This window comes from Agrobacterium sp. 22-209-1 (genome assembly GCF_053522485.1).
This window is the reverse complement of record NZ_JBNWCH010000001.1, coordinates 514,092-624,711: the sequence shown is the minus strand read 5'-3', so window position 1 is coordinate 624,711 and position 110,620 is coordinate 514,092. Positions and strand designations below refer to the sequence as shown.

The window sequence follows — 110,620 nt, the reverse complement described above, 5'->3', positions numbered from 1 at the left end:
GCGACAGCCCCTGTTGCTGTGCCTCTCAATCCGGTCATCTCAAATCTCACAAATGACACGGTACAAGTTCGCGAATTGATCGACGCCGCAATATCAAACGTCCTCTACGAAAAGGCGAGGCCGGGTTTGTCAAGTGATCCATTCGTGCTCTCTCGCAGCTGGATCACGGAAGCAATATCTGGTGTGGCTGGGGAATCAAGCCATGTGCTCACCTGGCCAATAGAGGACATCGTCTACACTGGCGGACAGTATCCGGTTGCGGGACTTGTGACCTATGTCTAAATCTCCATTCGCTCACACTATAACGAACAGTTTTACGGCGCTAGACAGACCTGTACTCAGCTTGCCGGGCGACAGTCTTTCGCAGCCGTCTACAGACGATCTGATTTCCTCAGGACTAGCTCTGTGGCCTCCCGGGGCAGCGTGGGGAAGCCCCGATGGAGAAGCGGTATCTTTTGATGGGTTGATCGCCCGCTTCACAAGGGTTCTTCTTGCTCCGTTCGCATTCATTTACGCACGCGCCTGGCAACTGGTCGGGGAAGCAAGTACGCAAACCGTCAATGAAACGATAGATGAATGGGAAGCTGATTACGGACTTCCGGAGCGCTGCTTTACCGGAGAGCAGTCTACCACGCAGCGCCTCACAGCGCTGCGCCGGAAAGTTGCTGGCGAGCCTCTCAATCACCCGGAAGACTTCGTTCGGGTCGCGGCAGACTTCGGCTTTGAAATAGAACTCGAAGAGCCTTGCATATTCGAATGCGGCTTCTCCGAATGCGGTGGCTTCCATGAAGTCGGCTCGGCAATGGAAGAGGCTTACGTCGTCGTCAGGGTGAAGGACACGGCCATCACCTATTTCGAAATCGGTACATCCGAGTGTGGATTTGATCCGCTTTTTTCTCTTGGGACTGCTGAACAAATCATCTGTTTTCTCCGGCAGGAGCTGCCGGCATGGACGATCCCCATACCGTCTCCGTGGATATACTTGGCGGAGCTTATGACTGAGGACAATGAAGTCATCCTGGACGAGTTCGGTAATTCGATCCTCGTCACACTCTGAATTTTTGCGAGGAATGATGCAATACAACCCTCCTTTTGGAAGCGCTGACCCAAACGCGCCTTACAAAGACCGGAACACGGCAGCCGGCGAAGCCGGATCCCGCGTTCCTGCCGCAGCAATTGAGGACCCTCAGCGTGAAATCATGGCGGTAATTGCCGCTGGTGGCATAGCGCCGTCGAAGGAAGATCTCACGCAGCTGCTTCAGGCCATCCAGCAACTTATCTCTGCGGCGACAGGCGGGGGTGATACAAGCAATTTTGTGTTGATGCCGCAGGCGCGCGCGCGCCTACCAATCTTTCCTGAGGTTCTGACATCCGATGGACGGATACCGGTAATTTCTCCGGCCGCAGGGCAGGTGCGTGTACCGGCGGGCTACGATTTCCTGCATAGGGGCATATTCACGACGACAACGGTGCAGGCCGATTTTGCGACGGCTGCTAACAAAACCTATCACCTCAGATGGACGCCTGCGGGCGGCTTTACGTTGAAGGACCTGGCCGACGCCGGTTACAACCCAACCGCTGCTGCCGAGGGATCGGCTATCTTTGACAGTTCGTTTGATGACATGATTATCGCCCGGGTCGTCACAAGCGCTGCTAATGTTCCAACAATTACGAACCTTGGAAACAAGCACGATCTTCGGGCGTCTGGAGAGGTCCTCCTGAACGCTCAAGACTATGCGTTTCAAGACAATACTCCTGTAACCGGCATTACTGGCGGGTCGACACAGCAGATAAACTGGGCTCGTCGCCCGAGTGTGGGAATCGGGGGTGTTGCTGACTTCGACGCCCAATCTGAAACGGCCTCTGCGGCAGAAAGCAATTTCGGCTTCCGAGTTGTAAGCCGCTACACCTTCGTCGCGTTCTACCAGGTGACGGGCAATACGAACCGGCAGATATGGATGACATACGAAGCGAGGGCATAGTCCAATGGGAATTAAGATAAGTGACCTAAATCCTGTCGCGGCAGCTCTCACTTCGGATGAAATCCCGATCAATCGAGCGGGATCGTCCTTTAAACTTACGGTCGATCAAATCAGATCTTTAATCGTTGCCGCATTGGTGGACAGCGCTCCTGAAACACTGGATACTCTTAATGAACTGGCGGCCGCGCTAGGAGACGACCCGAATTTCGCGGCAACGACCGCCGCGGCGATAGCTCAGCGGCTTGGGCTGTCCGGCGGGACTATGACTGGTCCTATAAATTTCGGATCCTTTCCCTCGACAAATGCCGTACTGACGTCGCCAGCCTTGAATGCGCCCACTATTACGTCTCCAACGGGCTATCTGCTGTCGAATTCCATCTCTGGCTTAACTGTATCCAACAGTGCTGGAGATGCGGTCAATGATATCCAGGTAGCGGCAGGTTCTGCCGCGAGTGATGCCAGCCCTCCGACGCTGGTTCGACTTTCCTCGGCTATGGTCAAACGAACGGATGCTGCATGGGCAGCCGGAACAGATGCTGGTGGTTGGCTTGATGGATCCTCCATGCCCAACGGCATTGGTCATGTCTACGTCATGTACGGGACAAGTGGTGTGGATGTCGGCATTTCGGCATCACTCTCACCTACGCTACCGGCAGGATACAATACTGGCAAACGCAGGGTTGGAATAATCATTCGTTCTGCCGGGACAATTTTGCCATTCTTGCAGGTAAATAGACGAGTTATTCTGGATGAGCCGATCACCTTGCGGTCGTCTGCTTCCTTATTTCCAGAAGCCAATTTCACCGTTCTGGCTGGAGCTGGACGGATCCGGCCGATAATCCGGTTCGACCTCAACCCAAACGCCTCATCGAATATTGTAAACGGTTTGGGGGATGGGGATGGATCCGCTAAGACTGTTCAACAAGCGGCAAACTCGACCCCAAGCGTCATCACTGTCGACGGCATGCACGCCACGAATAGCGGCGGCCAACTGAAATTTGTGACAACCGCCATCAGCGGGACCGTCAATGGGAATACGTGGTTCCTGCGTGGCTGGTATGACGACGTACAATAGGTGAAATCATGTCGCGAAACTTTTGCATGACTGGAAATTTCGACCTCAACCAAACCGGAAAGAGCGTCTTCTTGAATGCTCAGCATTTCGACATTCTGGCAAGCCGGTGGGTGTTCGGGCGATCAGGATCAGGCTCCGGCATTGATATGTCGCTCTCTGACGATGTTCCCGATTGCCGTAGCGCCAAAAGCTTTCGCGCTGACTTCAGCACCCCAATCTCTCCCGCGCCCATGGAAGAATCTCACATCCGCTTTGCAATAGAGGGGCGGCAGGGGATACTCGGAATTGCCGACAGGGTTTGCTCCCTGAAGTTCAAGGTCAAGACCAATCGCCCCGGAATGCATGCGGTTGTTTTTGTGAAGCCATATGCAGACCTTTCGAATGTTGATACGTTTGTTGCTCCATATCTGGTGGAGAGGGCTGATACCTGGGAGACGAAACGGCTCGTCATCGATCTGTCGAAGAGCCAAAACAGAACCTGGCACAAGGGCAACGGTATCGGTCTTCGGTTCCGTTTCGCCTACTACGCAGGTAGCCAGTATTCAGCACCACCCGGCTGGAATTCTGGGAATTTCGTATCGGCCGCCGGCGCTATAAATCTTGCCTCGCAGGCTGGTTCTTATCACCAGATTTCTCAGGTCGATTTCTACCCTGGTGATTTCGACCGTGAGTTCGAACCGATGCCCATTGAGGACGTGCTTCGTGCGGTTCAGCGGTATGAATGCGTAATAGGTTCTTCGCATCTGGATTCGGTAGGATTAGCCGGTTACGCCAGCGCCGTCGACCAGACCATCTACCAGACGATCACTTATCCGACGACTATGAGGGATAAGCCCACGGTAACGCCATGCACGTTTGAGGTTGCAAATTGCGGCCAGCCCGAATTCGTGACGGGAGCAAACTCTCTTACGATGAAGATCAAGGCTCTGGCTGCGGGTCGGTTGGCCGCAAGATCCGATATGGCGACGATACCTATTCTGTTGCGCTCGGAGCTTTGATCTCAGGTTGATTTCTCAGATCGGCAACCTATGGTGCGTCATCTTGGCCTAGTCGGCTGATCACGGAGAGGTTTGTCAATGAGCGTTAATCGAGGGGTGTTGTCCGATCTTGGGCCGCTCTACCACACATATGACTGGTTCGGGGCACCGAATGAGCAGCTTCCGGGTATCTATGAGAAAAACCAGAAGGCCAAACAGGCGATAATCGGCTCTTACATTCTCCAGTCCATCGGCAAATGCCGTAAGACGCTTGATACCAAGGTCAGCTTTGCCGAACTGTTTTGTGCGGACGGCTATTATGCCATGCTTGCCCGGCACTTCGGCGCTGACGAGAGTGTAGGTATAGACAACGACCGTGATGGAAATCTACCCCATGCCGAGCAGATCGCGCAGCGGCTCGGGATTGACCGCTGCAAATTCGTAAAGATGGACGTCAACGACGCCGACAAGCTGGGCCAGTTTGATATCGTCGCGAATGTTGGCGGTCTCTATCACGTGTCTAACCCGGAAGAGATCTTGCAGAAATCTTACGACATGGCGCGACATTTTCTGATCGTCCAAAACGTCGTGTCTTTGGCGAACGATGATAAGCGGTATTTCCAAACGCCCGCCCCGGACTGGACGTGGGGAAGCCGGTATAATCCGAAATCCTTCTACCGCATGATCGCGTCCAAGGGATGGAACATTGTCGATTACCATTTCAACGAGCTTGAGGGGAATAGCCGCCCTGAAGATCGAGGCAGTGTTTACTTCCTTATAAGCAAGGCTCCCCCGAGTGGCTGGGGCGCTATCATCCCTAGGCTGCGAAAGCTGACGACATTTTAATATCACGAGCCAGAGGGTGAAAATCTTCTGGCTCTTTTAGTATGGGCAGCATGATTGCTCCCATCGCTTGTCCGGTACCGTAACCCGGCACCCATACCCCACAATCAGGAGAACATCATGGCTCGGGAAACGCTTCCCGTCGCTCTCGACCTTATGTTTGGTCACGAGGGCGGCTACGTGAATGCTAAGACGGATCGGGGCGGACCGACCAAATTTGGCATCACCCACAAGACACTCGCGGCTCATCGCGGCGTTGCATCTGTCACCGCTGAACAGGTCAAGGCGATGACGCGCGAGGAAGCTGAGGAAATCTATCGCCGGTCCTACTGGACGCAGAGCGGCGGCGATTTGCTGCCTAAGGGCCTCGATTACGCAGCGTTTGACTTCGGCGTTAATTCCGGACCAGCAACCGCAGTCCGACGCCTGCAGAAGGTCCTCGGCGTTCGCGAAGATGGCGCGGTGGGCGAGCAGACCGTGGCGGCCGTCAAGGTATACCCCGGTGGTATTGCCAAGCTCATTCACGCTTACTGTGACGAGCGCATGGCCTATCTGCGGAGCCTGACTAACGACAAGACTGGCTTCCCGGTCAATGGCCGTGGCTGGACGATCCGTGTCACCGGCAAGGACCCGAAAGGCGAATGGAAGGATCAGCTCGGCGTTGTCGGCAATGCCGTTCGCCTGGCTACGCTCAGCGCCGATATGGTCAAGGACGTGAAGGTTCCTGAGGAAGGTAAGGCGAAGGCCGATGTCCGCGATACTGGCCTTATCGAGGTTATCAAGAAACCGGAAGCGTGGGGACCGCTTGGCGGCTTCCTGTCGGCGACCGGCGCAATCTTTGCCGGATCCGGCCCTGTCCAGTGGGCACTCGCTGCGCTGATGATCGGCGGGGGCATTCTCGGCTTCATTTATCTCGTCAAGCGGGTGAGGGCGGCATGATCTGGGCTCTCTTCCCCAACTGGCTCAAGATCGCCGCTGGTGGGCTTCTCTGCGCCATTCTGTTGGCCGGTGGCTCCTACTGGCTCGGCAAGCGCGACGGCCGCTCACAGACTAAGATCGAGGCCGCCAAGGAAGCGCTCGATCGCATCAACGAATTGGAGAAGAACAATGCGTCTTTCCGCAGTCTTACGGATCGCGGCCGTTGCCTCGTGTTCATGCGCGATAGCGGCTTGCCAGACAGCGCCTGCGACTAACGGGTCGGGTTACAGCTTCGTCAAGTTCTCGGACCCGCAGGCGGCTCGGTTGTCTTCACAAGACGAAACAGCCGGTCCGGCAATCAACTCGAACAACAGGCAATGCGCGGCTGACGCGGCGTGTCGTAAATAACCATATCGCATCGCAAGGGCCAGACCATGAACTTAACCGATCTACTCGACGCCATCGGTATCAAACTCGGCGTACTCATTGCCGGACTTGCCGGGGGACTCCTGCGTGCGTTGTCACGCCAGAAGTACACTTGGCGCGAAATGCTGGCCTCGCCAGTGTGTGGGGCCTTGGCAGCGGCATACCTCACCACGCCTTTGCTGCATTATCTCTACAGCATCAATTGGCCGCTCCCCGAAGATCCGATTGCCACGATGAACGCCGCCGCCTTTTTGACAGGTGCGAGTGCGATGTGGATTTCAGATGTGATTATCGAGGCGATGCAAAGATGGGTGAGAGGCGGGCGCTCCGCCTAGTTTTCTGTCAGGTATGGCGTGTGCCGTTCCATAGAAAACAGGAGTGACACGCCGCATTGAAATTCCTCGCTGTTCTGGAAGCTTCCCAAGCTGAATATCGGTGGGAAGCTTCGCACTCCGGTGTGAGGTGACTACGAGGCCTTGAACATATCCCGCTGCGGATAGTGTTCCCAACAATGCCAGGATGACCTCTCTGCCTTGGACCGACTGAAACCGAAGCCTCCCCACTTCTTGCAACCGGGATGCTCGCACCAGTGGTTCTCGTGGATGCCGTCGCCGGCCTTGGTGGCCTGGTCGCTCATGGATGGATCTCCAATTCCCGCAGCTTCCAGCCTCCCGGAGGCGGCGAAGCCTGCAGCTTCGCAGCCCGCTGTGTAAGCTTCGTCGAGGCGATAATCTTTGCCTCACGTTTCGTTGTAGCTTGAACGTTAATGACCCACCGGCCGGATTGAAATCGATACGTCTTGGGCTTAGCGCTTTCGACAAACCGGCACCCTGCGACGAACGCAAGGCGCATCCGCGCTTTGTCCTGCTCGGTTGCGCCCCTCACAGTCTTCCACCAATTTTCAAAATTTTGATCGACCTCACTCTTAAGCATGTTCTTATTATGTTCTTGCTAAAGTGGGAGTCAACTGCGGACGATAGGTGAGGGGTTCGGATCGGGTTCAATAATGAAATCAATGGCCGTAGTAGGCTACGTGGTGAGGGTTTTTCGCCCCTCTTAATGACGGAAAAATCCCTTTAATTGCAAAAAGTTAGAGGAATTTTCCATGTGATTTTTTGGTGTCCACGAGAGGATTCGAACCTCCGACCCCAGGATTCATACCGCTTCGGCTTTCGCCGCCGTCCCGCCGTTTGCCGGCAAGACGTTCGTGGTCTGGACTGTCCCTTCACCATGGGCCGTCAGGCCTTTAGGTGCTGCCCATCCAGTCTCTACACCTTCACCGGATTTCTCCGGAGCTTGGCTCGGGATTGGCATGCTGGAAGACCAGCGAAGCTTTCCCCGACTTTGAGCAGATCGATTGCGTCGTTTCCGGGCGCAACCCCCAATTTGTCTTAGGAATCCTGTGCTCTATCCTGCTGAGCTACGTGGACACTGAATTGCTCTTTAACCCGAGGCAGCTATTGGATCAACCGCGTTCTTCATCGCGGTCGATCTCTTCCTCGGCTTTCTTCGCGTTGACCGGCAATCAGCTCATCAGGCGCTGTTCGGCCAGTTTCACCCAGTAGGAAATGCCATAAGCGATGGCGTCATCATTGAAATCATAACCGGGATTGTGAAGCCCGGCCGAATCGCCGTTGCCGATGAAGATGAAGCAGCCCGGCCTTTCCTTCAGCATGAAGGAGAAATCCTCTCCCGCCATGGAGGGATCGACATCGGGGTCGACATTGGGTTCGCCCGCCACATCGCGGGCCACACGAATGGCGTGGTCGGTCTCGGCGGCGTGGTTGAAGGTGACCGGACAATAACGCTCATAAACGACTTCCGCTTCCGCGCCGTTGGCAAGGGCGACACCTTCAGCCATCTGCTTGATGCGATCCTGCGCCAGATCGCGCACTGTTTCATCTAGGCTGCGCACCGTGCCGGCGATCAGCGCCTCGTTGGGAATGATGTTGTGGCTTGAGCCGGCCTGAAAGCGGGTGACGGAGACGACAACCGAACGGATGGGGTCGGCGTTGCGCGAGGCGATCATCTGCAGGTTGCCGACGATCTGCGCGCCGATGGTAATGGGGTCAATGGTGCGGTGCGGCTGCGCCGCATGGCCGCCACGGCCCTTGACGGTGATCGAGAATTTGTCGGGTGCCGCCATGATGCCGCCCTTGCGGATGGCGAAGGCGCCGAGCGGAATGCCCGGCATGTTGTGCATGCCATAGACCTCGTTGATGCCGAAACGCTCCATCAGGCCGTCCTCGACCATGGCAAGCGCGCCGGCGCCGCCTTCTTCCGCCGGCTGGAAGATGACGGCGATGGAGCCGGCGAAGTTACGGGTCTCGGTGAGATATTTGGCCGCGCCGAGCAGCATCGCCGTATGGCCGTCATGGCCGCAAGCATGCATGGCGCCCGCGGTTTTGGAGGCCCAGGGCTTGCCGGTTTCCTCGAGGATGGGCAGCGCGTCCATATCCGCGCGAAAGCCGATGGTGCGATTGCCCGGAAGATTGCCCCTGATGATGCCGACGACACCCGTGCGTCCGAGACCGGTCACGATTTCGTCAACGCCGAAAGATTTCAGCTTCTGCGCAACGAAGGCTGCGGTGTTGTCGACATCATACAAAATCTCGGGATTTTCATGCAGGTGACGCCGCCATTCGCTGACTTCCTGCTGGAGTTCGGCGGCTCTGTTCAAAATTGGCATTCGTTCATTCCTGGGTTCATCGGTACGGCGTGCGGTAAAATCCTATCCTCCGTGCCGGATAGTGCGCCGCATAATTGACGTAATCAATGTACTTTGCCATTGCTAGGACATATATGGTGAATATTGCCATTCCCCGACCGAAGACGGGAATTCGAGGACAAGCCTTGCCACAGATTTTTAAATCGTCAAACGCCGCCCGACGGCTCTCCGCAGCTATTGCCATCGCGACCGCAGGCCTCGTCGCCGCGGCGCCCGTGGCCAATGCCAATCCGAAAATGGTTGTCGATGTTAAAACCGGCAAGGTGATTTCCCATCAGGAAGCCTTCCGCAAATGGTATCCCGCTTCGCTCACCAAGCTGATGACCGCCTATATCGCCTTTTCGCAGATGAAGGCCGGCAAGATCAGCCCGCAGACGGAAGTGGTGATGAGCAAGAAGGCCGCGGACCAGCCGGCCTCGAAAATGTATTTCAAGCCCGGCCAGAAGCTGACGATGGATAGCGCTTTGAAACTGCTGCTCATCAAATCCGCCAATGACATCGCCGTGGCGATTGCAGAGACCATCGGCGGCACCAGCGATAATTTCGTGGCGCAGATGAATGCGCAGGCCCAGCGGCTGGGCATGAGTTCCACCCGTTACATCAATGCCAATGGCCTGCCCGGCAAGGGACAATATACGACAGCCCGGGATCTGGCGCTGCTGGCGCTGATCATCAAGCGCGAGTTTCCGGAATATGCCCATTATTTCTCGCTGGAAGGCGTCAGCACCGGCAAGAAGAACTATGCCAATTTCAACATGCTGGTCGGCCGTTTCGATGGCGCGGACGGTATGAAGACCGGCTTTATCTGTGCCTCCGGCTTCAATCAGGTGTCGTCGGCCGTGCGCAATGGCCGCTCTGTCATCACGGTCGTGTTGGGTGCGGACAGCCTCGCCGGGCGCACCGACCAGTCGGCCGATCTGTTGCAGATGGGTCTGACGGCCCCTTCCGGCCAAGGCGTTTCGCTGGCCGCGCTGGCGCCCTATGGCGATACCGGTGATGTGAACGATATCAGCGCCGAGATCTGCAACCCGAAGGCCGCCAAGGTGCGCAGCGAAAGCCGCGACGAGGCCGGCCGCATGGTCATCCATTCCCCCTATGTTCAGGAAATGACCCGCCCGCCCGAATATTCCTTCGCCGGCCTCATTCCCGGCAGCGAGACGGTGGCGGTGAATGCCACCAAGGGAGCCGGTAAGGGCGAACTCGCGAACGTGCCGATTCCGATCCCGCGCCCGACATTCTGACGATCGGTGATTTCCTTAAGGGAGAGCCTCGCGGTTGCAATGCGGTTTGTGTATTCGCAGGTCGATGATGTTATGATATTACAGTGTCGCTCGCGGCTTGCAGGCGCGGGCGATTTCTTTTAGCTCCAAGCGGCTCCGGGTTTCGTGTCGTCCAGTGACCTGCCGGAGCGGCCATCAACACACAGGCAGGTCATGTCTCGCGATCGCATCCCGGTTTCCATCATCACCGGATTTCTCGGCGCCGGAAAATCGACGCTGCTCAACCGGCTCCTCAAGGATCCGGCGATGAGCGATGCGGCGATCATCATCAATGAATTCGGCGATGTCAGTATCGATCATATGCTGGTCGAAAGCGCTGGTGAGGGCATTATCGAACTGGCGGAAGGCTGCCTGTGCTGCACGGTGCGCGGCGAGCTGGTGGATACGCTGGCGGAACTGATGGACGGCATCCAGACAGGCAAGCTGAAGCCGGTAAAACGGGTGGTGATCGAGACGACGGGCCTTGCCGATCCTGCCCCCGTCATGCAGTCTGTGATGGGCAACCCGGTCATAGCGCAGAATTTCGTTCTGAACGGTGTGATTACGGTGGTGGACGCCGTGAACGGCCTTTCCACGCTCGACAATCACCAGGAGGCGGTGAAACAGGCCGCTGTGGCCGACCGTCTGGTGATGACCAAGCGCGCGCTTGCCGATGCCGCGACGATTTCCACGCTGACAGCCCGTCTACAAGCGCTCAATCCGCGTGCGATCATCGAGGATGGCGACAAAACCGATTGGAGCGCTGCGGGGCTTCTCGACAACGGCCTTTACGACGCCGGCAGCAAGAATGCCGATGTCGGTCGCTGGCTGGGCGAGGAGGCGGAGCACGATCACCATGAACATGATCACGAACATGGTCATCACCACCAGTATCATGGCGAACACGACCACCATCACCACGACGTGAACCGGCACGATGCGTCTATCCGTTCTTTCTCGATCGTTCACGAAGAGCCGGTCAGCCCGATGGCGATCGACATGTTCGTGGATCTGCTGCGCTCGGCGCATGGGGAAAAGCTTCTGCGCATGAAGGCCATTGTCAAGCTGTCGGATAATCCGGGCCGGCCTCTGGTGCTGCATGGGGTGCAGAATATTTTCCACACGCCCGAGCGCCTAGCGGCCTGGCCGGATCCGGTCGATCAGCGTACGCGTATGGTGCTGATTACGAAGGATTTGCCTGAGGCTTTCGTCCAGGACCTGTTCGCGGCCTTCACAAGCACACCGGGTGTCGACCGGCCGGACAGGCAGGCGATGACGGATAATCCGCTGGCGGTCTCCGGGTTGCGGTTTTAGGGCGTGTCGTGATGGTCTAGGTCGGTGGGAGTGGTTCACCCCCCTCTGTCCTACCGGACATCTCCCTCTCAAGGGGGGATCGACAAGCGGCTTGCTCCGACCATCTTTATGGGGACAGCAACCCGAAGTGCAGAGCTGGTGAGAAAACGAGCAGTCGTCGCAACTGATCTCCCACCTTGAGGGGGTGATGCCGGGCAGGGCAGAGGGGGGTAAGCCCGGAGCGTCAGCATTGAACGCCGGTTACCCGCCCTTCACAATCCGAAACCGGTGTCCCTTATCCAGCGCAGTGGTTTCCACCAGGCTATGCCCATCCTCATTGCACATATGCGCAATATCGATCACCGCCAGCGGATCGGTCGTCTCGACGGTCAGAACATCTCCCGCCTTCAGGGTTGCGAGTTTCTTGCGGCTTCTCAAAACCGGAAGGGGGCATTTAAGCCCCCTCAAATCATAGACGATCTCGGCCGTGTCGCTCATTCCTTGGCCCAGAACTTCCAGAACGGCTTCTTTTCCGGCGCTTCCGGAGCAGCAGGTGCTGCGGAATAGGCAAGCGGGTTCATGGCCGGAACCGGGACGCTTTGCCCGGCTGCTGCGGGGGTAGCCGAGGCAACCATCGTCGGTGCTGCGGGGGCCGGGTTCGATTGCGGTGCTGCGGGCTGTACTGCCGAAGGACGCGGGCCGCGCAGGGAAGAGGCCGTTGCGGTCGTCGCCGGTGAGGACGACGTCACCTGCTGCGCCTTTTTCTCCATCAACGCGGCATATTCGGTTTCTTTCATCAGCTTGCCGGCCTTCAGCGCCGAGCCGGTCGGGGCATAGGCGGGCTCGCGGCCTTTGCGCTTTTCGGCCACCAGCGCCTTGCGCTCGGCTTCGCTCGGGTCGTACCAGGCCATGCCGTCATATTTCTTCATCGCCTTTTCATAGGCGAGATCGTAGGTCTTCTCGTAGCTGGAGAGTGCGCTGACGAGCGCCGGCGGTGTGCTCATGGCCGGGCATTGGGCAGACGCATTGAAGCTGCCGCCTTCCGTCTGCTGGTTGAAGACATATTTCTTTTCGCAGACATTCACTTCCGGCGGGCGCTTGGTCACTTCGAAATTGTCGTAACCGACCTTCAGCATCTTCCAGAATTCGAGATGTTCGCTCTTGCGATGACGGGCCATGTTTTCCGCCGTCATGCGGAAGGGGAAGGCCTGCAGCTGCACTGTCTTCTGGCCGCCCTTGAAGGCGTCGCGCGCAAAACCGTAGATTTCAAGAATCTGCGCATCCGTCATCGAATAACAGCCGGAGGAGGAGCAGGCACCGTGGATCATCAGATTGGTGCCGTTGCGGCCATTGGCGGCATCATAGCGGTTCGGAAAGCCGGTATTGATGGCGAGGTAATATTTCGAGTTCGGATTGAGATGCGCAGGCGTCAGGTTATAAAAACCTTCAGGCGCCTGCCGGTCACCCTCTTTCACCTTGGGGCCGAGCTTTCCGGACCAGGCGCATATCTGGTATTCGGCGATTTTGTCGAAGCGGTTGTCGCGCTTGGCCTTCCAGATTTCCAGCGCGCCTTCTTCCTTGAAGATGCGGATCATGATCGGCGAGGTGCGATCCATGCCCTTTTTGTCGATCTCGGCCAGGATGGACGGAGACAGCGGGTAATCGACCTTGTTCTTGATGTGGGACACATCGCGTTCGACGGTTTCGAGCGTGTCGTTGCAACCGGCAAGAATGAGCGCAGTGCAGGCAAGAAGTGCAAAATGTGTCAAACGCATGATCTGATCCGAAAGACGATGGCACGAAACGGCGGCATTTCTACACCGTCCCGTGTGAATTTTAAATACGGTATTAACCGTTTACATCTTCTTAACTCAAATCGGATTCGCCCCGCGGCCGCCGATACATCTTTTGATGTGACCGGACTATGGCCGAGTTGGGGCGATATCAAAGGAAAATAAGGCCGGACTTAGAGGTTCCGCCCGATATCCAGGAATTTCTGGCGGCGTTCGGCGCGCAGCTGTGTGCCCGAGCGCTGGGAAAGATCGGCCAGAGCCGTGGCGATAACGTCACCCGTCGCGTTGATGACGGTTTCGGGAGCGCGATGCGCGCCGCCGATCGGCTCGGGAATGATTCCGTCGATAACGCCGAGCGCCTTCAGATCCTCCGAGGTGATCTTCATGTTGGTCGCAGCTTCCTTGGCGCGGGTCGAATCGCGCCAGAGAATGGAGGCGGCGCCTTCCGGCGAGATCACCGAATAAATCGCATGTTCGAGCATATAGACGCGGTTGCCGGTGGCGATGGCGATTGCGCCGCCCGAGCCACCTTCGCCGATGACGACGGAGACGATCGGCACCTTCACGTTGAGGCACATTTCCGTCGAGCGGGCGATGGCTTCGGCCTGGCCGCGCTCTTCCGCGCCGACGCCGGGATAGGCGCCTGCCGTATCGATGAGGGTGATCACCGGCAGCGAGAAACGGTCGGCCAGTTCGAGCACCCGGATCGCCTTGCGGTAACCTTCCGGGCGCGGGCTGCCGAAATTATGCTTCAGGCGGCTTTTGGTGTCGTTGCCCTTTTCCTGGCCGATGATGGCGACGGGCTGACCGTTAAAACGGGCAAGGCCGGCCTGAATGGCGGCGTCTTCGGAAAATTTGCGGTCGCCGGCGAGCGGCGTGAAATCGGTGAACAGCGTCTTGGCATAATCGACGAAATGCGGACGCTGCGGGTGACGCGCGACCTGCGTTTTTTGCCAGGCGTTCAGCTTGGAATAGATGTCCTGCATCGCGTCGTTGACGCGCGATTCCAGGCGGTTGATCTCCTCCGAGGTGTCTATGCTCTCGTCTTCATCGGCAAGCTTCTTCAGCTCGATAATCTTGCCCTCAAGGTCCGAGATAGGTTTTTCGAAGTCGAGATAATTGTGCATGAGATCCGTTTCCGATCGTTTTGCGCAAGGTTTGAGCCGGATTATCCGGCGGTTCCGGTCGCTCTAATCAAGGTTTTTGCCCTGTTTGGCAAGGGGGTGATGCGTTTGTACCAGCTCTTGCAAGCGTTCTTCCAGCACATGTGTATAGATTTGTGTCGTGGAAATGTCGGAATGGCCGAGCAGTTCCTGCACCGCGCGCAGATCCGCACCGTTCTGCAGCAGGTGGCTGGCAAAGGCGTGGCGCAGGACGTGCGGCGATATGGCGGACGGGGTTAAGCCCGCACGAATGGCGATGTCCTTCAGGTCGCGGGCGAAGACCTGGCGGGGCAGGTGGCCTTCCTTGCTGCTGGAAGGAAATAGCCACGGGCTTTCCGGTGTCTCCGGTTTTTTCTGGGAAGCGGCCACCTTGCTTTTCTCGGATGCGAGCGCCTTTCTGGCAGCCTCGTATTTTTCCATCGCCTCGATGGCGGCGCGGGAAAGAAGGACCATGCGGTCCTTGTTACCCTTGCCGCGGATCATCAGGAAGCGGCCCTCCTGGCGCAGCACCTTGACCGGCAGCGAGACGAGTTCGCTGACACGCATGCCGGTGGCGTAAAGCAGTTCGAGCAGAAGATGCATGCGGATGCGGGCAAGCTGGCCCGGGCCTTCGGTTGCCGCTTCCTGCGCCGCGAGACCGAGAAGCCGGTTCACATCGGCCACGCTCATCGTTTTCGGTAAAGCGAGACCTTTCCTCGGCGCGTCGATGATGCCGGTCGGGTCGTCGCCGCGCAGCCCTTCCGAATAGAGAAAGCGATAAAACTGCCGCATGGATGAGAGGCGCCGCGCCTGCGAGGTGGCGGCAAAACCCTGCGCGGAAAGATGGCTCAGATAGGCGGAAAGGTCAGGCGTCTGCGCCTGCGTCAGGGACTGGCCGCGCTGACCGAGAAATTCGCGCAGATCGGAAAGATCGCGCTCATAGGAAGAGAGCGTGTTGGCGGCAGCCCCGCGTTCGGCGCTCATCATTTCCAGAAAACTTTCCAGCCGCGCACCGTCGCGCCCTGCCATCGGTTGTCCGCTCATGGGGCGCGCCTTGCCGGTTCGGTCGACGGCGGGTTCAGCCGCTCGGAAGGGATGCGGACCGTCACTTCGCGGTCGCGCGGTTTGACGACCATGACGAGCAGAACCATGCCGCCATAGATCAGCCCCGCGATGGTCGCCAGTATCATCGTGAAGCGGAAGAGGGTGGGCATGGCGGCTCCGTGAAAGTGGCGGTCGAAATTTATATGCGGTGCGGTGAAAGCGGCGACAAGATCAAAATGCCCGCTCCGCCCCATGCCGCATGCGGCGATGATTGTGATTCACCGCAATTCAGTCAGCAATTTGGCTTGACGCTTCGTAAACATTTGCAGATATCCATGCCAAACGGGCTTTCAAATCTATGAATGAAACGAATTTATCCGTCCCGGCCACACTCGGGGAGCAAGCGCGGGCAAAGCTCGGACGGCGCAACATCGTCTTCGTCGGGCTGATGGGGGCTGGAAAGTCGGCGGTGGGCCGCATGGTCGCCCAGCAGCTCAGGGTTCCTTTCATTGATACGGATGTCGAGATCGAGCGCGTGTCGCGCATGACGATATCGGAACTTTTTTCTACCTATGGCGAGGAAGAATTCCGGGCGCTGGAAACGCGGGTCATCAAGCGGCTGCTGCGCGGCGGCCCCAAGGTCATTTCCACCGGTGGCGGTGCTTTCATCAGCGACAATACCCGTCGGCACATCGCGCGCGGCGGCATTTCATTGTGGCTGAAGGCCGATCTCGAGGTGTTGTGGGAGAGGGTCAACAAGCGCGATCATCGCCCGCTTCTCAAGACCGAAAACCCCAAGGCCACGCTGGCGGCCCTGATGGAGAAACGCTATCCGATCTATGCAGAAGCGAATCTGACCATCGAATCCCGTGATGTCCGCAAGGAAATCATCGTGACCGAAGTGCTGGCCGCCATAGCCGGCATCGAACAGAAAGACTGATCCCATGACGCCTTCCGAAATTCACGCCGATGAACGTCTCGTCCATGTGCCGCTTGGCGAGCGCGCCTATGACATTCTGATCGGGCCGGGCGTCATCGGCCGGGCGGGCGGCGAGATTTCGGCGCGGCTGAAGGGCAAACGCGCGGCGATCATTACCGACGAACATGTTGCGCCGCTTTATCTCGAAGGCCTGATGGATGGGCTGCAGACAGATGGCATTGAGGCCGTCTCGCTGACGTTGCCGGCTGGCGAAAAGACCAAGAGCTTCGAGCATCTGGTCACCGTCTGCGATGCGGTTCTCTCCGCAAGGGTGGAGCGTAACGATGCGGTGATCGCGCTCGGCGGCGGCGTGATCGGCGATCTCGCCGGTTTTGCCGCCGGCATCGTGCGCCGTGGTGTGCGCTTCGTGCAGATACCGACCTCGCTTCTGTCGCAGGTGGATTCCTCCGTCGGCGGCAAGACCGGTATCAACACCCGCCACGGCAAGAATCTGATCGGTGTTTTCCACCAGCCCGATCTGGTGCTGGCGGATACGGCGGTGCTGGATACGCTAAGCCCGCGGGAATTCCGCGCCGGTTATGCCGAAGTGGTCAAATACGGTTTGATCGACAAACCGGATTTCTTCTTCTGGCTGGAAAAAAACTGGGATGACATCCGCACCGGCGGCCCGGCCCGCATTCAGGCGATTGCGACCAGCTGCCAGGCCAAGGCAGACGTGGTGGTGGCCGATGAAAAAGAAAACGGCGTGCGCGCCCTTCTTAACCTCGGTCACACTTTCGGTCACGCACTGGAAGCGGCAACCAATTACGACAGCAAGCGGCTGGTGCACGGCGAAGGCGTCGCCATCGGCATGGTGCTGGCCCACCAGTTCTCCGCCCGCCTCAATCTGGCAAGCCCCGACGATGCCGCCCGCGTCGAGGCACATCTGAAGGCCGTCGGTCTGCCGACCACGATGAAGGATATTCCCGGCGAATTGCCGCCGGTCGAAACCCTGATGACGGCAATCGCACAGGACAAGAAGGTAAAGGGCGGCAAGCTCACCTTCATTCTTACCCACGGCATCGGCCAGTCCTTCGTGGCTGACGATGTGGCGGCGTCCGAGGTGCAGTCTTTCCTGTCGGAGAAGCATCCGGGGTGAACTGGCGCCGGGCAGTACGGTGAGGGCGCCCCCTCATCGCCTCGCTCCGCTCCGGCACTTCTCCCCGGGGGGAGAAGAACAAGCCGCTTTGGCAATGCTATACGGGGGAACAGCGCTGGCGCTTTGAGCAAGGCGTTGCCGCCCGGTTTCTTCTCCCCGCCGGGGAGAAGGTGGCCCGAAGGGCCGGATGAGGGGGCTTGCTCTCGGCTCCAATGACCACCTAGAACCGCACCGCTTCCCCCGGTGCCGCCGCCTCTATGGCGAGCGCATGCAGCCCGGCGTCGAGTTCCGGCTTCAAAACAGCGTTGATCGCCCGATGGCGTTCGACGCGAGACTTGCCGGAAAAGCTTTCCGACACTATCTGAACACGCATATGTGTCTCGCCCGTACCGGTTATATCCGGCTGGTGGCCGGCATGCATCTGGCTTTCATCGACAACCCTCAGGCGTTCCGGCGAAAAGCTCTGCCGAAGCTTCGTTTCTATGCGTTCTCGCAGGGACATGCAGAGGGCTCCAATTCTGTTTGCAGGTCTTTGAAGGGGGCTCCCTAAAAGCCTGTAACATTCCACTTTGTCAATTCTTGTTGTGCGGCTTTTCGCACCCCATAATCAGGGCATCATGAAACTGGATTCGAAATATTTCGACCGCATCCGCACGCGCCGGAAAAGGGAGCGGGAACCTGAGGTTCAGGCCCCAACCTGCCAGTGGGACGGATGCGACAAGCCGGGCGTTCACCGGGCACCCGTCGGCCGCAATGCCGAGGGGCAATTCTTCCTGTTCTGTTTTGAGCATGTGAAGGAATACAACAAGGGCTATAATTACTTTTCCGGCCTCTCCGACAGCGAAATCGCCCGTTACCAGAAGGAAGCGATCACCGGCCATCGCCCCACCTGGACGGTGGGCGTGAACAAGACTGCGCGCGACAGCCCGCTGCATTCCACTTTGCGCTCCGGCTCAGCCAGCGGCAACGCGCGTATTCGCGATCCTTTCGGCTTTACCGGCGGTTTTGCCGGCGGAGGAAGGGCCGGCGGCACGCGCATGCAACAGGACCGCAAGCTGAAGACGCTGGAGGCAAAAGCCTTCGATACGCTCGGTCTTCCGTCCAGCGCAAAGCAGGAAGACATAAAAAGGCGTTATAAGGAGCTTGTCAAAAAGCACCATCCTGATGCTAATGGTGGCGATCGTGGTTCGGAAGAACGTTTTCGGGCTGTTGTTCAAGCATATCAATTGTTAAAGCAGTCAGGTTTCTGCTAAGCCAACTTACGTGTTTACCGCCTGATTGATGATGTGGCCGGGTGGCTGCCGCCCGCCTTGGAGACGTGATGAGCAAAATCGACCTTGATATTTCCAACCTGCCCGACACGACGGTGTCTGTGCGGGAGGTTTTCGGCATTGATACGGATCTGCGGGTTCCCGCCTATTCCCAGGGCGACGCCTATGTGCCGGACCTCGATCCCGACTATCTTTTCGACCGCGATACGACGCTCGCGATCCTTGCCGGTTTTGCTCACAACCGACGTGTCATGGTCTCCGGTTTCCACGGCACGGGTAAATCCACCCATATCGAGCAGGTCGCCGCCCGCCTCAACTGGCCCTGCGTGCGCGTCAACCTCGACAGCCATGTCAGCCGTATCGACCTCGTCGGCAAGGACGCCATCGTCCTCAAAGACGGCAAGCAGGTTACCGAATTCAAGGACGGCATCCTGCCCTGGGCCTACCAGCATAATGTCGCGCTGGTCTTCGACGAATACGATGCCGGTCGTCCGGACGTGATGTTCGTCATCCAGCGCGTGCTGGAATCTTCCGGCCGCCTGACGCTGCTCGACCAGAGTCGCGTCATCCGTCCTCACCCGGCGTTCCGCATTTTTGCGACCGCCAACACCGTCGGCCTTGGCGATACGACCGGGCTTTACCACGGCACGCAGCAGATCAACCAGGCGCAGATGGACCGCTGGTCCATCGTCACCACGCTGAACTACCTGCCGCACGAGCAGGAAGTGAACATCATCGCCGCCAAGGTGAAGAGCTTCGACAATCCGAAGGGCCGTGAAACCGTCTCCAAGATGGTGCGCGTGGCCGATCTCACCCGTTCGGCTTTCATCAATGGCGATCTTTCCACGGTCATGAGCCCGCGTACCGTCATCACCTGGGCGGAAAATGCGGAAATCTTCGGCGATCTCGCCTTTGCCTTCCGCGTAACCTTCCTCAACAAGTGCGACGAGCTGGAGCGCACGCTGGTTGCCGAACAGTATCAGCGGGCCTTTGGCGTCGAGCTGAAGGAAAGCGCTGCGAACATCGTTCTCAGCGCCTGATCGTCCCCGGCTTGTCCGGAGACGATTTCGATGACTTGAAGACGCTGGCAGACTGCGCGCATATCGATGGGCGGTCTCCACGCGTCGGCAAATGACAGGAAAGACAATGGCAGGGCGCGGCGACAATTCCAGAGCAAAACCGGGTACGGCGGTCGATACGGAGCCGTTGCGTCAGGCGATTGCCGGATGCGTGCGATCCGTCGCTGGCGATGCCGAAGTCGAAGTCGTCTTCGCCAATGAACGGCCGGGCCTTGCCGGCGAGCGCATGCGCCTGCCGGAAATCTCCAAGAAACCGACAGCGCAGGAAATCGCCATCACCCGCGGACTCGGCGATTCCATGGCGTTGCGCCTTGCCTGCCATGATGCCGATACCCACGCGGTCATGTCGCCGCAGGGCGCCGAAGCGCGGCTGATTTTCGATGCTGTCGAACAGGCGCGCGTGGAATCGATCGGCGCGCTGCGCATGCCCGGCATGGCCTCCAACATCCAGGCCATGAACACCGAAAAATACGCCAAAGCCAACTTCGCCGGCATCAACAACAAGGACGATGCGCCGCTTGCCGAAGCTGTGGCGCTTCTGGTGCGCGAGAAGCTGACGGGTGAGAAGCCGCCGGAAAGCGCCGGCAAGGTTGTCGATCTGTGGCGCGATTTCATCGAGGACAAGGCCGCCGGCGACCTCAAGGATCTCTCCAGCGTCATCACCGACCAGAAGGCCTTTTCGCGGCTGGTGCGCAAGATGCTGACCTCCATGCAGATGGCGGAGGATTTCGGCGACGAGGATAACGAGCCCGAGAGCCAGGAAGCGGAATCCAACGAGGACCAGCCGCGCACCAACGAGACCGAAGAGGAACAGGACGAGGAAGAGGCCGGCTCCGACGCGACGCCCGCCGATGAAAACGAGGCCTCGCAGGAGGAAATGGAAGAAGGCGAGATGGACGGCGCCGAGATGTCGGACGAGGAAATGTCCGACGATCTCGACGAGGATTCCGAAACGCCCGGCGAGACCCGCCGCCCCAACAGCCCCTTCGACGACTTTAATGAAAAGGTCGATTACCGCATCTTCACCCAGGAATTCGACGAGGAAATTCACGCCGAGGAACTGTGCGACGAGGCGGAACTCGACCGTCTGCGCGCCTTCCTCGACAAGCAGCTCGCTCATCTTCAGGGCGCCGTCGGGCGTCTGGCGAACCGGTTGCAACGCCGCCTGATGGCGCAGCAGAACCGTTCCTGGGACTTCGATCTGGAAGAGGGCTACCTCGATCCGGCCCGCCTCGTCAGGCTCATCATCGATCCGATGCAGCCGCTTTCCTTCAAGAAAGAACGCGACACCAAGTTCCGCGATACCGTGGTTTCGCTCGTCATCGACAATTCCGGTTCGATGCGCGGCCGTCCCATTACCGTTGCAGCCACCTGCGCCGATATTCTCGCGCGCACGCTGGAGCGGTCCGGCGTGAAGGTGGAGATTCTGGGCTTCACCACCAAGGCGTGGAAGGGCGGGCAATCGCGCGAACAGTGGCTTGCCAATGGCAAGCCGGCGTCGCCGGGCCGTCTCAATGATCTGCGCCATATCATCTACAAATCGGCGGACGCTCCGTGGCGGCGCGCGCGGCGCAATCTCGGCCTGATGATGCGTGAGGGACTGCTCAAAGAAAACATCGACGGTGAAGCGCTGATGTGGGCGCATAACCGCCTGATCGGCCGCCCCGAGCAGCGCAAGATCATGATGATGATCTCGGACGGAGCGCCGGTGGACGATTCGACCCTGTCGGTCAATCCCGGCAACTATCTGGAACGGCACCTGCGCGCGGTCATCGAGCAGATCGAGACACGGTCGCCGGTGGAACTGCTGGCAATCGGTATCGGCCACGATGTGACGCGCTATTATCGCCGCGCCGTGACCATCGTGGATGCGGACGAACTGGCCGGCGCGATGACCGAGCAGCTTGCGGCGCTCTTTGAGGATACGAGCGGCGCTTCCGGTTCGTCCCGCAGGGTTCGCCGTGCGGGATAAGCGGGGTAAGGCTTCTTCCCTTTGCAAGACGCTTGCGATGGCCGCCATTCTCGCGGCCGCATGGCTGTTGCCGGTTTCCATCGGCGCTTCCACCATCGATGTGCCGGTGAGCGCGCGTCTCCTCTCCTCTTTCGAGGTCGGCACCAGCGAAAGACGTTTCGGCAAGCTGGAATTTGTCGGCGGCATGGTGATGAGCGCGCCGGAAAAGCTGTTCGGGGCGATATCCTCCATCCGTTTCCGCCCCAATGGGGAGGACTTCGTTGCGGTGCTGGATACCGGCCATTGGCTGACGGGCAGGGTCTTGCGTGACGCTCGCGGTGCTTTGTCCGGAATTGCCGATGCGCGCATCACCCCCATGCTGGACATGAGCGGGCGCGAACCGCCGCGCAAGATGGAGATGGATGCGGAAGGGCTGGCGCTGCGCGACGGCAAGGTGTTCGTCAGTTACGAGCAGCGACACAGAATCGATATCTATCCCGATCCGGGCTTCGCCACCGCAAAGCCGCTCGAACGCCTGCCATATCTCATCCCCAGCAACGAGTTGCGCCATAATGGCGGCCTGGAGGCTCTCGCGGTATCGCCGGCCGATTCGCCGCTCGCTGGCGCTCTGGTCGTGGTGGCTGAAAAAAGTATCGATACGGACGGCAATCTTCTCGCCGCCATATTGGAAGGCCCGATGAAGGGCACATTCGCCGTCACGCATCATCCGTCATTCGACGTGACTGACGGTGCGTTCCTGCCCAATGGCGACCTGCTGCTTCTCGAGCGCCGCTTCAATTTCGCTGAAGGCGTGGGCATGCGCATCCGTCGCATCCGTGGTGCTGATATCCGGCCGGGTGCTGTGGTGGATGGCGAAATCCTCATGGAAGCCGGCATGGCCTACCAGATCGACAATATGGAAGGCATGGATGTGGTGAAGGGGCCGGACGGCTCGACGCGCCTCATCATCGTTTCCGATGACAATCACTCGTTCCTCCAGCGCAACTTGATGCTGGAATTCAAGCTGGTGGAGTAAAATCAGGCCTGCTGCTGTGCCGCCTTGTAGGCTGCCATCAGGTCCTCGACGGGAATGCCGTCGATCTTCATGCCGGTCATTCGGCATGACGTTATCTGCGCACCCGACAGGTTTGAGTTGCTCAGTTTCAGACCGGAAAAATTGACGTCATCGATCGACCAGCCGGACATGTTGTTATCCGTGAACGACGCACCTGACAAATTGATATTGTTGAAGCTCGCCCCGGAAAGATTGACATTGTCGAAGACCGTGCCGGATAGATTGACGTCGTTGAAGGTTGATCCTGAAAGCGTGGCGCTGGCAGCCTCCACGATGTCTATAACGTCCTTGATCTGCATGTCGACCTGCCTCCGCGCTGTGCCACGGACGACAGACTGCAATGCTGACGGCTGGCTTGCAAGCGCGATTTGATCCGCGCTTGCCCGGCCTCAAACGCGGCCCGTTTTGACGGTGTCCGGCATCGGCTTCAGCGTGTTCATCAGCGCGCCGTAGGGCAAGAGCATGACGAGGCCGACGAGAACCTTCACCGACAGATCGCCCAGCGCCCAGGAAATCCACCGAGGGGCCTCCAGAGCGAAAACGCCGAGCAGCGGCGCGCTTTCGGTGGCGAAGGCGTCGTTGGGGCCGACAAAGGAGAAGCTCGCGGCAAAGGCGATGGAGAAGAACAGGGCCGTGTCCAGCACCGATCCCAGCATCGAGCCCGCGAGTGGCGCATGCCACCAGCGCTGGCGGCGCAGGCGGTTGAACACGGAAATATCCAGCAACTGGCCGATCAGATAGGCGGTGCCGGACGCAACAGCGATGCGCGGAATGGATGTCCAGAAGGACAGCGTGACACCGACGACGAAGCCAGCAAGCACGACGCGACGCGCTATGGACGGGCCGAACTGGCGGTTGGTGAGGTCCGTGACGAGGAAGGCGATCGGATAGGTGAAGGCACCCCAGGTCAAAAGGTCGCCGAGATTGACGCCGAACAACGAGCCGGAAAGCGGGTATTGCACCAGAATATTGGACGCGACGACCACCAAAGTCATCAGCAGAACATAGATAAGCGTAAAACGCAGATAGGGCATTTTTTTATCCTGGGTGATGCCACCAGTTGGAGCCAAGCATCGGAAGAAAACGTCTCAAACGGTTTTCGCAAAACCCGATGCAATTAAAATCTGAAACAAACAAAAGGCTTGAGCGGCGAAAAGCCATTCAAGCCTTCTGAATATCAGATGATGTCGAAGCCGCTATTAAGCAGCTTCAGCCGTCTTCTTGGCGATCTGGCGGCGCAGGAGACGAGCGCGCATGCTCAGTTCGTTTTCGCCGGACTTCAGAAGGAAGGCATCGAGGCCACCACGGTGTTCAACGGAGCGCAGAGCGGCTGCGGAAACACGCAGGCGGAAACGCTGGCCGAGAGCATCGGAGATCAACGTGACCTGGCAGAGATTCGGAAGGAACCGGCGCTTGGTCTTGTTGTTGGCGTGGCTGACGTTGTTGCCCGTCTGGACGCCCTTGCCGGTCAATTCGCATACACGGGACATGGGTACACCTATTTCGTTTCGTCTGTTTCACCACTGGCTCGCCACCGGCAAAACCGGGGTGGCAATCCAACTGGCCATGATTGGAAAGTTGCGGTTCTATAGTCAGACGGGACCTAACAGTCAAGCCGCTCGCGATCAAATGAAAGGAAATTCCGGCGTTTTCAACCGGCATCCGCTTTTTTATTGCCACAAGTCAGCGTATATGATCGCCCGATAAGGCCGCTTCCGCGCCTCTTTTAAGGTGATATCGAAATGATTGCCAGAGGAAAAAGCATTTTCGTGGCCGCGACAATAGCGTTAACGGGCGTCTCCCCCTCGCTCGCCGCCGAAGCGCGCCACACAAGCGAATACAGCATCAATCTCGGCATTTTGCCGATTGCCAGGGCGAGTTTCTCGACTCGCATGGATGGGCCGAATTATTCGATCTCCGGTTCCTTCAGCGCCGCCGGCCTCGCCAGCATCCTCAAGGATATTTCCGGCAAGACGACCGTTTCCGGCGCCAAGCGCGGCCACCGGCTGCAGGCCAACGAATATTCGCTGGTCTACAAGGACGGCAAGCGGGTACGCACCTATGACGTTGTCTATCGCAACGGCAACGTCACATCGACCACGGTGAAACCCGAGCCGAAAGCCCGGCCGGACAACTGGGTTGACGTGAAAGACCGCGACCTGCGCTCGGTTCTCGATCCGATTTCCGGCCTCATCATTCCAGCCGGCGGCCGCATCTGCCCCACTCGCCTGCCGATCTATGACGGCGAATCGCGGCTCGATCTGGTTTTGAGCTCCAGCGGCACCAGGCCGTTCAAGACCAACGGTTTTAACGGCGACGCCATCGTTTGCAAGGCGCGGTATGTGCCGAAGTCGGGTTACAGGCAGGGGCGCAAGGATATCGAATATCTGAAATCCATCTCCATGGAGATCTGGTTCGCCAAGTCGAACAACATGGATGTCTATGCGCCTGTCTACGCCATCATTCCGACCCGGGTGGGGCAGGTCTATATCACCGCTACGAAATACGGCGGCTGACCAAGATTGATGGCACGGCAATTGAAAGTAGGCGTCGCCGCGTATTTCCTCTCCCCGGCGGGGAGAAGAAACAAGCGGAGCACGACCGGGCCTCTAATTGCTCTCAGGGTTATGCCGCATCACCTGGCGACCAGCCCGGCTCGGCCATAACGAAGCTCGAAAAGGCAAAGCCCGGCGAGACGGTGCAGCCGACGAGCGTGAAGTCACCGCGGCTTTCGGCCGATTGCCAGCAATTGGCGGGAACGATGACCTGCGGGCGCTCGCCTTCAAGAATGGCGGGGCCGAGCGTGAAGGTCCGCACTTCCCGACCGTCCTGCGAAAGATGCAGCGCAATCGGCGCGCCGGCATAATAGTGCCAGACCTCAACCGCATCGGTGACCCGGTGCCAGTGCGAGCGGTCGCCCTTTTCCAGGAGATAATAGATCGCCGTCGAATGACCCCGCTCACCGCCTGCCTTATCGCGGAACGTCTGGTGGTAAAAACCGCCCTCGGGATGCGGCTCCAGCCCCAGTTCGCGAATGATCGCCTGCGCCGATATCTCCGTTCCCATCAGAAATTGTCCTTGCGTGTGCGGATTTCTGCGAAAACATCGGCATCGGTGGCGCTTTCAAGGCCGAGATATTTGCGAATGCCGGCATCGGCCACCCGCATATATGGGTTGGTCTGTTTTTCGAGCCCGATGGTGGTGGGAATGGTGAATTCATTCGCCTGTCGCACCTTTTCGATGTGGGCCGCGCGCTCGCTCAGTACAGCATTTTCCGGGTCGACGGTGAGGGCGAAACGGGCGTTCGTCAGTGTATATTCATGGCCGAAATAAACTTTGGTTTCATCCGGCAGTGCCATGAGCTTCTGGAAGGAATGCCACATATCCGCCGCCGGACGTTCGAACAGGCGGCCGCAACCCATGGCAAACAGCGTATCGGCGGCAAACAGCAGCCCGTCATCGGGCAGATAATAACAGATATGGCCTGCCGTATGTCCGGGCGTGGCGATAACCTGAACGCGGCGGCCGGCGAATTCGAATTCGTCGCCATCGGCCTGCGAACGGTCGAGGCCCGGAATCGCAACCGCTTCGTCATAGGGGCCGTGAATTTCGCAGCGGAACCTGTCTTTCAGAGCCAGATTGGCTTCCACATGGTCCTGATGGTGATGAGTGGTCAAGATATGGGTGAGTTTCCAGCCGTGGCCGTCGAGCGCCCGCAGGATAGGCCCTTCTTCCGGGGCGTCTATGGTGGCCGTCGCGCCGCTTTCAGGATCGTGCAGGAGCACCCCGAAATTGTCGCTGCGGCAAAGAAAGACGTCTATTTCCAAAGGTTTCATCTTATCCTCTCCATTTGCCGGCCAAAACCGGCGCATTCGCCCGCCTGCTTTCCTATGTAAGGGCAGACGCCTTGAAGTCCAACCGCCTGATGCTACATTCTCGGCCATGAATACCGATATCGTCGATCTGCGCGAATTCTATCATTCTCCGCTTGGCCGCGCGGCCGAGCAGGCGATCACCATGGCGCTTTCGACGCTGTGGCCGCCTTTGCCGGAAGAGCGGCTGGTCGGCCTTGGTTACGCCGTGCCGTTTCTGGAGCGGTTCCGTCGCGATACGGAGCGCACCTTCGCCTTCATGCCGGCGGGGCAGGGGGCTGTGAACTGGCCGGCGGGCGAGCTGTCTTCCACGGCGCTGGTCTTCGACGAGGAACTGCCGCTGCCTGATTCGTCGATAGACCGGGTCTTGATGGTGCATGCGCTGGAATTTGCCGAAAATCCGCGCGAAAGCCTCAAGGAACTGTGGCGTGTGCTGGCGCCCGGCGGCCGCCTCGTCATCGTGGTGCCGAACCGGCGCGGCGTCTGGGCGCGCATGGAACATACGCCTTTCGGTTCCGGAAGACCCTATTCACGCGGACAGCTGACGGCGCTTTTGCGCGAAACCAATTTCACACCGGGCGCCTCCGCCGAGGCGCTGTTCTTTCCGCCCACCACAAGCCGGCCAATACTGAAATTCCGCCGTTATCTCGAACATACCGGCCGCAGGCTGTGGCCGCTGTTTTCCGGTGTCATCGTGGTGGAAGCGCAAAAGCGTCTCTATCAAGGGCTGCCAGTCACCCAGCGCGCCTCGCGCCGGGTTTTCGTGCCCGTGCTGGCCCCACAGGGCGTGCCCACCACCCGCGCCGCGGCAAGCCAGAGAAAGCCGCGCTGACCCTCGACAAAGTGCCCATTCCGGTCTAATGCCTCCGGCATTGCTTTTGCCGGGTTCTCCGGCGTTTTTCCAAAGGTCGATCAAATGAGTGCAGAGCTTAGCCAACCTGTTCCGCGTCCGGGTATTCTGGATATCGCCGCTTATGTTCCGGGTAAGGAACATGTGGACGGCGTTGCGAAGGTTTATAAGCTCTCCTCCAATGAAACGCCGCTTGGTCCGAGCCCGAAGGCGATCGAGGCTTTCAGCGCTGCCGCCAGCCATCTGGAAATCTATCCGGACGGTCAGGCGATCGCGTTGCGTCAGGCGATTGCCGACGTGCATGGCCTCAATATCGCAAACATCCTGTGCGGCAACGGTTCGGACGAGCTTCTCGGCCTGCTTTGCCACGTCTATCTGGGTGCCGGCGATGAAGCGATCATCACCGAACATGGTTTCCTCGTCTACAAGATCCAGATCATGGGCGCGGGGGCAACCCCGGTGACGGTGAAGGAAAAGGATTGCGCTGTTGATGTGGATGCGATCCTCGCCGCCGTGACGCCGAAGACCAAGATGGTTTTCGTGGCCAACCCCGGCAATCCCACCGGCACCTATGTTCCCGTCGCGGAAATCCGCCGCCTGCAGGCAGGCCTGCCGAAACATGTCGTGCTGGTGCTGGATGCCGCCTATGCGGAATACGTGCGCAAGAACGATTACGAGGCGGGTCTCGAACTGGTCTCTGGCAACCGCAACGTGGTGATGACCCGCACCTTCTCCAAGGTTTACGGTCTGGCCGCGCTGCGCGTCGGCTGGATGTATGCCCCTGTCGATATTATCGACGCGCTGAACCGCGTGCGCGGGCCGTTCAATATGAGCGCGCCGGCTATCGCGGCGGGCGCTGCGGCCATCCGCGATCAGGCATTCGTTCAAAAGGCGGTGGCGCATAACGCCCTGTGGATGGAAAAGCTGGTGAATGCCTTTGTCGGACTCGGCCTTACCGTCACGCCTTCGGTCACCAACTTCATCCTCATCCATTTCCCGGATCAGGACGGCAAGCGCGCGGCGGATGCGGACGATTTCCTGAGCCGCCGCGGTTATATTCTGCGTGCGGTCCGTGGTTACGGTTTCCCGAATGCGCTGAGAATGACCATCGGTTCTGAAGAGGCCAATCTCGGCGTCATCGCGGCCCTCACCGAGTTCATGGGGCAGGCGTGATGACTGAGATCATGTTCGAACGCATCGCGCTGATCGGCATCGGCCTGATCGGCTCGTCGATTGCCCGCGATGTCAGGGAATTGGGGCTTGCCCGCCATGTGACCATTTCCACCCGCAGTGAAGATACGCTGACACGGGCGGAGGAACTGGCGCTTGGTACGGATTATACCGTTTCGGCGGCTGAAGCGGTCAAGGATGCCGATCTCGTCATCGTCTCGGTGCCGGTCGGTGCTTCGGAAAGTGTGGCGCAGCAGATCGCGCCGCATCTGAAGCCGGGCGCCATCGTCACCGATGTCGGCTCCACCAAGGCTTCTGTTATCGCGCAGATGGCACCGCATATTCCTGACAACGTGCATTTCATTCCCGGCCATCCGCTGGCGGGTACGGAAAAATCCGGCCCGGATGCCGGTTTTGCCGGTCTCTTCCGCGAGCGCTGGTGCATCTTCACGCCGCTGCCGGGCACGGATGCCGCGGCGCTGGAAAGGCTGAAGGATTTCTGGCGAGCGCTCGGGTCGCGCGTGGATGAAATGGATGCCGAACACCACGACAAGGTTCTGGCGATCGTGTCGCATCTGCCGCACATCATCGCTTACAATATCGTCGGCACGGCGGACGATCTGGAGACGGTGACCGAATCGGAAGTCATCAAATATTCCGCCTCCGGTTTCCGCGATTTCACCCGTCTTGCCGCCTCCGATCCCACCATGTGGCGGGATGTCTGCCTGCATAACAAGGATGCAATCCTTGAGATGCTGGCGCGGTTTTCCGAAGACCTCGCTTCGCTGCAAAGGGCGATCCGCTGGGGAGAAGGCGACAAGCTGTTCGAACTGTTTTCCCGCACCCGCGCTATCCGACGCTCGATCGTCCAGGCCGGTCAGGATGTTGACGCGCCGGACTTTGGGCGTCACGCGCTGGATCAGAAGAAGTAGGGCGCATTTAGTCTCCCTCTGTCATCCTCGGGTCAAGCCCGAGGATGACAGAGGGTATAAATCAACTGCTCAAATCGGCGGGATTTTCCCAAGCGGAATAAAGCCGCTGACCGTGGCGCGGCCACGATCTACCACGAGATCGACGGATGCCCGGTCACCGCCGCCGGCGAGCGCGCCGAGCAGTTTGCGGGCCGTATCGATGGTGGATTGCAACTGCGGGAAAACCTGCTTGGCATTGTCCGACCATGCGCCGAGCTTTTCGATCTCCAGCTTGAACTTGCCCGAAAGATAGCCCTCATTGTCGAAGGAGAAGGGGCCGCTGATGCGCATGGTTCGGCCTTCGCCAATATCTGCCACCAGCCGGCGAAGCTCGCCGCTCGCGCCATAAAGGCCGGATTTGTCGCTGCCATCCACCATGCCTGCCTTGCCCGCCAGCGTCACGTCCAAGATGGCGTCGAGGCGGGGAAGAACCTGCGGCCAATCCTTGATGACGGTTGCCGAATCGGTGAGCGTGATCGCGCCATCAAGATCCGCGCCGTTCTGGCGCAGATGCATTTCCGTTTTGACCGCGTCGAAGTCGATGGTCTGCCCGGTGACGGAAGAAATCGCCTGCGCCTTCAGCCCGTCGATGACCAGCGAGCTGCGGTCGATGCCCTTCAGCTTGGTGACGATGCTGGACTGCATGTTCTGCCAGGCGGCTGAGATCGTCAGGCCATGGGCGGAACGGATTTCCGCCGGCGAATCGAGTTCCCAGACGATGTGGCCGGGATTATAGACCTGCGCCGCCGAGCGAAGTTCGCCGAAGGAAGCGGAAACGCCGTTCTCCTTGTCATCCACCGTCACCCTGGAGCAGAAGAGGCCGATGCGGAAGGGATAACCCTTGAAGGCGATATCGCCGCATTCACCGCTGACGTTGCGGGCCTGCGAGGGGGCGATGACGTTCAGAACCGTCTGTTTCAGCCTATCGGCGGCATAAAACCACCCGGCGGTATAAAGTCCGATGACCACGAGGATGGCGATGGCGAGCCAGAGGAATTTTTTGGCGGTGCCGGATTGGCTTGACGCTGCCATATTGATCTCCGATGAACAGACTTCAGACAATTTCGATTTGGCTTGCGATATGGACGATTTTTGGGTCTTTGGCTACGGTTCGTTGATGTGGAACCCCGGCTTCGCCTTTGAAGAGCGGCAGCAGGCGCGGCTTTACGGGTATCGGCGCTCACTCTGCATCAGTTCCAATTTTTATAGGGGCACCGAAGAAAAGCCCGGTCTCGTTCTCGGTCTGGAGCGCGGCGGTTCCTGCCTTGGCGTCGCTTTCCGCGTGCGTGGAGAGGACCGGGAGCCGGTCATGGTCTATTTGCGCGAGCGCGAACTGGTGACGAATGTCTATAAGGAGCGGCTGGTTTCCATCGCGCTTTCCGATGGCAGGCGCAGCAGCGCCGTAACCTATGTGGCCGATCCCGCGCATAAGCAATATATCGGCGGTCTCGGCGTTGCCGAGTCGGCGACCATCGTTGCAGCCGCATCGGGCCGCTCCGGGCCGAATACGGATTATGTCTTCAACACCGTGCAGCATCTGCAGGAGATGGGCATTCGCGATTCCCTGCTGGAGAGCATCGCCAAAAATGTCGGCACGCTCGTTGCTCAGCCGGCGGCGGTTTCCTTGCCCTGAAGTTCGGCGATCCGCTTCACGGCGGTCGGCGGCAGCGGCAAATGCGGGTTGTTGCGCACGGTTTCCAGCAGCAGCTCGTCGCTCGCCTTTTCCGTCACATCGATCAGGCGCTTGAAGAACACGTCGGGGTCCAGCCCCGGCTCGATGGCCGGCAGGATACGCACCTTGAAATGGCCGGGATAACGCATGGTGGACCGGCGCGGCCAGAACAGGCCTGGATGCATGGCGACGGGAATGACCGGCACCTGAAGGTCCCGGTAAAGCCTTGCGATGCCATAACGATATTCAGGCTCCGCACCCGGCGGGCGGCGTGTGCCTTCGGGATAGATGATGAGTTCGCGGCCGGCGGCCATTTCCTCTTTCGCCCGCTCCATCACCTTCAGCATCACTTTGCCGCGGGCGGCGCGGTTGACCGGGATCATGCGCTGTTTCATGGCGTACCAGCCGAACAGCGGAATCCACAAAAGCTCGCGCTTCAGAATATAGACCGGATCGGGAAGATTGGGCAGCAGCGCGTAGGTATCCCAGAAGGACTGGTGCTTGGGCGCGAAGATGCAGCCGGTTTCGGGAATGTTTTCCAGCCCTTCGATCTCGAAGGTGGTGCCGACGATGGTTTTCATCAGCCAGTGGTTGGATCGCGCCCAATTCTTGGGAATTTCGTAGGCGATCTTGCGCGGCAGGATGAAATAGATCGGCGTCAGCACGATCATGCGGACAATCAGGTTGAGATAAAACAGCGTATTGAAAAGAAAAGAGCGCAGCTTGAGCATCAACAGCCTTCCCGGAGCGCAGCCGTTCCGAAGCCGTGCATATGCCTCGATACCGGATGCCGATGCCAGACGCCTACACGAAAACAAGGGGCCGCAGCAAGCACGTTCTCGCCGGTCAGGACGAAGCGCTTGTCGTCTTTATCCGGGAATAATCGGCGGCGGCCTTGCGCAGACCGTCGCCCTTGCCGAAACCGGTGAGGTCGCGTCCCGCCGCCGCCACGAACTTCAGATATTCGTAAAGCATGGTTCTCACCACATCCGGCTCCACGAACCAGTTGGTGCGGACAAGATCGGCGCTGATGACGGGATAGGCGATGAATTGCGTCTGCGGGCTGGCGCTGCGCAATTCATGCAGGCTGCGATGCATGTGGTAATTATTCGTGACGACGACGATGGAGGAATAATTGTGGTCGCGTATCCAGCTTGCGGCCTCACTGGCGTTGCCGATCGTATCGATCGCCTTGTAGCCCATGTCCACGCAGCAGGAAAACATGTCGGATGACCCTTGCGTCATCTTGCGGATTTGCGAACGAGTGGTGGCCGGGTTGACGCCAGAAATCAGAAGCCGCTTGCCCACGCCGTCTCTGAGCAGGCCAACGGCCTGTTCGATGCGCTGATAACCGCCGGTAAGAACGATGATGGCATCGCCTCTCGCCCCCTCCGGCGGACGCATGGAGGCGACGGAATCGGCAAACCACAGGAAACCGCCGGAAAATGCGCCGAGCGCAATGACGCAAAGCAGGATGAGGATGCGAATAAAACGGCGCAAAGGACCGCGCCGCGACAACAGGCCTTTTCTGGCCGGCCGCGCCGTCGTCTGATCCTGGTCCATCCGACTCACAAACATTCCTCCTGAATACTCGCCGATTAAGGCAAGGAACAGGCATTTTTGTCCACCGTCTGCAGGTTACATCCGGCTTGTGACGGTTTCAGTTTTCCCGCGGAGTTATCGGGGATAACCTCACGATGCAAGCCCATCGCTTTTCGAGGGATCGGAGCGGACGCGGTCGATATCGTCGATGGTGCGGATGACGGTTATACGAGCCGTGAGGGTGGTCAAAAGCGCGATGACGATCATCGTCATGGCGATGCCGAGATACCCGCCGAGACCCACCGAAAACGAGCCGAAAAGCGCGCTTGCCTGATCGCTCTGCGGTGTGGCGACAGTGCTCGATTGCCAGAAACCGGCTACAAGGAATACGCCGGCGGCCAGTGCGCTGCCGGCCGCCGCCCCCTTGAGGCTGATCTTCAGGAAGTGCTTCTGGAATTCACGCGCCACAAAGCTGCTTTCGGCGCCGACAAAATGCAGAACCTCGACGATATGCCGGTTGCCGGAAAGCGCGCCGCGCGTCGCAAACACCACTGTCAGCACCATGGCGGTGAACACGAGGATAAGAACACCGACGCCGATCATGACAGTGGTTCTGGCCATGGAGACCAGCCTGTCGACCCAGGTGCGGTGGTCGTCCAGAAATGCCTGCGGAATTTCGGCCTTCAGCATATCCCGCATCGCCTGGAAATCGGGTGGATTGTTTTCGTCGATGGTGATGACGACGAGACGCGGCACCGGCAGTTCCGAAAGATCGAGACCGCTGCCGAGCCACGGCTCCAAAAGGCGCGACGTTGCCGCATCGTCGAGGATGGTGCCATCCCGCGTGCCCACGAAGGTAAGCGCCAGATTGCGCGCCTTGTTTAGCGCCGCATTCATGTCCAGCCCGTCCTCGGGCTTGATCTGGATGGTGATCTCGCGGGAAATCTGGCTCTGCCAGGTGGCGGCGGTGGCGCGCACCATGGAGACGGCACCAAGGGTGAGGCAGGCGAGAAAGGCCATGATGGCGATCACCACCATCAGCGCATTGCCCTGAATGTTGGAAGGCGGCAGGATCGGCGCCATCGGGCGGATGCGCATGGGCGGGCGCTTGGGCTGCGCCGCTTCCGGCTTCAACGGCTTGCGGTTGATCTCATTCATAGATATCGAGCCGCCCTTCAGTGAGGATCATCCGGCGCGCATCGAGCTGGTCCATCAGGCCAAAATCATGGGTGGCGATGACAACGGCCGTGCCCAGCCGGTTGAGTTCCAGGAAAAGGTTGAGAAGGCGCTTGGCCATCGGTGGATCGACGTTGCCGGTCGGCTCGTCGGCCAGCAATATTTCCGGCTGGTCCATGAGTGCGCGGGCGATGGCGGCACGCTGCTTTTCCCCGCCGGAAAGAATGGCCGGCAGCACGTTGATGCGCTCGCCAAGGCCGACCCATTTCAGAAGCTCTATCACGTCGTTGCGATAGGCGCTTTCTTCCTTACCGCGCACGCGCAGCGGCAGGGCGACGTTTTCATAGGTCGTCAGATGGTCGAGCAGCCGAAAATCCTGAAACACTATACCGACGCGACGGCGCAGCATCGGCAACTCGCTACGTGGAATGCGCGAAACGTCACGGTTGAACATGCGGATATGCCCGCGTGTAGGCTGCAGCGACATCAAAAGCAGGCGGAGCAGCGTGGTCTTGCCGGCACCCGAAGGGCCGGTCAGAAACTGGAACGAACCCTTGGGGATATCGAAGGTCATGTCCCTCAGGATCTCGGGTCCCATGCCGTAACGCAACCCGACATTTTCGAAATGGATCAACGGACTTCCAGTCTCTTCGTTTCGTGGTGGTTCGCAAGCCGCTGGCTCGTGGGGTTCGGATGTCGGGGTTTAACCCGGATCCGGCAGCCTGTGCGAGCCGCTTTTGCGAAGCATTAACCAATTAAATTTAAAACTTGGCAGGATTCGTTGCAATGCCCAGTTTTGCGGGCCGGAAAACCTCACCCAAGGAATTCTATGGCTATGTTCCGTTCATCTCGCCGGCAAGCGGCATTCGATTTCGACCTCCTGATGCCGGAAACGCCGGTACGCCGCACGGCGCGGGCGGCAAATCCCGACCGCGATGTGGTAGACGCGGAATTTGTCACCATCAAGGAAAACCGTTCGCGGCAACCCGGAAACGACAATCGCGGCGCAGCGCGCCGGCAGGTGAAAAAAACGCCCGTTACCCTCGCCATTCTTTGCCTCGCTTTCATCGGCTGGGTGGATCGCAGATTGTCTCGCCTGTCGGCGGATGCCTATTCGGCGCTGGTGGCCGGCCTCGCCATTTTTGTCTTCGTATGTTCGGGCGGCCTCTCGATCGTGGTGCCGGAAAAGACGGCTGTCGCGGCCTCGGTCAATCCTCTCGCCATTTCCCATGTCACCGTAACCCCGCAGGAAGCGGGTGGCATGGATATCCTGCTCATCAACGGCATCGTGGAAAACAATGGCGGCAATCTGGAAGAGGTGCCTGCCCTGCGCGCCGATCTCTTCGCCGCCAAGGGGCAGCTGGTAGCCAGCATGGTCATCGAGCCGCCGGTCAAGGAAATGCAGCCCGGTTTCAGCCACGGTTTTTCGGCAAAGTTGCGCCATCCCGGTGGAAAAACGCCTGAGATCAAGCTTTCCTTCGTCGAGGCGGGTGCGTCTGAACGCTGACTGTGCTAACGCGTGTCTTCTATTTTTACTGAAAGGTAAAATCGGCAAGGCGCAGCACAGGAGTAAGAATGCCCGTCGTCCGTGGAAAAAACATCGAGCCGCTTTATAGCGCCGAGCAGATCGCCGAGCGCAATCGCGACATGGCCAAGCACATCGCCAGCGGCCCGACCAAGGATTTACTGGTCATTGCCGTGCTCAAGGGATCGTTCATTTTCGCGGCCGATCTTATCCGCGCACTGCATGACAGCGGCCTTGCTCCTGAGGTCGAGTTCATCACGCTGTCGAGCTATGGCGCCGGCACGGTGTCGCAAGGGGTCAGGATCGTCAAGGATATCGACAGCGACGTGAAGGACCGTGATGTGCTCCTGATCGACGATATTCTCGAATCCGGCCGCACGCTGCGTTTCGCCAAGGAACTGCTTTACGAGCGCGGTGCGCGCAATGTCACCATTGCGGTGCTTCTCGACAAGAAAGTGAAACGCAAGGAAGATCTGGAGGCCGATTATGTCGGTTTCGAATGTCCTGATTATTTCGTCGTGGGTTACGGCATGGACGTGGCTTATGCCTTCCGCGAATTGCCCTTCGTCGGCGTCGTGACCGGCGACGCCTGAGTACTTCGTCGTGCCGGAACGGCACAGCACGGAGACGCCTCATTAACCATTCACCCAGCCAAGGGCTGGGTGTTTACCTCTTGAAAAGAGGAGCCTGCGATGTTGCTCACGGCTGGAAATGATGCCCAGGAGCAATGAATAATGGCGAAGATTCTGATTACAGAAGACGAGGATGCACTGCGGGCTTTCGTCGCTCGCGCGCTGCGTCTCGACGGTCACGAGACCTATGAGGCGGCGGATGGCGAGCAGGGGCTGGAGAAGCTTCAGGAAACCAGTTTCGATCTTCTTCTTTCGGATATCCGCATGCCGGTCATGGATGGCATCGAGCTGGCGCACCGCGCCGCCAAAAGCTTCCCGGCCATGCGCATTTTGCTGATGACGGGTTATGCCGAGCAGCGCGAGCGGGCCGATGATCTGGCGACGAAGATTGTGGACGTGGTTTCCAAGCCCTTTGCGCTTCCGGATATTCGCAAGGCTGTGGCGCGGGCGCTGGCGGCCTGAGTGGTAATGTTACACAGATTTGAGAAAGGCGGCCCCTTGGGTCGCCTTTTTTTGTTGCGTAGTTGTCAACTCTCTCCTCCGTCATGCTCGGGCCTGTCCAGAGTATCTGCGACGTATCGGTTTCATGGGAGGTTGACAGATCCTCGGCACAAGGCCGAGGATGACGTCAAAGTGTTTCGCGACCCGCCCAGTAGCTTTCGCCTCGGCCTGCTCTTCCGGAAAGTCACGAAATTAAAGTGGCGGGCCGGATCGCCGTGAATGGCTTCTGATCCTCACCGTATATCCAGCAACCGCTCCAGATACCGCCGCTCGATTTCACCGGGCGGGTTGTTGCCGAGTTTTTCGCGGATAGCCTCGAGGATTTCGCGGGCTCGCTGCACGTCGATTTCATCCGGCACTTTCACCTGGTCGCCGAAATCCGGGCCGGTGGTGCTACGCGGGCGGCCGAGCGGGTCGCGGCCGTTCTGACCGCCCTGGCCCGCCATGCCCTCCTGACCTTGCCCCGGCTGCTGGCCCTGCTGGCGCATGGCCTGCATGATCTGGCCCATCATGTCCTGTGCGCCCTGGCGCAGCGCATTCAGCGCATTGCCCTGACCTTCGACAGCCTGTTCGCCCTGGCCCTTGCCCAGCGCCTCGCCGGCGCCTTGCATTTCCTGTTGCGCCTTGCCGAAGTTTTCGCCCGGTTCCATACCGAGATCGCGCAGCCCCTGCTGCAATTCGCCGAGCTGCTTGCCGAGCGCATCCTGCTGCGCCCGCAGGTTTTTCAGCGCCTCGCGTAGCTGTTCAGCGGTCATCTGGTCGCTCGGCTGTTGTCCGCCCTGCTGACCATTTTGACCCTGTTCGCCTTGCTGACCCTGCTGCGGCTGCTGGCCGTTTTCGCCCATCTGCTGGTCGTTTTCGCCTTCGCCGCCCTGTTGCGGGTCGCCGCGCTGCATGCGGTCGCGCAGCGCCTGATCGAGCTTGAAGGTCTCGTCCATCAATTTCTGCTGCTGCTGCAGGATTTCGCCCAGCTTGTCGATCTGCTGGCGCATCTTGCTGCTCTGCTGCTGCCCCTGCTGGCCCTGACGCTGCGGGCGGCCCGCCTGCAGATTGTTCATCATGCGCTGCAGCTGCGAGAGCATTTCCTGCGCCGCGTCGCGGTTGCCGGAACGGGCGAGGTTCTCGATCTGGTTCATCATGTTTTCCAGATCGCGCTGGCGCAGCACATTCTGCGCTTGGCTGTTCATGTTGGCCTGCGGCGCATTCTGCATGCGCTGGGCAAGCTCGCTCATGAACTGCTGCATCGCCTCGCGCAGTTCCTGCATCAACCTGGCGATTTCCTCGTCGGAAGCATTGCGCTGAAGCGCTTCGGAAAGCGCATTCTGCGCATCGCGCAGGCGTCTTTCGGCTTGCGAAAGATCGCCGTCCTCGATGCCGAGCGCGATTTCCCACAGATAATCGGCCGTGTCCTTCAGCATCTCCTCATTATAGGCGAGCCGCATGCGGGTCTGGGCCGATTGCAGCAGGAGATAATGGGTGGTGTTGGGAATGGTCTCTTCCGGGCGCAGGCCCACCGCCTCATTATAGGCGATAGCTTTCGGCATCTGGCGCGTATCGAGCGAGAATATCTGCCGCTGCTCGGCAATGGAAGCGGCCAGCGGTTCGGAGAAATTGCGGCCCGGCAGCACCATTTCATGCGCGGGGCTACGACCCGTCTGGCCGGCACCGTCCGTCGCCACCAGTGTGATGCGCACGCGCTTTCCCGCCATCGGATGTTCGGTCAGGTTGCGGCTGGTCAGGCCCTTGATCTCGCGATTGTTCTGCCGCGGCAGATCGAGCTTGAATTCCGGCGGCGGGTAAAGTGCGCTTGCACCTTCCGCAACGCCCACAGGTTCGATGATGGCGTGGGCTTCCTTCAGCCCATAATCGTCCTTGGCGGTAAAGCCCACTTCCAGCGCGCCGTTAACGGCCCGGCGCGGCATGTTGTCGAAGGCGATGCTGGGCGGCTGGTCGGGAATGACGTTGAACACCCATTGTTCGCCATTGGCGGTGATCATGCCGCTTTCGGTAACATCCATGGTGAAGGTGCGCGGCGCGACAGGCTGATCCGCCGAACGAACCGGTGTCTGAACGGCGATATCGCCGCTTGCGCTGTCGACACGCGCCGTTTCCGGCGCAAGCTTTTGCAGCGCGCCTGCCATTTCAGGCTCGAAAGTCACTTCTTCGCCGCCATCGCCGCCGGTCATGCGGATCGTCAGCTTGGAGGATTGCGGCACGGAAACCGCGTCACGGTTGGTTGCGTCACGTCCGGTCAGGAAAATCGGCGCGCGACCGGTATAGGATGGCGGCGTGACCCACGCGTCGAGACGAATATCGGGATTGAGCGGACCGACGGCCGGTCGGCTACGGAAGGCATCCGCAATCGTGCCCGCGCCGTTGGAATAGGAAAAACCGAAGGCGGCGGCCAGAAGAAGGGCGGGAATGGCGCGCAGCGCCAGACGGTCATAACGGGCGATATCGGGTTTCGGCAAGCCGGCATTCAGCGCGGCGATGCGCTCCGCCATGCGGATCTGGTGTTCTTTCCACAGCGTTCGGGAAAAGGGCGTATCGAAGGCGGGCTCGTCCTCCTGCACGCCAACCGGCTGGTGCGCGAGACCGTTGCGGTCTTCAAGCAGGCGCGAGGCTTCATGATCCGTCGGCCATTTCAGCCGAAGGATCGGTAAAAGCGTGGCGATGAAACTGAAAACCAGCACGAAAACGACGCCGAGCCGCAGGAAATCCGGCATATGCCGGTAGAGGCCGAACCAGGCAAGGGCTAGAAACACGGCGGCGATGGAAAGTGGCCACAGCGTTTTCGGCGCAATTTTCTCCGAGAGCAGCACGATTTTTGCGAAGAAGCGCTTGGCGACGACCCGGCGGGCAAGGTCCGGCCGCTGCGCAAACGCACCAGTCGCGCGCTTTCCGCCAGTCTTGTCCTCTCCGGCTGTGGTCATCAATCCGTTCTCCCGGTTCTGGCCACGTCGAACGCCATTCCCGGAACGGCGAGCTGTTTGTATCACGGGGGCAAGGATAACATTCTTTGTGGCGAAGACGAGGGCGCCCAAGCCCTCGCCCCCATTTTTTAGGCAGCTTCGCTTGATTGTGATCGGCAAACCGGTGATACGGGCGAGCTCAATCGAGCCAGGCGGGTACGGAATCGAGCGCGATCAACTCTTCATAGGTGCCGCGCGGACGGATCACGTGGAATTTGTCGTCCTTCACCAGCACTTCCGGCACCAGCAGGCGGGAATTATAGGTGCCGGCCTGCACCGCGCCATAAGCGCCGGCGGAGCTGACGGCAATCAGATCGCCCGGCTGCGGCGCAGCCATCTCGCGGTCGAGCGCCAGATAATCGCCGGTCTCGCAGACCGGGCCGACAATGTCGGCCTTGATGCGCGGCGTGTTTTCGGCCGGCTGCACCACCGGGCGGATGCCGTGATAGGCCTCGTAAAGTGTGGGGCGGATGAGGTCGTTCATGGCGCCGTCAACGATCACGAAGGTCTTTTCGCCGCCGTCCTTCACATAGATCACTTCCGTCACCAGAATGCCGGCATTGCCGACAATCAGTCGACCAGGTTCGGTCACGATCTTGCAGTTGAGGCTCTTCAGCTCATTCTTGACGATATGCGCATAGGCATCCGGCAGTGGCGGCGGGTTGTTGTCATCGCGATAGGGAATGCCGAGACCGCCGCCAATATCGACATGGCTGATCGTGTGGCCATCGCCGCGCAGCGCCTCGACGAGTTCGCGCAGCAGCCGGAAAGCGTCCTCGAAAGGCTGCAATTCGGTGATCTGGCTGCCGATATGCATGTCGATGCCGGTCACTTCGATGCCGGGCAGGGTGGCGGCATGGGCATAAACCGCGCGGGCGCGTTCATAGGAAATGCCGAACTTGTTTTCCTTCTTGCCGGTGGAAATCTTGGCGTGGGTGCGGGCATCCACATCCGGATTGATACGGAAGGAGACATGCGCCCGTTTGCCGGCCTTGACGGCGCGCAGGTTGAGGACTTCCAGTTCCGGCTCGGATTCGATGTTGAAGCAATAGATGCCGGCTTCCAGCGCATAATCCATTTCCGCCACCGTCTTGCCGACGCCGGAGAACATGATGCGGCTTGCCGGCACGCCGGCTGCGAGTGCGCGGCGCAATTCGCCGCCGGAGACGACGTCGATGCCGGCGCCGAGCTTTGCAAGCGTTTTCAGCACCGCCTGATTGGAATTCGCCTTCATGGCATAACAAACCATGGCGTCCACATCCGCGAAAGCGCCTGCGAATACCTTGTAGTGGCGTTCCAGCGTTGCCGTGGAATAGACGTAGAAGGGCGTGCCGACCGCCTTGGCGATCTCAGGCACGGGCACGTTTTCGGCGTGCAGCACGCCGTCGATATAGCCAAAATGGTTCACGGCTTTTTACCCGTCAGAGAAGCTTGTCGAGAATGAACCGACGCTCAGCCGTCGCCGGCTTCGGTTCGCTTCCATCGGCGGCGCGTTTGTTGCGCATTTCGACCGGCGTGCTCGGCGGATCGATGTCGCCCTTACGCCCGCAGGCGGAAAGAGCAAGGCTGACGGCGAGCGTCATGCCGATGGGAACGATGAGTTTGCGCGCGGTTTTTGAAAGCATGGGCCTGTCCAAAGGAAATATGTGCCTCTCTGATAACGAAAAACAGGGCGCTTGTGCACCCTGTTTCTTGTGATCGCATTGTAACGCGAATTTATCAGTTGCGTTCACGCCACCAGGCGATCTGCTTGCGCACCTCCGAAGGGGCCGTGCCGCCGAAACTCGTGCGGCTGGCGACCGATGCTTCTACGGACAGAACGTCGAAAACACCGTTGGTGATGCCGGGGTGGATGGCCCGCAATTCTTCCAGCGAAAGATCGGCGAGATCGCAGCCTTTTTTTTCCGCCAGCGCCACGGCATTGCCGGTCACGTGGTGCGCATCGCGGAAGGGCAGGCCCGCTTCGCGCACAAGCCAGTCGGCAAGATCGGTAGCGGTGGAATAACCCGAACCGGCGGCGGCGCGCATACGGTCCTTGCGCACTTCAAGGTCGCGGATCATGCCGGTCATGGCGGCAATCGCCAGTTCCAGGCTTTCGGCGGCATCGAAAACCTGTTCCTTGTCTTCCTGCATGTCCTTGGAATAGGCGAGCGGCAGGCCCTTCATCACTGTCAGAAGGGCGATCAGCGAGCCGTTGATGCGGCCGGTCTTGGCGCGCACCAGTTCGGCGGCGTCGGGGTTTTTCTTCTGCGGCATGATCGACGAGCCGGTGGAAAAGGCGTCCGACAGGCGGATGAAGCCGAATTGCGGCGTCGACCAGATGACGATCTCTTCGGCCAGCCGCGACAGATGCGTGGCGCAGATCGAGGCGATGGACAGGAATTCCAGCGCGAAATCGCGATCGGAGACGGTGTCGATTGAGTTGCGGGTCGGTTCGCGGAAACCAAGAGCGCTTGCCGTCATGTGGCGGTCGATGGGATAGCCGGTGCCGGCAAGGGCGGCTGCGCCGATCGGGCTTTCGTCCAGATGCTCGATGGCGTGGCGCACGCGGGCGCGGTCACGGCCGAACATTTCCACATAGGCCATGCAATGATGACCGAAGGTCACCGGCTGCGCCGTCTGCAGATGGGTGAAGCCCGGCATCACGGTATCGGCATTTTCTTCGGCGCGGTCGAGGAAGGCGGCGATGAGGGCGGTCAGCATCCCCTCCGTCTTCTGCAATTCTTCCTTGACCCACAGGCGGAAATCGAGCGCCACCTGGTCGTTGCGCGAGCGGGCGGTGTGCAGGCGACCAGCCGCTGTGCCGATGAGGGTCGCAAGGCGCGCTTCGATATTCATGTGAATATCTTCGAGTTTGCGCGAAAATTCGAAGGTGCCGGCTTCGATCTCTGACAGGATCGTGTTCAGACCCTCGATGATCTTGTCTTTATCTTCAGGCGAAATAATGCCTTTAGATGCCAGCATGGTGGCATGCGCCATAGAGCCGCGGATATCCTGGGCGTAAAGCTTCTTGTCGAAGCCGATGGAGGCATTTATCTCTTCCATGATGGCAGATGGCCCGGAAGCGAAACGCCCGCCCCACATCTGGTTGGAGGATTTCTGATCTGTGCCGTCAGCCATGTTAAGTGCCCTGGAGTATTCGATGACAGAAAAAACGCCGTTCAGGCTTCCTTCCGCCAAATTGGTTGCAATTGCTGCCGTGGCCGGTGTGCTCGCCGGTGCTGGCGCGGTCTGGTTCAGGCATATTGGGTCTGAGAGCCCGGTTCAAGGGGCAGCGGTGGCAGACGGCGGTTTATGTGAGGGTGCGACAAACCGCATCGCCTCGCTGAAACCGTTTCTGAAAGGGCAGGTCGCGGCCATGTCGGCGGCGGACAAGCCGCGCATCATTCCGCTGTCCTTCAAGGGGCCGCAGTCGCAAGACATGACGCTTGCCGCTCTCAAGGGCAAGGCGGTTCTTCTCAATCTCTGGGCCACATGGTGTGTGCCCTGCCGCGAAGAGATGCCGGCGCTGAACGCGCTGGAGAAGGAAAAGGGCGGCGAGAATTTCGAGGTCGTTGCCGTCAACATCGATACTGGCGCGGATGAAAAACCGAAAGCTTTTATGGATGAATACAAGATCGATGCTCTGAAGCACTACCGCGACAGCTCCATGGGCGTCTTCAACGTTCTGAAAAAGGAAGGTCTTGCTTTCGGCTTGCCGGCAACCCTGCTGCTGGATGAAAACGGCTGCCTGCTCGCGGCCATGAACGGCCCGGCGGTGTGGGACAGTGAAGACGCCGAGGCGCTGGTGACCGCGGCTACTGGAAAATGATGCGGTGGCCGGAATATTGGGCACTATGAGCCGTAACCGCCGTCAACGCCCGGCTTTCCAGCGGACGGGCCGGTGCAGACAAGCCCGTTCCCGCCTCGTATAATGATACTGGCTTCCGCCATGAATGGGTGCCGATATGGAGTTGCTAATTCCCCGGCTTGGTCTTGCTCTCGCCATCGGCCTGCTCGTCGGCCTTGAGCGCGGCTGGCGGGAGCGCGATGCGCCGGCGGGCAGCCGTACCGCCGGGATCCGGACCTATGGCATTACCGGTCTGCTGGGTGGCGTCTTCGGCGTGTTGGCCGCAGAGCAGAATAGCGTTTTCGCTTTTGCGGCGGGTTTTCTGGGGTTCGCATTCAGTTTTTCATGGTTCAAGCTGCGCGAAGCGCGTCATGACAATGATTTCAGTGTCACCGGCGTGGTTGCGGCTCTCTGCGTCTTTGCCCTCGGCGGGCTTGCGGTAACGGCGCAATATCAGGCGGCGGCGGCTGGTGCTGCTGCCCTTGCGGCATTGCTTGCCGGCAGGGAAGTTCTCCACCGCCTGCTGAAACGGCTGACTTGGGTCGAGCTCCGCTCCGCGCTGGTGCTTGCCGTGATGACCGCCGTTGGCCTGTCGATCCTTCCGAACCGGGCGATCGATCCGTGGGGCGGCTTCAACCCGTGGGAAATATGGCTGTTCACCGTGCTCAGCGCCGCGATCTCCTATTGCGGCTATATTGCCGTGCGCCTCCTCGGCTCAACTCGCGGCCTGCTGGTGACCGGGCTGGCGGGCGCCCTTGTTTCATCGACCGCTGTAACCGCCAGCTTCGGGCAGAAGGCGAAAAGCGGTGAAAACGCGTGGCCTCTGGCCGGCGTGGCGGTGCTGGCCGCGGCTGTATCGTTGCTCCGGATTCTCGTTATCGTTCTCGCCCTCTCGCTGACAACGTTTTCGCTTATCGCACCGGCGACGCTGACTGCGGCACTGGTTCTCGGATTGAGCGGCGCCGGCCTGATAAGGCTGCAGGACACGCAGACCGGGCAAGAACTCAATGCAAAAAACCCGTTCGACTTGGCGCCCCTTGCCATCTTCGCTGCGCTTTTTGCCGCAACGCGAACGCTGAATGCCGTTCTTCTCGTCTGGATCGGCGCCGGCGGCTTCATCGCGCTCACGGCTCTGTCCGCCATATTCGATGCCGATGTCGCGGTTCTCAGTGCGTTGCGAACCAGCGCGCAGAGCATTTCGCCGGACATTTTGGCCAGCGCAATCCTCGCCGCTCTCGCCGCCAACGCGGCAGGACGCGTATTCGTCGCCGCCGTTTCCGGAACGCTCGTTTATTGCGGATTGCTTACGGCCGCATCCATCTTTGCCGCGGGTGTCGGAGCGGTCACCTATTTGCTGATTGCCTGAGGGTTCAGCCGAAGGCAGAGACGATATTGGTCCGGGCTCAGCGCGTCGGAACCGGCGTCTCACCCCGATAATCGTAGAAGCCGCGGCCGGATTTGCGGCCGAGCCAGCCGGCCTCGACATACTTGACCAGCAGCGGGCAGGGGCGGTATTTGCTGTCGGAGAGGCCGTCATGCAGCACCTGCATGATCGACAAACAGGTATCGAGGCCGATGAAATCGGCAAGCTGCAGCGGTCCCATCGGGTGGTTGGCGCCAAGTCGCATGGCTGTGTCGATGGCTTCCACCGAACCGACGCCCTCATAAAGCGTATAGATCGCCTCGTTGATCATCGGCAGCAGGATGCGGTTGACGATGAAGGCCGGGAAGTCTTCGGCAACGGTGATCGCCTTTTCGAGCGTCCGCACATAATCCTTGGCCGCGTCGAAGGTCTTTTCATTGGTGGCGATGCCGCGCACCAGTTCCACCAGCTTCATGACGGGGACCGGGTTCATGAAGTGGATGCCCATGAACTGTTCGGGACGGTCGGTGGCCGATGCAAGCCTAGTGATGGAAAGTGACGAGGTGTTGGTGGCGAGAAGCGCTTCCGGCTTCAGAACCGGGCAGACCTGCGTGTAGATCTTGCGCTTGATCTCTTCGTTTTCCGTAGCAGCCTCGATGACAAGATCCATCGGCGCCAGATCATTGACGTCGGTCGATCCGCTGATGAGCGTCAGCGCCTGCTTGCGGGCCTCGTCGGAAAGCTTGCCGTTGGTGACCTGGCGGGCGAGATTGCCGTTGATCGTGGCAAGGCCGGCCTCAATGCCTTCCTTCGAAAGATCGTAGATGTGGACCCTGTATCCGGCAATGGCGGAAACATGCGCTATGCCACACCCCATCTGACCGGCTCCGATGACACCGATATTCTTAAAGGGGGCGGTCATATGCTGTTCTCCCATGTGCTGCAGATAGTAATTCGCTGGCGATGTTACGCATATCGCCGAAAAAGAGAAGGCGGCGCGTTCAAAAAACGCGCCGCCTTCATCATGTATTTAAAATCAAAGGGCTTTTTGCAGTTCCGGCAGCGCCTCGAACAAGTCTGCGACGAGACCGTAATCGGCAACCTGGAAAATCGGCGCTTCTTCATCCTTGTTGATGGCGACGATGACCTTCGAATCCTTCATGCCGGCCAGATGCTGGATGGCACCGGAAATACCGGCCGCGATGTAAAGCTGCGGCGCGACCACCTTGCCGGTCTGCCCCACCTGCCAGTCATTCGGCGCGTATCCGGCATCGACGGCAGCGCGCGACGCACCAACGGCGGCGCCCAGCTTGTCAGCGACGGGAAGGATGACTTCCTTGAATTTTTCCGAAGAGCCAAGCGCACGGCCGCCGGAGATGATGATCTTGGCGGAGGTCAGTTCCGGACGATCTGACGAGGCCAGCGCGTCGGAAACGAAGCTGGAGACACCGGGGTTTTCAGCGGCTGCAATGGTTTCGACTGCCGCCGAACCACCTTCTGCCGCTGCCGCAAAGGCGGTCGGGCGCACGGTGATGACCTTCTTCGCGTCGGTCGCCTGCACTGTCTGGATGGCGTTGCCGGCATAGATCGGGCGCTTGAAGGTGTCAGGGCTGACGACCTCGATGATTTCCGAGACCTGCGCCACGTCGAGAAGGGCCGCAACGCGGGGCGCTACGTTCTTGGCGGACGCCGTCGCCGGGGCGATGATGACATCATAAGAGGGGCTGAGTGAAACGATCAGCGCCGCCAGCGGCTCGGCGAGCGCGTTGGCATAGGAGGCGTCGTCGGCGAGCAGCACCTTGGAAACGCCCGTCAGCTTCGCGGCCGCGTCGGCCGCCGCTTTCGCGCCAGAACCGGCGACCAGCACATGCACATCGCCGCCGATCTGCGTTGCCGCCGTCAGCGTCTTTGCCGTCAGGTCGGAAAGGGTTGCGTTGTCGTGTTCTGCCAGAAGAAGAATGGCCATAAGAATATCTCCCTTTTCCGAAACCTTAGAGGACGCCGTCGGCTTTGAGCTTTTCGACCAGTTCGGCAACCGAGCCAACCTTGATGCCAGCCTTGCGGCCCGCGGGCTCCTCGGTCTTCAGCACCTTCAGGCGCGGCGAAACGTCGACGCCGAAATCGGCCGGCGACTTTTTGTCGAGCGGCTTCTTCTTCGCCTTCATGATGTTCGGCAACGATGCATAGCGCGGTTCGTTGAGGCGAAGATCGGTGGTGACGACGGCGGGAAGTTTCAGTTCAACCGTCTGCAAACCGCCATCGACTTCACGGGTAACCGCGACCTTGCCATCGGACGGTACGACCTTGGAGGCAAAGGTGCCCTGGCCCCAGCCGAGAAGGGCTGCCAGCATCTGGCCGGTCTGGTTCGAATCGTCATCGATCGCCTGCTTGCCGACGATGACGAGACCGGGCTGCTCGGCCTCGGCCACACCCTTCAAAAGCTTGGCGACGGCGAGCGGCTCGACCGTCTCGTCGGTCTCGATCAGGATAGCGCGGTCAGCGCCCATCGCAAGCGCGGTGCGCAGCGTTTCTTCCGCCTTGGCCGGGCCGATGGAGACGACCACGACCTCTTCGGCCTTGCCGGCTTCCTTCAGGCGCAGCGCCTCTTCCACCGAGATTTCGTCGAACGGATTCATCGACATCTTCACATTGGCAAGCTCAACGCCTGAACCATCCGATTTTACGCGGATCTTCACGTTGTAATCGACGACTCGTTTGACGGGGACAAGGATCTTCATCGGCGGCTTTCCTCAAACTCCTGTCCGCTTTGGCCAGTTGACCGCGCGGACCTCCAAAAACAGGTTGGCGACATGGATAAGCATTTTTCCCGCAATTACAACGGAGCAATCTTCATTATCGCATGCGCGTAAGGCATATCTTACGTTGACGTTCACGTAAATACTCTATCTCTTTTGCAAGAGCTCATCTGCTCCCGTCATAGCCCCGTTCGATTTGCGACAACCCCGCCGTTTGCGACGGATTCTTGAACTGCGCCGCCCTTGGCGGAACAATCGTGCGGTCAAAAAGGGGAACGCCCCGCCTGCGCATGAAAATCACCATGATCGCGCCAGCCATGATGCCGCCGACATGCGCGCCCCAGGAGACGTTTTCCTCAAGCCCGAGTGCCAGCATCAGGAACTGCTGGCCGATCCACAGCGCCAGCGGAACGAAGGCGGGCAAGGGAAGCGGAATGCGCATGAGAACCAGCACCCAGACGCGAACCCTGGGATGCAGAAGGAAATAGGCCGCGACGACGCCCGAAACCGCACCCGAAGCGCCGATCAGCGGCCCTTCCGAGGTGGGGGCGACGAAACCGTGAAACAGGGCGCCGGCAATCGCGCAGATGATATAGAAGATCAGGAAACGGAAATGGCCGAGCGCATCCTCGACATTGTCGCCGAAGACCCAGAGAAACAGCATGTTGCCGGCCAGATGCCAGAAATCGAGATGCAGGAAAGCATAGGTGACCACGGTCAGGTCATCGGGAACGACCTGCAGGGCGGGTTCCAGATAGGCGTAGTCGAACACCACTGCCGGAATGAAACCGAGGCCGAGCGCTGCTGCATTGGCCTGCACGTCGCTGGCAAGGACGCCGGTGAACAGCCAGACCAGCACATTGACCACGATCAGACCGATCGTCACATATTGCAGACGGATATGTTTGAGGGAATTCGCATCGTGCAGCGGTATGAACATCGAACGCCCTTTGGTTGCGTCGTTGAAACGCTTTAGCGGTTCTTGCCGGGAACCCACAATATGTCGGCCTTGCCGGCCTCATTGGCGAAGCGGGCGGCGACGAACAGGAAATCGGACAGGCGGTTGGCGTATCTCAGCGCCGCCGGGCTGACGATCTCGTTCTCAGCGACGGACAGTTCCACCATCAGTCTCTCCGCCCGCCGGCAGACGGTGCGCGCCATGTGCAGATTGGCCGCTGCCGCGCTGCCGCCCGGCAGCACGAAAGAGGTCAGCGGTTCAAGCGCGACATTGAGATCGTCGATTTCGTTTTCCAGCCGCGTGACCTGGCTTTCGACGATGCGCAGCGGCTCGTAAGAAAGCGGCTCGCCATTATCAGGCGTGGCGAGATCGGCGCCGAGGTCGAAAAGATCGTTCTGGATCCGGAACAGCATGGCATCCAGCTTTTCAATCCCGCCCGTATAAAGCCGCGCGACACCGATCGCCGAATTGGTTTCGTCCACCGTGCCATAGGCTTCGACGCGAAGATCGTGCTTCAGGCGACGCGGGCCGGAAACCAGAGCGGTCGTGCCCTTGTCGCCGGTGCGGGTGTAGATCTTGTTCAGCTTCACCATGTCAGCGGCCACCGCCGGTGAGCCAGAGGGTGAACATGATCAGCACAATCGCCACGGCCTGCAAAAGCAGGCGAAGCTGCATCAGCTTGTTGGAACGGTTGGCGTCCTGTCCCTTCAGCATGTTAAAGAGGCCGCGTATCAGCACGATGACGACGAGGCCCATAACGATAAGGGCCAGAACGGTGGTGAAGCCGGACATGCGGTATTACTCCTCCTCAATCGAATCTGCGCAGCAGACGATAGAAAAGTCCGGCAGGCAAGAGCCGTTTCAGGATAAGCCCCTGTTTGGCCGGCACGGTAACGGGATAATGCGGCTTCGGTTTTGCCGCCGTCAGGGCGTGTTTCAACACCGTATAAACGGCGTCCGGACCAAGCTTGTGGCGGTTGACGGGGCCGGAACCATCCATGCGCGCCAACTGGCGTTTATATTCCGCCGCATGGGCTGAATTTTCGAGATCGATGTGCTCGTTGATATGGGCAAGCGCGGTGGCGGTGAATTTGGAGGTGATCGGACCCGGTTCGATCAGGCTCACATGGATGCCACTGCCCTGAAGCTCCATGCGCAGCGTGACGCCCAGCCCCTCGACGGCGAATTTCGAGGCGGTGTAAGAGCCGCGATAGCGATAGGGCACGAGGCCGAGAATGGAGGAGCAATGCACGATGCGGCCCGAACCACGCTTGCGCATGAAGGGAATGACCCGCCGCGTCAGATCGTGCCAGCCGAAGACATTGGTTTCGAACTGTGCCCGCAGCGCTTCGACAGGCAGGTCTTCCACCGCGCCCGGCTGGCCATAAGCGCCATTGTTGAAAAGCGCGTCGATGCGGCCGCCGGTGCGGGCGGCAACCGTATCCACCAGTGCTGCGATGGTTTCGGGCTTGGTGTAATCCATGATCAGGGTTTCGATGCCCTGATTTTCGAGAGCGGCCATATCGGCGATGCGGCGCACGGTGGCGAAAACCCGCCAGCCATCCCTGTGCAGCGCGCCGGCGCAATGAGCGCCGATGCCAGAGGAACAGCCGGTGATGATGATGACCGGTTTTTCAGACATGTTCTGCCCCGCCAATGGACTTTGCGCCAAGGGGCGCTCAGATTCACAAAATTAAATTGCGCAAAATCCTTTTCGGAAATGGAACCGAAAGCCGGGTTTGCGCGCTGTACAAAGCGAAGCTGATTTCCCATATTCGGGGCGAAGTTACAAATGAAATGCCGATGAATGGAGGTGACATGGTTGCCGCAGTGCGCCTGGCAGGCAAGGTTGCCTTTGATGCCTATTCCCATTTCGCCGAGGATGACGGCTGGGCGATGGCGAGCCATATGGCGCTGTCCATCCTGCTGGCGCTGTTCCCCTTCCTGATCTTCGGCACGGCGCTGGCCGGTTTTCTCGGGGCCGACCAGTTTTCCGAAACGGCGGTGCATCTGATTTTCGATACATGGCCGGAAGCGATTGCCGGGCCGCTGGCGGCGCAGGTGCAGCAGGTGCTGACCATTCCGCGCGGCGGGCTGCTGACGATTTCGGTGCTGGCTGCCGCCTATTTTGCCTCCAACGGCGTCGAGGCGCTGAGAATTTCGCTCAACCGCGCCTATCGTGTCACGGAGACGCGCTGGTGGTATATCACCCGTCTGCTCAGCCTGCTTTACGTGCTGATTGCGGTTGTGGTCTTTGCCGGCATCAGCATCGTCCTCGTCGCCGTGCCGGTCGCCACCTCTTTTGCCGAGCAGCGGTTCCCCTGGCTGACAGACGTGCTGAATACGGTCTCCAGTCTTGGTCTTTACGGTACCATCGTTGTGCTGACGGCGGGGCTGGTGGCGGCGCATCTGTGGCTTCCGGCCGGCAAACGCCGCATCTGGGATGTCTGGCCCGGCATTCTCCTGACGATGATATTCTGGGTCATCGGTGCGGCGATCTTCGCCTATTACCTCTCCACCTTCGCCAATTATGCAGCCACCTATGCCGGTCTCGCCTCGGTTATGGTGGTTTTGGTGTTTCTTTATATGGTCGGCGTCATCTTCATGCTCGGTGCGGAGGTGAATGCGGCGCTGATGAAATACAAGGTGCGGCAGATCATCCGCCGCAATATCGGCGGCAGCGGCGCGCGCCGGGAGCGGGCGCTAGAGGAGACCGACAAGCCGGCGGATATCTGAGGGCGTCGCTCCTTCTGCCCGCAGGGCGGAAATGCCGGTACTGCCTTCGCTTTTCGAAAGCTTGCGCCCGTCTGCGCCCAAGATCAGCCGGTGATGGTGATAGGCCGGTTGCGACAGGTCCAGCAGGTGTTGCAAAAGCCGGTGGATGGCGGTTGCGTGATAGAGATCCATGCCGCGCACCACATGGGTGATACCCTGCAGCGCATCATCCACCACGACGGAAAGATGATAGCTCGAAGGCGCGTCGGAACGAGACAGCACCACATCGCCCCAAAGCGCGGGCAGGGCCTTGATTTGTCCCGTCTCGCCATCGCCGCTCTCCTGCCAGAACAGGGGGCTGCCGGCGGCGCGGATCGCCTTTTCCATGTCGAGCCGCCAAGCGTGCGGCCGGCCGGAGGCAAGCAGCGCTGTCCGTTCCGCCTTTGGCCTCTCCCGGTCTATGGTCGGGTAAAGCGGCGCACCATCGGGATCGCGCGGCCACAACCCTCCCTCCGTTTCGAAGGCCCTGACGATTGCCTTGGTTTCTCCACGGCTCAGAAAGGCAGGGTAAGCAAGCCCTGCCTCGATCAGCCTGTCCAGCGCCATGCGGTACTCATCGAAATGCTCCGATTGCCGCCGCGCAGGTTTCTCCCAGTCGAGACCCAGCCAGCCAAGATCGTCATAGATTGCCTGTTCCAGTTCCGGTGTGCAGCGCGTCTGGTCGATATCCTCGATGCGCAGCAGAAAACGGCCGTCATTGTCCCGCGCCATATCATGGTTCAGGAAGGCGGAAAGCGCATGGCCGAGATGCAACGGGCCATTGGGGCTTGGCGCAAAACGGTAAACCGGTTTTTGACGGAGAGGCGAAGGCATGGTTTCTTCTGCCATGTTTTAAAGTGCCCCGCCAGCCGGCTGGCGGCTTAGGGAATGATCGACATGAAAATCATCACCGGGATGGACGACATCAGTGAAGGGCTGGACCATCTCGCCCGCCTCGATCCGGCGCTCGGCCCCGTCATCGAAAAAGCCGGCCCGCTGGAATTGCGCATCCATGAACCTGGTTTCGCCGGCCTTGCCCATATTGTCGTATCGCAGATGGTGTCGCGCGCCAGCGCCAATGCCATATGGGCGCGTATCCTTGCCGGCACCGGCGGCGCGGTCACGGCGGAGAATTATCTGGGTGTGCCGGAGGAATTGCGCGCCACCTTCGGCCTTTCCCGGGCCAAGGCGACGACACTGGAGGGACTGGCGCGCGCCGTCACGCAAGGGCAGATCGACCTTGACGGCGTGGTGCGCAAGGAGGGACTTGCGGCCCTTTCCGAACTGGTGGCGCTTCGCGGTATAGGCCCGTGGACGGCGGAGGTTTATCTGATGTTCTGCGGCGGGCATCCGGATATTTTTCCGGTCGGTGATGTGGCGCTGAGATCGGCGGTGGCGCATGCGCTCGATATGGAAGTGAGGCCGGAAGCGAAATGGCTGGCGGAGCGGGCGGCGCTCTGGTCGCCGTGGCGCTCCGTGGCCGCCCGGCTTTTCTGGGGTTATTATGCCAACATCATGCGGCGCGCCATGGCGCCGCTGCCCTGAGTGTGGTCAAAAATCGGCGATACTGTAGGGTAGGGCCCCGCGCGACAGATGATCGAAATGCAGCTTGCGTTTCAGCGGCGGCACCGCGCGCTGTACGCAATCCACCCTCTCGCAGACCCGGCAGGATATGCCGATCGGTTTGAAAGAGGCGGCATTGCCGAGATCGAGCGTATCGGCATAAACGAAATTCTGCGCGTGGGAAATTTCGCAGCCGAGCGCGATGGCATAGCGCGGTCTATCCGTGTTGAAACCCGCGCCGGCTTTCTCGATCTGCGTGGCAATGGAAAGATAGCGTACGCCGTCAGGCGTTTCCGCCAGCTGCCGCACGATCCTGTCGGAGCTTTCGAAGGCCTGATGGATATTCCACAGCGGACAGGCCGCGCCGAAACGGGCAAATTGCAGCCGCGTGGCGCTGTGGCGTTTGGTGATGTTGCCGGCGCGGTCGATCTTGGCGAAAAAGATCGGCACGCCTTTTATACCTGGCCGTTGCAAGGTGCTCAGCCGGTGGGCCACCTGCTCAAGGCTTGCGCCGAAACGAACGGCCAGAAGCTCAAGATCGTGGCGTAGCTCCTGTGCCGCCTGATGAAAGCGGCCATAGGGCAGGATGAGCGCTGCGGCGAAATAATTGTGCAGTCCGATACGACAGATTTCGGCCGCTTCCGTGTTGCGGAAACCGGCGCCGGCCAGCACCCTGTCCACCGTCGCGCCGGCGTGAAGCTGGGCAATCTGCAATGCAAGCTGAAAAGAGCGGGTCGGCGCGGCCATGTAGGAGCTCAGGGCGAGCGTCTTGCTCGCAGGATCGAAATGCCGGATCAGGCCGCCCGCCGCATCGGTGCGGGTGATATGGATGCCGTAACGGTTGTGCAGATGCGTCGCCAGAATGCCGTAGGTCTCGCCACCCTCGATGTCCAAGTCCTCTGCCAGCTCCTCGGCCAGAAGATCGATCTCGGCGACGTAGTTGTCGACGAAGTGGAAGAAGTCGCGCACCTCCTCGTAAGGGGTTCTTTCCACCTGCGCGGTGCCGCGACCCAGCCGGTCATCCAGCTGCACCAGCTGCTCGCTGTTCTGACGATAGGCCTGGTGGGCGCGCAGCAGCGCATGGGCAAAACCCGGCGCGTTCTGGGCGATCAACTTCAATTCCTGGAGCCCAGGCTCGTAATTCAGGAACAGCGGGTCTTTCAGCGCCTCGCGCACGGCGGAAACCAGCCGGTCGCTTTCACCGGTCGCCAGCTCCGCCATGTCGAGCTGGAATTTTTCCACCAGCGTCACCAGAACGCTGGCCGAAACCGGGCGCTGGTTGTTTTCGATCTGGTTCAGGTAACTCGCGGAGATACCAAGCCGCTCGGCAAATTGCGCCTGCGTGGCACGGGCGTTTTCGCGCAGGCCGCGCACCTTGCGGCCAATGAAGAGTTTTTCCGTCGCCATGTTGCAACTTTGCAAAATTTAATATTGCAAATATTTATGGCACGCATACGCGCACGATCAAGGCTTCTAGGCGAATGTTTTCTAAGCTATTGATTTTGAGGAAACGCATGGAGGAAACATGCCCGGCATTCTGGAGCAATTGGAAACGCGGCGCGCCGAGGCGCGGCTCGGCGGCGGCGTCAAGCGCATCGAGGCGCAGCACGCCAAGGGCAAGCTGACGGCGCGCGAGCGCATCGATGTGCTGCTGGATGAAGGTTCCTTCGAAGAATACGATATGTATGTCACCCACCGGGCGGTGGATTTCGGCATGGCGGAGCAGAAGGTGGCGGGGGATGGCGTCGTCACCGGCTGGGGCACCATCAATGGCCGACAGGTCTATGTGTTTTCGCAGGATTTCACCGTGCTCGGCGGTTCGCTGTCGGAAACCCATGCCCAGAAAATCTGCAAGATCATGGATATGGCGGTGCGCAACGGCGCGCCGGTGATCGGCCTCAACGATTCCGGCGGGGCCAGAATTCAGGAAGGCGTGGCCTCTCTCGGCGGTTATGCCGATGTGTTCAAGCGCAATGTCGTCGCCTCTGGCGTCGTGCCGCAGATATCGGTCATCATGGGCCCCTGTGCGGGCGGCGCCGTCTATTCGCCGGCCATGACCGATTTCATCTTCATGGTGCGCGATACCTCCTACATGTTTGTGACCGGGCCGGATGTGGTCAAAACCGTGACCAACGAGATCGTTACGGCGGAAGAATTGGGCGGAGCCTCCACCCACACGAAAAGATCCTCCGTCGCCGACGGCGCTTATGAAAACGACATCGAGACGCTGGAGCATGTGCGGCTGCTGTTCGATTTTCTGCCGCTCAACAACCGCGAAAAGCCGCCGGCGCGCCCGTTCCACGACGATCCGGCGCGGCTGGAAGCACGTCTCGATACGCTGATCCCTGATAGTTCCAGCAAGCCCTATGACATGAAGGAACTGATCCACGCGCTGGCCGACGAAGGCGATTTCTTCGAGTTGCAGGAAGCTTTCGCCCGCAACATCATCACCGGCTTTATCCGTCTCGAAGGCCAGACGGTGGGCGTCGTCGCCAACCAGCCGATGGTGCTGGCCGGCTGCCTCGATATTGATGCCTCGCGCAAGGCGGCGCGTTTCGTGCGCTTCTGCGACGCCTTCAACATTCCGCTTCTGACGCTGGTGGATGTGCCGGGTTTCCTCCCCGGAACGGCGCAGGAATATGGCGGCGTCATCAAGCACGGCGCGAAACTTCTGTTCGCCTATTCCGAGGCGACGGTGCCGATGGTGACGCTGATCACCCGCAAGGCCTATGGCGGCGCTTATGACGTGATGGCCTCCAAACATATCGGCGCGGATGTGAATTATGCCTGGCCGACGGCGGAAATCGCCGTGATGGGCGCAAAGGGGGCGGCGGAAATTCTCTATCGTTCCGAGCTCTCCGATCCGGAAAAGATCGCTGCGCGCACGAAGGAATATGAGGAGCGTTTCGCCAATCCCTTCGTCGCTGCGGAGCGCGGTTTCATCGATGAGGTCATCATGCCGCATTCCTCACGCCGCCGCATCGCTCGCGCGTTTGCGTCGCTACGCAACAAGAGCGTGGAAACCCGCTGGAAGAAACACGACACTATTCCGCTCTGATCCGCCGCAGGGCTGGAAAAATGCTTCGGCCACCTTACTATATGGATGTTCAGGCGCCCGGATGTCCGGATGTCCTCCCGAAAAGCAAAAGGACACATTTTCATGGCCGAAAATTCCTCCGCAGATAATTTACCCGCAGGATATGAAGTGCCCAAGGTCTGGACCTGGGAAAAGGGCAATGGCGGCCAGTTCGCCAATATCAACCGCCCTATCGCCGGTCCCACCCATGAAAAGGAACTGCCTGTCGGCAAGCACCCGCTGCAGCTTTATTCGCTGGCGACGCCGAACGGCCAGAAGGTCACCATCATGCTGGAAGAATTGCTGGCCGCCGGCCACAAGGACGCAGACTATGATGCCTGGCTGATCAAGATCGGCGAGGGCGACCAGTTCGGCTCCGGTTTCGTCGGCGTCAATCCGAATTCCAAGATCCCGGCGCTGATGGATCACTCGACGGCTGAGCCGACGCGCGTTTTCGAAAGCGGCTCGATCCTCGTTTATCTCGCGGAAAAATTCGGCGCTTTCCTGCCGAAAGAGGGCAATGCCCGCACGCAGGCACTGAACTGGCTGTTCTGGCAGATGGGCTCCGCACCCTTCCTCGGCGGCGGTTTCGGCCATTTCTACGCCTATGCGCCGATCAAGATCAAATACGCCATCGACCGTTACGCGATGGAGGTCAAACGCCAGCTCGACGTGCTGGACCGGCACCTGGCTGAAAACCGCTATCTGGCGGGTTCGGAATATACCATCGCCGACATGGCCGTCTGGCCGTGGTATGGCAAGATCGCGCTCGGTCAGGCCTATGGCGATGCCGGTGCGTTCCTTGAGGCGGACGGTTACAAGAACGTCATGCGCTGGACGCTCGAAATCGGCGAACGCCCGGCGGTCAAACGCGGCGTGATCGTCAACAAGACTTCGGGCGATCCGTCCGAACAGTTGCATGAACGCCACGACGCCTCCGACTTCGAGACGAAGACGCAAGACAAGATCGGCAAGGCGTAAGGAAGGATTAGAGCGCCAAAAGCGCTCTAACTATTTGAATTGACGCATTTCCGGACGTAAAAGCAAGGCAGCTTTTACTGGAAATGTTCTGGAAGGACAAAAGATGGCGAACCTGCCCGAAATGACCAAACACAAGGGATTTCCCTCCGGCATGCCGAGCACGGGCGTCCAGTTCACCATCCGCCGCGCCAACCCCAAAGGGGTAACACCTATCAAGATGATACCCCGAAGGGCGCGCAACGACACCAAGGAGCATCGCATCGATGCCGCCTTCCTGCACTCGCTCTGGCACCATTTCGGGCCTGAGCCCTTCGAGCGTGGCAATCTCGACGCCGCCCGCCTCAACCTCCTCTTCGGCCGCGAGGTGGTGCCGGCGGAAAAGAACTTCGATCCGCTTTCCTATCAGGCGATGCTTGTTATCGATGAGCGTGTCGCCCGGCAGAATTTCCCGGAATCCTTCGAGAATTTCTTCGAAATTTGACGACTACTCACGGGTTTGCGCTGAGGGAAGAGGGGCAACAACCGCATGATCAAGAAAATCCTCATCGCCAATCGCGGCGAGATCGCCTGCCGGGTGATCAAGACGGCCAGGAAGATGGGCATCGCCACTGTCGCGGTCTATTCGGATGCGGATGCCAATGCGCTGCATGTGAGACAAGCGGATGAGGCCGTTCATATCGGCCCGGCCCCCTCGTCGCAGTCCTATATCGTCATCGACAAAATTCTGGAGGCCATCAATAAGACCGGGGCGGATGCGGTCCATCCCGGCTACGGCTTCCTGTCGGAAAATGCTGTCTTCGCAGAAGCGCTGAAACAGGCGGGCATCGTCTTCATCGGCCCGCCTGTTGGCGCCATCGAGGCCATGGGTGACAAGATCACCTCCAAGAAACTGGCCGCGAAAGCGGGCGTTTCCACCGTCCCAGGCCATATGGGGCTGATCGAGGATGCGGATGAGGCGGTCAGGATCGCTTCGCAGATCGGTTATCCAGTCATGATCAAGGCGTCGGCCGGCGGTGGCGGCAAAGGCATGCGCATCGCCTTCAACGATGCCGAAGCGCGCGAGGGTTTTCAGTCCTCCAAAAACGAGGCGAAGTCGTCTTTTGGCGATGACCGCATCTTCATCGAAAAATTCGTCACCCAGCCGCGCCATATCGAAATTCAGGTGCTGGGCGACAAGCACGGCAATATCCTTTATCTCGGCGAACGCGAATGCTCGATCCAGCGGCGGAACCAGAAGGTCATCGAGGAAGCGCCGTCACCCTTTCTGGACGAAGCGACCCGCAAGGCCATGGGCGAGCAGGCCGTGGCGCTGGCGAGAGCGGTCGGTTACCATTCGGCCGGCACGGTGGAATTCATCGTCGATGGTGACCGCAACTTCTATTTCCTTGAAATGAATACCCGCCTGCAGGTGGAGCATCCGGTGACGGAACTGGTTACCGGCATCGATCTGGTCGAACAGATGATTCGCGTGGCGTCAGGTGAAAAGCTCTCCTTCGGGCAGGCGGATGTGAAGCTGAACGGCTGGGCGATTGAAAGCCGGCTTTATGCTGAAGACCCCTACCGCAACTTCCTGCCCTCTATTGGCCGGCTGACGCGTTATCGCCCGCCGCAGGAAGGCGAACAGGAAAACAGAACGGTCATCCGTAACGATACCGGCGTTTTCGAAGGCGGCGAAATCTCGATGTATTACGATCCGATGATCGCCAAGCTGTGCAGCTGGGGCAAGGATCGGACGACTGCCATCGATGCCATGGGAGAGGCATTGGATCGTTTCGAGGTTGAAGGCATCGGCCACAATCTACCGTTCCTGTCGGCCGTCATGCAGCATGAGCGTTTCCGCGCCGGCCACCTGACGACGGGCTTTATTGCGGAAGAGTTTCCGGAAGGCTTTTCCGGCGTCGAGCCGGATGAGGCCGCCGCGCGCAAGCTTTCCGCCATTGCGGCCATCATCAATCAGCGCCTGCAGAACCGCGCGGTTGAAATTTCCGGCACCATTGGCAATCACCGCCGCATTGTCGGTAGTGACTGGGTGGTTTCGTTTGGCGCGCTCCGCCACGGGGTCAGCGTCGAAACCGGTGCGGATGGTACGGCGGTCCGTTTTGAGGATGGGATGGCGCTGACCATCGATACCGGCTGGCGTCCCGGCCAAAGCCTTGGGCTGTTCACAGTGGCGGGCGAGGTCATCGCCGCCAAGGTCGATCTTGCAGGCGCAGCGGTTCGCTTGCGCTGGTGCGGCATGGATGTTCTCGCCCGCGTGCGCAGCCCGCGCGTGGCGGAACTGGCGCTGCTGATGCCGGAAAAACTGCCGCCGGATACATCCAAACTGCTGCTCTGCCCCATGCCGGGCGTCATTACCGGTATTTCCGTGGGTGAGGGCGAAGAGGTGGAGGCCGGGCAGGCGCTGGCGACCGTGGAGGCCATGAAAATGGAAAACATCCTGCGTGCGGAAAAACGCGGTCGCGTTGCCAGGGTGGCGGCAAAACCGGGCGACAGCCTCGCGGTGGATGAAGTCATCCTCGAATTCGAGTGACGACCTTTGGCCGTTTTTGCGGAACGGATGCGGATCGGAGTGGTTTAAGGGGGCGGGCCTGCGGGCGGCCGTTCGATTTTCGTCACGATCAGCCGCCACAGTGCTAAAATGAAATGCAGAAGGGGAGAGATGCATGTCGGGTGAAAAAACGGTGCGGGATTGGCTGCAGCTTGCCGAAAAGGAGCTGAAGCGCTCACCGGACACACTCGTCTGGCACACGCCGGAGGGCATTGAGGTCAAGCCGCTCTATACGGCTGACGATCTGCAGAAGATTTCCCATCTCGACAGCCTGCCCGGCTTTGCGCCCTTCACGCGCGGCCCGCGCGCCACCATGTATGCCGGGCGGCCCTGGACCATCCGCCAATATGCCGGTTTCTCCACGGCGGAAGCCTCGAACGCCTTTTACCGCAAGGCGCTGGCCGCCGGTCAGCAGGGCGTTTCCGTCGCCTTCGATCTCGCCACCCATCGCGGTTATGACAGCGATCATCCGCGCGTGGAGGGCGATGTCGGCAAGGCCGGCGTGGCGATCGACAGCGTCGAGGACATGAAAATCCTGTTCGACGGCATCCCGCTCGAAAAAGTCTCGGTGTCGATGACCATGAATGGCGCGGTTATTCCGGTGCTCGCCAGTTTCATCGTTGCGGGGGAAGAGCAGGGGGTGCCTCGTGCCGCCCTTTCGGGCACCATCCAGAACGACATTCTCAAGGAGTTCATGGTTCGCAACACCTATATCTATCCGCCGGAACCCTCGATGCGGATCATTGCCGATATCATCGAATATACGGCGAAGGAGATGCCGAAATTCAACTCCATCTCCATTTCCGGCTATCACATGCAGGAAGCGGGGGCGACGCTGGTGCAGGAGCTTGCCTTCACGCTAGCGGATGGCCGCGAATATGTGCGCGCGGCACTTGCCAAGGGGCTGAATGTCGATGATTTTGCCGGGCGCCTGTCGTTCTTTTTCGCCATCGGCATGAATTTCTTCATGGAGGCGGCGAAGCTGCGCGCCGCGCGCCTGCTCTGGTCGCGCATCATGCAGGAATTCAAGCCGCAAAAAGCGTCATCGCTGATGCTGCGCACCCATTGCCAGACGTCTGGCGTCTCGCTTCAGGAGCAGGACCCTTATAACAACATCGTCCGCACCGCGTTTGAGGCCATGTCCGCCGTGCTTGGCGGTACGCAGTCGCTGCACACCAATTCCTTCGATGAGGCGATTGCCCTGCCGACGGAGTTTTCCGCCCGCATCGCCCGCAATACGCAGCTTATCCTCCAGCATGAAACCGGTGTCACCAAGGTCGTCGATCCGCTGGCCGGTTCCTATTATGTCGAGAGCCTCACCGATGAACTGGCAGAGAAGGCCTGGACGCTGATCGAGGAGGTGGAGGCGCTTGGCGGCATGACCAGGGCGGTGGCGGAAGGCCTGCCGAAACGGCTGATCGAAGAGGCTGCAACACGCCGCCAGGCGGCGGTGGACAAGGGCGAGGAGGTCATCGTCGGGGTCAACCGTTATCGTCTCGAAAACGAGGAAGATATCGATGTTCTCGATATCGACAATGCCGCCGTTCGCGCCGCGCAGATCCGCCGAATTGAGGAGACGCGCCGCCGCCGCGATGGCAAGGATGTGACCTCCGCCTTGGCTGCACTTTCCGAGATCGCCCGCAGCGGCAAGGGCAATATTCTCGAAGCCGCCGTTGTCGCCGCCCGCGCCCGCGCCACGGTGGGAGAGATTTCCGATGCACTGCGTGCGGTCTTCGGTGACCATGCCGCCGTGCCGGAGGTGGTGAGCGATATTTATGGCGAGGCCTATAGGGATGAGCCTGAACTTGCCACGCTCTCCGCCCGGCTTTCCGGTGTTGCTGAGAGGATCGGCACCAAGCCGCGCATCATGGTCGCCAAACTCGGGCAGGACGGACATGATCGCGGCGCGAAAGTCATAGCCTCCGCCTTAGGCGATATCGGTTTCGATGTGCTGGCCGGCCCTTTGTTCCAGACGCCCGTTGAAGCGGCGGATATCGCCGTTCAGAACAGGGTGCATGTGGTGGGCATGTCGTCGCTCGCCGCCGGTCATAAGACGCTGGCGCCGCAGCTGGTTGAGGCGCTGAAACAGAAGGGCGCGGAAGACATCATCGTCGTGGTCGGCGGCGTCATTCCACGGCAGGATTATCAGTTTCTGCTCGATCACGGCGTTTCGGCAATTTTCGGACCCGGCACCAATGTCATGGATGCGGCCAACAAGGTTCTCGACCTGCTCGAAGGCGTCAGGCGGAACGTGTGAGGGGAATACGGCCATGTTCGCAAGATTGAATCACGTCGCCATCGCGGTGCCCGATCTCGATGCCGCTATTGCCCGCTACAGCTCACTTGGCGCAGAGGTCTCGGAGCCGCAATCGCTGCCTCAACACGGGGTGACGGTGGTTTTTATTCAGGCTGAAAATACCAAGATCGAGCTTCTTTATCCGCTCGGCGAAAATTCGCCGATTGCCGCTTTTCTCGAGAGAAATCCGGGCGGCGGCACGCACCATCTCTGCTTCGAAGTGCCTGACATTGTCGCGGCGCGCGACGATCTCGTCAAAAAAGGCGTTCGAATTCTGGGTGACGGCGAGCCGAAGATCGGCGCGCATGGCAATCCCGTTCTTTTCCTGCACCCAAAGGATATGGGCGGCGTGCTCTATGAGCTTGAACAGGTTTCTCGGACACATGGCTGAAACACAGACCCCGTAAGAGGCTGGCCATACGGTGGATGGCGCGCAGCGGCCGTTCGCCTTTGCCGGAACGTGTTTCGTTTGTTTTCTTTTGACATTCGTTTTGTTTTCGTTTTTATGGCAATTGTCTTTCAACGATGGGGACGAGGTCCCCCCGACGCTGTCGTGGAGGCTCTATGTCCGGCGAGAATATTTTCGATCTTTTTGTCATCGGTGGCGGTATCAATGGCTGCGGCATTGCCCGCGATGCCGTGGGCAGGGGCTATTCCGTGGCGCTTGCGGAAAAGGGCGATTTCGCTTCCGGCACGTCTTCCGCGGCCACCAAGCTCATCCATGGCGGTTTGCGTTATCTCGAACATTACGAGTTTCGCCTCGTCCGCGAAGCGCTGATGGAGCGGGAAATCCTCTGGGCCATGGCCCCGCATGTCATCTGGCCCATGCGTTTCGTCCTGCCAATCCAAAAAGGCGGCGTGCGCCCGGCCTGGATGGTCCGGCTCGGCCTGTTTCTTTATGACAATCTCGGCGGCCGCAAACTTTTGCCGGCGACCCGCACGCTCGATCTTCGCAAGGACCCGGCGGGCAAGCCTCTGAAACCTGCTTTCGCCAGGGCTTTTGAATATTCCGACGGCTGGGTGGATGATGCCCGCTTCGTGGTTCTCAACGCACGCGATGCGGCGGATCGCGGCGCGACCATCATGAACCGCACGCGCGTCGTTTCCGCACGGCGCGAAGGCGGGCTGTGGCTCATCGAGACGCTGGACGAAAAAACCGGTCGTTCGGCCACGCATAAAGCGCGCATGCTGGTCAATGCTGCCGGTCCCTGGGTGGATACTGTGCTTTCCGGCGTCTTCGGGCGCAACGACGTGCACAATGTCCGGCTCGTGCAGGGCAGCCACATCGTTGTGCGCAAGAAGTTTTCCGATCCGCGCGCCTATTTCTTCCAGAACCCTGATAACCGCATCATCTTCGCCATTCCCTATGAGCGCGATTTCACGCTGATTGGCACCACGGATCGCGACTACAAGGGCGATCCGGCCAGGGTTCGCATTTCCGAAGACGAAATTTCCTATCTCTGCAACGCAGCCAGCGACTATTTCAGCGAACCCGTTCGGCCGGAAGACATTGTCTGGACTTATTCCGGCGTACGGCCGCTCTTTGATGACGGCGCTTCGAAAGCGCAGGAAGCCACACGCGATTACGTGCTGAAGGTTGAAGAGGCCGAGGGTGAAGCTCCACTCCTCAATATTTTCGGCGGCAAGCTCACCACCTATCGGCGGCTGGCGGAACATGCGCTGGAAAAGATCGGCGCGGCAATTGGCGAAAAGGGCAAGCCGTGGACGGCGGGCTCCCACCTGCCGGGTGGCGATTTCGGCGCTGAGAGATATGAGGCGCAGGTTCGGGCGCTCGTCTCCCGATACCCTTTCCTTGATGGACGCCATGCCGAGCGGCTTGTCAGAAACTACGGTACGAAGGCTGCAGAACTGTTGGGAGGCGCCACCGATGTCTCCGGCCTCGGCCGGCATTTTGGCGGCACGCTTTATGAATGCGAGGTGCGCTGGCTGGTTGAACACGAATGGGCCTCCGCGGCCGAGGACATTCTCTGGCGACGCACGAAACAGGGCCTGCGCCTGAGCAAGGAAGAGGCTGCCGGCCTCGATGAATTCGTGGCCATGCTGACGGGCGGCGAGCAAAAGGCCGAAGCCGTGGCGGAGCGCGCCTGAAAATCCGCCAGCCGCCCTGTCAGCTTCCTGAACTCTTCACCGGTCTCTCCGGGCCGTCGGCGCTCAGGATGTAGTCGTCTGCGGCTGAAAGCGCGTGTTCCATATGCCCTTCAAACACCAGTTCCGGTTCGTTGGGCGCTATGGCAATTTTCGGCATGCCGCCGAAACGCACCGCCTGCGATTGCGCCAGACCGTCGCGCAGGCCGCTTTCCAGAAGATCGAAATAGCGGGTGCCCGGGCCGGTGATGAAAACCGGCATATGGCCATGCAGACTGAAGAGGCGTGAAAGACCGTTGCCGAGCGCAAGTCCGGCGGTGCGAAAGGCGAACCGCGCCATGCGGGCGCCGGTGCGGGCCGAGGCGGCGATCTTGTCCACCTCCGCAATCGGCACGAATTTCGCCGGTTCCGCCTGCGGCGGGGCTTCGAAAGCAGAACGCAGTATGGCGTAAAACCCGGAATAGGCCTCAATGCAGCCTTTGGTGCCGCAACGGCACAGCGCGCCGTCGGCCAGATGCAGCATATGGCCGAAATTGGGGGCGCTGACCTCGATTGCGCCGCGCGCCACGCGGGCGATGCCAAGGCCGATGCTGTGGCCGAGGGAGAGGGTGACGAGGGCCTCCGGCGCCGGGTTTTCTTTTGCCTGCTCCCGCATCCAGATGGCTTTTGCGGCCAGCAGCGTTTCGTTGTTCAGCGTCACGCGAATGCGGCCGTCCCCGGATACCAGCCGCTGGAAATCAATCCTTTCGTCACCGAGAACCGGCGACCAGACGAGTGTTGCCGTGGCCGTATCCACCAGCCCCTTGCTGCTGATCGAGACCTGGAGGATATCGTGCCGGTCAATGCGTGAGCGATCGGCAAGTCTTGCGAGACCGGCGAGGATCGCGCCGCCGAATGTGCCTTTTTCAGCGGCAATCCTTTGTTCGGTGAAACGGTCCACCAGCTTGCCGGCATAATCGACCAGCGAATATTGCACGCTGTCGGAAGAGATGATGATGATGGCGACATGGCAGAAAGCGCCGCGCGGGCCGAAGAGAATGCGCGGCCGGCCGCGGCCGGCGGCGGCGAGCTGCTCTTTTCGCAGGATGAGACCGGCCCGCTCAAGCTCGGTGGTGATGGCGGACACGGTTGCGGAGGCAAGCCCGGTGGAAGACGACATGTCGGTATGGGAAAGGCTGCCGTGCAGGCGCAGCGCCGCCATCACCGACAGGCTGTTTTTCTGGCGCACCAGTTCCGTACTTGCAATGGCGGACATGGGCTGGGGCATGCTCCCTGAACGGCCTTTTTCCTGTTGTGCTGATCTGCTCTGATGGCGCATGCCAAAGCGAAGATCAAGGCACCCGGATGCTGCCCGCAGCCGTTGTTGACAGCATGGGGAATCTCTGACATTAATTTTCTCGACTGTCGAGAAAATTGTGAAACCACAGAGACCGGCAGCTTTTTCCGGGTGATTTTCCTGCATGGAGGTGTGGGGCGTCGCCCTTACCGGGAGGACATCATGAATTCTTTTGCCAAGCTTTTGGCGGGTACAGCCGTACTCGTTTCCCTGCATACCGCGGCTATCGCGGCCGATCTCGTCGTCGGCGTTTCCTGGTCGAATTTCCAGGAAGAACGCTGGAAAACGGATGAGGCGGCCATCAAGGCGGCGCTTGACAAGGCCGGCGCGAAATACATCTCCGCCGACGCGCAATCATCCGCCGCAAAGCAGCTGACCGACGTGGAATCGCTGATCGCGCAGGGCGCCAACGCGCTGATCATCCTGGCGCAGGACAGCGACGCGATTGGCCCGGCTGTTGAAAAGGCCGTTGCCGAAGGCATTCCGGTCGTGGGTTACGACCGCTTGATCGAAAACCAGAACGCCTTCTACATTACCTTCGATAACAAGGAAGTCGGGCGTCTTCAGGCTGCCGAAGTCTTCAAGGTGAAGCCCGAAGGCAATTACGTCTTCATCAAGGGCTCTTCTTCCGATCCGAATGCGGACTTCCTGTTCGCCGGTCAGCAGGAAGTGCTGAAGGCTGCCATTGACGGCGGCAAGATCAAGAATGTCGGCGAAGCCTATACCGATGGCTGGAAGCCGGAAAATGCCCAGAAGAACATGGAACAGTTCCTGACCAAGAATAACAACAAGGTCGATGCGGTCGTCGCCTCGAACGATGGCACAGCCGGCGGTGCAATCGCCGCTCTCGCCGCGCAGGGCATGGCCGGTTCGGTTCCCGTTTCCGGTCAGGATGCCGATTTCGCCGCACTGAACCGCGTCGCGCTCGGCACGCAGACGGTCTCGGTCTGGAAGGACAGCCGTGAACTCGGCAAGGAAGCGGCAGGCATCGCGCTGGAACTGGCCGGCGGCAAGAAGATGACGGAGATCAAGGGCGTCACGGCCTTTCACGGCGGCCCGAAGAAGGTCACGATGCAGTCGGTCTTCCTGAAGCCGATTGCCATCACCAAGGACAATCTGAACGTCGTCATCGATGCCGGCTGGATCAAAAAGGAAACGGCCTGCCAGGGTGTGAAGGCCGGAACCGTCAAAGCCTGCGATTGATCGAATACGTCCCGGTTCGGGCGCTGCGCCATGGCTCATGGCGCAGCGCCTTTTAGAGCATTTCCAGGAAAAGTGGGCCCCGGTTTTCCGTCCGGAGATGCGCCAGAAAAAAGCGTTGGAGCGTTTTCGCGATTCAGGGAAAAACGAAAACGGTCTAAGATGTAAGGAGCACCGGCAGTTCATGGCCGATACGACCCAATCCAATTCCACAACGTCGTTAAAGACGGAAAAAGCAGGCTCGATAACGCGCTTCATCAACGCCACCGAGCTGGATACCAGGCTGCTCGGCATGGTGGGTGCACTTCTTCTGATCTGGATCGGATTTCATATCCTGTCGGGCGGATTGTTTCTGACGCCGCGAAACCTCTGGAACCTTTCCGTGCAGACCGCGTCCGTGGCTGTCATGGCGACCGGCATGGTGCTCGTTATCGTCACCCGCAATATCGACCTGTCGGTCGGGTCGATCCTCGGTTTCTCCGGCATGATCATGGGCGTCACACAGGCGGAAATCCTGCCGCAAATCCTCGGTTTCGAACATTGGGCAACCTGGATCGTCACGCTTCTGGTCGGGATTCTCGTCGGCGGCGCCATCGGCATGCTGCAGGGCTCCATCATCGCTTTCCTGAACGTGCCGTCCTTCATCGTTACGCTTGGCGGCCTGCTGGTCTGGCGCGGCGGCACATGGTTCATCACCAGCGGCCGCACCGTGGCGCCGATGGATTCCACCTTCCGCCTGATGGGCGGCGGCACCAGCGGCTCGATTGGCGCGACATGGAGCTGGATCGCTGCGATCATAGCCTGCGTCGCCATCATCGCGGCAATCCTCAATTCCCGCCACCAACGCCGCCGCTTCGGTTTTCCGCTGCGGCCCGTCTGGGCGGAATATTTTCTGGCAGCTCTCGGCTGCGTCGTCGTCATCGGTTTCGTGGCGGTGGTCAACAGCTATCCATGGCCAATCAACATCGCCCGCAACTATGCCGATGCCAATGGCATGGCCTGGCCTGAAGGCGGCCTGTTCATTTCGCATGGTATCGCCATTCCGGTACTGATGGCGCTTGCCGTCGGTGCGGTCATGACCTTCATCGCCACAAGGTTGCGTTTCGGACGTTATGTCTTCGCCATCGGCGGCAATCCGGAAGCAGCCGAACTCGCCGGTATCAAGACCCGCTGGGTGACGGTGAAAATCTTCACGCTGATGGGCGTTCTGTGCGCCATCGCCGCGGCCATCTCGACCGCCCGCCTCAACGCGGCCACCAATGCCCAGGGCGAGCTGGACGAGCTCTACACCATCGCGGCGGCCGTCATCGGCGGCACCTCGCTTGCCGGCGGTGTCGGAACCGTAGCGGGCGCGATGCTCGGCGCGCTCGTCATGCAGTCGCTGCAATCCGGCATGGTGCTGGTGGGCATCGATACGCCCTTCCAGCGTATCGTTGTCGGTGTGGTCCTGGTCGTCGCCGTCTGGCTCGACACCATCTACCGCGCCCGCGCCAAGTAAGAACCGAGGAGAACTCCTATGACGGACCAAGTCACGCCCCTCGTGGAAATGCGCAATATTTCCATTTCCTTCGGCGGTATCCATGCGGTGGAAAACGCCTCTGTCGATCTTTTCCCCGGTGAGGTGGTCGCCCTTCTCGGCCACAACGGCGCGGGCAAATCGACCCTTATCAAGATACTCTCCGGCGCATACCGGCGCGATGGCGGCGATATTCTCATCAATGGCGAGGATGCCGATATCCGCAATCCCCGCGATGCCAAGAAATACGGTATCGAGACCATCTACCAGACGCTGGCGGTGGCGGATAATGTCGATGCGGCGGCCAATCTTTATCTTGGCCGCGAGCTGAAGACGAAATGGGGCACGCTCGATGATGTCGCCATGGAAGCCTCGGCCCGCGAGGTGATGGGGCGGCTCAACCCCAATTTCCGGCGGTTCAAGGAGCCGGTGAAGGCGTTGTCGGGCGGCCAGCGGCAATCCGTCGCCATCGCCCGCGCCATTCTGTTCGATGCTCGAATCCTCATCATGGACGAGCCGACGGCCGCACTCGGGCCGCAGGAAACGGCGCAGGTGGGCGATCTCGTCAAGGAGCTGAAACGGCAGGGCATCGGCATCTTCCTCATCAGCCACGATATTCACGACGTTTTCGATCTGGCCGACAGGGTCTTCGTGATGAAGAACGGCAGAGTGGTCGGCCACGCGCGGACCGAGGATGTCACCAAGGATGAGGTTCTCGGCATGATCATTCTGGGCAAGGTGCCGCCGGGCGCAGTGGCGGGTCCGGGCGCCGTCGTCGTCTGACAACAGGATTTGCCAGTCTTTACCTTTGATATAAATCGAGGCCCGGTAAAAACCGGGCCTCGACAAACGCTAGGAACAAATTTTATAAAATAGGTGCGTCCGGTGTGTTTCAGCCCAGCCGGAACCGCAGACGAAAAATGTCTGCAGCTCTGCGCAATTGCAGACGCGGTCTTTTAAATGCGGTTGTTTAATGTAGTTCGGCGTGTGACAAACCGCTGCCGTTCATCTCTGCAGCTGCGTTCGGCAAGCCATGCTGATTTATGTCCTGCGCCAGCGACAACAGCGCCATTTCCAGGAAATAGGTCGACATGCCCAGTTCCAGAGATTTCGAGCGCTGGCAGAGATAGGAAACCATCCGCCCGAGCGCCAGAATCTCGTCCGCATTGTCCTGTTCAAGTATAGCCGTGGTAGACGCCGCCATGATTCCCTCTCGACAGTCGACACTATGAAAACGCGATGATGTTGCGTTGTTCATTTTCGACCACATCGAGCGTCACGCGAGCGTCACACCTGTGTCAATCGCCGTTTTTGTCCGCCGGCGCGGCGGCGTTTTCCGCCGCTTCAGTGGCGGCAAGCGATGTCACGAGAGCGACGATGCTTCTGCGCACGGCGGCGCTCTTGATACGCGAAAAGGCCTGGTTGAGCGAAAAGCCTTCATTCGAGGCCACGAAGGTCTGCATGGCATTGATCGTACCAAGAGCCGGGTTGGCCGGATCGCCATCGGGCGTGGCGTTGGCGAACAGGGAACTGACCTCAACGCCGAGAATCGACGCGATGGCCTGCAGACGGGACGCACCGACACGATTGGCGCCCTTTTCATACTTCTGGACCTGCTGGAAGGTGATGCCCAATCGCCCGGCCAGCGCACTCTGGCTCATGCCGAGCGACTTGCGGCGCATTCTGATTTGTGCGCCGACATGGACGTCGATCGGGCTGGGTAGTTTGGCGTGCATTACAAATTCCTCCGCTTGAGGTTCTTAAATCCGATGATTATCAATTAATATTGTTGAAGGTATACATTCAACACAATTTCCACGGGTATTATGAAGCTTTATTGACAAAATTGCACGGTTTTTTGTTCATAATCGCGTGTCCGGGCCGCGATTTATTATTTTTGTCGCACAACGCAACGCACCGTTGCGGCTGGAAAGGTGGCTCCATCCGCTCACGCCGATGGTTTGAAAGCCGAGTCCGTCCCAAATTCTTCGGTTCATTGTATCGAATTCCTCAAGCGGTTCGGTATCGCCGAAATGCGGAATCCAGACGAATGGCCGTTTCTGACCGGAACGTATGACATTTTCAAGAAATACATTGTTGTAAAGTCTGGGCAGGCATTTGTTGGTGTCGATGGCCGGCGAAATCGGGATGGGATTGCGCTCGATCGCAAAGCCCTGCCGCGCGAGCCAAAGCGCCGAGGCGTCCAGTTTTCGTTTAAGCTCCGTTGCGGCGCGGGCATCGCATCCGCCATGGGCGAGGGGGTCGGCGAGGAGCAATAGCGGCCGGCCGCCGCTTCTCAGACCGGTGACGGAAACGAACTGGTCAACGTGAAAGCCGCATTGGTGCATTTTTTTATCGGCAACCTTCGCTCCGCATGTTTCCATCGCGGAAAAATCGGAAGAAGCCGGAATTTGACCGAGATCGCCCGGCCGGTATCCGAAACTGAAAATGCTGCTGCCGTCGAGAGCCTCAATCTTTCGCAACCGCTGCGAAGGGATGGGCGCATTCCTTCCGATTCCCCTGTCATCCCGTAGGCTGGAATGGCCCACCAGCCGAAAATCCGGGCCGACGAGCTGGTTGCCCCCTGCCAGGGCGACATCGGAATGGGTTGTCGCCGCTCCCATATATTCGGCGAGGCTGGCGCCAACGGCATTCTCTGCCAACAGCACGAATTCCGCCGTAATATCCGCCGCACGTACATGGAACATATCCTGTATCCATGGATGGGAAACACTGTCGTTTCCGGCAAGGGGTATCAGATTCGTGCTGCAGCGTGTTGGCAGGCTGCCGAGCCAGGCTCGTGCCGACTGGAGACAGGCGTGATCAATCACGATAACGGCGGTGATATCTGCAGGCAGGGCCGAGAGCAGGTTTCCGATCGGAATGAGCGGTGAAACACAGTCAGCGGTCCTGTTTTTCGCAAATAAAGACGCGGGCAGTGCAAGCGCGATCGTGCGGATCAACCCGCCGCAATCGGGGATCAGAGACAAGGGCTGGATGGTGCTCAAGACGTTTTGTTCCTTGCCGGCCGCCTTGCCGCCAATTGCTGGAAAAACATCGTATTCTGGAGTTTCCATGATGGCGACGGTGGCGATGGCAATGTTTCTCCCGTGAGCATTGTCAGAAGCCTCGTCGCATCGTTTCTCTTGACGGAAACCGCATTGGCCGCGAGCAAATCTGCCGTCGCGGTGCCGAGACCGGCTTCGGCAGCGATGGAGCGCCATGTCCTGCCGGCAAAATGCAGGTTGCTGGCGGCAAGCGCGAGCGCGCCATATTGCTCCGGGGTAAGCGTCTCGCGGCAGGCCGCAAGCGTCGCCTCTGCGTCTACCAGCGCAACCGTCAGCGGGCGGTAATCGAGCGCACCCGGCGCGTGGCTCACCGCCACATCGGCATCGGAAACACGCCGCCCATCCCGATAAGCCTCGAAAATCTCGCCGATGCCGATCATGCCGAAGGGGGCGCATTCCGCCGCCCTGAGCGCACCCATGCTGGCAGCGCCGATAACGGTAACGCCGTTCGAAAGCGCATAGAGGATTTCCTTGTGCCAGACGGCGGCGCAATCGCCGTAAAGCCCGTCTATCAGCCCGATTGTGCCGACACCGTGCCGAACCGCATCGAAAATATCGCCGCAGGCGGCCGGACCGCAAAGATCGAGACCGGCAGTATATTCGCCTGCGATGCCGTGGATGGACGGGCCTGCAAAAACCACCGGCTTCATTCGAGGCCCCCGACAGTCAGCATGCGATCGAGAGTGCGCCGCGAGATGTGTTGCAGGCCGCCGCCGGCCGGGGCAAGGCCGCTTGCCAGAACCCGCACCACATGCAGGCCGGATACCTCCGTTTCCAGTGGAAAGACATAGATATCCTCAATGCCGCCGGCGAACAGGTGCGTCGCAAGTTGACGCCATGGCGGCGAAGACGCGGCGTCATGTATAAAATCGAGATTGGCCGACGCCCTTTCCATCGGCTGCACGCCGGCGGCCGAAGACCCGGCCGCAACCATATCCCGCTGGTAGCGGAGAGGAGAAAGATCGTCCCTCGCGCCACTGATATCGGTCAATCGCGACTGGATCGCCTCCAGCAGCGCTGCAATCGCAGCGCCATGAATATCAGGCCGGCAAGCGGCCCCCGCGGCGCTGCGGGTGGCAGGCCCATCCTGCGCCTGCAGCGACCGGGGCAGGCTCGCCATCGCCACCGGCACGCCAAGCCCATTCGTGAGGTCGAAGAAGGACGGCGGCAGGCCGATGTCCGACAGATGTTGGACAAGACGGTCAAACGAAGGATCGACGCCGGCCGGAATGAGGATCGGCTGCGGTGCGACGGCGCGCGTCTCGAAAGTGTCGACGAGAAAGCAGGCGTCGTTTTCAATGAGTTCGAGCAGGGCATGGAGAACCGCATGGTCATGGTTGAACCCGGCCGCGAGTCCTTGCGAACTCATGCGGAAGGCCCACCGGTCCCATGGGAAATTCACGCGGAAATCCATGCCGACAAGTTCGTAAGGCGCAAAAACCTCCTGTTGCCGGCGAATGGACGTTCCCTTCACCCAGGCGCGTTCTTTTCTCGGATCGAGCGCGTCGCAATCGACCCTGCCGACGGTTTCGAAGGGAATGATGGGAGTTTCCTTCTCCCGCATCTGCTGAACGGAGCTGAAGGCGGCGATATGTTTGCGGGTTTCTTCGGCAACTGCACCTTCGATCGCTTCCATGATCGCCGATAGCCGGGCCTGTTCCGCGACAAGCCCCTTGCCCTGCGAGACCGACAACCCGCGCGAATTGGGCCGGGCCGCGAACCAGACGGGAATACCGATAATATCGAGATCGGTTACATCACCGACACGGGTAATCCCGAACCGCCGAAGCAGTCCGGGATCGAAGAACGAAGCGTCGGCATGCCTTGAAGCCGCTGTCGCTGATATGGGAGCATCGGCGCGGGCCAAGGCTGCGCGACCGCGATCAGGGCGCGGTGTTGCTGTCGTCGGCAAGAATCGCGTCGAACAGCTCGCCGGTGACGGCGCCGGCCGGGCCGACAGCCTTCAGGGCCGCTTCGATCGGCGCCTGCACCATGCGGTTGAAATCCCAGCCGGCGTCGACCACTTCGCCGATAAAGGCGAAATCGGCTTCGGAAACCACGGCGCCGCCGGCGACGAGGGCTTCGATGCCCTGGATCTGCACCTGATCCAGTTCCGCTTCCGGCTGGCCGTCCTGGCGAACGAGCATGGACTTTGCGGCCGCGGCCACACGGGCATAGCCATCCACGCCCGGATGGCTGGTTTCATACGCGGCAATCGTCTCATGCGAGACGGACGCAACCCGAAGCGGCGCCGTGCGAATGAAGAGAACGCCAAAACCCTTTTTTCCGACAATGAAGAAATGCGAGGACATAATATCTCCTATTTAATCCCAGCTAATCGAAGTGCGTGATAGAATTTTTCATTCGCTACCGGGTCCCGGTCCGGAGACAGACTGCTGATCTCCCTCGCCGTCATACCCGGATAGTTTTCCTGAAGCCTGTTGCCGGTTTCCAGAGCGGCGGCCAGATCGCCATGCAGGGCGTGGCTTGCGGTCAGGACGCGCAACGCAGGCTCGTCATTTTCCATTCGCCCGCACAGTTCCACCGCCGTGCCGTAATCCTCGCGCTTGAACGCGATGCTGGCGCCGGCCCACCAGTAGATGTCGGGCGCCAGAGGATTGAGATCGATGGCCTGCTGAAATTTCTCCCAGGCGATTTCCGCATCGCCGAAATGAGCAAGCGCGTCGGCATGCTGGAGCAGGAGGTCGGCCGAGTTGGGCGCCAACGCCTCCGCCTCGAAGAATTTTTCGGCTGAGACATCGAAATCCCGCTGGTAGAGCGCCACCACCGCGCACATCCAGTGGCCCACCCCAAGGGCGGGGTCGATTTCGACGGAGGAGTCTGCCTCCGCCTTGGCGCGATGCAGGAGATGGGGGTCGTTGCCGCCCAGCATCAGCCATTCCAGTTGCAGGCTCTGCGCCACGCGGGCGCGGGCAACCGCCATGCCGTGGTCGAGATCGACCGCCTTGCGGAACATCGAGCGGGCTCTTCTGAGAAGCGGCAGATCGCATTTGCCGCGCAGAAGCTGCTGGCCCTCCAGCAATTGCCGGTAGGCCTCGCCGCTGTGGTTGCGGTCGGGCTCCACCTGAAGCCGCTCGATTTCGCGGGCAAGCGCTGCGGCCACCTGTTTGGAGAGCAGGCGGAAAGCGGCGTGAATATGTCGTTCAGTCAGGACCGCCTCCAGCGACCAGACGATTTCACCGCTGGCGTCCTCGATCAGCGCAACCGACATGCGGGTTTCGTCGAACACGGTCGAAATGATGCGGTAATCCGCCCGCAGCATGGCGTAGCCGTCATCGGCCCGGTCATGCGCCAGTGCAAAGGTGCTGTGCGGCGAAAGCACGGTGAAGGTGCGGTATCGGACAAGGCTGTTGGCGACATCCTCGACAAAGGCCTGCATGACCGGCGAGACCGGCTGCCCGTCGACCCTTGCCGGACGAACGAATGCGATGCGCGGTTTCGTCTGGGATTTCCGGCGAATGCCCTCTTCCGCCTCGGCGGGGGCCGCTATCGTGGCGGCCAGGCTTTGTATTCGCCGTCGCAGCGCCACGGTTTCCGCTTCCGGGGAACGACCTTCCTGACGAAGCTGCTCCATCAGAAGCTGGTGCATGCCCTCACAGGCGCTGATATTTCCGATCCGCGCATAGGCCGCCATGGCGGCGCGGTAGGTTTCTTCGCGTTCCGGTTCGAGCTTGCAAGCGCATTCGGCAAGCCTGGAGATGTCGTTCGAACTGGCGCGGCCAAACCGCGTCAATTCCTCCAGAAGCTGGGTATAGCTCGAAAAGAACAGGTCCCTGAGGCGGCGGCGCTCAGAAAGCAGCCAGAGATAGAGATGGTCCTGCCCGGCCTCCAGCCCCTCCAGCAACTCGCCGCCGAATTCCAGCAGCGCATTGAGCCGCCGCATCGGGTCTTCGGCCCTTGCGCCGGCAAGGAAGAGGGCAAGGTCGGTGCGCTGCGCCAGTCTGCCGGCCTTCAGGTCGTTTCCTTCGGTCAGAAGGATGGCGTCGTCCTCATTGGGCAGTTTCTGCAGGCGCAAAATCAACTGCCGCAAATTGCCGAGAGCCCTCTTCTGCTCGACATTTTCCCACAGCAGCGATGCGGCGTACTGGCGGGAAAGGGACTGGTTCGGCGCAAGAATGAGGGCGGCGGTCAGCGCGAAGCCCTTGGACGGAAAAAATGCCTCCCGCACCGCATCACAGCGCGGGGTGCCAAAAAGCCGGATCGGTATCAGTTCAGCGTTCCCAGCCACTTTCGTCCCCTCATGAACCATCATCTAACAACGTGTCCGGGAAATTGAAAGTCATCATAGCGTTCCATTTGACGCTGGTGTGACGCGGCTTGGGTATTGTCGCAGACAGAAGCATGAATGACGGGTGGAAAACAGCGGACATGCGACGGGCAGGCATCGGGAATTTTCGACAGTGATAGCGTTCAACGGAAGCTACATGGCCTTCGAGCCGCGTATCGAGCCTTACCAGCGTGCCGACGATGTCGGATATGCGGTCAGTGAATTCATGTGGTTCAAGGGTCGTCCGTTCTATCCGGTATCGGCGCTCGTCCATGCGAAGGTCGCGCATGCCAGGCTGTCTGCGGAAAAGGGCGACGACGAGGACGAGGATAATCTCGATATTCTCTTTCGCATGCCGCTGGTGGCGGGCGGGCACTTTTTCGAGATTGTGCTGCGTTCGAATGAGGGGACGTCCTACGGCGGCTGGGTGTGGGGAGAGGAACTGGAAATCCTCAATGAATTCGTCAACGGTTATCGCGTTCTGGCGGGGAAGTTCGACGACAGGCTCATCCGATTCGAATATTCCAGGCGATTTCAGCGCTACCGGACAATCGAGCCGCTGCCGGTGGAAAAATCCGTTTTCCTGATCCAGCGGGAGGCGAAACCTTATGCGGGCAGGCGTGATCTGCCGGGGGTCCCGGTAGCCTGATGACGGGGGCGGCCTTTGGGTCGGCGGGGGAAGCATGGACGCGCTTATCGCGGCATGTCCGGTAAAGCGCAGCTTTACCGGAAGTAACTCGTGAATATTTTTATTTTTATTGTGTGGAAGATTATGATGCCCAATAGAGGTAAAGTGCGTAACAGGGGGGTATCATCGCAGCTTGTGGCGGTGAATTGCGTTTCCGGCGACGATACGCTTTCCGATGCGGAGAGCGTCGGGGATAACTCGCGTCCGCGCGGCGACAGGCTCTACGTTGTCGGCGAACCTGTTTCGCAAACATTACCTTCATCTGTCGTCGTGGACGATCGAGCCGGAGACGAGGCGTCGGGCAGGGCCGAGATTCGAAACAGGATCGTCGATGCCGATATCAGGGCCGCAAAATGGGCCTGGGCGATATTGGCCATTGCGCATTGCTGGCTGATTTATTTCATGGTGTACAATCTCGGTTAGCGCCTTCCGCCCGAATACATGCAGCTTTAACCCGTCGGTGCGAAAACCCATCGCCGCAATTTGCGACCAATCCGATTTTGAGCGGACCCGAATGTCCGAAACCGGACCTTGCGACAATTTCCCCCGCACGTCTTCATGATGCCGCTGCTTGTCCAGGCGCGGCGTACGCTCCCTGCCGTTTGCCAGCGGAAATGTCATAAAGCTGTAAATGAAGAAACTTAATTGAGGGATCGGTTTCAACGGAAACGGATCACAATGTCCCGTTCGCTTTCCAACACAACGGCGGCGACCCTGGACTTTCTTACGATATCGCACCGCCCGGGATAGACGACGCCAATATCGGCCGCCCGGACCTGCTGGAAGTGGCGTCGCATGCACGGCGCCCGAGCTCCCATGACCTTTTTAACCCTGGAGATGACGACGTGAGCAATCTTATAGGTACCGGCTTCAACGCCCACTCGGATGATGGCGAACTGGCCACCCTCGAACACGATCTGCGCGCGCTTGCCGAAATCGGCTGCGATACCGTGGAAATCGCCGCAACAAGCCTCGACATGATCGCCGGCGGCCGGCTCATCGAGGAGCGCGCCGACCGTTTCGTAGCGCTCGCGAAGCGCTTCGACTTCCGTTACACCGTGCACGGTCTCGTCTCTTCGAATTTCATGGATCCGGTGACATGCCGTTACCAGATCGACGCGGCCAAGGCGCTTGCCGTTCTATGCGACCGTATCGGTGCGGGCATTCTCGTCCAGCATGGCGGCGCGCTGCGTGCCGACCAGATCGCCGAACGGGCCGATGCCGACAGCCGCGAGCGGGACGCGCTTTTCGAACTGGCTGAATTTTGCAGGCCCTATGGCGTGCGCATCGCACTCGAGAACATCTTCTCCACCGAGCCCGGCCAATATCGCCAGACGCCGGCCGAGGTGGCCGCAACCGTGAAGGCTGTCGGGCACGACAATCTCGTAGCGCTGATCGACTTCAGCCATGCCTATCTCGAATCCACCTATCGTGGCCTCGATTTCCGCGATGAACTTCGTGCCATGGCGCCGGTTGCCGGCCATCTGCATGTGCATGATTCCTTCGGCCGCCCGCAGGGCTTCTATCAGCCCTATTTTCCTCAGGAAAACACAGCACTCGGCATCGGCGATCTGCACATGCCGCTCGGCTGGGGCGATATCGACTGGCAGGACATCTTCTCGGAACTTTCCTTCCTGCCAAATACTGTGCTGATGATGGAAATCGGCCGCCGTTATCGCGCCGAGCAGCCGGCAAGCCTTGAAACGGCGCGGCATCTGATTTCGCTGAATGCCGCCCGCACCCAGCTCGCGGCCGAGTGATGGGCCTGACAAGGCGTGAGCCGAGAGGCTGATGTTTGAAACACCGGCAGTCCCGATGCGACTGCCGGTGTTTTAATTTATGCGGCCCAGTCGGAGAGCGAATAGGCCTTGATGTAATCGATCATCATCTGCGAGCCGTCGCTGAAATCGGCTGCCGATGGCGTTCCCGCCATGCCGCCGACGGCAAGGTTGACGACCATGTACATGGGGTCATGCATATCGTCAGGCGTATCCGTCTGCGCCACGGCGACATCATCGAAATACCAGGTTATGTGTTCGGCATCCCACAGCACGCCATAAGTGTGAAACCCGTCGGTGCTCGGTACACTGACATTGTTGATCACCGAGGTCTGTTCACCGGTGGCGTTGGAATGGGCGGACATGATGAGCGTATTGGGGTTCTGGCTGCGCATTTCGATGACATCGAGTTCAGGCGGCCAGGAGCCGTCTTCGGGCAGCAGCCAGAAGGCAGGCCAGGCGCCCCGGTCGGTCGGCATATCCGCGCGGATCTCGAAATAACCATAGGTCTGGCTGAAGGAGGAATAGGTGTTCAGCATCCCCGAGGTATAGTCATAACCCTCGACCTCGTCGGCAATCGACTGCGGGGTCTCCTCGGCGGTGATGGTCAGGACGCCGTTTTTGGTGCTGAAAGGATTGACCTCCGATGTGCCGGCATAGGCCGGGTTGATATACCATTGCGCCTCACCATTCGTCGTCAGCGAGCTTCCCTTTTCCGGCGCCCACCAATATTTGGCGTCCCAGATACCCTGATCGCCACTGCGCAGCGAGAGTGTATCGAATTCATCGGCAAAGGTCTGGGTAAGTGACGAGCGGTCGAGGCTGAGTTCGAACTGGTCGGCCTGAAGGTCGTTTACGGTCGTTCCAGCAAGAACGATGGCCTCGCCATTCGAAAAATTGAGCCACAGGTCGTCACCTTGCTGTGTGGCGCTGCCGACAAGCTGATCGAAAGATGTGATGCCGTAGCCATTGAGCCGGATCGTGTCGTTGGCGCTGAAATCGGTAATGAGATCGGTGCCGTTGCCGCTCATGAAAACAAAGGTGTCGGCCCCGCCGCCGCCGATCAGCACGTCGTTGCCGGCCCCGCCATCGATCGTCTGACTGCCCGACCCGCCGGTAATGATATTGTCGAGCGAATTGCCGAAGGCATAACGCCCGTCACCCGTTACCCGCAGATTCTCGAAATTGTCGGGCAGGGTGTAATTCATCCAGGTATCGATGGTGTCGATACCTTCCCCGGCATTTTCGGCGGCGCGATTGATGCTCGAATAGAGATAATAAATATCGTCGCCCGTGCCGCCGACCATGGTCACGTTGACGGAACTGTCTCCCCACATGGAATCATTGCCTGCCGTGCCGGTGAGCAGCGGGCCGGAACCCGTGGCGGAGAAAAATCCCGTGGAGCTGCCGCTGTAATAGAGTGTGTCTCCAAGCGCATTCACTACTGTCCGGGCCATGAACCGTCTCCTGTCCGTTAGCGTTGGCGTCTCACTCCTCCTGCTGCACACTCTAACAGGGCAAAAAGCCCCCTGTTAGGCCGAAATATGAGGGGTATGTTCCGTTGCGGTTGCATTGAGCTGTTGAACGAGCACGTTGTCCTGACCCGCTTGCGCCTGTTACATGTCCGTTTTGAACCCGCGCAGCGTGTTCTTGCGGGCGCCTGCGAGCGATGGCAGGATTGGGGCATATCGGGAATGGAGTGTCAGGATTGAGCGTAGCCTTTACCAAGGAAGACAGTGCGGAAACCGCAGCCGAAACCGTTCTGCCGGACCGGATAATCTCGCCTCATCCCAATTTGGTAACGCGGTCCGGGCTGAAGGCCCTGGAAGAGCAGCTGCGGCTGGCGCGCGAAGCCTGTGAGGCGGCTAATGCCATTGAAGACATCAATGAAAGACGCCGCATTTCCGCCAGCCCGCTTCGCGATCTGCGATATTTCTCCGAGCGGGTCCGTACCGCGCAATTGATGCCTGATCCGCCAGCGGACGGCGTCGTCGTCTTCGGCAGCCTGGTGACGTTCAGCCGCGATGACGGGCGAACGCAACGATTCCGGATCGTCGGCGAAGATGAAGCAGATCCCGCTGCGGGAACGATGTCCTATGTCTCCCCGGTTGCAAGGGTGCTGATGGGAAAAGCGGCTGGCGATCTCGTCAGTTTGGGGGGGAGGGAGATCGAGATCGTCGATGTGGCCTGAAACGTCCCGTCAGAACACAGGCGGCCTTAGACCCGGCGGGTCGCTGATGAGGCTTCGTTCTCCCCTGTTGCGCGCATTGTCTGCCGTTCCCAGCATCCGCATCATTGTGTTTCTCAGGAAAAGCCTGAAGTCCAGATCAATGGCGGTATAGGCAAGCCCAAGCCCCACATGAGCCATGAAGACGGGGTTGAAATTCAGCTCTTCAAATTGATAGCCAATAATGACGCCGATTGCTGAATAGGCGAAAAAGCCGATTTTGCGTTTTCGGAAAATTACATAAACCAGCGCAAAGGCGCTCATGATGCAAAATCCCAACCCGGAAGCGTAGGCGGTGGCCATAAAACCATTATGTGGTGTGCCGATCCTCGATATCCGCGCAAGTTCTTCGTATCGCGCGGTAAACCCTATGCCCACAGGATGCTGGAACATGACCTGAAAACCGCCGGTGATCGTCTCCCACCGCTCATGCAAATTGTTGCTGCTGTTGCTGTCCTCAAGAAAACGTTTCGTAAAGGCCTGTTCCGCAAAGTCGAAAGCACCGAGCGGCAAAACGGCGGCGATGACGAGCGCGCACAAGGCAAACCCGAAATAGGTGCTGAGCAGCATTTTGATCGAAAAATTCCGAACGTAGAAATAGAGCCCGATAGCGAGGACGGCAAACACCCCCGAGCGGTTGAGCGTGAGGGTGAAGCTGGCGAGATATACGAGCAGAAACACGGCAAACAGTGCGGGGCGTTTGTGGCGTTCGGCGAGATAGGCCGCCGCTGCTCCGGCCAGCGCGAAGGCCGGTCCAGCTGTATTGCCGACGGGCCAGATGCCGCCTGCCTTTTCGACGCGCAAAAGCAACGGTGTCACTTCACCTTTCGCCGCAAGCTCCAGGACGCCTGCCTCATCGAACATGAAGGACAATCCGAGCGAGGCGAGCTGGTCATGGATGACGGTGTCCAGGAAAAGCAGGATCGTCACCGCTATGAACCCCGCAAATATGCCCCAGCAGAACAGTTCGAGGAGGTTTTCCTTGAACAGCATATAGGCAAAGAACAGAAAATAGACGGCATAAAAATAGGTCATCGCCGTTGTATAAAACTCGCCATCGCCGCGCGCGTCGGCAAACAGCGTCGTGAGGACAAACAGCATCGTCAGCGGAACAAGATAAAACAGGATAATCGACAGCGTCAGGCAGCGAATGTAAAGCAGGGCGAGGACGGGCAGCGTCATCAGCACCAGCATGTCGGTAATATTGAGGAAACGCAGGCCGAGATTGCTGGTCAACACATTGCACTGAATGAAGAAACCGATGGAAAATACGAATATCGCGAGACAGACGCCGGGAATATTGATCGTTTTTGACGGGTAAAACGGCATTGCCAAAACAAAACCCGGTATAGAGGGCTGGCGCGACGCCGCATGATTTGCTGGTCTTCTCATCAGCAGTCTCTATCTTTTGTGAGCGGATTTCGACTGTCCATAGGAGAGCTCTACCGCCTGGCAATGAATATAATATAACGACTATTAGTGGGCTGGATGGCGCCGCCACGCAAGACATTTTATCGTTTCGTCATGAGATCAGATTACCTTTCGGCAAATCCCCTTCGACGGCGATGATGCGCTGAATATGAAGTGGCTCATTCGAGCCGGGCGCGCCGGTGCCGAATGCCGGAAGGATTCGCAGATAAAAAGCATACCCCGCCGGGTTGATGTCGGGGTCTATGGCAATCCCGTTGGCGATCGCCCACATCCAGCCGCTATTGCCGGCGATGTTGGCCCCTCCAAATTGCAGGGCGGAGCAAACGATCGTCCGGACTGCGCCGCCGCTTTTTGCAACCAGCGTTATGTAGGGCAGACGCTGCTTTCCGTTGTTTTTATAAAGAACGGCGAAGGAAACGGTCCTGCCGATCATCGCGACGGCCTCCGCATTGCGGAAATAACGTGTGAGCCCTGCCGTCTGGCTGCCATTTGCATAGAGAGCGAGGCTGCTTGCAAAGGACGGGGAGAAGATGATTTCGGTGGTTTGGATGGCGGAACCTGGCGAAGTCATGCCCCAGCCCGTCGGGACGGAACCAGTCCAATCGGTGAAATCACCATTGCCAATGAGATTGGCGGCGGGCAGCCTTGGCCAGCAAGGTGTCTGGAAGCTGTTATCGCGTGCCGACCTCAGATAGGAATCGAGCAGGGCCTGGGCTACCAGGCAGGAACCCGCCTCGTTGGGGTGAATATTGTCCCGATAAAGGGCGGCGTCCTTGCCCTTCGCCATAAATACGGCATGCGTATCCAGCAGCGTGAGATTCGGATGGGAGCGGGCCAGGTCGAGGATCGCCTGATAGACCTTGTCGTAACCCGTGCCATCACGCCACGGGTTCTGCGTGGTGATGAGTTGAGGAGCATTTGGCCATTTCCATTCGGTCATTCCCAGTGGTCCGAGCAGCGCGGCTCGTCCGGAGCTCAAAATGCTGCCCGGCATTTCGAAAGTTTGCATATTGTGGCCATGATGCATGATGCAGAGGTCGGGACGGGGAATCTCCAGCGCTGCCGAGCGCTGTTCCGCAAGCATGTACCCCGCCATGCCGCCGGGCAGCGTCGCAAGATAGAGCGTCAGCGTCGCCCCCTTGCCGGCGCGCAGCGTAACCGGGGCCGCATAGGTTTTTGGTCCGGTGGCGGCGCTCGTCTCCCATTCCGCCCAGCGGTATAACACAACAGTCGTATCGTGCAGATCGCCGAGCATCATCGCAAATTGCTGAAATGGTCCGGCTTCGGCATGGGCGGTGCTGTCGCCGTTCACGAAGATCGCGGCATTCTGGCCGGCCGCCAGACGGGCCCGCAAGGGCGAGAACGCGGTCAGGGAAAGACCGGCGTCGCCCATGTTTCGGGACCCTATGCCGAGCGTTAAGCCGATCATGCGGCCACCTCTTCCGTTCGCGCCATATATATGCATATGTTGTATCCGGGCGGTGTCATTGTTCGCTCTCCTGGTCTGGCCTTAGAATAATCCCGCTGCGAGACCCCGGGGAAAAATGCGGGGGGCGAAACAGAAAACAGCGCATGAAAAAGAGCGTCGTAAATTTTTCTTTGATTTGGCTCGAAATATAGAAATAGAATATTATTCTAATTACTATTGGTATTATTGAATTTTATTAATAAAATGGGCTTTGATTCAGTTGTTTTTAACTATCGGTATGCGTTTTTCCGCAGATTTCGGTGAGGATATTCCTGTTGCTTTCGGGCAGGTTCGTTGTTTTTGCCGGTCGTCAGTTCGTGCCCGCAATTACAGGCGGATGCGTCATGGGTCCTTCCATCCGGCGGGGGAGACGCCATGACATCGGCTCTTTTCGTCAGCCATACCGGAGAGAAGGGTGGCGCCGAACTTTTTCTGACGGACCTCGTCAAGGCGGGCCCGCACTCCTGGCGCGCCTGTTTTCTCAGTGGCGGTGCCGCCGCAGATGATCTCATTGATGCGGGGCGGACTCCGGTCATGCTGTCCGCTGGAAAAAAAATGCTGTCTATACGCCGCGATGCGTCTTTCGGCGCGCTGTTGCGCGGAGCGGCCGACGTGGTGGCGGTTGCCTGGCAATTGAGCCGGGAGGCGAGGCGCTATGATGTGATCTGCGCCAACTCGCAAAAGGCGCTTTTTGTCTGTGCGCTGGCCGCGACGTTCAGCCGTCGGCCGCTCGTCTGGATTTTACACGATATTGTCACCGATCCCGCTTTCAGCGCCGCCAATCGCCGGGCCTCGCTGGCATTTGCGCGCCTTTTCGCCAGGCTGGTTGCTGTCAACTCCGAGGAGACGGGCCGCGCTTTCATCGAGGCCGGCGGCGAGGCGGATAAGGTTCGCATCGTCTACAACGGCTTCGACCCCGCGAAAGCAAGGATTTATGAGCCCGGCGCGGCCGCGCGGCTGCGTGCGGAACTGGGCCTTGGTCCGCAACCGCTTGTCGGCCTTTTTGGCCGGCTGAGCGAATGGAAGGGACAACATGTGTTTCTGGACGCGATTGCGGCGATGGAGGGCGTGCAGGCGGTCATCGTCGGCGGTGCGCTTTTCGGGCAGGAAGCGTATGAAGCGCGAATCCGCGAACAGGCGTCCCGTCTCGGTCTCGACGGCCGCGTCCGTTTCCTCGGTTTCCGCCCGGATGTGCCGGAATTGATGGCGGCGATGGATGTGGTTGCTCATACCTCGATTGTTGCCGAGCCCTTCGGCCGGGTGGTGGTGGAGGCGATGATGTGCGGGCGTCCGGTTGTCGCCACGCGCGGCGGCGGTGTTACCGAAATCATCCGTGACGGCGAAACCGGCCTTCTTGTGCCGCCGGGGAATGCGTCGGCGCTGGCAGCGGCGATCGGCCGCATACTGTCGCAACCGGCTCTGGCGGAAAGGCTGGCGCGAAAGGGGCGGGAGGATGTGAGCCAGCGTTTCTCACTGGAGGAAACCTGCCGCTCCGTTTCAGCGCTGCTGACGGAGGCGGCGTGAGGTTTCGCGCGGCGATCGACAGGAACAGGCAATGCCGGCAGGCGGAAGGGCCAGGATGCGCATTCTCATAAACATGCCGAGCCAATATGGCGGCAAGGCCTCCGGTGTGGCCCGCGTGACCTTCAGTCTGCTGGAGCGGCTGCTGGAACAGACGACCGATGACTATGTTCTGCGCTCTCCCTGGATGCGGGCGCAACTGCCTGAAAACCTGCGCGACAGCCGGTTGCAGCTCATCGAGACCCCACGGCCGCGCGTCATGGTTTTCGATGTGGTGCGTCAGGCGGTGACGCTGCCCGCGCTCTGCCGCCGGCATGGCATCGATGTGCTTTTTAATGCCGATCCTTTCGGAAGTCCCCTCGGCGGCAAACGGCGTCTCACACTTGTTCATGATCTTTATTTCAAAACCATTCCGGAACAGATCGGCTGGCGGGCGACCCTGACGACTGATTTCATCTTCAAGCTGATGATGGCCGGTTCGGATCGGATCGTCTGCGTATCCGAAGCGACGCGGAAGGACCTCGGGCGTTTCTATCCCGCCGCTGTCGGTAAGAGCATCACCATTCATTCCGACAGCACGCTGAATGTCGATCCCGGGGCTTTCGACACGGTGCCGCCTGTTCCCGGACGCTACATACTGGCGGTCGGAAACGCGACGTCCAATAAGAATTTCGCTCTCCTGGGCAAAGCCTTTGCCATACTAGGCAAAAAATGGCCGGATTTGCGCATCGTGCATGTTGGCCGTGACGAGGCGGAGGAAATCGCCGGCGCGCTGGACGATCCGCAGTTGCAGGCCCGGCTGATCCGGCTTTCCGGTATAGATGACCGGCAACTGACCGAACTTTACCGTCACGCAGCCTGCCTTTGCGTCCCCTCCACCTATGAAGGCTTCTGTCTGCCGGTGCTGGAGGCGCAGCAGCTAGGATGCCCGGTCGTCTGCTCCAATCGTTCGGCAACACCGGAGATTGCCGGCGAAGGCGCCCTGACTTTCGATCCGTCGGATGCTCAAAGCCTCGTCATCGCGCTTGAGCGACTTTTGGATAATCCGGAGCTGGCAGAAAATCTCCGTCAGGCGGGTTATGAAAACCGCAAATCATATTCGTGGCAGAAGGCTGCGGAGAACTACGCGCAACTCTTCAAGCAAGAAGCCGCCTGAGGAGGGACGCCGTCGTCACGATCATGCGGTTTTGCACACATCCGCATAGAGCTTTTCATAGGCCGCGACGACCCCACGTGGCTCAACGCCTTGGCGAATTCGTTCCCGGGTCTCAAGCGTTTCCGCAAGCATGGCGGGATTGCGTATAGCCTCCGCCAAGCGCGCGGCCAGTTCGGTGGCATTACCTGGGGTGAACAGGCGTTCCGGCCTGTCCGCGCCGATCTGTTCGGCGACACCCGCAAGATTTGCGCCGATGACGGGTACGCCGCGCAGAATGGCTTCAGCAACGGTGCGGCCAAAGGCCTCCGGCCATAGGGGCGGCACGATGAGGCAATCTATGCCGGCGAAGAAATGATCGGCCTCCACATAGCCCGGAAAGTCGACCGGTAGGCCGGCTGCCTTTTGTTGATAGATCTCGATACCTTCCGGCGCGCGCCCTGCCATGACCGCGCGCCAGCCCTGCGGCGGCAAAAGCCGCAACGCTTCTATCAGCAAGTCAGCCCCTTTCGGTGCTTCGATGCGGCCCAGATAGCCGAAAACCAGAGGGTTGCCGGGTGTGCGGGCAATGCGCGGTTCCGGCGAATCTGGCGGTGAGATGGCGTTCCAGATCACCGCGCGGCGGTTTTCCCGTATATGGGTGAAAAAACCGGCCCGGATGTGGCGTTCGACGATATCGCGACCAACGCCGGCGACAGCATCGACCGCGCATTGGCAACGCCGGTGGAGGTAAGAAAACGCACGGCATTTTTTGCTGCCGCCGTCGCAGATATGCCCGTCATGAAACAGGGAGCCATTGGTGCACATGCTCGTGAAATCATGCAGCGAATGAACCAGCGGAACGCTGCGCCTGCGGATCATCGGCCAGATCAGCGGCGTCAGTTCAGACAGCGAATGCGTATTGACCACGTCAGGCCGGAAATCATCGATGACACGCGCAAGCCTGCGAACGAGGCGCAGATCCAGTTGAACGGCGATCTTATAATATTTTCGTTTCCATTCCGGTTGCTGCCCCCAGTCGCCGATAAAGAACGGCGTGGTATGCCCGAGGCGGTGAATGGTGAAACCATCGCGTTGTTCCCCTGCCTGCTCTTCACGTGAGATGGCGGCCACCGCGACCGTGTGCCCCTTATCCACAAGTCCACGCGCAAGGTCTTCCACGAATATTTCCGCACCGCCCACCCGATCCGGAGAAAATAGCGAGGTTATCTGCAATATCCGCATGCTCAATTTCCTGCGCCTTTAAGATCACGAAACCTGTTTTGCATTCGTTAAATCCGTTATTGCAGACGAAGCGGCGTTTGTACTGTCGGACCTGAACGGTCCGGCGCCGGCATTGCGGCATCGTCTGGAAATTGTCTGCGCCTTTTGCGGCCTTCCCGCTCCATTCCGGGCGGGTTCAGGCAAAGCGTGACGACCGGGGCGAGGAAAACGGCATAGGCCATGGCAAAGCCCGGAACTTGCAGCGAAAAATCCAGCGTTGAATGCAGCAGGACGAGCAGCAGTGCGGCAAGGCCGAGATGAGAGGCATAACGATAATTTCTGCGTTTCAGCGCCCCGCGAATGAAAATCACCAGTTGGATGAGCACAAAAAAAGCGAGATAAAACGGGAAGGCTGCACCGAGTGTCAGCAATCCCTCGGCGTAAACATTGTGGGCATGGGTGACGACGGCGTCCACCCCACATCGCGCCACATGATAGGGCGCATAGATTTCCGTAAAGCTTGCCAGACCTGATCCTTGTGGCCAGTTGTCGGCGATGACGCGTGCGATGCCCGGCATGTAGCAAAAGCGCATATCGTCTTCCAAACGCATTTCCATGCGAAGCGCCACCCGGTTGGCGAAAAGGGCGAAGAGGGCGATGGCGACAGCAATCAGCAGCGCGGCACGACGTCTCGTCCCGCGCTGCCTGCGCCGGCTGGAGGCCCCATTGCGCCCGGTTTTGGCCGGAGAGTTGAACACAATCAGCAGGATCAGTAAAATCAGCGCTGCGAGGCTTGAGCCGATCCCCGCACGCGATCCCGTCAACATCAATGCGATGAAACAAAAGCCTGCGAGGACACCGAGAAATGCGGCCCTGCGGATGAGCTGTTTTTGCTCCACCGGCACGGTCAGGCGATTTGCCACGAGCGCCTTTACCCTGACCCAATCCGGAGCGAGGAGGCTTTTGTGTAACAATGCGGCGAGCGTGATAAGGATGAGGCCGAAAAAGGTCGCGGCGGTATTGCGATTGACAAAAAGGCCGGTGAGGCTGCCGAGATAGAAACGCTTCTGGATGAAGCCGAGAGCTTCGGGGAAAAGCACGAATTGCACGATGGAAAACAGCGCGAGCCAGCCACCGGCGATTGCGAACCATCGCAGCGTCTTCGCCGCGCGCTCGTCGCTATCGAAAATCACGAGGCCCGTCATGAAGACGCCGAAGGGCAGGGCGGCGCTCATGAGGCCGATCCGGTCATCCGCCGGTGTCAGTGAGATTGTGGCGGCTGGCGCATTCTGCATGAACATGGCAGCGATGGACCATGCCGGGTTGGGGCGCGCGATGCCAGGCATGGAGGAGGCTTGCAACAGCACCTGAACGATAAGCGCTCCCAATAAAAGACAGGCCGCCGTAAGTACTTTGCCTGCACCGCCCTTTGGCGGCCCGAACAGCAGGATTGCCGGCGCCAGCAGGAGATAGATCGCCATCGTGACAACGATGCGACTTTCGATTTCCGTTGCGCCGCGGTTGAGAAGCGCCAACAGAAATATTGCCCAGAACGCGATTATTGCGACCGGCCGGACATAGTCCCGAACCGCCACCGGTGGGGTCTGCAAGGAGGGGAGCGGTTCTGATCGGGATTCGGTGAGCGACATATCTTTGGGCTTTGTCGGAATTGTTTGTGGTAGCTATGCCGCGAATATCGACGAGGCTCAGCCGTTTCATCGTTTCAGATCATGACGGCGGCGCGGGGCGTCTTGTGTCCGCTGGTACTGGCTTTGGACAAACCTCCGCCAGGGTCCATCGCAGGATTTCCCCCTGTTTGCCGCAGACGACGGCCGTATCCGCCTCGCGGGCCGCCTCGGCCTCGGGCAAGGTGTTCTTCGGAAATTGCCGCCACATCACAAAACGCCCACGGATCAGATTGGCATCGGCAGGCCCGTAGAGCTGGGAGAAGTTCATCAGCACGGTGACTTCCATGGGTGAGGCGTTGCGCAGCGAGCGAACCATGGCAAGACGCAGCCAGACATCGCCATTTGCGGGAAAACAAAAGAGCGAATGGCGAATAAAGGTCTCGGCAAAACCGAGACGCGCCGCGCCGGAATCGGATGCCGGATCGACGCCATTCGCATCGAGATCGGCCAGAACGAGCCTTAGACCGGCTTTGACGATATCCGAACGGCAGATTTTTTCGGTGACGATGGGCTGAAGTTCAGGGATTGTTTCCGCAAGGAGATCAGGCGCAAGGCCATTATTGTCGTCGGCGATCCGCGCCAATGCGACAATATCGGAAAAACGCCGGCTTTGCGAAAAGGCCTGGGCGGCGACGGACAGGACAAAGATGGAAATGACGAGAACCGGTACGACCGCGAGGGCTTTCCGCAGGCGGGTCACGCCGTTACGCCTGATCATGGTAATATCGTGTATAGCGCGAATGATAATATTCGCTTGAACCATAGGCGCGGTAAAGCTTCAGCTTTTCGGTGTCCACCTTGTTGAGGATGACCCCGAGGCACTTCTTGCGGATATGAACCTCATTCTCCACCGTGTTCCGCACCGCCCGGCGGGCGGTTCTGCCCCATTCCGTGACGAAGATGAAACCGTCGATCCGCCCCGCCATGGCGCGGGCGTCGACCACCGGCCCGAGCGGCGGCAGGTCGACGATGATATAGTCGAAAGCCGTGCTCGCTTCGGCCAGCAGCTTGTGCATTTGCGCCGAGGTCAGCAGTTCGGAAGAATGAGGGACACGCTGTTTGACCACCGTGGGCAGGAAAGCGAGACGCGTCTTTTCGTCATGAAGCAGCACGTCCTGCACGCTGCGGCCTTCCAGCAGGACTTCGAGCAGGCCCTCACTCGCGTGACGCGCCATGGCGCGCGTTGCGCCGGGATTGCGAATGTCGGCGTCCAGCAAGAGGACCCGCGCACCCTGCCCGGCGAGCAGCTGCGCAAGGTTGATGGAGATCGTGGATTTCCCTTCGCTCGGTAAGGCCGAGACGACGCCGACAATCCGGGCCCCGCTTTTGGCGGGAACGCCGAGATCGATGGCAAGCCTGGTGCTGCGCAGGGTTTCGGCGAAAGAGGAGAGCGGATGGTCGACCGCATAGCGCGCAACGCTGGTGGGGCGCGTCAGGGCCGGATGGCCGCCTTCCTGATCTTCTATTATGGCCTTGTTGTTCTGGATGAGCGGGGTATTGCCGAGGAATTCCAGCCCAAGAACATCACGGACCTGTTCCCCGGTGCGGAAAAAACGATCCCGGAATTCGCGGAACACGGCAATGCCGCCGCCTGCTGCGGCGCCCATGATCATGAACAGCGCCAAAATCATGGTTTTGTTCGGCTTGCTCGGGATTCTGGGCGGCATCGCCTTGGAAATCACCCGCGCCTCCGTCACGGGGAAGGATTGCTGCTGCATCGCTTCCTGATATCGCTGCAGGAAGGTCTGGTACATGTTCTTGTAGGTTTCGGCTTCACGCTGCAATTCGCGCAGCTGAACCTGTGTCTCGCTGGCGGAGTTGCTGATGTCGGTCGCCTTGGCGACACTTTCGGCGAGCGACTTTTCCCTCGCTTCCGAGACTTCCAGATCGCTTTTGTAACTTTGCGCGATGCGGCTGATTTCCTGGAACATCAGCCGGCGGTATTCCTGCATTTCATTGCGCAGACGTACCGCCTGAATGTGGTTGCTGCCGAGCCTGCTGGTAATTTCCGCCTCAGTCTTGGAGGCTTCGAGATATTTTTTGCGCAGATCGTTGGCGACCGAGCTGTCGAGAATATCGGTAACGACTGCATCGACATCGTCGGTGGCGAGAATATGTTCGATGCGTTGCACCCGCGCCCGCGCCCTGGCCGTTTCCGACTGCGCCAGGATCAGCGCGCTGTTGGATTCCGCCAGCTGCTGATCGGAGAGCAGGCCGTTAACGCCGGCCGAGATCAGATTATGTTCGGCGCGAAACTTCTGCACGGCCAGATCGGTTTCGAGCGCCCGCTGGCGCAACTCCGCAATACGGTCGGACAACCAGTCGCTGGCGCGCCTCGTCGCCTCGTATTTGGAATTCAGCTTATCCAGCAGATAGGCCGAGGCCACGGCATTGACGATCTGCGCGGCGAGAACCGGCGATGTCGAATTATAGGTGAGTTCCAGCGCGTAGGTCCGGCCGATGCGCTTGACACTGAGGCCGTTGAGCAGCTGGTCCGACAGCGCTCTCTTCAGGGTTCCATCGTCAACCACCGCCTCTTTTTTCTTCGCTGGCGAGAACCATTGGGAAACATTGACGAGTGAGCGGATGGTGCCGAATATCGAGCCTAGAAGTGATGCGCGTGTTGCCCTGAATTCCTGGTTTTCGGTGAGGTTGAGACTATCGACGACGGCAAGCCCGATGGTTTCCGATTGCAGAACCTCGACCTGGCTGAGAATGGAAGCTTCATCCTCTATGACGCCGCCAATCGTCGAAAGCTGTTCGACAATCTGGCTGTTATTGCGGTCGATCAGCAGCGTCGCCGTCGCCGAATAGATCGGAACGGCCGTTGCCGCAAAAGCGAGGCCGATTGCCCCGGCGACTGCGACCGCGGCAAGCACGATGCGCCATTGTCGGCGGATCATTGCAAGAACGGCGTCGATATCGATAAACTCGGACGTCAGCCCGCCTTTATCGTAGTCAGCCATCGTCAGGGGATCGTGCCTTTGCAACAACTGTCAGCCTCGCTCTTTTCGGCGGGCGCAGCGCCCGCCAAGTCACGGTTGCATCACAGAACTGGCGGCAGCCTTCCCCGCGGGAAAGGCGACAAAGCCAAACTCAAACGGGACTTGTGCTGACAGGCGTGGTGGTGCTGCCGGTCGAGAAGAAATTGTTGATCGTGGTGAAAAAGGACGTGCCGGTGCTGCCTGTCGTTCCGCCACTACCGCCGCCGCCGACAGGTGCGCTTCCGCCGCCCGCCTGTGCGGTGCCATCTGCGGCGCCCGCCGTTCCCGAACCGCCGATGCTGTTGGCGCTTGCCGGCGAGGAACCGGCTCCGCCGATCGGCGATGCCGTCGCCGCGGCAGCCGCAGGGGCGGCCGGACCGGCAGCCGTTCCTTGGATATTCTCGCTAAAGGCGATCAGAAGATCGGCGGGCACGTTTGCGCCCTTTGTCTGCAACTGAATGGCGGCTGCCAGTATCGTATTGCCGTTCCTCATTGCGGTAGCATGGGCAAGCGCCAAGCCTTCGCCGACGACTTCGGAGAAGTCCTTGTTACCGACCTTTTGGGCCAGTGCGACGATGGTGGGCAGCTGGCCGGAGTCACTCAGGATGAGGCCGGAAAGCTGTTCGGAGAACTGCGCTGCGCTGGTGGACACGGCGATGATCGGAAATCCGCTCGTCACTTTTCCGGTTACATCGGCCGTTGCCGCATCCGTGCTGGAGGCGATGGTGATCAGATCACTGATCATCCCCTGCGTCGGAGACTGCTTGAACAGTTCCGCCGTTGCAATCGAAACCGTGTCCGGACTGCTGGTGTTGACGCGGTTCAGAAATGCGGCGGTGGTTTCATCGGCGGCCTTGACGGGCCCGCCTGTTGCCCCGCTCTCAACGGAGGGCGTCTGCTGCGGTGCAGTTTCCACGTTCTGTGCGTTGGCGACAACGGAAAACAGACCCATGTTGGCGATGAACATCGCACCAACGAGCATCGAGCCGTTACGAATGCGGGGCATCCAACTCTCCAAATCTTTTAAAATACGACTTTAAATACATCCAATGCCAGGCAAGTTTACCCAACATCTAAAATTTCCTTCTAAATCGCACAGCCCAAGCAAAGGATCAAGCACTAAATAAACTTGCTGCGGAAACCCTCAGCTATTGTTAACAGTTGCCCTTGCCTTGTTTCGGTTTGTTCATGACACGGCGACTTTCCGTGGTGACGTTATCAGCCGGTCACGCAGCCAGATATTGGCCGGCGTCTCGACAAGGACGTGAAAGACATGGGCTATGGCGACGGTGCTGACGACGATGACGAGATAAACGAGGTTGCCCCATTCGGGCGGGAACGTCACGCCGCCGAGCGCGATCTTGAAACCCCGGAAGATAAAGGGGTGTAGCAGGTAAAGCGCATAGGATGAATCGCCGAGTTTCGCCAGCGGCTGGGCGAAACGGGGCAGGGAGATGTTTCTGGTCAAGGTCGCCGCCGACATCAGCAAAATCGCGCCGCCGCCGAAAACCAGCAGCCGCGAAAACGAATAACAGCCCGGATCGCACTTGAACCCTATCCTGTTCAGATCGGTGAGCATCCAGATTGCCATGCCGCACAGGGCCGTTGCAAGTCCGAGCAGGGGCGGCAGGCGAACGCCTCGCAGGAAGAGGACCGCGATGAACATGCCGGCGACAAATTCGAGAATGATCGGCTGGAACCAGAAGCTGAACGGCAGGCCGAGATCGAATGCGGAGCCGATCATGACGGCGGCAAACAACACGCCGGCTGTCGTGAAAACCGCGCGCTCCAGCGGCAGGAAGATGAACGCTGCGAAAACGATGTAAAAGAACATCTCGTAATTCAGCGTCCAGCCGAGATCGATCAGCGGAAACGGATAGGCGTCGCCATAACCCATGCTGTCATAGGGAATAAACAGGTAGGAGGTGAGGATCGACTGTAGTGGCGGAAAGGCCTTTGCGCTGATAATGGTCACGCTGGCGGCCATGGCGAGTCGCAGGGTCAGCACAAACCAGTAAAGCGGGACGATGCGGAGGAACCGGCGCAGCAGAAATGCGGAACGACCGCCCGTCGCGGCAAAATAGGGCCGGGATGCATAAACGATGACGAAGCCGGAAATGACAAAAAACAGGTCGACACCGCCTCCCAGCCTCAGCAGATGCAATGGAAAAAGTGTGAATGGCCAGTTCACGTCCGCGTGCAGCGCAACGACCATGGTTGCCGCAACGGCGCGCATTAGCTGAAGGACATCGAGACGCTGCGCGCCGGCAGCGGGCGCTTTCTTAAAATTTTTCATCATCGTCAATCTATAAAAATAAAGATATATTTAGTATTATATCGCACCCGCTTCTGCGGGGCGGAAGTCCAGTATTCAAGCAGGCTATCATGCAATAGCGCGACGCGATACACACAATTTTGCGATGCGGCATTTCCTCCGCATCAGTCAGAAGACTTCCAGAACCGTAAGCTGGTCGCTGACGGAAAGCCGGTATTGCCCGCTTTCCTGCGTCATTGTCTGCTGGCTCACGGAGCCGTCATCGCGGAAACGGTGTGCGATAACGTGACTATGCTGGCCGGCCACCGAAAATGTGGCAACCCGTTCGGCGGGCGGGTTTTCGATGCGGGCCGGCCACTGCCAGCCGGAAATTCCAAGCCAGACAGGCACGAGCAGAGCACCGTCCGGTCTTGTAAGGTGCAGGGTCAACCTTTGGGAATCGCCGGTAAGGAAATCGAGCTGTCGTTCCGTCGGTCCGGTCTGCCGTTCCGCCCTGCAAAGGGAAAGAAGGATGCGAACGGCCTCGTAAGCGGGGGTGCGGCTTAGATCATGGCGTAGCAGGCCGAAGGAGGATTCCGGGTTTGTCTCATCGGCGGCGAAGCTTGAAACCATTTCATAGATGTAGGACCGGCGGATGCCGCTGATGAAACACCAGAGCAGCATGCGCGGCATATAGCGCGCCTTGATGCCTTCGGTGACGGGGAAATGAAATGTCCTGGTCTGCAGAGAGGTATGGTAACCCATTTCCGTGGCGAGCACCGGCCTGCCGGCCGCTATATGCGCCGAAGCGGCGACGGATTTAGAGAGCGCCCCCGGACCGGTGGTTTCGGGATGCTCCATCCCGGCATAAGGGTGGATATTGCCGTAATCGCAGGCATTTTTCAGATCCAGCGCCAGCGCTCTGTTCGACAGGACATAACTTGGCGCCGCAACGGGCACCGCACTCAGGCGCGGAACCGAGCGGATGGTGTCGTGCAGCGCCGCCTGATGCTCCGCCGAAATGCGCGGAGCATTTTGCGGGTCCTTCGTCAGGTTGGGTTCATTGCTGCCTTCGAAAATATCGATACCCGCATCGCACCAATCGTAAAAATCCATGAGCCTGTCGAGCGGCGTGGAAACGTAAGGGTTGAGATTGTCGTAACAGATGACGTGGAGGCGAACGCCAGCCGCCACGATCCGTCGCAGCCGCCGAAAGACGGGGCTGTCGCGACTGTCTCTTGCGGCGATGAGCCCGTCGTCACGCAGATGCCGGACGCCCAGCGCTTCGAGCTCGGGCACGATCCGGTCGAACCGTTCCGGATAGACGCCCGTGGGGCGGGTGAAGTGACCGCACACCCCGACACTGTCGAGAAAGGCTTCGGTACCGGCCGAAGCAAGTCTCTGCGCCCTTGCCGAAGTAGCGCTAAGACCCGAGGCGGCGACCAATGCAAGGGGTGCTGCTGAAAGCAGGTTGCGCCGCGTCAGGCCACCCATCGTGGCTGGCGTTCTTCCATTCATCTGCGCCTCCTTGAGAAACGATAAGACAGACGCCGTCACATGGGCGTCGCCGTTTGAATGGCGGTCACGGTTGCCCGGTCTCGATATCAAAATGGTCCGGAAATCTTGGCATTTGCGGCCGCCCAAAATCCATCTCTTTGAAATAAAATGATATTATGAATTTCAGTTAAATCATTGCCTGCAACGCAACCGATTGCCGATTGCCTGCACTTTAAAGTGGCTAAACCGTAACACGAGGTCGGTTCTTTTCGCAACACCGCATGGCTTTTGCCGCGCCGCAAAAAAAATCACTTGAAATAGCGTCGATTCCCGTGCTTTTTGAAAAGTAGATTTTGGTAATTCATATTTTCAAACATTAGTTCTGCTCCGGCTCTTTATATTTTTGCAGATGTCTCACTGGTCTCCTGGAATGAAGGGAGACAAACGAGCCCGGGATGGACGCCATAGATTTTCGATGAAGGAAAACAGAGCGTATCCGCATGAGAATTCTCCATCTTAGCAGCCTTTATCCGCCGCATATCGTTGGTGGATGCGAGCGTTCGGTCGAACATCTCGCCGAGGAACTCGTCTCCATGGGACATACGGTCGGCGCCGCCTGTATCGAGCGGCAGGCCGAACCGAAAACCATGCGCAACGGCGTCTCCGTCTACCGCATGTTCCATAATAACGATTTCTGGCTTGAGGACTGGCCGCAATATTCGCCGCAGCAGCGGCGCATGCAGAAGCTCAAGCAGCAGTGGAATTTCGACGTCGAAAAACAGTTCGAGGCCGTCCTCGACGATTTCAAGCCTGACGTTCTCAACACCCATTCGCTGCTGGATGTGACGACGCTGGTGTGGCGGGCGGCGCATAAGCGCGGCATTCCGATCGTTCACACGATCTGCGAATATGATCTCCTGTGCGGCAATGCCGCCATGTTCAAGGGCGGCAAGCCCTGCGAGCACATCCATCTCGGCTGTCAGGCGGTGAATTTCACCAAGAAATTCACCCAGCGTTATATCAGCGCTGTCGCAAGCGTCGGCACTGAAATCCTCAAGACGCATGTCAATCACGGGCTTTTCCGTCACATCCCGGAAAACCTGCGCCGCGTTATCTTCTATTCCTGCACGGTTCCGGAGGGCGATCCGGTCGCCCGCCGGCAGATCGACCGCACTGGCCGGCCGCTGACCTTCGGTTATATCGGCCGTATCAATACGGAAAAAGGCGTCGGCAACATGGTCGATGCCTTCAGGGAAATCGGTCACGGGAACTGGCGCTGTCTGGTCGCCGGCCATGCGATGGACGATTCGATCGAGCGTTTCACGGCTCAGGCCGGCGATCTGCCGATCGAATTCGTCGGCTGGGCGAAACCGAAGGAGTTTCTCGAAGAGATCGATGTGCTCATCGTCCCTTCCTTCTGGGCCGAGCCTTCGCCACGCACGATCTACGAGGCTTATGCCATGGGCGTGCCGGTCATCGGCGCAGCCTCCGGCGGCATTCCGGAGCTGATCGGCGAGACCAACCATGACTGGCTGTTCGAACCGGGCAACGCCACCGACCTTGCCGCCCGTATCCGCCGCGTGCTGACGCTCTCGCGCGAAGAATTGCCGACGGAGGCGGATTTCGGAAACATCGTCGAGGAATCCACCTCGCGTCGGGTCGGCGAAAATTATGTGAAACTCTATGAGGACGTCCTGACGAGCAGCAGGCAAAGCCGAACCCTGCGTGCATCTTAACCGGCAACGGACCCGGTCCGTTGCCGCGGTTTTCTTTGAAGGAGAGGGCATATGGCGGGAAGCAATAAGGGCAGCCTCCGCTTTCACGGCCTGGGCGTCGACTGTTTTGCGGCGGTTGCGCATGGTGCGTCGACTCGGCCGGGTTTACGGATGGTGGATTGATGGCCGAAGCTACGTCGATAGGCGGCGCCGCCGTTACGGGTGTCTTCTGGTCCATCGTCCAGAACTGGGGCGGTAAGCTTTTCACCTCCATTCTCTTCATCGTTCTGGCCCGTTTCCTCAGCCCTACCGATTATGGCATGGTCGCCACCGCCGGGCTGGTGCTGATGTTGATCCAGATGGTGTCGGAGTTCGGATTCGCGGACGCGATCGTGCAGAAACGCAACCTGGAACCCGGCGACGTCAATCTGCCCTTTTATGCCTCGGTCACGGTCGCAACGCTGCTGGCTATCGTCGTCTGCGTGTTTTCACCGGAACTGGAACGCTGGTTCGAGGTCGAAGGGCTGGCGCCGGTCATCGTGGCGATCTGCATATTGCTGCCGCTGAACACGGCTTCGATGTTTCAGGAGGTGAATTATCGCCGTGCTTTGGCTTTCAAACCGCTGGCAATCAGAACCTTCATCTCGAACATCGTCGGCGGTGGGGTGGCGATTGTTTTCGCGATCACGGGCATGGGCGTCTGGAGCCTCGTCGTTCAAACCTATGTCGCCACCCTCGTCACGCTGATCTGGCTCTGGCGAAAGCCGCATTGGCTGCCGGGCACCGCTCTCAATCCCGGCACCTTCGTCGAACTGCTTCGCTTCGGTTCGTCGGCGCTCGGGCTTCGCATTGTCGATTTCGCGGCCACGCGCCTGATCGATTTCATGATCCTGGGACGTTATGGCGTGGCCGTCTTCGGACTCTACACGGTTGGCAGCAGGCTCTATCAACTTATGATGCAATTGCTTCAGTCGGCACTTTATGACGTCTCGCTAACGGTGCTTTCGCGCGTCTCGCACGAGCGCGACCGCATGGCGGAACTTTACAAGCGGTTGATCGCAATATCCGCTATCGTCTCGACACCAGCCTTCGTGCTCTTTGCGGCATTGACGCCGGAGATTTGCCGCGTTTTGTTTGGTGCGCAGTGGCACGGGGCAGATGAGATCGCGAGACCCCTGCTGCTGCTCGGCGCTTTACAATGTGTGCAATTTCAAAACGGCCCATTTCTCTCCGCACGCGGCCGCCCGAACAAGGTATTGATTGCCGGCGCCGCCAAATCGATTGCCACAATTCTGATGATTGTCTTCATACCGACCGACGGTATCGATGAACTCGTCATTGTTTACGTATTTGGTCAACTTGCTTCAACGCCCTTTACGTTCTTTTATGTTTCGCGTGAATTGGGCGTGTCGCTCCGAAAAATAATGTCTCTGCTTCTGCCGAGTTTTGCCGCCAGCGGTCTTTGCTTTATCATCGTTCAATGGATGCGTCCTCAAATTGCCGCCCTCAGTTTAGGCGATTTCATGTCCGCAATACTGCTCGGGTCCATTTTTACATTTACTTATATTTTGCTCATAGCGCTGGTTGCTCGGACGCAGGCGCGGTCGGCCCTTGTTTTCGTCACGAGCAAGGTACTCCCACGGAAGGAAGTGAATGCGTAAGCTCATAAAGAAAATCATTCCCGCACCGCTGCATCGTGAATGGGTGAAGTACAATGAAAGCCGCAATCAGGATGTTGCTATTCGTCACTTCTTTCACACGCTGCAGGAGCAAAAGCGACGTATAAAAAACCTCGCCGCTGGGGATCATATAAATCGGGTTCTGATTGTCGCGTGCGATCCCTATTCCGTTTTTGGCTCTATCGGCGACGATGCCATGATCACCGCGACCGTCCAGCATGCTCGTGCAAGAAATCCTGATGTCGAAGTCGATATACTGGTCGAAGGTACAGGTGCTTCGGATTTGGTTCGTCAGAGGGGATTTAATCCCGTCGATCTCTTTGGCGAAATTGATTTTTCCGGAGCACTTCTTAACCACTTTGAAGCGCGGCGATACGATTGCGTCGTGGTGGTTGGGGCAGATGTGATGGATGGATATTATCATCCACTGGTCAGCGCAAAACTCCTGGCAAGTGCTGATTTGGCTGCGGCCGCCGGGATAAAAAATGTCATCCTTGGTTTCAGCTTCAACCAAGCGCCTCATCCCGCTCTGGCTATGTTTTATAGCGCCCTTCATCCCAATGTCTCAATTAATGTACGCGATCCGGTTTCCCTCAACCGCCTGCAATCATTCGCCAGGACAAACGCGGTACTGGTTGCCGATTCGGCGTTTAGCCTTGTTGCCTCAGAACCGGATGAAGACACCGTCTCCTGGATCAAACGGAAACGTAATGAGGGATACAGGGTGATGGGCTTCAACCTGCACCCCATGCTGTTCAAAAATGCTGACAGCAGCCAGGTCGACACCATCATAAAGCGGGGAGCCGAGGCATTGCACTTTGTGGCGGATGCACGGCCGGTCTGCTGGCTGCTTATGCCGCATGATTACCGGGATGGTTTCGGCGACGAATTTTGCCTTCAGGCGATTGCCGGGCAGGTTCCAGATTCACTGGCAGATCGGGTTCGATATCTGAACGGCAGGTGGTCCGCGTCCGTTCTCAAGGGCATTGCGGCGCAACTGGATGGAATTGTCAGTGGGCGCATGCATCTTGCCATAGCGGGACTGGGTAAAGGCGTTCCGGTCATATGTATCGCCTATCAAGGGAAATTCGAAGGGCTATACCAGCATTTCGCTCTATCTTCGTCGGAACTGCTTGCTCCCTCCGCCTTCTATAGCGATGACGGCATCAGGAACGCTTTGATGGAGTTCGTCGACAATGCTGATGACCTTCGCGAGCAGGTCCAGCGGAAATTGCCTGATGTTCTCGGCCTATCAAAAAACAATTTTCAGATTTTCGAGTCCTTTCCAAAACAGAATCAATCGGTCTCATGAAAGTTGCTTTCGTCTCAGCCATTCCCGCCGTTCCCGCGTCCGAGGGCAATCGCAGCCGGATTCTCCAGTTGACGCGCGCCGTTCGCAGCCTGGGACATGAGGTGCATTTCGTTTATGTTGATACCCCGATTGCCGCCGATTTCGATCCGGCCGCGCATGAAGCAGAATTCAGCTCCGGGCGCCTGCATTTCGTATCACGGCAGCGGAGCCGTTTTAAAACAAGGCTTATCGGGGATTGGGGGTTGGAAGCTGAAGTGATCGCGTTTCGAGCCGTCCGAAAGGTCCACCGCCTTCTCGGTCGCGACAGCGGTTTTTATAATCACCTCGACGAGTTCTATTACCCGGAAATCGGCCGGCAGGTTCGGGATATTCAGCGCCGGCTTGGCATTGATGCCGTCATTGTCGAATATGCCTTTCATTCGCGGGCGTTCCTGGGGTTGCCGAAGGGGGTGCTGCGCATTCTCGACACCCATGATTCCTTCGCCGACCGACACAAGGCTTTCGTCAATAACGCGAACAAATATGGATACTGGTTTTCCGTTCCACCGAAAATGGAAAGCAAGGCTTTCCGCCGTGCGGACGTGGTTGTCGCCATTCAGGAGGAAGAGGAGCGGACGTTCAGGCAGCGGCAGGGGGCAGAGCCGCCGGTTGTTGCAACCGTCAGCCATACTCTCGATCTCGGTGGAAGAGTGGAAGACCTCAGTTCGAGCGACTTCCTGTTTCTTGGTTCCAGCAATGACGCCAACATCATTTCCCTGACGGGCTTCATTGACAACGTCCTGCCGATCGTCAGGGCGACACGGCCGGATATTCGCCTGATCGTGGCTGGCAGCATATGCGGCAAGATCGGGGATAGGGACGGTGTTGTCAAACTTGGCCGCGTGGACAGCCTGAAGGAAGCTTTCACCCGTGCGCCACTCTCGATCAATCCCATCACGCTTGGAACGGGCATCAACATAAAATTGCTCGACGCTCTCGCCGCAGGTGTTCCCACGATCAGCACCCGGACAGGTGCGAGGGGACTTTCGGAACGATACCGGCGCGGCGTGGTCATTGTCGGCGATGGTGATCATCAGGCTTTTGCCGACGCAATCCTGCAACTGGCCGCGAGCCAGGATCAGCGGCAGGAACTTGGAAACAAAGCCTTCGAGGACGCGATTGAGTGGAACCGCCGGCAAATGACGGTGCTGAATAATATTCTGACCGGCAGGAAGCCTGAATAAGGTATGAGTTTTCCGCTGGATGCCGTCTCCCGCCGAGGGGACCGATAATCGGTGATGTCCGTCGCTGCGCCCGTCAAAGGGTTGTTCTTGGTGGGCGGATCGATGTATTCAGGGGCCGGATCGTCACTTGAACCCGCTGGTATATGGAAACGTCGCTTTATCTGCCCGTCAAAGGCTTTCTTGAAAAGGCTGGTTACACCGTCAAGGGTGAAGTTGGTGGTTGTGACCTTGTGGGTCTGAGCGACGACGACCCGGCTGTTGTCGTGATCTGTGAGCTGAAACTGAGCTTTAATCTGGAACTTATCCTGCAGGCTGTCGATCGGGCGGCTATCGCAGATGAGGTCTGGATCGCGGCGCGGGTCTCGGCCAAGGGCAAGGGCCGTGAGGCTGACAAACGTTACCGGGATCTCTGCCGCAGGCTCGGGATCGGCATGCTCGGTATCTCCGATGCCGGCGATGTCAGCATTCTCGTCGGCTCCGTGACCCCTATGCCGCGCACCAATCCGAAACGGCGCTCCCGGCTGATGCGCGAACACCAGAGGCGGCGTGGCGATCCGGCAGTGGGTGGCAGCACACGCGCGCCGATCATGACCGCCTATCGCCAGCAGGCACTCGGCTGCGCAGAGGCGTTGGCATCAGGCCCCATGCGCGTGCGCCAGATCAGGTCGAGCGTCCCAGATGCCGGCAAAATCCTGCTCGCGAATGTCTATGGCTGGTTCGAACGGCTCGATCGGGGAGTCTATGGCCTGACCGAGGCCGGGCAGGAAGCCCTGCAGCGATGGCCGCAACCGGCAACCTGACGCGAAACCGCGTGTGCCATAAACCAGAAGGCCGAGGCCATTTGCACCCGTCGATTTGGCCGTGACCGTCAGGGTTCCCGGTGTGCTGATGAAGCGGCCGAGCGCCTCCACCGCATTTTGCAGTTTCGGCTGTTCAGCCGCGACCTGTTGCAGCAGGGCACTTGCCACCAATGTCAGGGTGGCGCGAACCTCTGCCTCGCTCATGTGGTTTTCCAAAGAATAAAGCTTGATCGCCTTGGCCATCAAACCTTCGTCCTTGATCGTGAGTTTCACCTCGCGGCCGGCAAGCCCGAAGAGTGCGGCCTGGGCGCGACCGATGTCGAAGGAGAAGAATTCTTCCGTAAACCCGCTCGCGAGACCGGAGAAATTGACGCTGCCAATATCCTTGCCGCTGAAGCAGATTTCCCGGATCATCAGATTGTTGTTCGGTTCGTCCCAACCCGCGGAAAGGCCCTAAGACAGGGCGAGCGACTCGATGCCCAGCTTGCGCGCTTCAACAAGAACCTCCTCCGACGAGTCCGCCGGGATGGGAAGAGTCAGATCGTCCTGCCGGATCGTAATGTCGGTCGGAATGCCGTTGAAGGGTTTTCTCAGCCCCATTTGCGAAATTCTTGAGTGTGAATTTGACGCGCTCCGGCGTGCCTTTCGTCTCCTCGTTTGCCTCCTCGTCCGATTTTTCGGGCGCGGCCACATCGACATTGATGCCGCCAACACGGATCGTTCCGACTTCCGGTATCAGACGGTTGAACGGGAAGGTTTCAATCTCGGTATCATCGGGCCCGGCGAGCTCGGAAATTGCCTTGATCGACGAACTCCAGTCAAAGCCCTTGAGGCTTACCTCATCGACCTTTATCGAGTTGTCGCCATTTTCGACCGGCATGCCGTTCATGCCGAGATCGAGTTTGCGGCTGTCCATCTGCATGTCGATACGATTGATGGTGGCCTTAACCCTCTTGCCAGCCGCGCCCTCGCTTTCGTCGGGCGCATCCACCTTCATCGCTTTTGCCCAACAGCCGCCGCCCGGTCCGGCGGATGGTATGGGTCGCCCCGATGCGTCGCCTCCACCACCGCCGTCAAAGGGCGCGCATTTCCGCCTCGAGCAGGGCGATAGCAAGATCGATGTCAAATGTGCCGATGACGAGCCGATGAAGGCGTGCTCGGACATCCTCATGCAACTGATCGACAAGATCAACGAGGAGTCCGATAGGAGACCGGAAGCGGCGTAACGGCGCCGCTTCACGCCCTCTCACGGCGTCCTCATGCGCGTGTCAGAGCAGCAACGTTGCAAGCGACGCCAGCAAGGCCGGCGTCATGACAAGGGCGCCCAGTTTGAGGAAGTCCAGCGCGCGCACATGCAGGCCTTCGCGCCGGAGTGCTGACAGCCAAAGGATGGTTGCGAGCGAGCCCGTGACCGACAGGTTCGGTCCCAGATCGACCCCGATCAGAACAGCGGCAGTGACATTGTCCGGCACTTGTGCAGCCTGAACGGCACTTGCGGCGAAAAGACCAGCCGGTAGGTTGTTGACGAGGTTGGAAAAAAGCGCGACGGCGACGCCGCCGATCCCAATGGCCTGTGCCTGCGAATGTTCACTCAGCGCCTTCAATTGCTCGGCGACCACGGCGGTGATGCCCGTATGGCTAACGGCTTCGACGATGACGAACAGGCCCGCAACGAGCGGCAGCACCCCCCAGCTCACATCCTTGATGATCTCCACCGGGTTCTGCCGCACGATGGCAAGAACGAGGATAGTCGTGATTACGCCAGCGAGGAACGTCGGAAGGCCGAGATCCATGTGGAATGCAGAGGCTGACAGCAGCACGGCGGCGGTTGCCAGCAGGCCGACGCCCGCCAGTTTCGCCGGCAGGCTGAGGGTCGGGCGTTCCACCCGATCCGCGACGGTGTCTTCCGCGAGAACACGGCGCTGCGACCAGTAAAGCGCAAGAAAGGTGACAAGAATTGCCGCAATCGACGGAAGCAGGAACGTGTCCAGCCAGCGGGACAGCGGCGGCATCTCGCCGCCGGCAAAAATGACGAGGTTGGCGGGGTTGGAGATAGGCAGCACGAAACTCGCCGCATTGGCAATGAAGGCGCAGATATAAAGGTAAGGAAGCGGATCCTTGACCCTGGCAGCGCGGCAGGCCGCATAAACGGCAGGCGTCAGGACGACGGCGGTGGCGTCGTTGGAGAGAAGCGCGGTCACGACGACGCCGATCAGGTAGATCAGCACGAAGAGGCGCCGCGCCGACCCTCTGGCATAAGAGATCGCAACGGCGGCGACCCAGTCGAACAGACCTTCACGCCGCGCAAGCTCAGACAGCAACATCATGCCGGTCAGGAACAGGTAAACGTCGAGACCCTTGATCACCCCTGACCAGACTTCCGCAGGCGTCAAAATGCCCAGCGCGAGGATCAGCAGCGCTCCTGCGACGGCCCATACGGCCTCGGGCCACCGGAACGGCCTGATAACCACCCCTGCCGCAGCAGCGACCGCAATGGCCGACGTATAATACGCAGCGCTCATGTGTTTCCTTGATGCTTGTTGTTGAGGTTGATCAGGTGGTGGGTTGCGTCTGGTTATTTCAGTGTTGTCTTCGCGTTCGGGAAGCCCGGCGGGAACAAAAGGGATCACCGGCATTCTATACAATGTCAGAAGCGGGCTGACCACAAGTCTGCCGACAATTACCTCAGTAAGGAGGCCAGTCCTGTTTCGTGCTTGAAGCTTTGCCGTGCATTTCCGACGCTTGCAATCGGCGAGGAGACCATGCTTGTTCACTGTTCAAGCCGCATCTACGCGTTTTCCAGCGCGCGTAAATGCCAGAATACCGCCCGCCCGCCGACGCACTGCATCGAGGAGTAAGGCATGAAGAAGCTTATCAACGATCCATCCACCGTTGTCCGGGACATGCTGGAGGGCGTCGTGGCGCTCAGCCCGCAAACCATTCTGCTTCCGGATGGGAACGTGGTCATTCGATCCGGGCTGCCCGAGGCGGAGAAGCGCAGGGTGGCCGTGCTTTCGGGCGGCGGCAGCGGACATGAGCCTGCCCATGCCGGTTATGTCGGTGCGCTGGTCATCGTCAAGAACTATACCGGCGACCGGCTGAATTTCGGCTTGGCGGCGGAGCTGGCGAGAGCCGAAGGAATCCCTGTCGAGATCGTTGTCGTCGCCGACGACGTTGCCTTGAAGGATACGGTTCCCGTCGATCGCCGCCGCGGGATTGCGGGAACGGTGCTCGTCCACAAGCTCGCCGGGGCCGCAGCGGAAAAGGGGCTTGCTCTTGAAGAGGTGGCCGGCATCGCCCGGGACGCCGCCCAAGCTCTCTTCGATGGGTGTCTCGCTGGGCTCCTGCACGCCGCCGGCTGTCGGCAAGCCGGGCTTCGTGCTGGGTAAGACCGAGATTGAAGTCGGGCTCGGAATCCATGGTGAACAGGGCGTGCAGCGGATGCCCATCGCCTCGGCTGACGCGCTCGTGAAGTTGGTGATCGAAACGATCAAGGCCGACGGCAAGCTCGCTGGCGGCGATCGCGTCGCGCTGCTGGTCAATGGCCTAGGGGCAACGCCGCCGATGGAACTCGCTATCGTGGGCACGGTCGGCGGTCGTGCTGCTGGAGGCGAAAGGTGTCGTCGTGGAACGCGCCTGGGCCGGCACCTTCCTTCGGCCCTCGATATGCCGGGTTTTTCGTTGTCGGTCTTGCAAGTCGACGATGCAGCGCGCAGAGGCGGCATCCTCGATGAAGCCACGGCTCGGGCGCGCAAGTTACCTCGGTGAGCGGGTGGTCGGTCATCCCGATAGGGGCGCGGTCGCCGTCGGTATCTGGCTCGAAGCTATTGATGGTGCGTGAGGATCGGCCTTATCCCCGGTTAACTGATGTGGCGGTGGAGATGACTGTCCGCCGCCCGCTCCGTAAAGCGGGGATGGCCATCGCTGACACAGAGGCTTACCGGCGGCCTGAAGCCGGAGTGGATTTTTCGAAGGTTGCCAGAATGTCTGTGAGCAGCTTCCGGCTCCTGGAAAGTCCGTTCATCTGTTCTTCAACCCTGCCGATCTGCATCCGCAGCTTCGATTTCAATTCGTCGCATGGCTGGAAGGCTTGCCGCTGATCAAGGGAGCAGGGCAGGAACTCCCTGACATTGGCGAGGGTCATGCCGGCATTGCCGAGCAGAAGGATGCGCTCGACGGTATCGACGTCGGCGACACTGTAGTCCCGATATCCGGCCTTCGTGCGGCCGGGCGTGAGAAGGCCTTCGGCCTCGTAGTAGCGGAGCATTCTAATGCTCACACCTGTTTTCAGGGAGAGTTCGCCAATCTTCATTTCCAGCCCTTGACTCTGACAGCGCTGTCAGACTGTAGGGAAGACGCTCCAATATGTAAACACGCTTCAGGAGCTTGAAAATGAATGGTAAATCCCGCTTTCGTACCGAACTCGATGGCCGGACGGCGACCGCACAAGACTTATCACCTCTGGCCTTCGCAGGTTTTGCGCATTTCACCGCCATGCAGGTGCGGGACGGCGCCGCGCGCGGGCTGGATTTGCATCTCGCCCGACTGAAATCGGCATCGCAAGAGTTTTTCGGCAGAGCCCTGCCGGATGATCTGGTGCGCGACCGGTTGCGGACAGCGATCCATGCAGGCCCGCCGGCCCTGTCCCTGACTGCTACCCTGTTTTCGCGCAGTGGGGAATTCACTCGGACGGGAGCAGAGAACGACCCCGCCATTCTCGTTCGCACAACGCCTGCCTTTGATGATCCGAAACAATCCCTGCGTCTGGCACTCGTCAACCATGAACGCCCCTTCGCAACGATCAAACATGTGGGTGAAGCATCAAAAACCTATTTCCTTCGCAAGGCCGTCGAGGGTGGATATGACGATGCGGCCTTTGTTGACGCGCGGGGATATCTGAGCGAAGCAACCATCTGGAATATGGCCTTTTGGGATGGCGAGGCGGTGGTCTGGCCAAGGGCCGCCTTCCTTGCTGGTATCACGATGAGCATCATTCGCCGCCAGCTCGACGCGCTCGGCATCGCTCAGCGCGAGCAACTGATCCGTCCCGCCGATCTCGGCGATATCAAGGGCGCGGTCGTGATGAATTCCCTGACACCTGGCATTCCGGTCGAAGCTCTGGGGCCGCATCGCGTGCCCGTGGCGCCTTCTTTCGTGAAAATGCTCCACCAGACCTACGAGCGCGAGCCGCTGGTGAAAATCTGACCGAGGCTTAGCCGATCAGGTGCAGGCCCGCATCCGAGAGCCTGAGAATGGTGAGCCTGCCCGTGGTGTAAGCGCCGGTGTCGATGCCGATGCGCTGCGGGCCGGTCTCCGGTTGCTCCACTGGTGTGTGTCCATGGACGACGAGGAGGTCCAGCCCGGCTCCCTGTGAGAGGAAAGGCTCACGGATCCAGAGCATGTCCTCATCGGTCTGCGCATCAAGCGGCAATCCCGGTCTCAAGCCGGCATGCACGAAGATATAGGAGCCGATGCGGGCATAGACGGGCAGGCTGGATAAAAGCTGGCGATGCGGCTGCGGGATCGCGCCTAGCAGCGCATCCCTGAAAGGCTGTAGCCTGAGACGGCCTTTATTCATGAAATAGTCGATATCGACCCCGTAGGACAGAAGTGTCTGGCGGCCGCCGAAGTCCAGCCAGTGCATATTCTGCTGCGGACTTTCGAGAAAATCATGGAAGAGCTGCTCATGGTTGCCGCAAAGCGCAATACGGCGCAGCGGCGCGGGCGGGGGCTGCAGCAAATATTCGAGAACGCCACGGGAGTCCCGTCCGCGATCGACATAGTCGCCGAGGAGAACGACCAGCGCGGGTGCGGGCTCGGGTCCCAGATCGGCGAGGATTTTCCGCTCCGCCTGCAAAAGCAGATCGAGGCAGCCGTGCACGTCGCCAATGGCGTAAATAGGGAAGGTGGCCGGCTTGTCGCCAAGGTCTATTCTACGCCGCCTCCGGTCGTCGCGGGGGGCTGGTTGCTTACGACCGCGAATCCAGTTGAATACCTTGGGCATAGCTGCCGATACTGTCTCTCCCGCACAAGGTCAAGGGCGTTGAAGGCGGCTGTCGCATTACCCGACAAAGCTGCGTTGGCGCGCCGATTTTGCGGAAAAGAATACCCTCTTTGATGTCCGAAAGAGATGCCGCCCTAAAACCGGCAATGCAGGCCGCCCGAAAGGGCGGCTTTAGCCAGAAACCATGCTCTAGAGTTTAAGCCAGACGCGTGGGTCCTCGTGCGACTGGATCTTGATCCATTTCAGATCCACCGCTTTCCATGGCTTGACGACATTGGTGCGGTTATCAAGCACCAGATCGCCCTGGCTGGTGCTGACGACCAGAACGGCATGGCCAATGCCATCCGTCGTGCGCGCCGTTGCGATGCGCAGGGCGCCTGAGGGCCAGCCGGCGCGCAGGAGGCGTTGCCGCTTGGTCACCGCGAAATCTTCACAGTCGCCGCTTGCCGGGTTCAGTTTCCAGTCGTCTTCGCCGTCCTGTTCGCTGGCATAGATTATCGACGTGTTGATCTCGGCGTTGATGCGCTGGAGTTCCGTGCGCTTCTGTTTGCTCAGTTCCACCATATCGCGGTCGCCGATCCGGAGGCACTGGTCGGCGGCGCTCTCGCAGAATTTCGCAAAGGCAATGGGCGCGATGGTCGGGCGGCTCGTGGTCATGAACTGGCCAGGCCGCGATGCGCCGGGTTTCTGGGTGAGGCCGCCGAGCTGGACGGCCGATGCCGTTGTCGCAATACTTGCCGCCACGCTGGCAGCGACGGCAAAGATCTTTGCCAGACGGATTGTTTTCTTCGCCATGTCCTTGCCCCTGCACAATTGTCGTCTCTTATGCCTGGCACCATAGCGACCCATTCTTGCGGGCCGTTTAAGTCGATAGATTGCATTTTAACGAAATCTAATTTTGTTGCAGCGTGCTAGAAACAGCCGGAAAATTGGGCTCGCGCTCACCTGCAGCGGGTTCTACCCTCGGTGTCGATGATACAGGTTTGCTGCGGGACAGCGCGCCTGAGTTCACGCCGTGTATCGGGGGAGGCGCGGTTTACCGGCGGCCGGTCGTAATTTCGGTAAATTTCGAAATTGCGCCCGCCGATCGTTCCCTGCGCTCCGCCGCGGCCATCCGGCGTCACTTCGAAATTCTGGTACTGCTGGGCATGGGCGCACGCGAAGAGACCGATCACGGCGACGAGCACGCCGGCCGCGAGGCTGCCCCGCAATGCTGCCGCTTGCCGCCTGCCCAACCTCATGACCGTTCCTCCATTGACGAAATGACGGACGTCGCCGCACATTTGCCATGCCGGGCGCGCATTGATGTTCCATTGGTCCGTCGGGGGTAATCATATCACCGATAGTGCGTCCGGTGTGAGAAGGATTTGTGTCTGGCAAAGGCCCGAATCGCCTCCCTGCCGCATCGGCCCGCGGTGTCCCTGGCCAGGAGGCTCCACCGTGCCGCTTGATCGTCAGGAATGCGAAAAACGCCATTTCAGGGCTCAAAAATTAAGCTCTTCGCCGCTGCATTTATAGGCTTCACAATCCTGTAACAACGGACCTAATATACAAGTGCAGATGCCGAATCGCTCAGGAGAAGCCCTTGACGATTGCAGTTTCACCACAGGCCCTGCCGGCGCTCGTTCTGAACGCAGACTACAGGCCACTGAGTTATTATCCCTTGTCGTTATGGTCCTGGCAGGACGCGATCAAGGCCGTCTTTCTAGACCGTGTGAACATCATTGCAGAATATGATCATGCGGTGTCGTCCCCCAGCTTTTCCATGCGGCTGCCGAGCGTCGTCAGCCTCAAGACCTATGTGCAGCCCACCCGCAACCCCGCTTTTACACGCTTCAATGTTTTCCTTCGGGACAAGTTCGAATGCCAGTATTGCGGCACGCGGGACGAATTGACCTTCGACCACGTCATTCCCCGCGCGCACGGCGGTGAAACGACGTGGCACAATGTCGTGGCGGCGTGCTCTCCCTGCAACCTTAAAAAAGGCAGCAAGCTTCCCAAGCAGGCGGGCATGTTCCCGGCGCAGAAGCCTTTCCAGCCCACGGTTCAGGATTTGCACAATAACGGGCGGCTGTTCCCGCCCAATTATCTGCACGAAAGCTGGATGGACTATCTTTACTGGGATACCGAGCTGCAGCCCTGATCTTTTAAGGACTGCAACGCGGTTTTCCGTTTACCGGCTTTTACGGCTCGCGCCAAAAAAGGCGACTGCCGCAAGCGCAATGCTTGCGATGACATTCCAGCCCGCAAAAGAAAGGCCGAGCACCCGCAAGGCGGCGTCGTTGCAGGAAGGCGCCTTGATGGCGTTCAGATTGCCCAGCAAATCGCCGGCATTGGTGGTGATGGAAGGCGCCCCCGTGGCGCAGGTGATCGGTCCTTCCCAGAAACCCCATTCCACACCGGCGTGATAAACGCCGAGCCCGGCGCCGATCAGCATCGCCACACCGATAAGGGCAAGCAGCAACCGGGTGATCTGAACCGGCAATTTGAAGATGCTGGTCGCAATGGCCAAGATACCCAGCGGAATGGCGTAATAATAG

General features: G+C 59.4%; 109 protein-coding genes, 1 tRNA gene and 2 pseudogenes (2 of these 112 only partly in view). 55 read left to right on the top strand and 57 right to left on the bottom strand.

Annotated elements, in window-relative coordinates:
• The 9 genes from ACQZ48_RS02870 to ACQZ48_RS02830 form a co-directional block, all read left to right on the top strand.
• On the top strand, positions 1–282 hold the 3' portion of the coding sequence (locus ACQZ48_RS02870; protein ID WP_448728487.1) for a baseplate J/gp47 family protein. The gene continues 798 nt to the left of window position 1, outside the view; only the last 282 of its 1,080 coding nucleotides appear in the window; the start codon falls outside the window, past its left edge; it ends in the stop codon at positions 280–282.
• Between the two features lie 181 nt (positions 283–463).
• Positions 464–1,057, top strand: a complete 594-nt coding sequence (locus tag ACQZ48_RS02865; RefSeq protein ID WP_448728486.1) for a hypothetical protein — start codon at positions 464–466, stop codon at positions 1,055–1,057.
• A gap of 13 nt (positions 1,058–1,070) precedes the next feature.
• On the top strand, positions 1,071–1,982 hold the full coding sequence (locus ACQZ48_RS02860; RefSeq protein WP_448728485.1) for a hypothetical protein: 912 nt from the start codon (positions 1,071–1,073) through the stop codon (positions 1,980–1,982).
• Positions 1,983–1,986: 4 nt separating this feature from the next.
• A complete protein-coding gene (locus ACQZ48_RS02855; protein WP_448728484.1) occupies positions 1,987–3,057 on the top strand; it encodes a hypothetical protein in 1,071 nt (356 codons plus the stop codon).
• An 8-nt stretch (positions 3,058–3,065) separates the two neighbouring features.
• Positions 3,066–4,055: a hypothetical protein gene (locus tag ACQZ48_RS02850; RefSeq protein ID WP_448728483.1), complete on the top strand. Its 990-nt coding sequence runs from the start codon at positions 3,066–3,068 to the stop codon at positions 4,053–4,055.
• A 78-nt stretch (positions 4,056–4,133) separates the two neighbouring features.
• Positions 4,134–4,880 (top strand): class I SAM-dependent methyltransferase, encoded by a 747-nt coding sequence (locus tag ACQZ48_RS02845; RefSeq protein WP_448728482.1) that lies wholly within the window; start codon positions 4,134–4,136, stop codon positions 4,878–4,880.
• A 117-nt stretch (positions 4,881–4,997) separates the two neighbouring features.
• On the top strand, positions 4,998–5,816 hold the full coding sequence (locus tag ACQZ48_RS02840) for a glycoside hydrolase family 108 protein (protein WP_448728481.1): 819 nt from the start codon (positions 4,998–5,000) through the stop codon (positions 5,814–5,816).
• Positions 5,813–6,070 carry a hypothetical protein gene (locus ACQZ48_RS02835; protein WP_448728480.1) on the top strand — a complete coding sequence of 86 codons (258 nt, stop codon included), beginning with the start codon at positions 5,813–5,815 and terminating at the stop codon, positions 6,068–6,070. Before ACQZ48_RS02840 ends, ACQZ48_RS02835 begins: the two co-directional genes overlap by 4 nt.
• Before the next feature lie 159 nt (positions 6,071–6,229).
• On the top strand, positions 6,230–6,556 hold the full coding sequence (locus ACQZ48_RS02830; protein WP_111804374.1) for a hypothetical protein: 327 nt from the start codon (positions 6,230–6,232) through the stop codon (positions 6,554–6,556).
• A gap of 131 nt (positions 6,557–6,687) precedes the next feature.
• Here ACQZ48_RS02830 and ACQZ48_RS02825 read toward each other — a convergent pair whose 3' ends face one another.
• The 3 genes from ACQZ48_RS02825 to ACQZ48_RS02815 all read right to left on the bottom strand — a co-directional run bounded on the left by ACQZ48_RS02825 (position 6,688) and on the right by ACQZ48_RS02815 (position 8,910).
• Complete coding sequence (locus ACQZ48_RS02825; protein WP_448728479.1) at positions 6,688–6,858, bottom strand: hypothetical protein; 171 nt, start codon at positions 6,856–6,858, stop codon at positions 6,688–6,690.
• A 479-nt stretch (positions 6,859–7,337) separates the two neighbouring features.
• Positions 7,338–7,434, bottom strand: a tRNA-OTHER gene (locus ACQZ48_RS02820).
• 312 nt (positions 7,435–7,746) lie between these two features.
• Positions 7,747–8,910, bottom strand: a complete 1,164-nt coding sequence (locus tag ACQZ48_RS02815) for a M20 aminoacylase family protein (RefSeq protein ID WP_173991018.1) — start codon at positions 8,908–8,910, stop codon at positions 7,747–7,749.
• Positions 8,911–9,074: 164 nt separating this feature from the next.
• On the opposite strand from ACQZ48_RS02815, the gene ACQZ48_RS02810 reads away from it, so the two are divergent.
• Together ACQZ48_RS02810 and ACQZ48_RS02805 are read left to right on the top strand one after the other, a co-directional pair.
• Positions 9,075–10,190 (top strand): D-alanyl-D-alanine carboxypeptidase family protein, encoded by a 1,116-nt coding sequence (locus ACQZ48_RS02810; RefSeq protein ID WP_162520353.1) that lies wholly within the window; start codon positions 9,075–9,077, stop codon positions 10,188–10,190.
• Between the two features lie 192 nt (positions 10,191–10,382).
• Positions 10,383–11,522, top strand: a complete 1,140-nt coding sequence (locus ACQZ48_RS02805; protein ID WP_191216749.1) for a CobW family GTP-binding protein — start codon at positions 10,383–10,385, stop codon at positions 11,520–11,522.
• Positions 11,523–11,762: 240 nt separating this feature from the next.
• Here the strand turns inward: ACQZ48_RS02805 and ACQZ48_RS02800 are convergent, their stop codons facing one another.
• The 5 genes from ACQZ48_RS02800 to ACQZ48_RS02780 all read right to left on the bottom strand — a co-directional run bounded on the left by ACQZ48_RS02800 (position 11,763) and on the right by ACQZ48_RS02780 (position 15,650).
• Positions 11,763–11,999 carry a sulfurtransferase TusA family protein gene (locus tag ACQZ48_RS02800; RefSeq protein WP_077985240.1) on the bottom strand — a complete coding sequence of 79 codons (237 nt, stop codon included), beginning with the start codon at positions 11,997–11,999 and terminating at the stop codon, positions 11,763–11,765.
• Positions 11,996–13,276, bottom strand: a complete 1,281-nt coding sequence (locus ACQZ48_RS02795) for a L,D-transpeptidase family protein (protein ID WP_137411431.1) — start codon at positions 13,274–13,276, stop codon at positions 11,996–11,998. The genes ACQZ48_RS02800 and ACQZ48_RS02795 overlap by 4 nt, the downstream gene beginning before the upstream one ends.
• Positions 13,277–13,467: 191 nt before the next feature.
• A complete protein-coding gene (locus tag ACQZ48_RS02790) occupies positions 13,468–14,421 on the bottom strand; it encodes an acetyl-CoA carboxylase carboxyltransferase subunit alpha (RefSeq protein WP_077985239.1) in 954 nt (317 codons plus the stop codon).
• 63 nt (positions 14,422–14,484) lie between these two features.
• Positions 14,485–15,480, bottom strand: coding sequence for a site-specific tyrosine recombinase XerD (xerD, locus tag ACQZ48_RS02785; protein WP_443387636.1), 996 nt, complete (start codon positions 15,478–15,480; stop codon positions 14,485–14,487).
• Positions 15,477–15,650 (bottom strand): histidine kinase, encoded by a 174-nt coding sequence (locus ACQZ48_RS02780; protein ID WP_448728478.1) that lies wholly within the window; start codon positions 15,648–15,650, stop codon positions 15,477–15,479. Before ACQZ48_RS02780 ends, xerD begins: the two co-directional genes overlap by 4 nt.
• Positions 15,651–15,838: 188 nt before the next feature.
• Here ACQZ48_RS02780 and ACQZ48_RS02775 point away from each other — a divergent pair, with 188 nt between their 5' ends.
• On the top strand, positions 15,839–16,420 hold the full coding sequence (locus ACQZ48_RS02775; RefSeq protein WP_448728477.1) for a shikimate kinase: 582 nt from the start codon (positions 15,839–15,841) through the stop codon (positions 16,418–16,420).
• Between the two features lie 4 nt (positions 16,421–16,424).
• Positions 16,425–17,558, top strand: coding sequence for a 3-dehydroquinate synthase (gene aroB / locus ACQZ48_RS02770; RefSeq protein WP_191216747.1), 1,134 nt, complete (start codon positions 16,425–16,427; stop codon positions 17,556–17,558).
• Positions 17,559–17,778: 220 nt separating this feature from the next.
• Here aroB and ACQZ48_RS02765 read toward each other — a convergent pair whose 3' ends face one another.
• On the bottom strand, positions 17,779–18,060 hold the full coding sequence (locus tag ACQZ48_RS02765) for a BolA family protein (RefSeq protein ID WP_077985233.1): 282 nt from the start codon (positions 18,058–18,060) through the stop codon (positions 17,779–17,781).
• A 115-nt stretch (positions 18,061–18,175) separates the two neighbouring features.
• On the opposite strand from ACQZ48_RS02765, the gene ACQZ48_RS02760 reads away from it, so the two are divergent.
• The 4 genes from ACQZ48_RS02760 (at position 18,176) to ACQZ48_RS02745 (ending at position 22,895) form a co-directional block, all read left to right on the top strand.
• The gene (locus ACQZ48_RS02760; protein ID WP_077985232.1) at positions 18,176–18,811 is read left to right on the top strand and encodes a J domain-containing protein; all 636 of its coding nucleotides are present in this window, start codon (positions 18,176–18,178) and stop codon (positions 18,809–18,811) included.
• A gap of 68 nt (positions 18,812–18,879) precedes the next feature.
• Positions 18,880–19,869 carry a cobaltochelatase subunit CobS gene (gene cobS, locus ACQZ48_RS02755; RefSeq protein WP_003523293.1) on the top strand — a complete coding sequence of 330 codons (990 nt, stop codon included), beginning with the start codon at positions 18,880–18,882 and terminating at the stop codon, positions 19,867–19,869.
• 106 nt (positions 19,870–19,975) lie between these two features.
• Entirely contained in the window at positions 19,976–21,880 is a 1,905-nt protein-coding gene (cobT, locus tag ACQZ48_RS02750) for a cobaltochelatase subunit CobT (protein ID WP_448728476.1), read from the top strand.
• A 37-nt stretch (positions 21,881–21,917) separates the two neighbouring features.
• Positions 21,918–22,895 (top strand): esterase-like activity of phytase family protein, encoded by a 978-nt coding sequence (locus ACQZ48_RS02745; protein WP_448728475.1) that lies wholly within the window; start codon positions 21,918–21,920, stop codon positions 22,893–22,895.
• A 2-nt stretch (positions 22,896–22,897) separates the two neighbouring features.
• Here ACQZ48_RS02745 and ACQZ48_RS02740 read toward each other — a convergent pair whose 3' ends face one another.
• From ACQZ48_RS02740 to rpmB, 3 genes are all read right to left on the bottom strand, one after another.
• Positions 22,898–23,233, bottom strand: a complete 336-nt coding sequence (locus ACQZ48_RS02740) for a pentapeptide repeat-containing protein (RefSeq protein WP_077985339.1) — start codon at positions 23,231–23,233, stop codon at positions 22,898–22,900.
• 90 nt (positions 23,234–23,323) lie between these two features.
• The gene (locus tag ACQZ48_RS02735) at positions 23,324–23,968 is read right to left on the bottom strand and encodes a queuosine precursor transporter (protein WP_077985230.1); all 645 of its coding nucleotides are present in this window, start codon (positions 23,966–23,968) and stop codon (positions 23,324–23,326) included.
• A 165-nt stretch (positions 23,969–24,133) separates the two neighbouring features.
• The gene (gene rpmB, locus ACQZ48_RS02730; RefSeq protein WP_003509888.1) at positions 24,134–24,424 is read right to left on the bottom strand and encodes a 50S ribosomal protein L28; all 291 of its coding nucleotides are present in this window, start codon (positions 24,422–24,424) and stop codon (positions 24,134–24,136) included.
• A gap of 252 nt (positions 24,425–24,676) precedes the next feature.
• On the opposite strand from rpmB, the gene ACQZ48_RS02725 reads away from it, so the two are divergent.
• Entirely contained in the window at positions 24,677–25,450 is a 774-nt protein-coding gene (locus tag ACQZ48_RS02725) for a DUF3108 domain-containing protein (protein WP_077985228.1), read from the top strand.
• A 109-nt stretch (positions 25,451–25,559) separates the two neighbouring features.
• Here the strand turns inward: ACQZ48_RS02725 and ACQZ48_RS02720 are convergent, their stop codons facing one another.
• Both ACQZ48_RS02720 and gloB read right to left on the bottom strand, forming a co-directional pair.
• Entirely contained in the window at positions 25,560–26,000 is a 441-nt protein-coding gene (locus ACQZ48_RS02720; protein WP_170985607.1) for a cupin domain-containing protein, read from the bottom strand.
• Positions 26,000–26,770: a hydroxyacylglutathione hydrolase gene (gene gloB, locus ACQZ48_RS02715; RefSeq protein ID WP_077985227.1), complete on the bottom strand. Its 771-nt coding sequence runs from the start codon at positions 26,768–26,770 to the stop codon at positions 26,000–26,002. Before gloB ends, ACQZ48_RS02720 begins: the two co-directional genes overlap by 1 nt.
• 106 nt (positions 26,771–26,876) lie before the next feature.
• Between gloB and ACQZ48_RS02710 the strand changes: the two genes are divergently transcribed.
• The 3 genes from ACQZ48_RS02710 (at position 26,877) to ACQZ48_RS02700 (ending at position 29,758) form a co-directional block, all read left to right on the top strand.
• Entirely contained in the window at positions 26,877–27,638 is a 762-nt protein-coding gene (locus tag ACQZ48_RS02710) for a class I SAM-dependent methyltransferase (protein ID WP_269823433.1), read from the top strand.
• An 84-nt stretch (positions 27,639–27,722) separates the two neighbouring features.
• Positions 27,723–28,829, top strand: coding sequence for a histidinol-phosphate transaminase (gene hisC, locus ACQZ48_RS02705; RefSeq protein ID WP_191216741.1), 1,107 nt, complete (start codon positions 27,723–27,725; stop codon positions 28,827–28,829).
• Positions 28,829–29,758 carry a prephenate/arogenate dehydrogenase family protein gene (locus tag ACQZ48_RS02700; protein ID WP_191216740.1) on the top strand — a complete coding sequence of 310 codons (930 nt, stop codon included), beginning with the start codon at positions 28,829–28,831 and terminating at the stop codon, positions 29,756–29,758. The genes hisC and ACQZ48_RS02700 overlap by 1 nt, the downstream gene beginning before the upstream one ends.
• A gap of 69 nt (positions 29,759–29,827) precedes the next feature.
• Here ACQZ48_RS02700 and ACQZ48_RS02695 read toward each other — a convergent pair whose 3' ends face one another.
• Entirely contained in the window at positions 29,828–30,829 is a 1,002-nt protein-coding gene (locus tag ACQZ48_RS02695) for a DUF2125 domain-containing protein (protein WP_448728474.1), read from the bottom strand.
• A 49-nt stretch (positions 30,830–30,878) separates the two neighbouring features.
• Between ACQZ48_RS02695 and ACQZ48_RS02690 the strand changes: the two genes are divergently transcribed.
• Entirely contained in the window at positions 30,879–31,430 is a 552-nt protein-coding gene (locus ACQZ48_RS02690; RefSeq protein WP_137411441.1) for a gamma-glutamylcyclotransferase, read from the top strand.
• Here ACQZ48_RS02690 and ACQZ48_RS02685 read toward each other — a convergent pair.
• From ACQZ48_RS02685 to ftsE, 4 genes are all read right to left on the bottom strand, one after another.
• A complete protein-coding gene (locus ACQZ48_RS02685) occupies positions 31,403–32,200 on the bottom strand; it encodes a lysophospholipid acyltransferase family protein (protein WP_077985222.1) in 798 nt (265 codons plus the stop codon). The genes ACQZ48_RS02690 and ACQZ48_RS02685 overlap by 28 nt on opposite strands.
• Positions 32,201–32,315: 115 nt before the next feature.
• Positions 32,316–33,032 (bottom strand): YdcF family protein, encoded by a 717-nt coding sequence (locus tag ACQZ48_RS02680; protein WP_191216896.1) that lies wholly within the window; start codon positions 33,030–33,032, stop codon positions 32,316–32,318.
• 129 nt (positions 33,033–33,161) lie between these two features.
• Complete coding sequence (locus ACQZ48_RS02675; RefSeq protein ID WP_077985220.1) at positions 33,162–34,169, bottom strand: cell division protein FtsX; 1,008 nt, start codon at positions 34,167–34,169, stop codon at positions 33,162–33,164.
• Positions 34,162–34,821, bottom strand: coding sequence for a cell division ATP-binding protein FtsE (gene ftsE / locus ACQZ48_RS02670; RefSeq protein WP_191216738.1), 660 nt, complete (start codon positions 34,819–34,821; stop codon positions 34,162–34,164). Before ftsE ends, ACQZ48_RS02675 begins: the two co-directional genes overlap by 8 nt.
• A gap of 201 nt (positions 34,822–35,022) precedes the next feature.
• Here ftsE and ACQZ48_RS02665 point away from each other — a divergent pair, with 201 nt between their 5' ends.
• The 3 genes from ACQZ48_RS02665 to ACQZ48_RS02655 all read left to right on the top strand — a co-directional run bounded on the left by ACQZ48_RS02665 (position 35,023) and on the right by ACQZ48_RS02655 (position 36,806).
• Positions 35,023–35,694 carry a hypothetical protein gene (locus ACQZ48_RS02665; protein WP_191216737.1) on the top strand — a complete coding sequence of 224 codons (672 nt, stop codon included), beginning with the start codon at positions 35,023–35,025 and terminating at the stop codon, positions 35,692–35,694.
• Positions 35,695–35,762: 68 nt separating this feature from the next.
• Positions 35,763–36,305, top strand: a complete 543-nt coding sequence (gene hpt / locus ACQZ48_RS02660; protein ID WP_077985217.1) for a hypoxanthine phosphoribosyltransferase — start codon at positions 35,763–35,765, stop codon at positions 36,303–36,305.
• Positions 36,306–36,446: 141 nt separating this feature from the next.
• On the top strand, positions 36,447–36,806 hold the full coding sequence (locus ACQZ48_RS02655) for a response regulator (RefSeq protein ID WP_191216736.1): 360 nt from the start codon (positions 36,447–36,449) through the stop codon (positions 36,804–36,806).
• A 272-nt stretch (positions 36,807–37,078) separates the two neighbouring features.
• On the opposite strand, the gene ACQZ48_RS02650 is transcribed toward ACQZ48_RS02655, so the two are convergent.
• From ACQZ48_RS02650 to argH, 4 genes are all read right to left on the bottom strand, one after another.
• Complete coding sequence (locus tag ACQZ48_RS02650) at positions 37,079–39,778, bottom strand: TIGR02302 family protein (protein WP_448728473.1); 2,700 nt, start codon at positions 39,776–39,778, stop codon at positions 37,079–37,081.
• Between the two features lie 178 nt (positions 39,779–39,956).
• Positions 39,957–41,225, bottom strand: a complete 1,269-nt coding sequence (lysA, locus tag ACQZ48_RS02645) for a diaminopimelate decarboxylase (protein WP_173990996.1) — start codon at positions 41,223–41,225, stop codon at positions 39,957–39,959.
• Between the two features lie 13 nt (positions 41,226–41,238).
• Positions 41,239–41,442 carry an LPS translocon maturation chaperone LptM gene (gene lptM, locus ACQZ48_RS02640; RefSeq protein WP_448728472.1) on the bottom strand — a complete coding sequence of 68 codons (204 nt, stop codon included), beginning with the start codon at positions 41,440–41,442 and terminating at the stop codon, positions 41,239–41,241.
• 94 nt (positions 41,443–41,536) lie between these two features.
• Positions 41,537–42,937: an argininosuccinate lyase gene (gene argH / locus ACQZ48_RS02635; protein WP_448728471.1), complete on the bottom strand. Its 1,401-nt coding sequence runs from the start codon at positions 42,935–42,937 to the stop codon at positions 41,537–41,539.
• A gap of 22 nt (positions 42,938–42,959) precedes the next feature.
• Here argH and tlpA point away from each other — a divergent pair, with 22 nt between their 5' ends.
• Together tlpA and ACQZ48_RS02625 are read left to right on the top strand one after the other, a co-directional pair.
• On the top strand, positions 42,960–43,628 hold the full coding sequence (tlpA, locus tag ACQZ48_RS02630; RefSeq protein WP_448728470.1) for a thiol:disulfide interchange protein TlpA: 669 nt from the start codon (positions 42,960–42,962) through the stop codon (positions 43,626–43,628).
• A 136-nt stretch (positions 43,629–43,764) separates the two neighbouring features.
• A complete protein-coding gene (locus ACQZ48_RS02625) occupies positions 43,765–45,012 on the top strand; it encodes an MgtC/SapB family protein (protein ID WP_077985336.1) in 1,248 nt (415 codons plus the stop codon).
• Between the two features lie 37 nt (positions 45,013–45,049).
• Here the strand turns inward: ACQZ48_RS02625 and ACQZ48_RS02620 are convergent, their stop codons facing one another.
• The 7 genes from ACQZ48_RS02620 to ACQZ48_RS02590 all read right to left on the bottom strand — a co-directional run bounded on the left by ACQZ48_RS02620 (position 45,050) and on the right by ACQZ48_RS02590 (position 50,365).
• Positions 45,050–45,931: a 3-hydroxybutyryl-CoA dehydrogenase gene (locus ACQZ48_RS02620; RefSeq protein ID WP_077985335.1), complete on the bottom strand. Its 882-nt coding sequence runs from the start codon at positions 45,929–45,931 to the stop codon at positions 45,050–45,052.
• A gap of 114 nt (positions 45,932–46,045) precedes the next feature.
• Positions 46,046–46,975: an electron transfer flavoprotein subunit alpha/FixB family protein gene (locus ACQZ48_RS02615; protein WP_077985210.1), complete on the bottom strand. Its 930-nt coding sequence runs from the start codon at positions 46,973–46,975 to the stop codon at positions 46,046–46,048.
• Positions 46,976–47,000: 25 nt separating this feature from the next.
• Positions 47,001–47,747 (bottom strand): electron transfer flavoprotein subunit beta/FixA family protein, encoded by a 747-nt coding sequence (locus tag ACQZ48_RS02610; protein WP_020012152.1) that lies wholly within the window; start codon positions 47,745–47,747, stop codon positions 47,001–47,003.
• A 184-nt stretch (positions 47,748–47,931) separates the two neighbouring features.
• On the bottom strand, positions 47,932–48,705 hold the full coding sequence (locus ACQZ48_RS02605) for a rhomboid family intramembrane serine protease (protein WP_191216731.1): 774 nt from the start codon (positions 48,703–48,705) through the stop codon (positions 47,932–47,934).
• 32 nt (positions 48,706–48,737) lie between these two features.
• Entirely contained in the window at positions 48,738–49,316 is a 579-nt protein-coding gene (locus ACQZ48_RS02600) for a cob(I)yrinic acid a,c-diamide adenosyltransferase (protein ID WP_191216730.1), read from the bottom strand.
• 1 nt (position 49,317) lies between these two features.
• Positions 49,318–49,515 (bottom strand): twin transmembrane helix small protein, encoded by a 198-nt coding sequence (locus tag ACQZ48_RS02595; protein WP_003520830.1) that lies wholly within the window; start codon positions 49,513–49,515, stop codon positions 49,318–49,320.
• 16 nt (positions 49,516–49,531) lie between these two features.
• The gene (locus ACQZ48_RS02590) at positions 49,532–50,365 is read right to left on the bottom strand and encodes an SDR family oxidoreductase (protein ID WP_191216729.1); all 834 of its coding nucleotides are present in this window, start codon (positions 50,363–50,365) and stop codon (positions 49,532–49,534) included.
• Positions 50,366–50,541: 176 nt separating this feature from the next.
• On the opposite strand from ACQZ48_RS02590, the gene ACQZ48_RS02585 reads away from it, so the two are divergent.
• Positions 50,542–51,459, top strand: coding sequence for a YihY/virulence factor BrkB family protein (locus ACQZ48_RS02585; RefSeq protein ID WP_077985332.1), 918 nt, complete (start codon positions 50,542–50,544; stop codon positions 51,457–51,459).
• Here ACQZ48_RS02585 and gluQRS read toward each other — a convergent pair.
• The gene (gene gluQRS / locus ACQZ48_RS02580; protein ID WP_191216728.1) at positions 51,427–52,326 is read right to left on the bottom strand and encodes a tRNA glutamyl-Q(34) synthetase GluQRS; all 900 of its coding nucleotides are present in this window, start codon (positions 52,324–52,326) and stop codon (positions 51,427–51,429) included. The two genes, ACQZ48_RS02585 and gluQRS, sit on opposite strands and share 33 nt — an antisense overlap.
• Positions 52,327–52,365: 39 nt before the next feature.
• On the opposite strand from gluQRS, the gene ACQZ48_RS02575 reads away from it, so the two are divergent.
• Positions 52,366–53,022, top strand: coding sequence for a DNA-3-methyladenine glycosylase family protein (locus ACQZ48_RS02575; RefSeq protein ID WP_191216727.1), 657 nt, complete (start codon positions 52,366–52,368; stop codon positions 53,020–53,022).
• 6 nt (positions 53,023–53,028) lie between these two features.
• On the opposite strand, the gene ACQZ48_RS02570 is transcribed toward ACQZ48_RS02575, so the two are convergent.
• Complete coding sequence (locus tag ACQZ48_RS02570; RefSeq protein ID WP_137411453.1) at positions 53,029–54,447, bottom strand: helix-turn-helix domain-containing protein; 1,419 nt, start codon at positions 54,445–54,447, stop codon at positions 53,029–53,031.
• Between the two features lie 118 nt (positions 54,448–54,565).
• Here ACQZ48_RS02570 and ACQZ48_RS02565 point away from each other — a divergent pair, with 118 nt between their 5' ends.
• The 7 genes from ACQZ48_RS02565 to ACQZ48_RS02535 all read left to right on the top strand — a co-directional run bounded on the left by ACQZ48_RS02565 (position 54,566) and on the right by ACQZ48_RS02535 (position 64,050).
• Positions 54,566–56,098, top strand: a complete 1,533-nt coding sequence (locus tag ACQZ48_RS02565) for an acyl-CoA carboxylase subunit beta (RefSeq protein ID WP_448728469.1) — start codon at positions 54,566–54,568, stop codon at positions 56,096–56,098.
• A gap of 102 nt (positions 56,099–56,200) precedes the next feature.
• Complete coding sequence (yghU, locus tag ACQZ48_RS02560) at positions 56,201–57,097, top strand: glutathione-dependent disulfide-bond oxidoreductase (RefSeq protein WP_077985203.1); 897 nt, start codon at positions 56,201–56,203, stop codon at positions 57,095–57,097.
• 103 nt (positions 57,098–57,200) lie between these two features.
• Complete coding sequence (locus tag ACQZ48_RS02555) at positions 57,201–57,578, top strand: hypothetical protein (protein WP_077985202.1); 378 nt, start codon at positions 57,201–57,203, stop codon at positions 57,576–57,578.
• Between the two features lie 45 nt (positions 57,579–57,623).
• Positions 57,624–59,627 carry an acetyl-CoA carboxylase biotin carboxylase subunit gene (locus ACQZ48_RS02550; protein ID WP_448728468.1) on the top strand — a complete coding sequence of 668 codons (2,004 nt, stop codon included), beginning with the start codon at positions 57,624–57,626 and terminating at the stop codon, positions 59,625–59,627.
• Positions 59,628–59,760: 133 nt separating this feature from the next.
• Positions 59,761–61,902 carry a methylmalonyl-CoA mutase gene (scpA, locus tag ACQZ48_RS02545; protein WP_448728467.1) on the top strand — a complete coding sequence of 714 codons (2,142 nt, stop codon included), beginning with the start codon at positions 59,761–59,763 and terminating at the stop codon, positions 61,900–61,902.
• A 13-nt stretch (positions 61,903–61,915) separates the two neighbouring features.
• Positions 61,916–62,332, top strand: a complete 417-nt coding sequence (gene mce, locus ACQZ48_RS02540) for a methylmalonyl-CoA epimerase (protein WP_374637350.1) — start codon at positions 61,916–61,918, stop codon at positions 62,330–62,332.
• Positions 62,333–62,505: 173 nt separating this feature from the next.
• The gene (locus ACQZ48_RS02535; RefSeq protein ID WP_077985198.1) at positions 62,506–64,050 is read left to right on the top strand and encodes a glycerol-3-phosphate dehydrogenase; all 1,545 of its coding nucleotides are present in this window, start codon (positions 62,506–62,508) and stop codon (positions 64,048–64,050) included.
• Between the two features lie 19 nt (positions 64,051–64,069).
• On the opposite strand, the gene ACQZ48_RS02530 is transcribed toward ACQZ48_RS02535, so the two are convergent.
• Complete coding sequence (locus ACQZ48_RS02530; RefSeq protein ID WP_191216723.1) at positions 64,070–65,302, bottom strand: ROK family transcriptional regulator; 1,233 nt, start codon at positions 65,300–65,302, stop codon at positions 64,070–64,072.
• Between the two features lie 243 nt (positions 65,303–65,545).
• Here ACQZ48_RS02530 and xylF point away from each other — a divergent pair, with 243 nt between their 5' ends.
• The 3 genes from xylF to ACQZ48_RS02515 all read left to right on the top strand — a co-directional run bounded on the left by xylF (position 65,546) and on the right by ACQZ48_RS02515 (position 68,882).
• The gene (gene xylF, locus ACQZ48_RS02525; RefSeq protein ID WP_448728466.1) at positions 65,546–66,586 is read left to right on the top strand and encodes a D-xylose ABC transporter substrate-binding protein; all 1,041 of its coding nucleotides are present in this window, start codon (positions 65,546–65,548) and stop codon (positions 66,584–66,586) included.
• Positions 66,587–66,767: 181 nt separating this feature from the next.
• Positions 66,768–68,081 carry a sugar ABC transporter permease gene (locus ACQZ48_RS02520; RefSeq protein ID WP_191216721.1) on the top strand — a complete coding sequence of 438 codons (1,314 nt, stop codon included), beginning with the start codon at positions 66,768–66,770 and terminating at the stop codon, positions 68,079–68,081.
• 18 nt (positions 68,082–68,099) lie between these two features.
• Positions 68,100–68,882: an ATP-binding cassette domain-containing protein gene (locus ACQZ48_RS02515; RefSeq protein ID WP_077985195.1), complete on the top strand. Its 783-nt coding sequence runs from the start codon at positions 68,100–68,102 to the stop codon at positions 68,880–68,882.
• 187 nt (positions 68,883–69,069) lie between these two features.
• Here the strand turns inward: ACQZ48_RS02515 and ACQZ48_RS02510 are convergent, their stop codons facing one another.
• The 7 genes from ACQZ48_RS02510 to ACQZ48_RS02480 all read right to left on the bottom strand — a co-directional run bounded on the left by ACQZ48_RS02510 (position 69,070) and on the right by ACQZ48_RS02480 (position 75,440).
• Positions 69,070–69,303 carry a hypothetical protein gene (locus ACQZ48_RS02510; protein ID WP_170985609.1) on the bottom strand — a complete coding sequence of 78 codons (234 nt, stop codon included), beginning with the start codon at positions 69,301–69,303 and terminating at the stop codon, positions 69,070–69,072.
• A gap of 94 nt (positions 69,304–69,397) precedes the next feature.
• Positions 69,398–69,835 carry a helix-turn-helix domain-containing protein gene (locus ACQZ48_RS02505; RefSeq protein WP_077985193.1) on the bottom strand — a complete coding sequence of 146 codons (438 nt, stop codon included), beginning with the start codon at positions 69,833–69,835 and terminating at the stop codon, positions 69,398–69,400.
• 126 nt (positions 69,836–69,961) lie between these two features.
• A complete protein-coding gene (locus tag ACQZ48_RS02500) occupies positions 69,962–71,107 on the bottom strand; it encodes a hypothetical protein (protein ID WP_191216895.1) in 1,146 nt (381 codons plus the stop codon).
• Positions 71,104–71,817 carry a TfuA-like protein gene (locus ACQZ48_RS02495; RefSeq protein WP_191216720.1) on the bottom strand — a complete coding sequence of 238 codons (714 nt, stop codon included), beginning with the start codon at positions 71,815–71,817 and terminating at the stop codon, positions 71,104–71,106. Before ACQZ48_RS02495 ends, ACQZ48_RS02500 begins: the two co-directional genes overlap by 4 nt.
• Positions 71,814–73,013 carry a YcaO-like family protein gene (locus ACQZ48_RS02490; RefSeq protein WP_191216894.1) on the bottom strand — a complete coding sequence of 400 codons (1,200 nt, stop codon included), beginning with the start codon at positions 73,011–73,013 and terminating at the stop codon, positions 71,814–71,816. Before ACQZ48_RS02490 ends, ACQZ48_RS02495 begins: the two co-directional genes overlap by 4 nt.
• A gap of 37 nt (positions 73,014–73,050) precedes the next feature.
• Positions 73,051–73,479: a hypothetical protein gene (locus ACQZ48_RS02485; RefSeq protein WP_077985190.1), complete on the bottom strand. Its 429-nt coding sequence runs from the start codon at positions 73,477–73,479 to the stop codon at positions 73,051–73,053.
• 8 nt (positions 73,480–73,487) lie between these two features.
• On the bottom strand, positions 73,488–75,440 hold the full coding sequence (locus tag ACQZ48_RS02480; RefSeq protein WP_162520347.1) for a BTAD domain-containing putative transcriptional regulator: 1,953 nt from the start codon (positions 75,438–75,440) through the stop codon (positions 73,488–73,490).
• Between the two features lie 172 nt (positions 75,441–75,612).
• Between ACQZ48_RS02480 and ACQZ48_RS02475 the strand changes: the two genes are divergently transcribed.
• The 3 genes from ACQZ48_RS02475 to ACQZ48_RS02465 all read left to right on the top strand — a co-directional run bounded on the left by ACQZ48_RS02475 (position 75,613) and on the right by ACQZ48_RS02465 (position 77,903).
• Positions 75,613–76,104, top strand: a complete 492-nt coding sequence (locus ACQZ48_RS02475; RefSeq protein ID WP_077985189.1) for a hypothetical protein — start codon at positions 75,613–75,615, stop codon at positions 76,102–76,104.
• A 90-nt stretch (positions 76,105–76,194) separates the two neighbouring features.
• A complete protein-coding gene (locus ACQZ48_RS02470) occupies positions 76,195–76,566 on the top strand; it encodes a hypothetical protein (protein WP_374637357.1) in 372 nt (123 codons plus the stop codon).
• Between the two features lie 422 nt (positions 76,567–76,988).
• Positions 76,989–77,903 carry a TIM barrel protein gene (locus tag ACQZ48_RS02465; RefSeq protein WP_165691348.1) on the top strand — a complete coding sequence of 305 codons (915 nt, stop codon included), beginning with the start codon at positions 76,989–76,991 and terminating at the stop codon, positions 77,901–77,903.
• A 77-nt stretch (positions 77,904–77,980) separates the two neighbouring features.
• Here the strand turns inward: ACQZ48_RS02465 and eglC are convergent, their stop codons facing one another.
• Entirely contained in the window at positions 77,981–79,378 is a 1,398-nt protein-coding gene (eglC, locus tag ACQZ48_RS02460) for an endo-1,3-1,4-beta-glycanase EglC (RefSeq protein ID WP_448728465.1), read from the bottom strand.
• Between the two features lie 251 nt (positions 79,379–79,629).
• Here eglC and greA point away from each other — a divergent pair, with 251 nt between their 5' ends.
• Complete coding sequence (greA, locus tag ACQZ48_RS02455; RefSeq protein ID WP_080795216.1) at positions 79,630–80,112, top strand: transcription elongation factor GreA; 483 nt, start codon at positions 79,630–79,632, stop codon at positions 80,110–80,112.
• 9 nt (positions 80,113–80,121) lie between these two features.
• On the opposite strand, the gene ACQZ48_RS02450 is transcribed toward greA, so the two are convergent.
• Together ACQZ48_RS02450 and ACQZ48_RS02445 are read right to left on the bottom strand one after the other, a co-directional pair.
• Positions 80,122–81,540, bottom strand: a complete 1,419-nt coding sequence (locus ACQZ48_RS02450; protein ID WP_448728464.1) for an O-antigen ligase family protein — start codon at positions 81,538–81,540, stop codon at positions 80,122–80,124.
• Between the two features lie 130 nt (positions 81,541–81,670).
• Positions 81,671–83,008, bottom strand: coding sequence for an SGNH/GDSL hydrolase family protein (locus ACQZ48_RS02445; RefSeq protein ID WP_448728463.1), 1,338 nt, complete (start codon positions 83,006–83,008; stop codon positions 81,671–81,673).
• Positions 83,009–83,422: 414 nt separating this feature from the next.
• Here ACQZ48_RS02445 and ACQZ48_RS02440 point away from each other — a divergent pair, with 414 nt between their 5' ends.
• The gene (locus ACQZ48_RS02440; protein WP_191216716.1) at positions 83,423–84,571 is read left to right on the top strand and encodes a glycosyltransferase family 4 protein; all 1,149 of its coding nucleotides are present in this window, start codon (positions 83,423–83,425) and stop codon (positions 84,569–84,571) included.
• Between the two features lie 55 nt (positions 84,572–84,626).
• Positions 84,627–85,724, top strand: coding sequence for a glycosyltransferase family 4 protein (locus ACQZ48_RS02435; RefSeq protein WP_191216715.1), 1,098 nt, complete (start codon positions 84,627–84,629; stop codon positions 85,722–85,724).
• A gap of 21 nt (positions 85,725–85,745) precedes the next feature.
• Here the strand turns inward: ACQZ48_RS02435 and ACQZ48_RS02430 are convergent, their stop codons facing one another.
• The 7 genes from ACQZ48_RS02430 to ACQZ48_RS02400 all read right to left on the bottom strand — a co-directional run bounded on the left by ACQZ48_RS02430 (position 85,746) and on the right by ACQZ48_RS02400 (position 95,368).
• A complete protein-coding gene (locus ACQZ48_RS02430; protein ID WP_448728462.1) occupies positions 85,746–86,945 on the bottom strand; it encodes a glycosyltransferase family 4 protein in 1,200 nt (399 codons plus the stop codon).
• A gap of 56 nt (positions 86,946–87,001) precedes the next feature.
• Entirely contained in the window at positions 87,002–88,573 is a 1,572-nt protein-coding gene (locus ACQZ48_RS02425) for an O-antigen ligase family protein (RefSeq protein WP_374637372.1), read from the bottom strand.
• A 79-nt stretch (positions 88,574–88,652) separates the two neighbouring features.
• Positions 88,653–89,330, bottom strand: coding sequence for a hypothetical protein (locus tag ACQZ48_RS02420; RefSeq protein ID WP_077985181.1), 678 nt, complete (start codon positions 89,328–89,330; stop codon positions 88,653–88,655).
• Entirely contained in the window at positions 89,317–91,578 is a 2,262-nt protein-coding gene (locus ACQZ48_RS02415; protein ID WP_191216712.1) for a polysaccharide biosynthesis tyrosine autokinase, read from the bottom strand. Before ACQZ48_RS02415 ends, ACQZ48_RS02420 begins: the two co-directional genes overlap by 14 nt.
• A 130-nt stretch (positions 91,579–91,708) precedes the next feature.
• Complete coding sequence (locus ACQZ48_RS02410; protein ID WP_191216711.1) at positions 91,709–92,602, bottom strand: hypothetical protein; 894 nt, start codon at positions 92,600–92,602, stop codon at positions 91,709–91,711.
• Positions 92,603–92,782: 180 nt separating this feature from the next.
• Positions 92,783–93,895 carry an acyltransferase family protein gene (locus ACQZ48_RS02405; protein WP_077985178.1) on the bottom strand — a complete coding sequence of 371 codons (1,113 nt, stop codon included), beginning with the start codon at positions 93,893–93,895 and terminating at the stop codon, positions 92,783–92,785.
• A gap of 144 nt (positions 93,896–94,039) precedes the next feature.
• Positions 94,040–95,368, bottom strand: a complete 1,329-nt coding sequence (locus ACQZ48_RS02400) for a hypothetical protein (protein WP_191216710.1) — start codon at positions 95,366–95,368, stop codon at positions 94,040–94,042.
• A gap of 479 nt (positions 95,369–95,847) precedes the next feature.
• Between ACQZ48_RS02400 and ACQZ48_RS02395 the strand changes: the two genes are divergently transcribed.
• From ACQZ48_RS02395 to ACQZ48_RS02375, 5 genes are all read left to right on the top strand, one after another.
• Entirely contained in the window at positions 95,848–97,083 is a 1,236-nt protein-coding gene (locus ACQZ48_RS02395; protein ID WP_077985177.1) for a glycosyltransferase family 4 protein, read from the top strand.
• A 161-nt stretch (positions 97,084–97,244) separates the two neighbouring features.
• Entirely contained in the window at positions 97,245–98,723 is a 1,479-nt protein-coding gene (locus ACQZ48_RS02390) for a lipopolysaccharide biosynthesis protein (RefSeq protein ID WP_448728461.1), read from the top strand.
• On the top strand, positions 98,716–100,053 hold the full coding sequence (locus tag ACQZ48_RS02385; RefSeq protein WP_448728460.1) for a polysaccharide pyruvyl transferase family protein: 1,338 nt from the start codon (positions 98,716–98,718) through the stop codon (positions 100,051–100,053). The genes ACQZ48_RS02390 and ACQZ48_RS02385 overlap by 8 nt, the downstream gene beginning before the upstream one ends.
• Complete coding sequence (locus ACQZ48_RS02380) at positions 100,050–101,276, top strand: glycosyltransferase family 4 protein (protein WP_448728459.1); 1,227 nt, start codon at positions 100,050–100,052, stop codon at positions 101,274–101,276. Before ACQZ48_RS02385 ends, ACQZ48_RS02380 begins: the two co-directional genes overlap by 4 nt.
• Positions 101,277–101,419: 143 nt before the next feature.
• The gene (locus ACQZ48_RS02375; RefSeq protein WP_448728458.1) at positions 101,420–102,076 is read left to right on the top strand and encodes a DUF2161 domain-containing phosphodiesterase; all 657 of its coding nucleotides are present in this window, start codon (positions 101,420–101,422) and stop codon (positions 102,074–102,076) included.
• Between the two features lie 27 nt (positions 102,077–102,103).
• Here the strand turns inward: ACQZ48_RS02375 and ACQZ48_RS02370 are convergent.
• A pseudogene (locus ACQZ48_RS02370) lies at positions 102,104–103,070 on the bottom strand (hypothetical protein); the annotation flags it as partial.
• 43 nt (positions 103,071–103,113) lie between these two features.
• On the opposite strand from ACQZ48_RS02370, the gene ACQZ48_RS02365 reads away from it, so the two are divergent.
• Complete coding sequence (locus ACQZ48_RS02365) at positions 103,114–103,302, top strand: hypothetical protein (protein WP_269826398.1); 189 nt, start codon at positions 103,114–103,116, stop codon at positions 103,300–103,302.
• A 42-nt stretch (positions 103,303–103,344) separates the two neighbouring features.
• On the opposite strand, the gene ACQZ48_RS02360 is transcribed toward ACQZ48_RS02365, so the two are convergent.
• Positions 103,345–104,598, bottom strand: coding sequence for an arsenic transporter (locus tag ACQZ48_RS02360; RefSeq protein ID WP_077985172.1), 1,254 nt, complete (start codon positions 104,596–104,598; stop codon positions 103,345–103,347).
• Between the two features lie 339 nt (positions 104,599–104,937).
• On the opposite strand from ACQZ48_RS02360, the pseudogene ACQZ48_RS02355 reads away from it, so the two are divergent.
• Both ACQZ48_RS02355 and ACQZ48_RS02350 read left to right on the top strand, forming a co-directional pair.
• Positions 104,938–105,844: pseudogene (locus ACQZ48_RS02355) on the top strand (dihydroxyacetone kinase subunit DhaK).
• Positions 105,780–105,917 (top strand): DAK2 domain-containing protein, encoded by a 138-nt coding sequence (locus tag ACQZ48_RS02350; protein ID WP_448728457.1) that lies wholly within the window; start codon positions 105,780–105,782, stop codon positions 105,915–105,917. The pseudogene ACQZ48_RS02355 and the gene ACQZ48_RS02350 overlap by 65 nt, the downstream one beginning before the upstream one ends.
• Before the next feature lie 96 nt (positions 105,918–106,013).
• On the opposite strand, the gene ACQZ48_RS02345 is transcribed toward ACQZ48_RS02350, so the two are convergent.
• Complete coding sequence (locus tag ACQZ48_RS02345) at positions 106,014–106,388, bottom strand: MerR family transcriptional regulator (protein ID WP_077985170.1); 375 nt, start codon at positions 106,386–106,388, stop codon at positions 106,014–106,016.
• Between the two features lie 80 nt (positions 106,389–106,468).
• Between ACQZ48_RS02345 and ACQZ48_RS02340 the strand changes: the two genes are divergently transcribed.
• Positions 106,469–107,281, top strand: coding sequence for an aminotransferase class IV family protein (locus ACQZ48_RS02340; protein ID WP_448728456.1), 813 nt, complete (start codon positions 106,469–106,471; stop codon positions 107,279–107,281).
• Between the two features lie 7 nt (positions 107,282–107,288).
• Here ACQZ48_RS02340 and ACQZ48_RS02335 read toward each other — a convergent pair whose 3' ends face one another.
• From ACQZ48_RS02335 to ACQZ48_RS02325, 3 genes are all read right to left on the bottom strand, one after another.
• On the bottom strand, positions 107,289–108,080 hold the full coding sequence (locus ACQZ48_RS02335) for a metallophosphoesterase family protein (protein WP_191216702.1): 792 nt from the start codon (positions 108,078–108,080) through the stop codon (positions 107,289–107,291).
• Between the two features lie 189 nt (positions 108,081–108,269).
• Positions 108,270–108,875, bottom strand: a complete 606-nt coding sequence (locus tag ACQZ48_RS02330) for a transglutaminase-like cysteine peptidase (protein WP_448728455.1) — start codon at positions 108,873–108,875, stop codon at positions 108,270–108,272.
• A 146-nt stretch (positions 108,876–109,021) separates the two neighbouring features.
• Positions 109,022–109,321 carry a hypothetical protein gene (locus ACQZ48_RS02325; RefSeq protein WP_448728454.1) on the bottom strand — a complete coding sequence of 100 codons (300 nt, stop codon included), beginning with the start codon at positions 109,319–109,321 and terminating at the stop codon, positions 109,022–109,024.
• A 344-nt stretch (positions 109,322–109,665) separates the two neighbouring features.
• Here ACQZ48_RS02325 and ACQZ48_RS02320 point away from each other — a divergent pair, with 344 nt between their 5' ends.
• Positions 109,666–110,223, top strand: a complete 558-nt coding sequence (locus tag ACQZ48_RS02320) for an HNH endonuclease (RefSeq protein WP_003585610.1) — start codon at positions 109,666–109,668, stop codon at positions 110,221–110,223.
• Positions 110,224–110,253: 30 nt separating this feature from the next.
• Here ACQZ48_RS02320 and ACQZ48_RS02315 read toward each other — a convergent pair whose 3' ends face one another.
• On the bottom strand, positions 110,254–110,620 hold the 3' portion of the coding sequence (locus ACQZ48_RS02315) for a disulfide bond formation protein B (RefSeq protein ID WP_191216699.1). The gene runs 149 nt beyond the window's last position; the window shows 367 of its 516 coding nt (coding positions 150–516); the start codon falls outside the window, past its right edge — the gene reads right to left on this strand; its stop codon occupies positions 110,254–110,256.

What these genes read in the sequence shown, in the direction of transcription:
- ACQZ48_RS02345 (WP_077985170.1), bottom strand. Translation starts at nt 106,388, where the DNA reads ATGAAGATTGGCGAACTCTCCCTGAAAACAGGTGTGAGCATTAGAATG.
- argH (WP_448728471.1), bottom strand. Translation starts at nt 42,937, where the DNA reads ATGGCTGACGGCACAGATCAGAAATCCTCCAACCAGATGTGGGGCGGG.
- ACQZ48_RS02695 (WP_448728474.1), bottom strand. Translation starts at nt 30,829, where the DNA reads ATGGCAGCGTCAAGCCAATCCGGCACCGCCAAAAAATTCCTCTGGCTC.
- ACQZ48_RS02420 (WP_077985181.1), bottom strand. Translation starts at nt 89,330, where the DNA reads ATGATCAGGCGTAACGGCGTGACCCGCCTGCGGAAAGCCCTCGCGGTC.
- ACQZ48_RS02780 (WP_448728478.1), bottom strand. Translation starts at nt 15,650, where the DNA reads ATGCCCACCCTCTTCCGCTTCACGATGATACTGGCGACCATCGCGGGG.
- ACQZ48_RS02775 (WP_448728477.1), top strand. Translation starts at nt 15,839, where the DNA reads ATGAATGAAACGAATTTATCCGTCCCGGCCACACTCGGGGAGCAAGCG.
- ACQZ48_RS02380 (WP_448728459.1), top strand. Translation starts at nt 100,050, where the DNA reads ATGAAAGTTGCTTTCGTCTCAGCCATTCCCGCCGTTCCCGCGTCCGAG.
- hpt (WP_077985217.1), top strand. Translation starts at nt 35,763, where the DNA reads ATGCCCGTCGTCCGTGGAAAAAACATCGAGCCGCTTTATAGCGCCGAG.
- ACQZ48_RS02710 (WP_269823433.1), top strand. Translation starts at nt 26,877, where the DNA reads ATGAATACCGATATCGTCGATCTGCGCGAATTCTATCATTCTCCGCTT.
- ACQZ48_RS02360 (WP_077985172.1), bottom strand. Translation starts at nt 104,598, where the DNA reads ATGAGCGCTGCGTATTATACGTCGGCCATTGCGGTCGCTGCTGCGGCA.
- ACQZ48_RS02685 (WP_077985222.1), bottom strand. Translation starts at nt 32,200, where the DNA reads ATGCTCAAGCTGCGCTCTTTTCTTTTCAATACGCTGTTTTATCTCAAC.
- ACQZ48_RS02505 (WP_077985193.1), bottom strand. Translation starts at nt 69,835, where the DNA reads ATGCACGCCAAACTACCCAGCCCGATCGACGTCCATGTCGGCGCACAA.
- hisC (WP_191216741.1), top strand. Translation starts at nt 27,723, where the DNA reads ATGAGTGCAGAGCTTAGCCAACCTGTTCCGCGTCCGGGTATTCTGGAT.
- xylF (WP_448728466.1), top strand. Translation starts at nt 65,546, where the DNA reads ATGAATTCTTTTGCCAAGCTTTTGGCGGGTACAGCCGTACTCGTTTCC.
- ACQZ48_RS02550 (WP_448728468.1), top strand. Translation starts at nt 57,624, where the DNA reads ATGATCAAGAAAATCCTCATCGCCAATCGCGGCGAGATCGCCTGCCGG.
- ACQZ48_RS02800 (WP_077985240.1), bottom strand. Translation starts at nt 11,999, where the DNA reads ATGAGCGACACGGCCGAGATCGTCTATGATTTGAGGGGGCTTAAATGC.
- mce (WP_374637350.1), top strand. Translation starts at nt 61,916, where the DNA reads ATGTTCGCAAGATTGAATCACGTCGCCATCGCGGTGCCCGATCTCGAT.
- ACQZ48_RS02400 (WP_191216710.1), bottom strand. Translation starts at nt 95,368, where the DNA reads ATGAATGGAAGAACGCCAGCCACGATGGGTGGCCTGACGCGGCGCAAC.
- gluQRS (WP_191216728.1), bottom strand. Translation starts at nt 52,326, where the DNA reads ATGGCAGAAGAAACCATGCCTTCGCCTCTCCGTCAAAAACCGGTTTAC.
- ACQZ48_RS02735 (WP_077985230.1), bottom strand. Translation starts at nt 23,968, where the DNA reads ATGCCCTATCTGCGTTTTACGCTTATCTATGTTCTGCTGATGACTTTG.
- ACQZ48_RS02655 (WP_191216736.1), top strand. Translation starts at nt 36,447, where the DNA reads ATGGCGAAGATTCTGATTACAGAAGACGAGGATGCACTGCGGGCTTTC.
- ACQZ48_RS02430 (WP_448728462.1), bottom strand. Translation starts at nt 86,945, where the DNA reads ATGCGGATATTGCAGATAACCTCGCTATTTTCTCCGGATCGGGTGGGC.
- cobT (WP_448728476.1), top strand. Translation starts at nt 19,976, where the DNA reads ATGGCAGGGCGCGGCGACAATTCCAGAGCAAAACCGGGTACGGCGGTC.
- ACQZ48_RS02475 (WP_077985189.1), top strand. Translation starts at nt 75,613, where the DNA reads ATGGCCTTCGAGCCGCGTATCGAGCCTTACCAGCGTGCCGACGATGTC.
- ACQZ48_RS02585 (WP_077985332.1), top strand. Translation starts at nt 50,542, where the DNA reads ATGGTTGCCGCAGTGCGCCTGGCAGGCAAGGTTGCCTTTGATGCCTAT.
- ACQZ48_RS02375 (WP_448728458.1), top strand. Translation starts at nt 101,420, where the DNA reads ATGGAAACGTCGCTTTATCTGCCCGTCAAAGGCTTTCTTGAAAAGGCT.
- ACQZ48_RS02760 (WP_077985232.1), top strand. Translation starts at nt 18,176, where the DNA reads ATGAAACTGGATTCGAAATATTTCGACCGCATCCGCACGCGCCGGAAA.
- ACQZ48_RS02620 (WP_077985335.1), bottom strand. Translation starts at nt 45,931, where the DNA reads ATGACCGCCCCCTTTAAGAATATCGGTGTCATCGGAGCCGGTCAGATG.
- ACQZ48_RS02440 (WP_191216716.1), top strand. Translation starts at nt 83,423, where the DNA reads ATGACATCGGCTCTTTTCGTCAGCCATACCGGAGAGAAGGGTGGCGCC.
- ACQZ48_RS02510 (WP_170985609.1), bottom strand. Translation starts at nt 69,303, where the DNA reads ATGGCGGCGTCTACCACGGCTATACTTGAACAGGACAATGCGGACGAG.
- ACQZ48_RS02725 (WP_077985228.1), top strand. Translation starts at nt 24,677, where the DNA reads ATGATTGCCAGAGGAAAAAGCATTTTCGTGGCCGCGACAATAGCGTTA.
- ACQZ48_RS02410 (WP_191216711.1), bottom strand. Translation starts at nt 92,602, where the DNA reads ATGCCCCGCATTCGTAACGGCTCGATGCTCGTTGGTGCGATGTTCATC.
- yghU (WP_077985203.1), top strand. Translation starts at nt 56,201, where the DNA reads ATGGCCGAAAATTCCTCCGCAGATAATTTACCCGCAGGATATGAAGTG.
- ACQZ48_RS02415 (WP_191216712.1), bottom strand. Translation starts at nt 91,578, where the DNA reads ATGGCTGACTACGATAAAGGCGGGCTGACGTCCGAGTTTATCGATATC.
- ACQZ48_RS02815 (WP_173991018.1), bottom strand. Translation starts at nt 8,910, where the DNA reads ATGCCAATTTTGAACAGAGCCGCCGAACTCCAGCAGGAAGTCAGCGAA.
- ACQZ48_RS02795 (WP_137411431.1), bottom strand. Translation starts at nt 13,276, where the DNA reads ATGCGTTTGACACATTTTGCACTTCTTGCCTGCACTGCGCTCATTCTT.
- ACQZ48_RS02515 (WP_077985195.1), top strand. Translation starts at nt 68,100, where the DNA reads ATGACGGACCAAGTCACGCCCCTCGTGGAAATGCGCAATATTTCCATT.
- ACQZ48_RS02520 (WP_191216721.1), top strand. Translation starts at nt 66,768, where the DNA reads ATGGCCGATACGACCCAATCCAATTCCACAACGTCGTTAAAGACGGAA.
- ACQZ48_RS02745 (WP_448728475.1), top strand. Translation starts at nt 21,918, where the DNA reads ATGGCCGCCATTCTCGCGGCCGCATGGCTGTTGCCGGTTTCCATCGGC.
- tlpA (WP_448728470.1), top strand. Translation starts at nt 42,960, where the DNA reads ATGACAGAAAAAACGCCGTTCAGGCTTCCTTCCGCCAAATTGGTTGCA.
- ACQZ48_RS02665 (WP_191216737.1), top strand. Translation starts at nt 35,023, where the DNA reads ATGTTCCGTTCATCTCGCCGGCAAGCGGCATTCGATTTCGACCTCCTG.
- ACQZ48_RS02840 (WP_448728481.1), top strand. Translation starts at nt 4,998, where the DNA reads ATGGCTCGGGAAACGCTTCCCGTCGCTCTCGACCTTATGTTTGGTCAC.
- ACQZ48_RS02845 (WP_448728482.1), top strand. Translation starts at nt 4,134, where the DNA reads ATGAGCGTTAATCGAGGGGTGTTGTCCGATCTTGGGCCGCTCTACCAC.
- gloB (WP_077985227.1), bottom strand. Translation starts at nt 26,770, where the DNA reads ATGAAACCTTTGGAAATAGACGTCTTTCTTTGCCGCAGCGACAATTTC.
- ACQZ48_RS02435 (WP_191216715.1), top strand. Translation starts at nt 84,627, where the DNA reads ATGCGCATTCTCATAAACATGCCGAGCCAATATGGCGGCAAGGCCTCC.
- cobS (WP_003523293.1), top strand. Translation starts at nt 18,880, where the DNA reads ATGAGCAAAATCGACCTTGATATTTCCAACCTGCCCGACACGACGGTG.
- ACQZ48_RS02675 (WP_077985220.1), bottom strand. Translation starts at nt 34,169, where the DNA reads ATGAATGAGATCAACCGCAAGCCGTTGAAGCCGGAAGCGGCGCAGCCC.
- ACQZ48_RS02385 (WP_448728460.1), top strand. Translation starts at nt 98,716, where the DNA reads ATGCGTAAGCTCATAAAGAAAATCATTCCCGCACCGCTGCATCGTGAA.
- ACQZ48_RS02720 (WP_170985607.1), bottom strand. Translation starts at nt 26,000, where the DNA reads ATGGGAACGGAGATATCGGCGCAGGCGATCATTCGCGAACTGGGGCTG.
- ACQZ48_RS02740 (WP_077985339.1), bottom strand. Translation starts at nt 23,233, where the DNA reads ATGCAGATCAAGGACGTTATAGACATCGTGGAGGCTGCCAGCGCCACG.
- ACQZ48_RS02555 (WP_077985202.1), top strand. Translation starts at nt 57,201, where the DNA reads ATGGCGAACCTGCCCGAAATGACCAAACACAAGGGATTTCCCTCCGGC.
- ACQZ48_RS02835 (WP_448728480.1), top strand. Translation starts at nt 5,813, where the DNA reads ATGATCTGGGCTCTCTTCCCCAACTGGCTCAAGATCGCCGCTGGTGGG.
- ACQZ48_RS02855 (WP_448728484.1), top strand. Translation starts at nt 1,987, where the DNA reads ATGGGAATTAAGATAAGTGACCTAAATCCTGTCGCGGCAGCTCTCACT.
- ACQZ48_RS02335 (WP_191216702.1), bottom strand. Translation starts at nt 108,080, where the DNA reads ATGCCCAAGGTATTCAACTGGATTCGCGGTCGTAAGCAACCAGCCCCC.
- ACQZ48_RS02830 (WP_111804374.1), top strand. Translation starts at nt 6,230, where the DNA reads ATGAACTTAACCGATCTACTCGACGCCATCGGTATCAAACTCGGCGTA.
- ACQZ48_RS02350 (WP_448728457.1), top strand. Translation starts at nt 105,780, where the DNA reads ATGCAGCGCGCAGAGGCGGCATCCTCGATGAAGCCACGGCTCGGGCGC.
- ACQZ48_RS02590 (WP_191216729.1), bottom strand. Translation starts at nt 50,365, where the DNA reads ATGTCTGAAAAACCGGTCATCATCATCACCGGCTGTTCCTCTGGCATC.
- ACQZ48_RS02570 (WP_137411453.1), bottom strand. Translation starts at nt 54,447, where the DNA reads ATGGCGACGGAAAAACTCTTCATTGGCCGCAAGGTGCGCGGCCTGCGC.
- ACQZ48_RS02605 (WP_191216731.1), bottom strand. Translation starts at nt 48,705, where the DNA reads ATGTTCATACCGCTGCACGATGCGAATTCCCTCAAACATATCCGTCTG.
- ACQZ48_RS02365 (WP_269826398.1), top strand. Translation starts at nt 103,114, where the DNA reads ATGGGTCGCCCCGATGCGTCGCCTCCACCACCGCCGTCAAAGGGCGCG.
- ACQZ48_RS02610 (WP_020012152.1), bottom strand. Translation starts at nt 47,747, where the DNA reads ATGAAGATCCTTGTCCCCGTCAAACGAGTCGTCGATTACAACGTGAAG.
- ACQZ48_RS02340 (WP_448728456.1), top strand. Translation starts at nt 106,469, where the DNA reads ATGAATGGTAAATCCCGCTTTCGTACCGAACTCGATGGCCGGACGGCG.
- lptM (WP_448728472.1), bottom strand. Translation starts at nt 41,442, where the DNA reads ATGCTTTCAAAAACCGCGCGCAAACTCATCGTTCCCATCGGCATGACG.
- ACQZ48_RS02765 (WP_077985233.1), bottom strand. Translation starts at nt 18,060, where the DNA reads ATGTCCCTGCGAGAACGCATAGAAACGAAGCTTCGGCAGAGCTTTTCG.
- ACQZ48_RS02325 (WP_448728454.1), bottom strand. Translation starts at nt 109,321, where the DNA reads ATGAGGTTGGGCAGGCGGCAAGCGGCAGCATTGCGGGGCAGCCTCGCG.
- eglC (WP_448728465.1), bottom strand. Translation starts at nt 79,378, where the DNA reads ATGGCCCGGACAGTAGTGAATGCGCTTGGAGACACACTCTATTACAGC.
- ACQZ48_RS02650 (WP_448728473.1), bottom strand. Translation starts at nt 39,778, where the DNA reads ATGACCACAGCCGGAGAGGACAAGACTGGCGGAAAGCGCGCGACTGGT.
- ACQZ48_RS02860 (WP_448728485.1), top strand. Translation starts at nt 1,071, where the DNA reads ATGATGCAATACAACCCTCCTTTTGGAAGCGCTGACCCAAACGCGCCT.
- scpA (WP_448728467.1), top strand. Translation starts at nt 59,761, where the DNA reads ATGTCGGGTGAAAAAACGGTGCGGGATTGGCTGCAGCTTGCCGAAAAG.
- ACQZ48_RS02480 (WP_162520347.1), bottom strand. Translation starts at nt 75,440, where the DNA reads ATGATGGTTCATGAGGGGACGAAAGTGGCTGGGAACGCTGAACTGATA.
- ACQZ48_RS02600 (WP_191216730.1), bottom strand. Translation starts at nt 49,316, where the DNA reads ATGGTGAAGCTGAACAAGATCTACACCCGCACCGGCGACAAGGGCACG.
- ACQZ48_RS02535 (WP_077985198.1), top strand. Translation starts at nt 62,506, where the DNA reads ATGTCCGGCGAGAATATTTTCGATCTTTTTGTCATCGGTGGCGGTATC.
- ACQZ48_RS02595 (WP_003520830.1), bottom strand. Translation starts at nt 49,515, where the DNA reads ATGTCCGGCTTCACCACCGTTCTGGCCCTTATCGTTATGGGCCTCGTC.
- xerD (WP_443387636.1), bottom strand. Translation starts at nt 15,480, where the DNA reads ATGAGCGGACAACCGATGGCAGGGCGCGACGGTGCGCGGCTGGAAAGT.
- ACQZ48_RS02690 (WP_137411441.1), top strand. Translation starts at nt 30,879, where the DNA reads ATGGACGATTTTTGGGTCTTTGGCTACGGTTCGTTGATGTGGAACCCC.
- ACQZ48_RS02395 (WP_077985177.1), top strand. Translation starts at nt 95,848, where the DNA reads ATGAGAATTCTCCATCTTAGCAGCCTTTATCCGCCGCATATCGTTGGT.
- ACQZ48_RS02680 (WP_191216896.1), bottom strand. Translation starts at nt 33,032, where the DNA reads ATGGACCAGGATCAGACGACGGCGCGGCCGGCCAGAAAAGGCCTGTTG.
- ACQZ48_RS02330 (WP_448728455.1), bottom strand. Translation starts at nt 108,875, where the DNA reads ATGGCGAAGAAAACAATCCGTCTGGCAAAGATCTTTGCCGTCGCTGCC.
- ACQZ48_RS02825 (WP_448728479.1), bottom strand. Translation starts at nt 6,858, where the DNA reads ATGAGCGACCAGGCCACCAAGGCCGGCGACGGCATCCACGAGAACCAC.
- rpmB (WP_003509888.1), bottom strand. Translation starts at nt 24,424, where the DNA reads ATGTCCCGTGTATGCGAATTGACCGGCAAGGGCGTCCAGACGGGCAAC.
- ACQZ48_RS02530 (WP_191216723.1), bottom strand. Translation starts at nt 65,302, where the DNA reads ATGTCCGCCATTGCAAGTACGGAACTGGTGCGCCAGAAAAACAGCCTG.
- ACQZ48_RS02790 (WP_077985239.1), bottom strand. Translation starts at nt 14,421, where the DNA reads ATGCACAATTATCTCGACTTCGAAAAACCTATCTCGGACCTTGAGGGC.
- ACQZ48_RS02625 (WP_077985336.1), top strand. Translation starts at nt 43,765, where the DNA reads ATGGAGTTGCTAATTCCCCGGCTTGGTCTTGCTCTCGCCATCGGCCTG.
- ACQZ48_RS02405 (WP_077985178.1), bottom strand. Translation starts at nt 93,895, where the DNA reads ATGATGAAAAATTTTAAGAAAGCGCCCGCTGCCGGCGCGCAGCGTCTC.
- ACQZ48_RS02700 (WP_191216740.1), top strand. Translation starts at nt 28,829, where the DNA reads ATGACTGAGATCATGTTCGAACGCATCGCGCTGATCGGCATCGGCCTG.
- ACQZ48_RS02425 (WP_374637372.1), bottom strand. Translation starts at nt 88,573, where the DNA reads ATGTCGCTCACCGAATCCCGATCAGAACCGCTCCCCTCCTTGCAGACC.
- ACQZ48_RS02850 (WP_448728483.1), top strand. Translation starts at nt 3,066, where the DNA reads ATGTCGCGAAACTTTTGCATGACTGGAAATTTCGACCTCAACCAAACC.
- ACQZ48_RS02495 (WP_191216720.1), bottom strand. Translation starts at nt 71,817, where the DNA reads ATGAAGCCGGTGGTTTTTGCAGGCCCGTCCATCCACGGCATCGCAGGC.
- ACQZ48_RS02445 (WP_448728463.1), bottom strand. Translation starts at nt 83,008, where the DNA reads ATGATCGGCTTAACGCTCGGCATAGGGTCCCGAAACATGGGCGACGCC.
- ACQZ48_RS02805 (WP_191216749.1), top strand. Translation starts at nt 10,383, where the DNA reads ATGTCTCGCGATCGCATCCCGGTTTCCATCATCACCGGATTTCTCGGC.
- ACQZ48_RS02485 (WP_077985190.1), bottom strand. Translation starts at nt 73,479, where the DNA reads ATGTCCTCGCATTTCTTCATTGTCGGAAAAAAGGGTTTTGGCGTTCTC.
- ACQZ48_RS02565 (WP_448728469.1), top strand. Translation starts at nt 54,566, where the DNA reads ATGCCCGGCATTCTGGAGCAATTGGAAACGCGGCGCGCCGAGGCGCGG.
- aroB (WP_191216747.1), top strand. Translation starts at nt 16,425, where the DNA reads ATGACGCCTTCCGAAATTCACGCCGATGAACGTCTCGTCCATGTGCCG.
- ACQZ48_RS02450 (WP_448728464.1), bottom strand. Translation starts at nt 81,540, where the DNA reads ATGAGAAGACCAGCAAATCATGCGGCGTCGCGCCAGCCCTCTATACCG.
- ACQZ48_RS02615 (WP_077985210.1), bottom strand. Translation starts at nt 46,975, where the DNA reads ATGGCCATTCTTCTTCTGGCAGAACACGACAACGCAACCCTTTCCGAC.
- ACQZ48_RS02575 (WP_191216727.1), top strand. Translation starts at nt 52,366, where the DNA reads ATGATCGACATGAAAATCATCACCGGGATGGACGACATCAGTGAAGGG.
- ACQZ48_RS02390 (WP_448728461.1), top strand. Translation starts at nt 97,245, where the DNA reads ATGGCCGAAGCTACGTCGATAGGCGGCGCCGCCGTTACGGGTGTCTTC.